104 protein-coding genes and 1 pseudogene (1 of these 105 running past the window's edge) are annotated in these 96,879 nt (G+C 62.3%); 42 read left to right on the top strand and 63 right to left on the bottom strand.

The genetic code is table 11. The annotated features are described in order from the left end of the window. The 13 genes from ACR3FF_RS01620 to ACR3FF_RS01680 all read right to left on the bottom strand — a co-directional run. A protein-coding gene (locus tag ACR3FF_RS01620) for a complex I subunit 4 family protein (RefSeq protein WP_458185443.1) crosses the window boundary here: on the bottom strand, nucleotides 1–974 show its 5' portion. Its footprint begins 565 nt before the window's first position; only the first 974 of its 1,539 coding nucleotides appear in the window; it begins with the start codon at nucleotides 972–974; the stop codon falls past the left edge of the window. Then, nucleotides 975–3,005: an NADH-quinone oxidoreductase subunit L gene (gene nuoL, locus ACR3FF_RS01625; RefSeq protein ID WP_458185445.1), complete on the bottom strand. Its 2,031-nt coding sequence runs from the start codon at nucleotides 3,003–3,005 to the stop codon at nucleotides 975–977. A gap of 1 nt (nucleotide 3,006) precedes the next feature. Continuing rightward, complete coding sequence (nuoK, locus tag ACR3FF_RS01630) at nucleotides 3,007–3,315, bottom strand: NADH-quinone oxidoreductase subunit NuoK (protein WP_458185446.1); 309 nt, start codon at nucleotides 3,313–3,315, stop codon at nucleotides 3,007–3,009. Next, complete coding sequence (locus ACR3FF_RS01635; protein ID WP_458185448.1) at nucleotides 3,315–3,713, bottom strand: proton-conducting membrane transporter; 399 nt, start codon at nucleotides 3,711–3,713, stop codon at nucleotides 3,315–3,317. The genes nuoK and ACR3FF_RS01635 overlap by 1 nt, the downstream gene beginning before the upstream one ends. Next, entirely contained in the window at nucleotides 3,710–3,976 is a 267-nt protein-coding gene (locus ACR3FF_RS01640; RefSeq protein WP_266076144.1) for an NADH-quinone oxidoreductase subunit J, read from the bottom strand. The genes ACR3FF_RS01635 and ACR3FF_RS01640 overlap by 4 nt, the downstream gene beginning before the upstream one ends. Before the next feature lie 56 nt (nucleotides 3,977–4,032). Next, entirely contained in the window at nucleotides 4,033–4,494 is a 462-nt protein-coding gene (locus ACR3FF_RS01645) for a NuoI/complex I 23 kDa subunit family protein (RefSeq protein WP_458185449.1), read from the bottom strand. Further along, nucleotides 4,491–5,585 carry a complex I subunit 1/NuoH family protein gene (locus ACR3FF_RS01650; protein ID WP_458185451.1) on the bottom strand — a complete coding sequence of 365 codons (1,095 nt, stop codon included), beginning with the start codon at nucleotides 5,583–5,585 and terminating at the stop codon, nucleotides 4,491–4,493. The genes ACR3FF_RS01645 and ACR3FF_RS01650 overlap by 4 nt, the downstream gene beginning before the upstream one ends. Continuing rightward, nucleotides 5,582–7,240, bottom strand: a complete 1,659-nt coding sequence (locus ACR3FF_RS01655) for an NADH-quinone oxidoreductase subunit D (RefSeq protein ID WP_458185453.1) — start codon at nucleotides 7,238–7,240, stop codon at nucleotides 5,582–5,584. Before ACR3FF_RS01655 ends, ACR3FF_RS01650 begins: the two co-directional genes overlap by 4 nt. Continuing rightward, nucleotides 7,237–7,938, bottom strand: a complete 702-nt coding sequence (locus tag ACR3FF_RS01660; protein ID WP_458185455.1) for an NADH-quinone oxidoreductase subunit B — start codon at nucleotides 7,936–7,938, stop codon at nucleotides 7,237–7,239. The genes ACR3FF_RS01655 and ACR3FF_RS01660 overlap by 4 nt, the downstream gene beginning before the upstream one ends. Beyond that, nucleotides 7,935–8,342: an NADH-quinone oxidoreductase subunit A gene (locus ACR3FF_RS01665; protein WP_458185457.1), complete on the bottom strand. Its 408-nt coding sequence runs from the start codon at nucleotides 8,340–8,342 to the stop codon at nucleotides 7,935–7,937. The genes ACR3FF_RS01660 and ACR3FF_RS01665 overlap by 4 nt, the downstream gene beginning before the upstream one ends. A 186-nt stretch (nucleotides 8,343–8,528) precedes the next feature. After that, nucleotides 8,529–9,149 (bottom strand): 5-(carboxyamino)imidazole ribonucleotide mutase, encoded by a 621-nt coding sequence (gene purE / locus ACR3FF_RS01670; RefSeq protein WP_458185458.1) that lies wholly within the window; start codon nucleotides 9,147–9,149, stop codon nucleotides 8,529–8,531. Beyond that, nucleotides 9,146–10,321 carry a 5-(carboxyamino)imidazole ribonucleotide synthase gene (gene purK, locus ACR3FF_RS01675; protein WP_458185460.1) on the bottom strand — a complete coding sequence of 392 codons (1,176 nt, stop codon included), beginning with the start codon at nucleotides 10,319–10,321 and terminating at the stop codon, nucleotides 9,146–9,148. Before purK ends, purE begins: the two co-directional genes overlap by 4 nt. A gap of 64 nt (nucleotides 10,322–10,385) precedes the next feature. Beyond that, nucleotides 10,386–12,137 (bottom strand): flippase activity-associated protein Agl23, encoded by a 1,752-nt coding sequence (locus tag ACR3FF_RS01680; protein WP_458185462.1) that lies wholly within the window; start codon nucleotides 12,135–12,137, stop codon nucleotides 10,386–10,388. An 81-nt stretch (nucleotides 12,138–12,218) separates the two neighbouring features. Here ACR3FF_RS01680 and ribH point away from each other — a divergent pair, with 81 nt between their 5' ends. Continuing rightward, entirely contained in the window at nucleotides 12,219–12,620 is a 402-nt protein-coding gene (ribH, locus tag ACR3FF_RS01685) for a 6,7-dimethyl-8-ribityllumazine synthase (protein WP_458185463.1), read from the top strand. Then, nucleotides 12,617–13,807, top strand: a complete 1,191-nt coding sequence (locus tag ACR3FF_RS01690) for a pyridoxal phosphate-dependent aminotransferase (protein WP_458185465.1) — start codon at nucleotides 12,617–12,619, stop codon at nucleotides 13,805–13,807. Before ribH ends, ACR3FF_RS01690 begins: the two co-directional genes overlap by 4 nt. Nucleotides 13,808–13,896: 89 nt before the next feature. Here ACR3FF_RS01690 and ACR3FF_RS01695 read toward each other — a convergent pair whose 3' ends face one another. Continuing rightward, nucleotides 13,897–14,079, bottom strand: a complete 183-nt coding sequence (locus ACR3FF_RS01695; RefSeq protein ID WP_458185467.1) for a hypothetical protein — start codon at nucleotides 14,077–14,079, stop codon at nucleotides 13,897–13,899. A gap of 10 nt (nucleotides 14,080–14,089) precedes the next feature. Next, nucleotides 14,090–15,280 carry a threonine synthase gene (locus tag ACR3FF_RS01700; RefSeq protein WP_458185468.1) on the bottom strand — a complete coding sequence of 397 codons (1,191 nt, stop codon included), beginning with the start codon at nucleotides 15,278–15,280 and terminating at the stop codon, nucleotides 14,090–14,092. Between the two features lie 76 nt (nucleotides 15,281–15,356). Here ACR3FF_RS01700 and ACR3FF_RS01705 point away from each other — a divergent pair, with 76 nt between their 5' ends. Further along, nucleotides 15,357–15,893 (top strand): NUDIX domain-containing protein, encoded by a 537-nt coding sequence (locus ACR3FF_RS01705; protein WP_458185469.1) that lies wholly within the window; start codon nucleotides 15,357–15,359, stop codon nucleotides 15,891–15,893. A gap of 123 nt (nucleotides 15,894–16,016) precedes the next feature. Further along, nucleotides 16,017–17,273: an NAD(P)/FAD-dependent oxidoreductase gene (locus ACR3FF_RS01710; protein ID WP_458185470.1), complete on the top strand. Its 1,257-nt coding sequence runs from the start codon at nucleotides 16,017–16,019 to the stop codon at nucleotides 17,271–17,273. 12 nt (nucleotides 17,274–17,285) lie between these two features. On the opposite strand, the gene ACR3FF_RS01715 is transcribed toward ACR3FF_RS01710, so the two are convergent. Both ACR3FF_RS01715 and artA read right to left on the bottom strand, forming a co-directional pair. After that, the gene (locus ACR3FF_RS01715) at nucleotides 17,286–17,969 is read right to left on the bottom strand and encodes a metallophosphoesterase (protein ID WP_458185472.1); all 684 of its coding nucleotides are present in this window, start codon (nucleotides 17,967–17,969) and stop codon (nucleotides 17,286–17,288) included. Further along, a complete protein-coding gene (gene artA / locus ACR3FF_RS01720; RefSeq protein WP_458185473.1) occupies nucleotides 17,956–18,924 on the bottom strand; it encodes an archaeosortase A in 969 nt (322 codons plus the stop codon). The genes ACR3FF_RS01715 and artA overlap by 14 nt, the downstream gene beginning before the upstream one ends. Before the next feature lie 106 nt (nucleotides 18,925–19,030). Here artA and ACR3FF_RS01725 point away from each other — a divergent pair, with 106 nt between their 5' ends. Next, nucleotides 19,031–19,813, top strand: a complete 783-nt coding sequence (locus tag ACR3FF_RS01725; protein WP_458185475.1) for a DUF7839 domain-containing protein — start codon at nucleotides 19,031–19,033, stop codon at nucleotides 19,811–19,813. Here the strand turns inward: ACR3FF_RS01725 and ACR3FF_RS01730 are convergent. Then, the gene (locus ACR3FF_RS01730; protein WP_458185477.1) at nucleotides 19,806–20,369 is read right to left on the bottom strand and encodes a J domain-containing protein; all 564 of its coding nucleotides are present in this window, start codon (nucleotides 20,367–20,369) and stop codon (nucleotides 19,806–19,808) included. The two genes, ACR3FF_RS01725 and ACR3FF_RS01730, sit on opposite strands and share 8 nt — an antisense overlap. Before the next feature lie 201 nt (nucleotides 20,370–20,570). Here ACR3FF_RS01730 and ACR3FF_RS01735 point away from each other — a divergent pair, with 201 nt between their 5' ends. After that, nucleotides 20,571–21,098, top strand: a complete 528-nt coding sequence (locus ACR3FF_RS01735; RefSeq protein ID WP_458185479.1) for a DUF7344 domain-containing protein — start codon at nucleotides 20,571–20,573, stop codon at nucleotides 21,096–21,098. Here ACR3FF_RS01735 and ACR3FF_RS01740 read toward each other — a convergent pair. The 5 genes from ACR3FF_RS01740 to ACR3FF_RS01760 are packed head-to-tail and all read right to left on the bottom strand — an operon-like array spanning nucleotide 21,095 to nucleotide 23,293. Next, nucleotides 21,095–21,853: a proteasome assembly chaperone family protein gene (locus ACR3FF_RS01740; RefSeq protein ID WP_458185480.1), complete on the bottom strand. Its 759-nt coding sequence runs from the start codon at nucleotides 21,851–21,853 to the stop codon at nucleotides 21,095–21,097. The two genes, ACR3FF_RS01735 and ACR3FF_RS01740, sit on opposite strands and share 4 nt — an antisense overlap. A gap of 5 nt (nucleotides 21,854–21,858) precedes the next feature. Beyond that, nucleotides 21,859–22,041, bottom strand: coding sequence for an RNA-protein complex protein Nop10 (locus ACR3FF_RS01745; RefSeq protein ID WP_458185482.1), 183 nt, complete (start codon nucleotides 22,039–22,041; stop codon nucleotides 21,859–21,861). Further along, nucleotides 22,038–22,838, bottom strand: a complete 801-nt coding sequence (locus ACR3FF_RS01750; RefSeq protein ID WP_458185484.1) for a translation initiation factor IF-2 subunit alpha — start codon at nucleotides 22,836–22,838, stop codon at nucleotides 22,038–22,040. The genes ACR3FF_RS01745 and ACR3FF_RS01750 overlap by 4 nt, the downstream gene beginning before the upstream one ends. Next, entirely contained in the window at nucleotides 22,835–23,008 is a 174-nt protein-coding gene (locus ACR3FF_RS01755) for a 30S ribosomal protein S27e (protein WP_458185486.1), read from the bottom strand. Before ACR3FF_RS01755 ends, ACR3FF_RS01750 begins: the two co-directional genes overlap by 4 nt. Before the next feature lie 3 nt (nucleotides 23,009–23,011). Next, nucleotides 23,012–23,293: a 50S ribosomal protein L44e gene (locus ACR3FF_RS01760; protein WP_458185487.1), complete on the bottom strand. Its 282-nt coding sequence runs from the start codon at nucleotides 23,291–23,293 to the stop codon at nucleotides 23,012–23,014. A gap of 197 nt (nucleotides 23,294–23,490) precedes the next feature. Here ACR3FF_RS01760 and ACR3FF_RS01765 point away from each other — a divergent pair, with 197 nt between their 5' ends. The 3 genes from ACR3FF_RS01765 (at nucleotide 23,491) to ACR3FF_RS01775 (ending at nucleotide 25,439) form a co-directional block, all read left to right on the top strand. After that, nucleotides 23,491–23,760 (top strand): HAH_0734 family protein, encoded by a 270-nt coding sequence (locus ACR3FF_RS01765; RefSeq protein ID WP_458185489.1) that lies wholly within the window; start codon nucleotides 23,491–23,493, stop codon nucleotides 23,758–23,760. 144 nt (nucleotides 23,761–23,904) lie between these two features. Next, a complete protein-coding gene (locus ACR3FF_RS01770) occupies nucleotides 23,905–25,071 on the top strand; it encodes a thiolase C-terminal domain-containing protein (RefSeq protein ID WP_458185491.1) in 1,167 nt (388 codons plus the stop codon). Next, a complete protein-coding gene (locus ACR3FF_RS01775) occupies nucleotides 25,068–25,439 on the top strand; it encodes a Zn-ribbon domain-containing OB-fold protein (protein ID WP_458185493.1) in 372 nt (123 codons plus the stop codon). The genes ACR3FF_RS01770 and ACR3FF_RS01775 overlap by 4 nt, the downstream gene beginning before the upstream one ends. Here the strand turns inward: ACR3FF_RS01775 and ACR3FF_RS01780 are convergent. From ACR3FF_RS01780 to ACR3FF_RS01790, 3 genes are read right to left on the bottom strand one after another with little or no spacing between them, the layout of a single operon-like run. Further along, complete coding sequence (locus tag ACR3FF_RS01780) at nucleotides 25,416–26,354, bottom strand: alpha/beta fold hydrolase (RefSeq protein WP_458185495.1); 939 nt, start codon at nucleotides 26,352–26,354, stop codon at nucleotides 25,416–25,418. The two genes, ACR3FF_RS01775 and ACR3FF_RS01780, sit on opposite strands and share 24 nt — an antisense overlap. Before the next feature lie 43 nt (nucleotides 26,355–26,397). Beyond that, nucleotides 26,398–27,396: a methylmalonyl Co-A mutase-associated GTPase MeaB gene (gene meaB / locus ACR3FF_RS01785; RefSeq protein ID WP_458185497.1), complete on the bottom strand. Its 999-nt coding sequence runs from the start codon at nucleotides 27,394–27,396 to the stop codon at nucleotides 26,398–26,400. Continuing rightward, nucleotides 27,393–27,809 carry a cobalamin B12-binding domain-containing protein gene (locus ACR3FF_RS01790; protein ID WP_458185499.1) on the bottom strand — a complete coding sequence of 139 codons (417 nt, stop codon included), beginning with the start codon at nucleotides 27,807–27,809 and terminating at the stop codon, nucleotides 27,393–27,395. The genes meaB and ACR3FF_RS01790 overlap by 4 nt, the downstream gene beginning before the upstream one ends. A 219-nt stretch (nucleotides 27,810–28,028) precedes the next feature. Here ACR3FF_RS01790 and ACR3FF_RS01795 point away from each other — a divergent pair, with 219 nt between their 5' ends. Together ACR3FF_RS01795 and ACR3FF_RS01800 are read left to right on the top strand one after the other, a co-directional pair. Beyond that, the gene (locus ACR3FF_RS01795) at nucleotides 28,029–28,634 is read left to right on the top strand and encodes a DUF420 domain-containing protein (RefSeq protein ID WP_458185501.1); all 606 of its coding nucleotides are present in this window, start codon (nucleotides 28,029–28,031) and stop codon (nucleotides 28,632–28,634) included. Between the two features lie 39 nt (nucleotides 28,635–28,673). Next, entirely contained in the window at nucleotides 28,674–29,207 is a 534-nt protein-coding gene (locus ACR3FF_RS01800) for a hypothetical protein (protein ID WP_458185503.1), read from the top strand. 48 nt (nucleotides 29,208–29,255) lie between these two features. On the opposite strand, the gene ACR3FF_RS01805 is transcribed toward ACR3FF_RS01800, so the two are convergent. Continuing rightward, a complete protein-coding gene (locus ACR3FF_RS01805) occupies nucleotides 29,256–30,059 on the bottom strand; it encodes an ABC transporter permease (RefSeq protein ID WP_458185505.1) in 804 nt (267 codons plus the stop codon). Continuing rightward, on the bottom strand, nucleotides 30,056–30,994 hold the full coding sequence (locus ACR3FF_RS01810; protein ID WP_458185506.1) for an ABC transporter ATP-binding protein: 939 nt from the start codon (nucleotides 30,992–30,994) through the stop codon (nucleotides 30,056–30,058). The genes ACR3FF_RS01805 and ACR3FF_RS01810 overlap by 4 nt, the downstream gene beginning before the upstream one ends. Nucleotides 30,995–31,085: 91 nt before the next feature. On the opposite strand from ACR3FF_RS01810, the gene ACR3FF_RS01815 reads away from it, so the two are divergent. Beyond that, nucleotides 31,086–32,141: a phosphotransferase family protein gene (locus tag ACR3FF_RS01815; RefSeq protein ID WP_458185508.1), complete on the top strand. Its 1,056-nt coding sequence runs from the start codon at nucleotides 31,086–31,088 to the stop codon at nucleotides 32,139–32,141. A gap of 58 nt (nucleotides 32,142–32,199) precedes the next feature. Here ACR3FF_RS01815 and ACR3FF_RS01820 read toward each other — a convergent pair whose 3' ends face one another. Together ACR3FF_RS01820 and ACR3FF_RS01825 are read right to left on the bottom strand one after the other, a co-directional pair. After that, entirely contained in the window at nucleotides 32,200–32,862 is a 663-nt protein-coding gene (locus tag ACR3FF_RS01820) for a DUF7546 family protein (RefSeq protein ID WP_458185510.1), read from the bottom strand. Beyond that, nucleotides 32,859–34,244 (bottom strand): heme o synthase, encoded by a 1,386-nt coding sequence (locus ACR3FF_RS01825; protein ID WP_458185628.1) that lies wholly within the window; start codon nucleotides 34,242–34,244, stop codon nucleotides 32,859–32,861. Before ACR3FF_RS01825 ends, ACR3FF_RS01820 begins: the two co-directional genes overlap by 4 nt. Nucleotides 34,245–34,351: 107 nt before the next feature. Here ACR3FF_RS01825 and coxB point away from each other — a divergent pair, with 107 nt between their 5' ends. The 3 genes from coxB (at nucleotide 34,352) to ACR3FF_RS01840 (ending at nucleotide 36,706) form a co-directional block, all read left to right on the top strand. Beyond that, nucleotides 34,352–35,104: a cytochrome c oxidase subunit II gene (gene coxB / locus ACR3FF_RS01830; RefSeq protein WP_458185512.1), complete on the top strand. Its 753-nt coding sequence runs from the start codon at nucleotides 34,352–34,354 to the stop codon at nucleotides 35,102–35,104. Nucleotides 35,105–35,231: 127 nt separating this feature from the next. Next, nucleotides 35,232–36,125 carry a cytochrome c oxidase subunit 3 gene (locus tag ACR3FF_RS01835; protein WP_458185514.1) on the top strand — a complete coding sequence of 298 codons (894 nt, stop codon included), beginning with the start codon at nucleotides 35,232–35,234 and terminating at the stop codon, nucleotides 36,123–36,125. A 296-nt stretch (nucleotides 36,126–36,421) separates the two neighbouring features. Continuing rightward, nucleotides 36,422–36,706 carry a DNA-directed RNA polymerase subunit L gene (locus ACR3FF_RS01840; RefSeq protein WP_458185516.1) on the top strand — a complete coding sequence of 95 codons (285 nt, stop codon included), beginning with the start codon at nucleotides 36,422–36,424 and terminating at the stop codon, nucleotides 36,704–36,706. Here ACR3FF_RS01840 and ACR3FF_RS01845 read toward each other — a convergent pair. Together ACR3FF_RS01845 and hisF are read right to left on the bottom strand one after the other, a co-directional pair. After that, nucleotides 36,703–37,272 (bottom strand): hypothetical protein, encoded by a 570-nt coding sequence (locus ACR3FF_RS01845; protein WP_458185518.1) that lies wholly within the window; start codon nucleotides 37,270–37,272, stop codon nucleotides 36,703–36,705. The two genes, ACR3FF_RS01840 and ACR3FF_RS01845, sit on opposite strands and share 4 nt — an antisense overlap. Before the next feature lie 36 nt (nucleotides 37,273–37,308). Beyond that, nucleotides 37,309–38,124 carry an imidazole glycerol phosphate synthase subunit HisF gene (gene hisF, locus ACR3FF_RS01850; RefSeq protein WP_458185520.1) on the bottom strand — a complete coding sequence of 272 codons (816 nt, stop codon included), beginning with the start codon at nucleotides 38,122–38,124 and terminating at the stop codon, nucleotides 37,309–37,311. A gap of 299 nt (nucleotides 38,125–38,423) precedes the next feature. Here hisF and ACR3FF_RS01855 point away from each other — a divergent pair, with 299 nt between their 5' ends. Then, complete coding sequence (locus ACR3FF_RS01855; protein ID WP_458185522.1) at nucleotides 38,424–38,570, top strand: DUF7550 family protein; 147 nt, start codon at nucleotides 38,424–38,426, stop codon at nucleotides 38,568–38,570. A 54-nt stretch (nucleotides 38,571–38,624) separates the two neighbouring features. Here the strand turns inward: ACR3FF_RS01855 and purL are convergent, their stop codons facing one another. Continuing rightward, a complete protein-coding gene (gene purL, locus ACR3FF_RS01860) occupies nucleotides 38,625–40,787 on the bottom strand; it encodes a phosphoribosylformylglycinamidine synthase subunit PurL (RefSeq protein ID WP_458185524.1) in 2,163 nt (720 codons plus the stop codon). Between the two features lie 244 nt (nucleotides 40,788–41,031). Between purL and ACR3FF_RS01865 the strand changes: the two genes are divergently transcribed. Together ACR3FF_RS01865 and ACR3FF_RS01870 are read left to right on the top strand one after the other, a co-directional pair. Beyond that, nucleotides 41,032–41,715, top strand: a complete 684-nt coding sequence (locus tag ACR3FF_RS01865; protein WP_458185526.1) for a PHP domain-containing protein — start codon at nucleotides 41,032–41,034, stop codon at nucleotides 41,713–41,715. Further along, nucleotides 41,715–42,785 carry an asparagine synthase C-terminal domain-containing protein gene (locus ACR3FF_RS01870; protein WP_458185528.1) on the top strand — a complete coding sequence of 357 codons (1,071 nt, stop codon included), beginning with the start codon at nucleotides 41,715–41,717 and terminating at the stop codon, nucleotides 42,783–42,785. Before ACR3FF_RS01865 ends, ACR3FF_RS01870 begins: the two co-directional genes overlap by 1 nt. Nucleotides 42,786–43,519: 734 nt before the next feature. Here ACR3FF_RS01870 and ACR3FF_RS01875 read toward each other — a convergent pair. Then, the gene (locus ACR3FF_RS01875) at nucleotides 43,520–43,681 is read right to left on the bottom strand and encodes a hypothetical protein (protein ID WP_458185529.1); all 162 of its coding nucleotides are present in this window, start codon (nucleotides 43,679–43,681) and stop codon (nucleotides 43,520–43,522) included. A gap of 49 nt (nucleotides 43,682–43,730) precedes the next feature. Beyond that, a complete protein-coding gene (locus tag ACR3FF_RS01880) occupies nucleotides 43,731–44,204 on the bottom strand; it encodes an NUDIX hydrolase (protein ID WP_458185531.1) in 474 nt (157 codons plus the stop codon). On the opposite strand from ACR3FF_RS01880, the gene ACR3FF_RS01885 reads away from it, so the two are divergent. Next, nucleotides 44,203–44,601: a helix-turn-helix domain-containing protein gene (locus ACR3FF_RS01885; protein WP_458185532.1), complete on the top strand. Its 399-nt coding sequence runs from the start codon at nucleotides 44,203–44,205 to the stop codon at nucleotides 44,599–44,601. The two genes, ACR3FF_RS01880 and ACR3FF_RS01885, sit on opposite strands and share 2 nt — an antisense overlap. A gap of 51 nt (nucleotides 44,602–44,652) precedes the next feature. On the opposite strand, the gene ACR3FF_RS01890 is transcribed toward ACR3FF_RS01885, so the two are convergent. Then, a complete protein-coding gene (locus ACR3FF_RS01890; protein ID WP_458185534.1) occupies nucleotides 44,653–45,627 on the bottom strand; it encodes a transcription initiation factor IIB in 975 nt (324 codons plus the stop codon). Nucleotides 45,628–45,933: 306 nt separating this feature from the next. Here ACR3FF_RS01890 and gatC point away from each other — a divergent pair, with 306 nt between their 5' ends. The 3 genes from gatC to ACR3FF_RS01905 are packed head-to-tail and all read left to right on the top strand — an operon-like array spanning nucleotide 45,934 to nucleotide 48,744. After that, nucleotides 45,934–46,212, top strand: a complete 279-nt coding sequence (gatC, locus tag ACR3FF_RS01895; protein ID WP_458185535.1) for an Asp-tRNA(Asn)/Glu-tRNA(Gln) amidotransferase subunit GatC — start codon at nucleotides 45,934–45,936, stop codon at nucleotides 46,210–46,212. Further along, nucleotides 46,209–47,477, top strand: coding sequence for an Asp-tRNA(Asn)/Glu-tRNA(Gln) amidotransferase subunit GatA (gene gatA / locus ACR3FF_RS01900; RefSeq protein ID WP_458185537.1), 1,269 nt, complete (start codon nucleotides 46,209–46,211; stop codon nucleotides 47,475–47,477). The genes gatC and gatA overlap by 4 nt, the downstream gene beginning before the upstream one ends. Before the next feature lie 28 nt (nucleotides 47,478–47,505). Then, nucleotides 47,506–48,744 (top strand): PKD domain-containing protein, encoded by a 1,239-nt coding sequence (locus ACR3FF_RS01905; RefSeq protein ID WP_458185539.1) that lies wholly within the window; start codon nucleotides 47,506–47,508, stop codon nucleotides 48,742–48,744. Between the two features lie 66 nt (nucleotides 48,745–48,810). On the opposite strand, the gene ACR3FF_RS01910 is transcribed toward ACR3FF_RS01905, so the two are convergent. Next, the gene (locus ACR3FF_RS01910; protein ID WP_458185540.1) at nucleotides 48,811–49,071 is read right to left on the bottom strand and encodes a hypothetical protein; all 261 of its coding nucleotides are present in this window, start codon (nucleotides 49,069–49,071) and stop codon (nucleotides 48,811–48,813) included. A 326-nt stretch (nucleotides 49,072–49,397) separates the two neighbouring features. On the opposite strand from ACR3FF_RS01910, the gene ACR3FF_RS01915 reads away from it, so the two are divergent. Then, on the top strand, nucleotides 49,398–49,925 hold the full coding sequence (locus ACR3FF_RS01915) for an SCP2 sterol-binding domain-containing protein (RefSeq protein WP_458185542.1): 528 nt from the start codon (nucleotides 49,398–49,400) through the stop codon (nucleotides 49,923–49,925). A 39-nt stretch (nucleotides 49,926–49,964) separates the two neighbouring features. Here the strand turns inward: ACR3FF_RS01915 and ACR3FF_RS01920 are convergent, their stop codons facing one another. The 4 genes from ACR3FF_RS01920 to ACR3FF_RS01935 form a co-directional block, all read right to left on the bottom strand. Further along, a complete protein-coding gene (locus ACR3FF_RS01920) occupies nucleotides 49,965–51,167 on the bottom strand; it encodes an acyl-CoA dehydrogenase family protein (RefSeq protein ID WP_458185544.1) in 1,203 nt (400 codons plus the stop codon). Next, complete coding sequence (locus ACR3FF_RS01925) at nucleotides 51,167–51,730, bottom strand: SCP2 sterol-binding domain-containing protein (protein ID WP_458185546.1); 564 nt, start codon at nucleotides 51,728–51,730, stop codon at nucleotides 51,167–51,169. Before ACR3FF_RS01925 ends, ACR3FF_RS01920 begins: the two co-directional genes overlap by 1 nt. A gap of 147 nt (nucleotides 51,731–51,877) precedes the next feature. Continuing rightward, on the bottom strand, nucleotides 51,878–52,531 hold the full coding sequence (locus ACR3FF_RS01930; protein ID WP_458185548.1) for a helix-turn-helix domain-containing protein: 654 nt from the start codon (nucleotides 52,529–52,531) through the stop codon (nucleotides 51,878–51,880). A gap of 91 nt (nucleotides 52,532–52,622) precedes the next feature. Further along, on the bottom strand, nucleotides 52,623–53,399 hold the full coding sequence (locus ACR3FF_RS01935; protein WP_458185550.1) for an SDR family NAD(P)-dependent oxidoreductase: 777 nt from the start codon (nucleotides 53,397–53,399) through the stop codon (nucleotides 52,623–52,625). 239 nt (nucleotides 53,400–53,638) lie between these two features. Here ACR3FF_RS01935 and ACR3FF_RS01940 point away from each other — a divergent pair, with 239 nt between their 5' ends. From ACR3FF_RS01940 to ACR3FF_RS01955, 4 genes are all read left to right on the top strand, one after another. Beyond that, the gene (locus ACR3FF_RS01940; RefSeq protein ID WP_458185552.1) at nucleotides 53,639–55,336 is read left to right on the top strand and encodes a class I adenylate-forming enzyme family protein; all 1,698 of its coding nucleotides are present in this window, start codon (nucleotides 53,639–53,641) and stop codon (nucleotides 55,334–55,336) included. A gap of 191 nt (nucleotides 55,337–55,527) precedes the next feature. Next, nucleotides 55,528–56,058 (top strand): hypothetical protein, encoded by a 531-nt coding sequence (locus ACR3FF_RS01945; RefSeq protein WP_458185554.1) that lies wholly within the window; start codon nucleotides 55,528–55,530, stop codon nucleotides 56,056–56,058. A 111-nt stretch (nucleotides 56,059–56,169) separates the two neighbouring features. Continuing rightward, nucleotides 56,170–57,762, top strand: coding sequence for a CocE/NonD family hydrolase (locus tag ACR3FF_RS01950; protein ID WP_458185556.1), 1,593 nt, complete (start codon nucleotides 56,170–56,172; stop codon nucleotides 57,760–57,762). A gap of 116 nt (nucleotides 57,763–57,878) precedes the next feature. Further along, nucleotides 57,879–58,865: a TackOD1 domain-containing metal-binding protein gene (locus tag ACR3FF_RS01955; RefSeq protein ID WP_458185558.1), complete on the top strand. Its 987-nt coding sequence runs from the start codon at nucleotides 57,879–57,881 to the stop codon at nucleotides 58,863–58,865. A gap of 13 nt (nucleotides 58,866–58,878) precedes the next feature. On the opposite strand, the gene ACR3FF_RS01960 is transcribed toward ACR3FF_RS01955, so the two are convergent. From ACR3FF_RS01960 to ACR3FF_RS01985, 6 genes are all read right to left on the bottom strand, one after another. Then, a complete protein-coding gene (locus tag ACR3FF_RS01960; protein ID WP_458185560.1) occupies nucleotides 58,879–60,162 on the bottom strand; it encodes a hypothetical protein in 1,284 nt (427 codons plus the stop codon). Nucleotides 60,163–60,181: 19 nt separating this feature from the next. Beyond that, nucleotides 60,182–60,595 (bottom strand): DUF6114 domain-containing protein, encoded by a 414-nt coding sequence (locus ACR3FF_RS01965; protein WP_458185562.1) that lies wholly within the window; start codon nucleotides 60,593–60,595, stop codon nucleotides 60,182–60,184. Nucleotides 60,596–60,619: 24 nt separating this feature from the next. Continuing rightward, nucleotides 60,620–61,219, bottom strand: a complete 600-nt coding sequence (locus tag ACR3FF_RS01970; RefSeq protein WP_458185564.1) for a DUF6230 family protein — start codon at nucleotides 61,217–61,219, stop codon at nucleotides 60,620–60,622. Nucleotides 61,220–61,435: 216 nt separating this feature from the next. Beyond that, nucleotides 61,436–62,737 (bottom strand): malate synthase AceB, encoded by a 1,302-nt coding sequence (gene aceB, locus ACR3FF_RS01975; protein ID WP_458185566.1) that lies wholly within the window; start codon nucleotides 62,735–62,737, stop codon nucleotides 61,436–61,438. Nucleotide 62,738: 1 nt separating this feature from the next. Beyond that, complete coding sequence (aceA, locus tag ACR3FF_RS01980) at nucleotides 62,739–63,803, bottom strand: isocitrate lyase (RefSeq protein ID WP_458185568.1); 1,065 nt, start codon at nucleotides 63,801–63,803, stop codon at nucleotides 62,739–62,741. Beyond that, nucleotides 63,800–63,988, bottom strand: a complete 189-nt coding sequence (locus tag ACR3FF_RS01985) for a hypothetical protein (RefSeq protein ID WP_458185570.1) — start codon at nucleotides 63,986–63,988, stop codon at nucleotides 63,800–63,802. The genes aceA and ACR3FF_RS01985 overlap by 4 nt, the downstream gene beginning before the upstream one ends. A 344-nt stretch (nucleotides 63,989–64,332) precedes the next feature. On the opposite strand from ACR3FF_RS01985, the gene ACR3FF_RS01990 reads away from it, so the two are divergent. Next, nucleotides 64,333–67,770 (top strand): PAS domain S-box protein, encoded by a 3,438-nt coding sequence (locus ACR3FF_RS01990; RefSeq protein ID WP_458185572.1) that lies wholly within the window; start codon nucleotides 64,333–64,335, stop codon nucleotides 67,768–67,770. An 81-nt stretch (nucleotides 67,771–67,851) separates the two neighbouring features. On the opposite strand, the gene ACR3FF_RS01995 is transcribed toward ACR3FF_RS01990, so the two are convergent. After that, nucleotides 67,852–68,265 carry a hypothetical protein gene (locus tag ACR3FF_RS01995; RefSeq protein WP_458185574.1) on the bottom strand — a complete coding sequence of 138 codons (414 nt, stop codon included), beginning with the start codon at nucleotides 68,263–68,265 and terminating at the stop codon, nucleotides 67,852–67,854. Nucleotides 68,266–68,417: 152 nt separating this feature from the next. Between ACR3FF_RS01995 and ACR3FF_RS02000 the strand changes: the two genes are divergently transcribed. After that, nucleotides 68,418–69,494, top strand: a complete 1,077-nt coding sequence (locus ACR3FF_RS02000; protein WP_458185576.1) for a saccharopine dehydrogenase family protein — start codon at nucleotides 68,418–68,420, stop codon at nucleotides 69,492–69,494. A gap of 308 nt (nucleotides 69,495–69,802) precedes the next feature. Here the strand turns inward: ACR3FF_RS02000 and ACR3FF_RS02005 are convergent, their stop codons facing one another. Both ACR3FF_RS02005 and ACR3FF_RS02010 read right to left on the bottom strand, forming a co-directional pair. Further along, nucleotides 69,803–71,452, bottom strand: coding sequence for an acyl-CoA synthetase (locus ACR3FF_RS02005; protein WP_458185579.1), 1,650 nt, complete (start codon nucleotides 71,450–71,452; stop codon nucleotides 69,803–69,805). 100 nt (nucleotides 71,453–71,552) lie between these two features. Next, on the bottom strand, nucleotides 71,553–72,383 hold the full coding sequence (locus ACR3FF_RS02010) for a helix-turn-helix transcriptional regulator (RefSeq protein ID WP_458185581.1): 831 nt from the start codon (nucleotides 72,381–72,383) through the stop codon (nucleotides 71,553–71,555). A gap of 214 nt (nucleotides 72,384–72,597) precedes the next feature. On the opposite strand from ACR3FF_RS02010, the gene ACR3FF_RS02015 reads away from it, so the two are divergent. Continuing rightward, nucleotides 72,598–74,379 (top strand): FAD-binding protein, encoded by a 1,782-nt coding sequence (locus tag ACR3FF_RS02015; RefSeq protein WP_458185583.1) that lies wholly within the window; start codon nucleotides 72,598–72,600, stop codon nucleotides 74,377–74,379. Nucleotides 74,380–74,529: 150 nt separating this feature from the next. After that, nucleotides 74,530–75,753 (top strand): ornithine cyclodeaminase, nickel-pincer nucleotide-dependent, encoded by a 1,224-nt coding sequence (locus ACR3FF_RS02020; RefSeq protein WP_458185585.1) that lies wholly within the window; start codon nucleotides 74,530–74,532, stop codon nucleotides 75,751–75,753. An 85-nt stretch (nucleotides 75,754–75,838) separates the two neighbouring features. Here the strand turns inward: ACR3FF_RS02020 and ACR3FF_RS02025 are convergent, their stop codons facing one another. From ACR3FF_RS02025 to ACR3FF_RS02040, 4 genes are all read right to left on the bottom strand, one after another. Then, on the bottom strand, nucleotides 75,839–75,955 hold the full coding sequence (locus ACR3FF_RS02025) for a CcmD family protein (protein WP_458185587.1): 117 nt from the start codon (nucleotides 75,953–75,955) through the stop codon (nucleotides 75,839–75,841). Between the two features lie 2 nt (nucleotides 75,956–75,957). Further along, nucleotides 75,958–76,683: a cytochrome c biogenesis protein gene (locus ACR3FF_RS02030; RefSeq protein ID WP_458185588.1), complete on the bottom strand. Its 726-nt coding sequence runs from the start codon at nucleotides 76,681–76,683 to the stop codon at nucleotides 75,958–75,960. Between the two features lie 93 nt (nucleotides 76,684–76,776). After that, entirely contained in the window at nucleotides 76,777–77,460 is a 684-nt protein-coding gene (locus tag ACR3FF_RS02035) for a cytochrome c biogenesis CcdA family protein (RefSeq protein WP_458185630.1), read from the bottom strand. A gap of 43 nt (nucleotides 77,461–77,503) precedes the next feature. Further along, complete coding sequence (locus tag ACR3FF_RS02040) at nucleotides 77,504–78,742, bottom strand: c-type cytochrome (protein ID WP_458185589.1); 1,239 nt, start codon at nucleotides 78,740–78,742, stop codon at nucleotides 77,504–77,506. Between the two features lie 300 nt (nucleotides 78,743–79,042). On the opposite strand from ACR3FF_RS02040, the gene ACR3FF_RS02045 reads away from it, so the two are divergent. From ACR3FF_RS02045 to ACR3FF_RS02055, 3 genes are read left to right on the top strand one after another with little or no spacing between them, the layout of a single operon-like run. After that, nucleotides 79,043–79,513, top strand: a complete 471-nt coding sequence (locus ACR3FF_RS02045; protein WP_458185591.1) for a thioredoxin family protein — start codon at nucleotides 79,043–79,045, stop codon at nucleotides 79,511–79,513. Next, entirely contained in the window at nucleotides 79,510–81,903 is a 2,394-nt protein-coding gene (ccsA, locus tag ACR3FF_RS02050; protein WP_458185593.1) for a cytochrome c biogenesis protein CcsA, read from the top strand. The genes ACR3FF_RS02045 and ccsA overlap by 4 nt, the downstream gene beginning before the upstream one ends. A gap of 8 nt (nucleotides 81,904–81,911) precedes the next feature. Further along, nucleotides 81,912–83,111 (top strand): carboxypeptidase-like regulatory domain-containing protein, encoded by a 1,200-nt coding sequence (locus tag ACR3FF_RS02055; RefSeq protein WP_458185595.1) that lies wholly within the window; start codon nucleotides 81,912–81,914, stop codon nucleotides 83,109–83,111. Here the strand turns inward: ACR3FF_RS02055 and ACR3FF_RS02060 are convergent, their stop codons facing one another. The 6 genes from ACR3FF_RS02060 to ACR3FF_RS02085 all read right to left on the bottom strand — a co-directional run bounded on the left by ACR3FF_RS02060 (nucleotide 83,112) and on the right by ACR3FF_RS02085 (nucleotide 87,126). Continuing rightward, entirely contained in the window at nucleotides 83,112–83,792 is a 681-nt protein-coding gene (locus ACR3FF_RS02060; protein ID WP_458185597.1) for a heme exporter protein CcmB, read from the bottom strand. Beyond that, the gene (locus ACR3FF_RS02065; protein ID WP_458185598.1) at nucleotides 83,789–84,496 is read right to left on the bottom strand and encodes an ABC transporter ATP-binding protein; all 708 of its coding nucleotides are present in this window, start codon (nucleotides 84,494–84,496) and stop codon (nucleotides 83,789–83,791) included. Before ACR3FF_RS02065 ends, ACR3FF_RS02060 begins: the two co-directional genes overlap by 4 nt. A gap of 89 nt (nucleotides 84,497–84,585) precedes the next feature. Beyond that, complete coding sequence (locus ACR3FF_RS02070) at nucleotides 84,586–84,960, bottom strand: cytochrome c maturation protein CcmE domain-containing protein (protein ID WP_458185600.1); 375 nt, start codon at nucleotides 84,958–84,960, stop codon at nucleotides 84,586–84,588. Between the two features lie 27 nt (nucleotides 84,961–84,987). Further along, nucleotides 84,988–85,290: a hypothetical protein gene (locus ACR3FF_RS02075; RefSeq protein ID WP_458185602.1), complete on the bottom strand. Its 303-nt coding sequence runs from the start codon at nucleotides 85,288–85,290 to the stop codon at nucleotides 84,988–84,990. Between the two features lie 217 nt (nucleotides 85,291–85,507). Then, on the bottom strand, nucleotides 85,508–86,002 hold the full coding sequence (locus ACR3FF_RS02080) for an Lrp/AsnC family transcriptional regulator (RefSeq protein WP_458185604.1): 495 nt from the start codon (nucleotides 86,000–86,002) through the stop codon (nucleotides 85,508–85,510). A 20-nt stretch (nucleotides 86,003–86,022) separates the two neighbouring features. After that, entirely contained in the window at nucleotides 86,023–87,126 is a 1,104-nt protein-coding gene (locus ACR3FF_RS02085; RefSeq protein WP_458185606.1) for an ABC transporter ATP-binding protein, read from the bottom strand. Nucleotides 87,127–87,272: 146 nt separating this feature from the next. Here ACR3FF_RS02085 and ACR3FF_RS02090 point away from each other — a divergent pair, with 146 nt between their 5' ends. From ACR3FF_RS02090 to ACR3FF_RS02115, 6 genes are all read left to right on the top strand, one after another. Beyond that, nucleotides 87,273–88,394, top strand: a complete 1,122-nt coding sequence (locus tag ACR3FF_RS02090; protein ID WP_458185607.1) for an ABC transporter substrate-binding protein — start codon at nucleotides 87,273–87,275, stop codon at nucleotides 88,392–88,394. A 23-nt stretch (nucleotides 88,395–88,417) separates the two neighbouring features. Next, entirely contained in the window at nucleotides 88,418–89,338 is a 921-nt protein-coding gene (locus tag ACR3FF_RS02095) for an ABC transporter permease (RefSeq protein WP_458185609.1), read from the top strand. 1 nt (nucleotide 89,339) lies between these two features. Beyond that, on the top strand, nucleotides 89,340–90,209 hold the full coding sequence (locus ACR3FF_RS02100; protein ID WP_458185612.1) for an ABC transporter permease: 870 nt from the start codon (nucleotides 89,340–89,342) through the stop codon (nucleotides 90,207–90,209). A gap of 86 nt (nucleotides 90,210–90,295) precedes the next feature. Continuing rightward, nucleotides 90,296–91,618, top strand: a complete 1,323-nt coding sequence (locus tag ACR3FF_RS02105; RefSeq protein WP_458185631.1) for an aspartate aminotransferase family protein — start codon at nucleotides 90,296–90,298, stop codon at nucleotides 91,616–91,618. A 45-nt stretch (nucleotides 91,619–91,663) separates the two neighbouring features. Further along, nucleotides 91,664–92,638: an ABC transporter ATP-binding protein gene (locus ACR3FF_RS02110; protein WP_458185613.1), complete on the top strand. Its 975-nt coding sequence runs from the start codon at nucleotides 91,664–91,666 to the stop codon at nucleotides 92,636–92,638. Beyond that, entirely contained in the window at nucleotides 92,635–93,414 is a 780-nt protein-coding gene (locus ACR3FF_RS02115) for an ABC transporter permease (protein ID WP_458185614.1), read from the top strand. The genes ACR3FF_RS02110 and ACR3FF_RS02115 overlap by 4 nt, the downstream gene beginning before the upstream one ends. Nucleotides 93,415–93,804: 390 nt before the next feature. Here the strand turns inward: ACR3FF_RS02115 and ACR3FF_RS02125 are convergent, their stop codons facing one another. Beyond that, the gene (locus tag ACR3FF_RS02125; RefSeq protein WP_458185616.1) at nucleotides 93,805–94,302 is read right to left on the bottom strand and encodes an AI-2E family transporter; all 498 of its coding nucleotides are present in this window, start codon (nucleotides 94,300–94,302) and stop codon (nucleotides 93,805–93,807) included. Nucleotides 94,303–94,567: 265 nt separating this feature from the next. Next, entirely contained in the window at nucleotides 94,568–94,942 is a 375-nt protein-coding gene (locus ACR3FF_RS02130; protein WP_458185618.1) for a hypothetical protein, read from the bottom strand. A 239-nt stretch (nucleotides 94,943–95,181) separates the two neighbouring features. On the opposite strand from ACR3FF_RS02130, the gene ACR3FF_RS02135 reads away from it, so the two are divergent. Continuing rightward, entirely contained in the window at nucleotides 95,182–95,640 is a 459-nt protein-coding gene (locus ACR3FF_RS02135; RefSeq protein ID WP_458185619.1) for a hypothetical protein, read from the top strand. 42 nt (nucleotides 95,641–95,682) lie between these two features. On the opposite strand, the gene ACR3FF_RS02140 is transcribed toward ACR3FF_RS02135, so the two are convergent. Next, nucleotides 95,683–96,348, bottom strand: a complete 666-nt coding sequence (locus tag ACR3FF_RS02140) for a VOC family protein (protein ID WP_458185621.1) — start codon at nucleotides 96,346–96,348, stop codon at nucleotides 95,683–95,685. A gap of 301 nt (nucleotides 96,349–96,649) precedes the next feature. Here ACR3FF_RS02140 and ACR3FF_RS02145 point away from each other — a divergent pair. After that, nucleotides 96,650–96,879, top strand: a pseudogene (locus tag ACR3FF_RS02145) (hypothetical protein); the annotation flags it as partial.

Genomic DNA, 96,879 nt, shown 5'->3' on the forward strand with positions numbered 1-96,879 from the left:
ATCGACGACACCGAGGAGTACGCGACGATGCGCTTTAAGTCGGACTGCGCCAGTGCGAGCATCGCACCGTAGATGACGCTCACGACCGCCACGATGGCGATGATGAGCGCGTAGTCTTTCGCTACGCCGGGAAGCATGGTGAAGTTGAACCGCAAGAGTGCGTACGTCCCCATCTTCAGCAGGACGCCCGCCAGCATGATGGAGACCGGCGTCGGTGCCTCCACGTGAGCGTCCGGCAACCACGTGTGGAACGGGACGATGGGCACCTTCACTCCGAATCCGACGAACATGGCGAAGAACGCGACGGTTTTCAGCGTGTTCGCGTCTACCGTTCCGACTCCGCCGAGTTGGCCGTCGTTCAACGCCTGCGCGATGGCGGGGAGGTCCCAGGTGTTCACCGAGTCGCCCAGTCCGAAGACGAGGGCGATGAAGCCGATGAACATCACGAGCGAGGCGATGTTCGTGTACACGAAGAACTTGATCGCCGCGTACTTGCGGCGTGGGCCGCCCCAGACGCCGATGAGGAAGTACATCGGGACCAGGACCATCTCCCAGAAGACGAACCAGACGAAGAAATCGAGCGCCGAGAAGACGCCGAGGAGGCTCATTTCCATGAACAACATCAGCCCGTAGAACTGGTTCTGGCGCGAGTCGACCGGCGTCCACGCCGCCAGTATCGCGAGGGGCGTGAGCACCGTCGTCAGCACCAGAAGCGGCATGCTGATGCCGTCCAGTCCGACGTGCCAGTTCAACGAGTACGGGCCGAGTGCGACCCATTCGAACGTCTCTTCGAAGGCGAGGGAACCGCCCAGCAGGGCGTTCCCACTCCCCTCGAAGGTACTGTACATCCAGAGGCTCCCGCCGAGCGGGAGCAGACTCAACACGAACGCCAGTTTTCCTGCGACCTTGGCGGGCGCGAGGAACACCACGAACGCGCTGAGGAGTGTGACCGCGATGAGTGCTTCGATCATCATCTAGAACCAACCTCCCGTGAAGCCGATGACGAGTAGCAAGACCACGAAACCGAGCACCAGCATGAGCGCGTAGTTCGTGACGATGCCGCTCTGAATCCGTTTCACGCGGCTGCCACCGAATAGGCTCACGCTGGAGACGCCGTTGACGACGCCGTCGACGACGCCCTGGTCGAACTTGTCCGCCGCACGCGCGAGCGGGAGCGTGACGCCGTTTGCGAGCCAGACCTGATACTCGTCCTGGTAGTAGTTGTTGAACAGGAGCGTCTTCACACCGCCCAGTTTGTCGGTGTGCTCGACGGGGTCGGGGACGTTGTAGAGCGTCCACGCGAGTCCCGCGCCCGCGAGTGCGAGCGCGAGCGACACCGCGCCGGGAATCAGTGGCGAGATGTGTCCTGGTTCACCGTAGGCGAACTGCTTGATGAGTTCCTCGTAGTGGTGTGCGCCGGTCGCCTCGACCGGGCCGTTGAGCCACCTGTGGAGGAACTCGATGTTCTCCATGTGCAGGAGTTCCGCGACCGGCGTCATGTTGACGAGACCGGCGACGGCGGCGAGGATACCGAGCACGACGAGCGGGAACTTGACGTTCCAGCCGACGCCGTGTGGATTCCGCGCCGTGTCGGTGCGGGGTTCGCCGTGGAAGGTCAAAAAGACCATCCGGAAGGTGTAGAATCCGGTGAAGAACACCGCGAGCAGACCCATCGCGTACGCCGCGAGCAGGATGGGATTCGCCATCCCGTGGATGAGTGCTTCGTAGAGCACCTCGTCTTTCGACCAGAACCCGGCAAACGGGATGATGCCCGCGAGCGCGAGCGACCCGGAGAGGAACGTCCAGTAGGTGACCGGCATCTTCTCCTTGAGACCGCCCATCTCCCACATGTTCTCGTTGTGGTGCATGGCGATGATGACCGACCCTGCGCCGAGGAACAGGAGCGCCTTGAAGAAGGCGTGGGTCATCAGGTGGAAGGTCGCCGCGACGTAGCCACCAGCACCCAGTCCGAGCATCATGTAGCCGTACTGGGAGATGGTGGAGTACGCGAGCACCTGTTTTATCTCGCGCTTGACGACACCCATCGTCGCCGCGAACAGCGCGGTGAAGCCGCCGATGAACGCGATGATGGCGAGCACCGTCGGCAGCAGGGCGTAGAACCCGTACATCCGTGCGACGAGGTACACACCTGCTGCGACCATCGTCGCCGCGTGGATGAGTGCGGAGACGGGCGTCGGACCTTCCATCGCGTCCGGCAGCCACGTGTGCAGCGGGAACTGCGCGGACTTGCCGACGACGCCGCCCAGCACGAGCAGACCGACGACGGAGAACCACGCCTGCGGTTCGAGGCCGAAGAACGTGGTCACGTCGCCAGCGCCGCCCTCGCCGAGCGCCTGTTCGGCCATGTGGACGAACGAGTGGTCGCCGGTGAACTGCGCGGTTCCGAACGTTGCGAACACCGCCACCACGCCGATGAGGAAGAAGTAGTCACCGAAGCGGGTGACGAGGAACGCCTTCTTCGCGGCGCTCGGCGGGCCGGGGTTGCGGAACCAGAACCCGATGAGCAGGTACGAACACAGGCCCACGAGTTCGAAGAACATGAACGCCATCAGCAGGTTGTCCGAGAAGACGAACGCGAGCATGCTGAAGGTGAACAGGCCGAGACCGGCGTAGTACCGCGGCAGGCCAGTCTCGCCCTCGTCGTTCATGTATCCGAGGCTGAAGACGTGGACGAGGAACGCGACCAGCGAGACGATGACGAGCATCATCGCCGACAGCGGGTCGAGGAAGATGCCGAAGTGCAGATTGAACGTGTCGAGACCTTCGACCCACACCAGGTTCTCGTGGTAGGGTTCGCCGCCAGCCACCGTGAGGAACACCCACAGCGAGAGGGCGAGCGACCCGCCCGTCGCGGCGATACCCGGCAGTGCGCCACCTTTCGGAAGCATCTTGCGGGCGAACTCGCCGCCGAACAGTGCGATCAGGAACGATACGAACGGCAGGAGCGCAATCAACGGAGCCAGTTCGAATGCTGTTGCCGCCATCTTACCACCTCATAGTCGTCGCTTGGGTTACGTCCACGTCCTTGAAGTTGCGATACAGCACGAGGATGATCCCGATACCCACTGCGACCTCTGCGGCGGCCAACGCCAGCGTGAACAGGCTGAACGTCTGGCCGGTCAGGTTGCCGTGATAGTGGGAGAACGCGACGAAGTTGATGTTCGCGGCGTTGAGCATCAACTCGACGCTGATGAGGAACATGAGCGCGTTCCGCCGGGTCAGAATACCGAACAGACCCGTACAGAACACGGCAGCCGAGAGCAGTAGGTAGTATTGGACTGGTATCGCTGCCATTACTCGTCGTCACCTCCCGCTTCCCGTCCGTCGTCGAACGAGGTACGACTTGCTCGGGAATCAGCCGATTCCCGACCGCCGTCCGTTCGGACCGACGTGCTGTCTCCCTCGCGGCGGGCGAGCATCACCGCACCCACCAGTGCCGCGACGAGGACGAGGTCGATTATCTCGAATACGACGAGGAACCCCTCGCTCTGGACGATGTTCTGTCCCTCGATGCCGAAGATGTTGAACATCGCGTAGCCGATACTTGCCGTGATGTTGGCTCCGTTCGGGAAGCCTGCCGCGTCTTGGAACGACGCGCCGAGAAACACCACTGCGAGGACGACGAACAACACGAGTGCGACGAAGCCGGGGAGCGCCTTCGACGCCTCTCGCATCTGTGGCCGCGAACTCATGCGTTGGTCACCTCCTCTGTACTTGTTTGACGTGTGAGCATGACGGCGAACGTTATGAGGATGAGAACCCCGCCGACGTAGACGAGGATCTGCATCGCCGCAACGAACTCCGCCTGTAACATGACGTAGTGGACTGCGAAGCTCAGCAGTGAAACGCCGAGCAACAGCGCAGCATGCCACACGTCCCGCACCAGGACAGCGCCCAGACTACTCGCTACCGTGACGGCGGCGAACAGCCCGAACGCGATCATTTCGTATGCCATTTCAGTCACCTAATGGTTTGCAGAAACGCCCTTTCAAGATTTCGAGACGGGCGTATCTACTGGTAGTCTACTGCTCCCTCGCCCTCGCCAATCCACGCGCCACGGTCTGGCTCACGGGACTGGAGTGGGTCGATATCTTTGTACCAGGGGACGTTCTTCAACTGTTCTTTGTTGTACACCAGGTCGTCTTTCGTGTCACCCGTGAACTCGAAGTTCTGGGTGAGCAGGATGGCGTCGACGGGACAGACCTCCTCGCACAGTCGGCAGTAGATGCACTGACCGACGTGGAGGTTGTACTGCTCGCCGTTGCGCTGGTCGTCCTGGACGATCTGAATGGTGTCGTTCGGACAGACGTTCTCGCACTGGCGACACCAGATACAGCGCTCCTGGCTGAACTTGTGGATGCCGCGGAAACGCGGGCTGACTTCGGGTGCTACGTCCGGGTACTCGACCGTAAACGTAGACCCGTCCAGTGCGTGTTTCATCGTCGTTGCCATTCCTTTGAGCAATCCGATCATAGCATCACCCCCACGATAACGGCCGTGAGAATCAAGTTCGCGAACGAAAGGACGAGCATGCCCTTCCAACCGATTTCGATGAGCTGGTCGATTCGAACGCGCGGAATCGCCGAGCGCGCCCACTGCGTGAACAGGAACACCGCCCAGATCTTGACGGTGAACCAGACGAAGCCGAGCGACCCTGCAGCGGGGCCGTCCGGACCACCGAGGAAGACGGTGGCGATGATAGCGCCGCCGAGGAAGATGTGCAGGAACTCACCGAGGTAAAACAGCACGAAGTACACGCTGGAGTACTCGGTCTGATACCCTGCGACGATTTCCGTCGGCGCTTCCGGAATGTCGAACGGATTCCGGCCGATTTCGGCGAGGTTCGCCGCGATGAACAACACAAACGCGAACGGGTTCACGAACGCGTACCACGCAGGAATCCCGAATCCAGCGATGGACACGAGCGTCTCCTGCTGTTGGGCGACGATCTGACTCGTCTGGAGCGAACCGGTGAAGATGACGACGGACGCCGCCGTCACGACGAGTGGAATCTCGTAGGCGATGTTCTGTGCCACCGCACGCAACGCTCCCAGAAGCGAGTACTTGTTGGCGGACGCGTAGCCGCCCATCGTCACGCCGAGAGTCGCGATGGACGCGACGGCGAACACGTACGCGAGCCCCGTCTCGGGGTCGGCGAGCTGGAGGTTGATGCCGAACAGCGAGCCCATCGGGATGACCGCGAAGCCGAGCAGTGCCGACCCCGCCATCACGATCGGGGCGAGGTCGAACGCGGGGCGGTCTGCGCCTTCCGGAATGATGAGCTCTTTCGACAGCAATCGAACCGCGTCTGCGACGATGATGAACAGTCCGAACGGCCCGACGCGGTTGACCGCGATGCGGTCGGTGAACGCCGCCGTTATCTTCCGCTTCGCCCACGGCCCGGCGAACGCCGTCATCGTCAGCATGATGGTCCCGACGATAGCCGCGGCGAGGAACGCCGACAGCAGTTCCTGCCAGGCGGCGGGGGAGTTGCCGAACAGCGCACGTGCAATCTCTTCGGGAAGGAGCACCGGACTCTCTCCCTGCAACGGAACGAAGCTCATCGGTCAACCTCCCCGAGAATCACGTCGAGACTACCGAGCGTGGCGACGAGGTCGGGGATGTACTCCCCTTCGGACATCTCTTGGAGCGCCGAGAGATTACAGAAACACGGACTGCGAATCTTGAACCGTCCCGGTTTGTCCGTTCCGTCCGAACGAATGTAGATGCCGAGTTCGCCTTTCGCACCTTCGACGGCCCGATAGGTTTCGGTGTCGGCATCAGGTTTGAGCGTCCGGGGGACGTTCGACTGAATCTCGCGTTCGTCTTCCGGCCAGTCTTCGAGCAGGTCGACACACTGGTGGATGATCTTCGCCGACTCCTCGACCTCACGCATCCGGACGAGGAGGCGTGCGTAGTTGTCGCCGCCGTCTTCGGTGACGACGTTCCAGTCGAGTTGGTCGTAGTAGCCGTAGGGGTCGTCGCGGCGCAGGTCGTAGTCGATGCCCGACCCGCGGGCGACCGGTCCCGTCACGCCATACTGTTTTGCGACCTCGGGGTCGAGAACACCGGTATCGATGGTACGAATCTGGAAGATTTCGTTGCTCGTGATGAGGTCGTGATACTCGTCGAGCGCTTCCGGCAACCCGTCGAGGAAGTCACGAATCTTCTCGAAGAACTCCTCGCGGGGTTCGGGGATGTCCCAGACGACGCCACCGAGGCGGAAGTAGTTGAACATCATGCGCTGGCCCGTGAGGTCCTCTAAGATGTTCTGGACGATCTCCCGGTCGCGCATGGCGTACATGAAGATGGCCGTGAAGTCGCCGTAGATGTCGAGACAGAACGTCCCGAGTGCCAGCATGTGCGAGGCGATACGACACAGTTCCGCGCCCATCGTCCGGATGATCTGTGCGTACTCCGGCACGTCCAGGTCGTTCAAATCCTCCGCGACGCGCGCGTACGCCCACTCGTTGAGCAGGCCCGCGGATGCGTAGTCCCAGCGGTCGGGATACGGCATTATCTGGTGGCGGTAGGTGCCGTTCTGGGCCATCTGCTCTTCACAGCGATGGAGGTAGCCGATGTCCGGTTCGACGTCGGCCACCTGTTCCCCGTCGAGGGTCGTCTTGAGGTGGAGCACCCCGTGTGTGGCGGGATGGTGTGGACCGATGTTGAGGAACATCGTGTCCGACTCGTCGTCGTGGTGGTCGTCCTGAATCGGATTCTTGTGCTCCTCGAACGAGACGATCTGTGGCCGGTCCTGGTCGTAGTTTCGAGACAGCGGGTGACCCTGCCACGTTTCGGGGAGGAGGATACGACGAAGGTCAGGGTGGTCTTCGTACTCGACGCCGACGAGGTCGTAGGCCTCGCGTTCGTGCCACTCCGCGGTGCGATAGACGGGTTCTGCCGTCTGACTCTTCGGCGCGCCGCGGGGCGTCGGCACGACGACGCTCGCTTCCTGTGTCGGGTCGGCGTACTTCTTCAGATGATAGATGCTCTCGTAGCGGTCTTCGTAGTCCTGTGCCGTGAGCATCGAGAGGTGGTCGAATCCGGCCTCGTCGCGCAGGATGGTGAGTGCCTCCTGAACTTCGTCCGGACGAATCACGAATCCCGGCGCGTTCAGGTGCTCCTCGCGTCCGATGAGGTGGTCGCCGAGCAGGTCGGCGAGTTCGTCGCCGTCGACGCCTGCGACGTCCGTGGGCAACTCTTCTTGCGAACTCATGGCGAATCAGCCCAGTTGTATCGCATGACGAGCGATTCCTCGTCGATCTCTTCGGCGAGCGAATCGACCAGTTCGTCCCGGTCCAGGTCGCCGAACTGTTCGAGTTCGTACGGCTTGACCGTCACCGGACTGCTCTCGCCGTTGGCGATGCGCTCTTGCAGTTTCACGACGCCGTAGACGAGCGCTTCGGGGCGCGGCGGGCATCCGGGGACGTGGATGTCCACCGGGATGACCTCTTCTGCGCCCTTGATGACGTTGTATCCCTCCTGGAATGGCCCACCACTGATAGAACACGACCCCATGTTCACGACGAACTTGGGTTCAGGCATCTGGTCGTAGACGCGCTTCATGCGCGGCGCGAACTTCGAGACGATGGTACCTGGAACGATCATCACGTCGGCCTGTCGCGGCGAGGCACGCGGCACACCGGAACCGAAGCGATCCAGGTCGTGTTTGACCGCGTACGTGTGCATCATCTCGATGCTGCAGCAGGCGATACCGAACTGCAGCATGAACATCGACGACCCGCGCACCCAGTTCATGAACTTGTCGAACTTCGTCAGGATGAACGGCGACGCGCCGAACGCCTCTCGAAGCTTCGAGTTGAAGCGACTATCGACGCCTTCCATCCGGGCCTGACGAGTTTTCGTCTGTGGGGCTGTGCTACCCTCGATGTACTCCCGTGGTTCGTTACTCATTGTTCAACTCTCCGTTGCGTTCCGCGGGGGCTACGAACCCACCGCACCGCACCGTTACGCCATGCCCATGCGAGGCCGACGACGAGAACGGCGATGAAAACCAACATCGGGACGAATATCGTCACCAGATCGACACCGTTGTCGATTGCGTTACGATAAATGACGGTCCATGGGAAGATCAGAACCGTCTCGATGTCGAAGACGACGAACAGCAGCGCAACCAGATAGTACTGGATGTTGAAACGAATGCGCGTCGTCCCGGTTGGAATTTCACCGCTCTCGTAGGTGGCGGATTTCCCTTGTTCTGGCACGGTCGGTCTGAGAAGGCTCGAAATCACCATCATACTCAACGGGATGACAAGCCCCACCAGCGCCAACGCGCCAATAGCTACCCATGGATTCATACCGGTATTCTCCTAGCAGGCGGTCTTTTGTGAGCGCACCCCTATAAGCGTTGATTCTTGCGATTCGGGGCGGTCTGGCCTGGTTGCGGCCGTCTCCCGGCAACTGACGCTTTCTCCTCCGTAACGCTACATTTCTCAGAGAGAGTGGAATGTCCACGCCGCCAGAGTAGACAAAAAGAAGAGAGTTTACGTTCGGTCGCGGAACTGCGGTGTTCCCAGTTCGTGGAGACTGCGCGACACCTCTCCGACGTCCTGCTGGAGTTCGTCGTGGTACGCAACTAGTCGTTTCCGCAGTTCGTCGTGTTCACGCGCGAGCATCTGGACCGCCGAGAGGGCGGCGTTGAACGACTTGCCAGCGTCCACGGCAACGATGGGCGCACCGGTCGGCATCCCGATGACCGACGAGACGGATTTCTCCTGCACCGGAACGCCGACCACCGGAAGTGGATACGCGAGCGACGCGGTCATGTTGGGCAGGTCGGCCGACTTCCCACCCGCCCCGGCGACCACGACGTCCAGTCCACGGGCTTCGGCCGTCTTCGCGTAGGCGTACATCAGTTCCGGGGTGCGGTGGGCCGAGACGACGTAGGTTTCGAACGTGAATCGTGCGTCCGGTGGGTCGTCGTAGTCGGTCACCTCCTCGAACCCGAGTTCGGTGAGCGCGTCGTAGGCTCCCGACATCACGTCCAGGTCGGAGTCGCTTCCCATGACGATGCCCACCTCTGGCGTATCTTCGGGAGCGCGGTCACGTTCCGCTTCGGTTTCGAACTGTTCGACGAGTTCCTGGACTGATTCTGCGGTGGTCATTTGAAAGAAAGCGTATCGGTAAGCGAGCGTGCTTCGGCCAGCAAGTCGCTGGCGGACGATTCGTCGGCGGCAGATTCACCGACGGGCGGGTCGCCGACGAGCGTGACGTGTCCCATCTTCCGGAGGGGCCGAACCTCGCGCTTGCCGTACCAGTGAAACGACGCGCCGTGCGTGGCGAGGACGCGCTCGACGCCCGAGAGGTTGGCCGGCCGCGGGTCGTTCACGTCGCCGAGGACGTTCGAGAGCACGACGGGACTCCGGAGGTCGGTCGCACCGAGCGGGTAGCCGAGGACGCCCCGAACGTGCTGTTCGAACTGCGAGGTGAGCGTCCCCTCGATGGTGTAGTGGCCCGAGTTGTGCGGACGCGGGGCGATTTCGTTGACGGAAATTCTGCCATCTTCGTGTTCGAACAGTTCGATGCCGTACGCGCCGCGTCCCGACAGCACCGAGAGGGCGTCTCGCGCGACCGTCTCCGCCCGCTCTCGGACGCGCTCGGGGGCCCGTGCTGGAACGACCGTCTCACGGAGAATCTCCGCTTCGTGGACGTTCTCGCCGACGGGAAACGTCGCCACCTCGTCGTCGCCTTTCACGGCGATGACTGAGAGTTCGCGCTCGAAGGGGACGAACTCCTCGACCAGCAACTCGCCCGACAGCTCCGCGAGCACGTCGTCTATTTCCTCGGGGGATTCGACGGGGAGGTTCCCTCTGCCATCGTACCCGCCGCGCCGGGCTTTCACCATCATCGGGTAGCCAAACGCCTCGCCCGCATCGAGGAGGTCCTCACGGTCTTCGACGGCACGGAAGTCGGGGACTGGAATCCCGGCCTCGTGGAGCGTTCGGTTCTGAACGAGTTTGTCCTGAATCGTTCGGAGGGTGTCGGGGTCGGGATGTACCGGCACGTCGTACTCCTCGCCGACCGATTCGAGCAGGTCGGGGTCGGCGAGTTCTATCTCGAACGTCAGCGCGTCTGCCCGGTCGGCGAGTTCTCGAATCGCGTCCGGGTCGTCGAAGTCGCCGACGATCTGGTCGCGGGCGACGAGCGACGCCGGGCAGTCGGGCGTCGGGTCGACGACGACCAGTTCGACGCCGAGCGGGGCGGCCGCCTCCGCCAGCATCCGGCCGAGTTGCCCGCCGCCTACGACACCGAGCGTTGGCGGTGAAGCCGTAGTCATGTGGTCCGCTGGTTATCGCTGTGGGTGCATAAGATTTGCCAACCTGACCGAAGAATATACACGTTTATGCAGTCGCGTTCGCCCGCTGGAGCGCGCTCTTGTTGATGTACACCGTCGTCTCGCTCCCATAGAGCGTGAGTTCGTGGTCGTAGACGACGTACTCGCCCAGATACCGCTCCACGTCTGGTTTCTTCTCCGTCCGGGTGATGACGACCGGCGGTCGTCGTTGACCGAGCGATTCGTTGTTCAAGGTGCTGTCGACGCTCGCGTTCGCCATCTCCGTGTACCACGGCAGCGGCAGGCGATTGTACCAACTGTTCGCGGGAGGCCAGTAGTCGTTGTCACTCTCGTTGGGGACGTAGAAGATGTAGTCGCTGTTCTCGTTTACGTACCCGTAGTAGAGCACGTCCGTCCCCTCGTCGTTGGCCCGCGACACGGCCTGGACTTTCTCCAGCGTCGATTTGATTCCGGGTGCCGGTTGGCCGTACTGCACGAGGTCGTTTTCCTCCTGGCCGCCGAACAGGCCGGGAACGTGTTGGTCCTGTGGGTGCAGAAAGACCACGTTCACCGCCGGGAAGGCGACCTGGACGACGACGAGGAGCACGACGAGGGCGGCGGCAGCGGTCCCGAAATCGTCGTCGTCCTCGTACGCTTCTCGCCCCCACCGGTAGAGCAGGCCTGCACCGACCGCCGCCGGAATCGCGAGGGGAGCGACGACGTGAACCGTCGCCCACGGAGCCTTGATGTCCGTGACCAGGGGATAGCCGAGAATGCCGACCGCACCCCAGTAGAAGGCGAACGAGACGAGGTCGCGGGGGTGGTCGTTCACGTACCGGGCAGCGAGGAATCCGACGACTGCGAGAACGAGCAGTGCGAGCGCACCGAATTCGAGGACGCCGACGAAGTGCTCGAAGTAGGGGAGATAGGAGTGACCCTGGCTCTGTGCCCACTGGCCGGCGAACTCGTTCCACGACCCGACCGTCGCTTCCCCGACGACTGCGCCGAACATCGCCGGGTCGCCGAACGCTTTCCACAGTCCCGGCCCCTCGACGCCGCGCGCTCGTGGCGCGTAGAAGTAGACGACGATGACGAAGAATTCGACGAGGGCAACCAGGAGGTGTGGCGCGTACCGCGAGAGCCAGCGGCCAGTTCGGTTCGCGTGTTCGACGAACACGCCGGTCCACCCCCGTTCGTGGGTGCGCGCGAGAAACAGTCGGTGGTCGAGCAACAACACCGTCGCACCGAGCCACGAGAGAAGGTAGAGCAGCACGTTCTCTTTCGTCGTGAACCCGAGCGCGAGTGCGGCGGTTCCGGCGTAGAGGTACCGCACTCGTCCCGTCGCGTGCGCGCGGAGGAAAAATCCGAGGGCGAACAGCATGAACGCCGCGAGCAACACGTCGTTTCGCATGAACCGCGAGTAGTAGAGCAAGATGGGATTCACGGCGAAAAAGAGCGCCAGCGCCACCACCTCGGATTCGCGGAGGTGGTCGCGGTAGAGCCATGCCGCCAACGGGAGCAGTCCGGTGACGACCGCGACCGGCAACCGGGCCACGAAGTCACTCGCACCGACCAGTTCGAAGAGGACGCTGTTCACCTGCGGGAAAAACGGGCCGTGGATGATGGCGTGATACTCCCAGATACCGGTCTCCCGATAGCGGAGAATCCAGTACCCGACGCGAGCCTCGTCCCAGTGGGCGAACCGACTCCCGAGACGGAAGAGACGGAGCGCGAGCGCGAGTGCCGTGACGGCGAGGACCGCGGCGAGCCCCCGCCGCCCCGCCACCCAGCCGACCGGCCGTCGTTCGCCTGAACTCATTATTTTCTCTCAAGACGCAGGGGGGATACAAGCGTTGCGGAGAGCGGTAGTTCTTTTACTCGCGCTGGCCTCCCGCCTCACATGGTAACGCTCGGATTTGTCGTCGCGGATTTCAACGCGCCGATAACGGAGCAGATGGAGGCGTCGGCACGCGAGGCCGCCGAAAAAAGAGAGGCCGATATCGCGGAGACGATTCACGTCCCCGGTGCGTACGACACGCCGCTCGCGGCGGACAGACTCGCCCGACAAGAGGATATCGACGCCGTCGCGGTGCTCGGCGCGGTCATCACCGGTGACACCGACCACGACCAGGTCATCGCCACTGCCGCGACCCAGAAACTTTCGGACGTCAGCCTCGAACGGGACAAACCCGTCACGCTCGGCATCATCGGCCCGGGAATGTCGGCGGCGGAAGCCCGCGAACGAACCGACGCTGGCGCGCGGACGGTCGACGGCGCACTCGACCTCGTGGAGGCGCTATGAACTTCGCGGACCGCATCCAGCGCGTCGAACCGAGCGCGACCCTCGCCATCAGCAGTCTCGCATCGCAACTCGAAGCCGACGGCGTCGACGTCGTCGACCTGAGCGTCGGCGAACCCGACTTCGCCACGCCCGAGAACGTGGTCGAGGCCTGCGAGCAGGCGATGGAAGACGGCCACACCGGGTATCCGCCGTCGAAGGGGGTTCCGGAACTCCGTGAAGCCATCGCCACGAAGCTACGGGCGGACGGTCTCGAGTACCGCGCCGACAACGTCATCGTCACGCCCGGCGCGAAGCAGGCGCTCTACGAGACGGTCCAGACCGTCGTGGACGACGGCGACGAAGTCGTCCTCCTCGACCCGGCGTGGGTCTCCTACGAGGCGATGGTGAAACTCGCCGGTGGCGACCTGACGCGGGTCGACCTCGCGCCACACGACTTCCAACTCGAACCTGCCCTCTCCGACCTCGGGGACGCCATCTCCGACGAGACCGAACTGCTCGTCGTCAACTCGCCGTCGAATCCGACCGGGGCGGTGTACTCCGACGCCGCGCTCGAAGGCGTCCGTGACCTGGCGGTCGACCACGACGTGACCGTCATCAGCGACGAAATCTACGAGCAGATCACCTACGGCGTCGAGACGACCAGTCTCGCCACGCTCGACGGGATGTTCGAACGGACGGTCACGATAAACGGTTTCTCGAAAGCCTACTCGATGACCGGCTGGCGACTCGGCTATCTCGCGGCTCCGGAAGACCTCGTCTCGGAGGCGGCGAAACTCCACTCACACTCGGTTTCCTCGGCGACGAACTTCGTGCAGCGGGCGGGCGTCGAAGCACTGCAGAACACCGAACGCGAGGTCAGCGAGATGGTCGAGGCGTTCCACGAACGCCGTGACCGCCTCGTGGCCCTGCTGAACCAACACGACGTGGACATTCGAACGCCCGATGGAGCGTTCTATCTGATGTTACCCGTGACCGACGGCGAGACACAAAGCGCCTCGAAAGCGAGCGGTGACGAACCGCGAACCGACGACCAGCAGTGGTGTGAAGACGCACTCGAAGAGGCTCACGTCGCCACGGTGCCGGGAAGCGCGTTCGGCGCACCGGGTTACGCCCGGATTTCCTACGCCACGGACATCGACCGCATCAAGGAGGCAATCGAGCGACTGGTCGACGCAGGCTTCCTCTGAAGACGGGAGCGCTCGCTGCGACGGTTTTTCTGCGAGGTTCGTACAGTCGTGAGGCGGCAATCGAGGTGGTTTTGAGTCGGTCGGTTCTCTCAGTTCCGAACGACGTACCGATTCGCGATGTAGATGCCGATAGCGACGCCGACTGCCGGGGGAATCGACAGTTGGAGACTCGCTCGCAGACCGTATCCGAGCGCGAAAAGCGAGAGAAGAAACGTGAGGACGAACCCGGCGACGCCGAAGACGAGCGCCCTCTCAAGCGGTGAGGTGGACATACGTTTCGTCTCAGACGCCCTTGCCCATCAGATGGCTGCGGAGCACGTCGTCGTCCTTGTTGCCCGCGCCGGTGTTGAGCAACACCACGGTGTCGTCTTCGTCGAACTCCCCTCGCTGGGCGAGTTCCCACGCCCCGCTCGCGGCGGCGGCACAGGTCGCGCCCATCTCCAGCCCTTCCTGCTGGGCGACGGCGACGGCGGAATCGAGAATCTCCTCGTCGCTCGTCGCGACCACACCGCCGTCGCTCTCGCGGATGGCGTCCAGGATGAGCGGACTCGCGCCGGGGTCCGGAATCTCGATACCGCCACAGATGGTGTCGGGCGTCTCCCACGCTTCGTGTACCGACTTGCCCTCGTCCCACGCTTTCACGATGGGCGCACATCCGGTCGACTGGGCGGCGTACATGGCCGGGAGGTCGTCGGTGAGGCCCAACTCGCGGAACTCCTTTGCGGCCTTGTGCATCCCGACGAGTCCGACGCCGCCGCCGGTCGGGTAGACCACGGCGTCGGGGACCTCCCAGTCCATCTGTTCGGCGATCTCGTAGAACATCGTCTTCTTCCCCTCGTGACGGTAGGGCGTGACGAACGTCTGGACGGAGTACCAGTCCTCGTTGTCCATCGCGTCGGCGTAGGCCGCGCCAGCGTCGCCGATTCGGCCTTCGACGACGGTCATGTCGCCCCCGTGGACGTTCACCATCGCCTTGTTCGTGAATCCCGCGCGCGTCGGCAGGAAGACGTGCGAGGCGAGTCCGGCGCGCGCGGCGTAGGCCGCGGCGGCCTGCCCGGCGTTCCCGGCGGATGCGAGCGCCACGTCGCTCGCTCCGTGCTGTGTCGCCGCCGTCACCGCCATCGTCTGCCCGCGGTCTTTGAACGTCCCGGTCGGATTGCGCCCCTCGTCTTTGAACAGAACGCGCCCGACGCCCATCTCTTCGGCGAGGTTCGGACACTCGACCAGCGGCGTCGCACCTTCGTCCATCGTCACCGCCGAGTCCCGGGTGAACGGGAGCAGTTCGGCGTACTTCCACATCGTCTCGAACGGCCGGGATTCGAGGTCACGCCGCGAGAGTTCGATTTCGTCGTAGTCGTAGTCCGGGTCGAGGATGCCACCGCAGTTGGGACAGCGGTGGGTTCCCACCTCCGCGCCGAATGTCTCGTCGCAATCTAGACACGTCAGGCCGATGAAAGCGTCCGTCGTCTCCATAGTCGAACCTTCGTGGGCGGACACTAAGCACTGTTCATTCCTCAGCTTTTTTGTTCCTAGATGGTAACTGACAGTCATGCAACCAGACGCCGTCCGGCCGGAACTCGCGGAGCGCGCCGACAGTTTGCGCGCTTCGCTGACGGACCGGTGGGGCGACGTTCCCCACCGGATGCGCGACCCAATCCGGGTGCCGGAACACGAATTCCCGGAATCCCCGGACGACATCTTCCCGTGGGTCGCGGTCTGTTTCGTCGTGGACGACGGGCGGATTCTGCTGATACGGGATTCGGGCCACTCTCCCGCGTGGGAACCGGCAGGCGGGAAGGGAGAACCGGGAGAACGACCTGCCGAGACCGCCGAGCGCGAGACCCGAGAGGAGGCGGGAATCGACTGCGAGGTGACGGACTTGCGATTCACCGAAACGCTCCGATTCGACTACGGGAACTCGATTCTCGTACCGGTGTTGCAGGCCGGATTCGTCGCCCGGCGCGTGGGTGGTCGTGCGCTCGCACGCGAACCAAAAATAGAGAGAGCGGAGTGGTTTTCGCTGGGCGAACTGCCCGAGGGGACGCAGTTCCGCGAGGAGATTCGGTCACTACTGATCGAACGGTAGGTCTGGCTAAACGACCGTCGTTCGCCACTGGCCTATCTGAAAGTCAAACTGGCATCGACGTATGAAAAAACCCCACACGAGTTAGGCCAAGAAACGTTTAGGCGACACGAACGATTTTCGTACATGACAACCGTCATCGTCGTCGGAGCTGGACTCGCGGGACTGGTCGCAGCGCGACGGCTCGCTGAACTGGGAATCGACGTACGGCTATTCGAACGCGAGGACGACGTCGGCGGGCGAGTCCGCTCCCAACGGGAAGACGGCTTCGTCTTCGACAGGGGATTTCAGGTGCTCTTTACCGCCTACCCCGCCGCACGACGCGAACTCGACTACGACGACCTCGATTTGCGGTATTTCGCCCCCGGTGCGGTGTTGGCCCGTCCCGGCAGGCGGTCGGTGCTGGCCGACCCGTTCCGCGACCCACGCGCCCTGTTCGAGTCGGCGACGAACCGCGAGGTGCGTCTCGCCGACAAGGTGCGAGTCCTGGGACTCCGGCGCGAACTCGCCCGGAAGCCGAACCGCGAAATCTTCGCCGGGGACGACCGGACCATCGAGGAGTATCTTCGCGAGAAAGGATTTTCGGAGGCGTTCCGCGACCGCTTCGCCGGGCCGTTCTACGGCGGCATCACGCTCGACCGGTCGCTTTCCACGTCGAAGAAGGTGTTCGAGTTCACATTCAAGATGCTCTCGACTGGCCGAATCGCGATTCCGGCGGACGGGATGGGTGCGATTTCCGAGCAGTTGGCGGCGACGGCGCGGGAGGCGGGTGCGAGGATTCACTGCGGAGACGAGGTGTCGGCAGTCGAGTCGAGTGGTGACGAGGCGGCTATCGAAGTCGGCGGCGAGACGCTCTCCGCCGACGCGGTCGTCGTCGCGACCGACCCGCAATCCGCTCGCGAGTTGACCGGCGTCGAGTCGATTCCGACGGCGGCCCGTGGCTGTGTCACCCAGTACTTCGCGCACGCCGAGTCGCTCGACGCGGGAAAACGAATCGTGTTGAACGCGGCGGACGACGCGCCGAACGAAATCGTCCCGTTGTCCGCGGTCGCGCTCGAGTACGCACCCGACGACCGCGAACTGCTTTCCGCGACGTTCCTGGGCACGCCCGACCGGGGCGACGACGACCTCGCCGAGACGGTTCGAGAGACGCTTCGAGGGTGGTATCCCGAGCGAACGTTCTCGAACCTCGAACACCTGCACACCGACCGAGTCGAGTTCGCGCAGTTCGCCCAACCGCCTGGCATCTTCGATACCCTGCCGGACGCTCAAACCGGTCGAGGACGGGTCTACCTCGCTGGCGATTACACGGACGCCTCCTCGCTCAACGCCGCGATGGAGAGCGGGCGGAGGGCCGCCCGCGCGGTGTACGAGGACCTGTGACCGGTTCGTGGCTCACAACATCTCCCGAAACTGTCCGAGCGGCGGAAACCGGTACGTCTCGCCCGCGTCGTCGGAGACGATGGGGCGGAGTGGGTCCGAACTGGTGACGAACGGAGTCTGGAAGTCGTTCCCGCGCATGCCGTTGACGACGGTGCCGGTGGCGAGGCGGGTAAACGCCGGGAGGACTAACACGTCCGAGTCGCTGAAGGTGTTCGATCCCCAGAGGTAGCACGGTCGGCGTCTGCCTTCGATTTCGATGGCCGGGTGATCGTGGCCCACGACGTAGCGCGGTGCGTCTGTCGTGGGTTCCGCGTGACCGTGACAGACCAGCGTGTCGTCGGCGAGGCGGTACTCGTCACAGGCGTCGGTCAGTTCGTCGAGCATCGAATCGTGATTGCCCCGAACTGCGACGAGCGTCGCACCCGCTTCTTCGGCGAGCGTCCGGAGGTCTGCGAGGGTGTCCGGCACATCGTCGGGAATCCGGTCGAAGGCGTGGAGCACGTCGCCCGCGAGGACGACCTCGCTCGGAGCGAATCGGTCGAGCAGAGCGCCGAAGCGACTCGTCAGGTCGCGCCGTTCGCCGAGTGGGAACTCGATGCTGGAGGTGGCGTCTTTCCCAACGTGGAGGTCTGCGAGAACGAGCGCGTCTGCACCGGGGAGGTAGGCCGCCCGGTCGGCGAACTCAGCGTCCTCCATCGGCCCTGATGGTGCTCTCTTCACCCGGGATGGCATCGTCACTGCCGATGGCGTGGGAGAGGTCGTACTCCCGGCCAGTGACGAGGTACGCCACGTCCTCGATGACCGTCACCAGTTCCGGTAGGTCGCGGACGACGAGCCAAAGGATACCGACCAGCGCGACCACCGCGAGGAGTTGGCTGAGGACGCGGTCGGCGATGAAAAACGACACCATGCCGGGGTCGCTGTAGCCGACGAGACTGGTGATGGGGCCGACGAAGTACTGGAACCACTGGTTGCCGAAGGCCAGCGCGATGAAGACGTTGCGGACGACGTTCAGCGCCCAGATGATGGAGACGGCCAGTGCGAACGCTCGGAGTTTCCGGCGCATCGGTGCTTTCACGGCCGCGATGAGGCCGCCGAAGATGCTCATGCTCCCGATGCCGGTGCAGGCGAGGACGAGGTAGGTGTAGTAGGAGTGGCCCGTCTCGTCGGTGAAAATGAACGCACTGTGGTAGCCGTTCTCCTCGGCCGTGGTGAACTCGGGGTCGTACCCGAGCAGTTCGATGACGGCGTTCGTCTGGTAGCTCACCTGTTCGACCAGCCACTCTCGCAGGAACTCGACGCTCGAAAACGGGAGGTAGATGACGCCCATCGCCGCCACCGCCCGCGAGAGCACGAACAACGAGTCTCGACCCGAGTAGAGTTGATACCCTGCGTACACGCAGAGGGGCACCGCTGCGAGGCTGAGAGTTCCTTCCACGAAGCTCTTCATTTCGAAGGCGAACCGTGGGAAGAGGATGCCCCAGAACGCGCCGAACAGCACCCACGCTCCGGCTCCGACGGTGCGAGCAGTGTGGCGGTCGTACCGTTCGATGACGGCGGTTGCGACGAACGCCGTGACGACCAGCCAGGCGAGCACGTCGGGGAGCCACGCGGGTACGTCGAGGAAGGCTACGGGGAGCACGGCGGTCACTGTTCGACACTTGTCGTCCCGAAATATAGACCTGACGCTCGCTTTCGAGGTCAGAAAACGACGGGACACCGCTGGTATTTTTATCGCTCCCCCCGACAGTCGGGGCATGGCCGACGTGCTGGACGACAAACGCGCCGCGACCCGATTTCGCATCCTGGCCGAAATCGCCGACCGCCAACCGGCGGTGAGCCAGGGTGAGATAGCAGACGCCGTCGGCGTCACGAGCCAGGCAGTGAGCGAGTACATCCGGGGACTCGTAGACGACGAACTGGTGGAAAAGGAGGGTCGCTCGCGCTACAGCGTGACGAAAGAGGGCGTCGACTGGCTCTTGCAGTCCGCGACGGACGTTCGGCGGTTCGCAGACCACGTCACCGACGACATCCTCGGCAACGTCGGTGAGGACGCCGCGATAGCCACGACAGATATCGAAGCCGGGTCGCCGGTGACGCTGTCGCTACAGAACGGGTTGCTCCACGCCACGCCCGGAGACCAGGGACCAGCCACGGGCATCGCCACGACCGATGCAGCAGAGGGCGACGAAGTCGGCGTGACGGAGTTCGAAGGGATAATCGACCTCGACCCGGGACGCGTGACGGTGTACCAGATTCCCCCGGTTCGTTCCGGCGGGAGTCGAGCGGTCGATTCGAGCACACTGGCGGCGGCGTGCGAAGGAAGCGACGTGCTCGCCGCGACCGGTGTCGAGGCGGTCGTCGCGCTTCGCTCCGCAGGGGTCGAACCGAGCGTCACGTTCGCGGCCGGTGCGGTCGCTGCCGAGGCCGCAGAGCGTGGTCTGGACGTGGTTATCGTCGCAACCGGTGACAGCGTCGGGCGGGTGACGGACGCCCTCAGAGACGCTGGTGTCGCCTACGAAGTAGCGAACGTCAGTTAGCGCGCCGTTTCGCTGTCGTGTACGCCTCGCGGACGCGTTGGAACTCCTCGCGCGTTCCGCCGTGGTCCGGATGCGCGTCTTTGATTTTCTCCCGGTAGGCCGACTTTATCTCCGAGAGCGTCGCGCTAGTCGGGAGTCCGAGGATTGCGAACGCAGCCCGCGTTGTATCGACTTCCTCATCTTCCAACGTCGGTGTCTCGAAGGGGAGACGGTCGCCGAGATGGTACCCCGGCATCTCGTGTTCGACCAGGACGGCGTAGGTGTCCGATTTCTCGATGCGGAAGAAGGCTCGCGCGTCGAAGGTGATGGCGACGTCACGCTCGGGAAGATAGAACGCAACGTGCTGGCCCGCAACGAAGTGGTCTTCGGCGAAATCTTCTCCGATAGCGCGGAGATACTGGCGAATCTCCACTCGGCGTTTGCCCTCTCCGAAGACGTAGGTGGCGTTCGTCGCATTCGGGGTGGGGAACAGTCGCGACCCGGCGAGGAAGATGCCGGTGATGACGACCGCTGCCGCCACCGACAGCCAGAGGCCGACGACCAGCCACTCGGGCATGGTACTCTGGTAGGGTGTGAGTGATAAAGAAACTCCCGCCGAGAACGACGAACGTCTCCGTCGTCGGCAAACATGATTTTCGAGCTTCGTTTAATTATTCAATGTTTAATATTGGGAAACAATGGCAAACTTAATACCCGTCGGTTATGATGTATATGAGTAACGACTGCGAGGAACGGAAACCGTTGTCACCCATAGAACATGAGACTCAAACATCCGGAGAACGAAAGTGAACTCGACGAGAGTGAGATTCACAACGTTCTCCGTAACGACCGGCGACGCGAAACACTTCGATATCTAAGAGAGGTGGACGGGTCGCTTATGGTCGACGACCTGGCAGAGCACATCGCGGCGCTCGAAACCGGTGAGTCGCCACCCCCGCGAAACGTCCGAAAGAGCGTCTACGTCTCTCTCCACCAGACACACCTGCCGAAACTCGACGACCTCGGTATCGTCACGTACGACCAGCGCTCGAAAGAGCTCACGCTGGAAGACCGGGTCCGAGACGTCGAGGTCTACATGGAGGTCGTCGAAAAGAACGACGTGACGTGGGCGATGTACTATCTCGGCCTCGGCTTGCTCGAACTGGTCGTCCTCCTCGCGGTACAACTCGACCTCTTTTCGGTACAGATGATAAATTTCGAACGCTGTGTCTGGTTTTTCCTCGCGCTCTTCGTCGTCTCTGCAATCTATCAGATATACAGTGAACAGGCGCGGGCGCTGTTCTAACCGATGTACCTGAGGTCGTCGTCGGAGGGGACGGCGGCCTGCTGGGCCTCCATCTCCTCGATTTTGCCGACGACTTCCTCCATCTCCTCCGCTCGGTCTTCGAGCGACCCGAAGTCGACTTCGAAGCCGAGCACGTTCTGAAGGACTTCGAGAACGGCTTGCGAACTCTTCGGGTCGACGAGATAGCCACTCGTCTCACCCATCAAGCAGGCTGCGTCGATACCGCGACGGCCACCGAGGCCGAGCAAGAGACCGCTCGTGCCGACGATGCCGCCCGCCGGTTCGTCCTCGCGGAACTCGACTCCGGCCTCTTCGAGTTCGGAGACGAACTCCGTGTCCGTCGCTGCGCCCAACACGTCGTACTCTTCGATGAGTTCGCCGGTCGGCACGCCGCCGAGGGCGAACACGCGTTCGACGCCGAACTCCTCGGCGACGTCGAGGAACGCGTTCGTGAGCCGGTAGTGACCCACGTTGTCCTGTGCCTGATAGTCGCCGGACAACACGAGCACGTCCTGTCCGTCCAGCGTCAACGCGTGAAGTTCGACACAGACGAGTTCGGTGGTTCCGTCGTCGCCGACGCTCACTTGCGGCGGGAGATGCTCGGAGTACACCCTTCGAACGAGTTCGGATTCTTTCTCCTCTAAAAGATGCTCGGTGACGAGTTTCCCGACGTGACCGACACCCGGCAGTCCCTCGATGAGTACCGGCGTTTCCAACTCCGGATTGGCGACGATTTCGATATCAACTTCGTCCATGTGCCTTATTCGCGAGCGCGCCGCTTAAGAGCGCGTCGGTACTCTCCGTACGGGTCGTCGGGGTCGAACGGGGCCGGCGCGCTGTTCGTGGCATCTGCTCCGCAGGCTGGACACGTGGGAGAAAGAGTGTACACCGGGCGGTCGTGTTCCGTTTCCCACGCCGAACACACCCGGATGTCCGATTTCATTCGTCGTCGGTGTGTCGGTCGCGGTGGAAGTCGGCGGTGCCGCCGGTCTTCTCGATGGCCGCCCGGGCGCGGGCGACGCTCTCTTCGAGTTGCGCCTCGGCAGTCTTGTAGTTCGGTGCCTTGACCCGGATTCGATACTCGGGTGCGCCGACGTACGTCACGTCGAGTTCGATTTCCTCGGGGATGTCACCGTTCCCTTCGGCGGCTTTCAGCGCCTCTTTGATGGCGTCGACGCCGTCTTTGTTCGGATTGCGGAGGTCGACGTAGCCGGTGACGTTGACGTAGGGCACCGAGACGTTCTCGCGTGCCGTCTCGACCAGCGAGTCGACCTCTTCGTCGGTGAGGTTGGTGGGTGTGAGAACGTCCGGGCCGTGGATGGCCGCCTGTTCGAAGCCGTCGTAGATGCTCCCGAACTCGGCGAGCAGTTCGTTGGCGACGTGCGTGTACTGCTCGTCGGTCATCTCCTCGCCGAACGCGAGCGCGAGCCACTTGTCGGCTTTCTGCTCGTTCTTCCAGTCCTGAATCTTCTCGCTGCGCTGGTGCTCGTTGACGTCTTTCAACGAGAGGTCGATCTGCTGTGAGCCCTCGTCGACGTCGAGCACTTTACAGACGACCGTCTGGCCCTCGTTGACGTGGTCGCGGACGTTCTTTATCCATCCACTGGCGACTTCGCTGACGTGGATGAGACCCCGTTTTTCCTCATACTCTTCGAGGTCGATGAACACCCCGAAGTCCTCGATTTCGTCTACCTTTCCGACAACGAGTTCGCCGGGATCGGGCCAGCCACTGTATTTCATCGGGATTGGATCGTCTCTACGACTTCGCCGTCTATTTCAGCCTTGCCGCCGCTCGGCGAGGCGAGGCGGTGCCCGCAAACGACGCAGTTGACCTCGCTTGCGGCTTTTCCGAAGACGGTCTGTTCGTTCTCGCAGTCCGGACACTGGACGGTGTAGAAGTTTCCTGCCATGTGTTACTCCTGGAATTCGAGTCGGCCTGCGCGCCATCCCTCGCGGAGATGTGCCTTGCCGCACTCGCTGCAGCGGTATTTGAGGTCGGTTTTCTTCGTCGGTTTGTCCCCACCGGGAACTTTCGAGAAACCACCGGCGTTACCGATGACGGCTTTGCCGCGTTTCTGCTGGCGGGCGTCCCACTTCATACCCGTCCGGCGTCCGGTGCGAACCTTCTCGACTTCGTGTTCGTGGTGTGCGTGACAGTGCGGACAGTACGTGTTAAAGCGTCGTGGCATCTGCATAGATATCGACCTTACGGACGAGTTGCGTCCCGGTGCTTAAAACCCGTTTGGTTTCGAGTCTGACGACACGAGCGACACCGGCCGACGCGTGAGACGATGTGCGATTCCGGCAGACGACCGAGACCCACGACTCCACTCGGCACGGCGGCGTGATACCCTTCGAAGCGCTTAATTGACCGCCTTCCGAATCGCCGGGTATGAAGCGGCTCATCATTCACGGGAATCCCGGCATCCGGAAGAACGCCATCATCGAGTACGACGGTGGCGAACGCGTCTGTTTCTCCGTCACGCGACAGGGCGACTGGCACGGGCCGGATGAACCACAGCTCTGGTGTGTCATCGGCACCGAGGACGAACGCGACGATTTCGAGACGCGAAACTACGTGCCCCACTGGCTCGACACCGAAGCCATCGACGCCGACGACGTGGAAGTCGTCAAGCACGCCGACGACCTCGCAGTGTCGTAATCGACAAACCACCTCTCCGTCTCTTTCTCGCGTCTCGTCTTCGGGAGTCCGCCGGTAGCTCTGTCGGACGGGCCAGTAACGACGAGTCCGCTCGCGAAATCGAAAGGAGTGGCTTTCTTAACTTCGCCTCCCGTAGGTACCGCTATGACAGGCGTTCGGATTGCGGGAGTCGGGTTGACCCACTTCGGGAAGCATCCCGAGCGAACCGGGAGAGACCTCTTCGCGGAAGCGAGCGAGAGCGCGTTCGCCGACTGCGAGGTGTCCCGCGACGACATTGAGGCGCTCTACTACGGCAACTTCATGGGCGAGTTGGCCGAACACCAGGGCCACCAGGGACCGCTGATGGCCGAGGCCGCCGGGGTTCGCGCGCCCGCCACGCGATACGAGAGCGCGTGTGCGTCCAGCGGCGTGGCGATTCGACAGGCCGTCAAAGACGTTCGAAACGGCGAGGCAGACGCACTCCTCGTCGGCGGGGCAGAGCGCATGAACAACCTCGGAACCGCCGGAACGACCGAGGCTCTCGCCATTGCGGCGGACGACCTCTACGAAGTTCGGGGCGGCATGACGTTCCCCGGTGCCTACGCGCTGATGGCCCGCGCGTACTTCGACCAGTTCGGCGGGTCGCGCGAGGACCTGGCCGAGATCGCGGTCAAGAACCACGAGCACGCCCTGCCGAACGAACACGCTCAGTTCCAGCGTGAAATCACCGTCGAACAGGCGCTCGACGCCCCGATGATCGCCGAACCGCTGGGGCTGTTCGACGCCTGCCCCATCACGGACGGCGCGGCCGCCGCCGTGCTCGTGAGCGACGAGTTCGCAGAGAAACACGGCCTCGACGCGACAGTGTCGATTACGGGAACCGGGCAGGGCGGCGACCGGATGGCACTCCAGGGGAGAAATCACCTCGCTCGCTCGCCGGCCGCCGAGGAGGCCGCCGAGGAAGCCTACGCGGACGCTGGCGTCGACGCGACGGCGGTGGACGTAGCCGAAGTCCACGACTGTTTCACCATCGCCGAGGTGCTAGCGCTCGAAGCCCTCGACTTCTACGCGCCCGGCGAAGGTATCGGTGCGGCGCGACGCGGTGAGACGACTCGTGACGGCGAGCGTCCGGTCAACCTCTCCGGCGGCCTGAAGGCGAAAGGTCACCCAGTGGGAGCGACCGGGACGAGCCAGATCGTCGAACTGACGCGTCTCCTGCGTGGCGACCACCCCAACAGCGACGCCGTGCCGGACGCGAAAACGGGCGTCGCTCACAACGCAGGTGGGACGGTCGCCAGTGCGACCGTCCACGTGCTGGAGGTGAGAGAATGAACGAGTACTCGAACGAAGGCTACGACGAGTGGCTAGCGGCCATCGCGGACGGTGAGGCCTACTACCTCGAATGCGAGAACGGTCACGGGTCGCTCCCACCGCGTCGTATCTGTCCCGAGTGCGGTGTGAGCGACCTCGAAGAGACGCCACTCCCCGAGACGGGTGAGATAGAGACCTACACCGTGGTCCACGTGCCAGCACCGTCGTTCGCAGACGACGCACCGTACACGACTGCCGTCGTCGACTTCGGTCCGGTGCGACTGACCGGCGTGGCAGACGACGACGTCGAAGTCGGGACGCGAGTCTCGGCCACGGTCGGGACGACCGAGACGACCGGAGAACGGCTACTGCGGTTCGAGCGGCGTTAGTTCGTCGAACAGCACTTCCAGGAACGGACCGGGGTGTTCGACGTGCGGCAGGAGGCGCGCTTCGTCGAACACGACCAGACGCGTATCTCCTTCGTCTGCGAGCTTTTGGCCGTCATCGAGCGGCGTGACCTTCGCTTCTCGTCCCCAGACGAGCGTCACCGGTACGTCCACCTTCGCCAGTTCGTCGCCGAGGTCGACGTCCGGGTCGAGGTAGCCCGAGACGAACGCCGCGGGGGCGAATCGAGCACCCGGTTGGTGGGCGGTCTGCCACTCGAACTCCACGTCTCGCTCGGTGTAAGACGCCTCGCTGAAGTAGCCGTCGCGCTCGTTGAACCGTCGAATCGACCGTTTGCTGGCGAGAGCGTTGAACAGTGCGGTGCCGACGACCGGCGAGCGCACGAGCGCCCGAAGCCATCTGCGACGTGGCCCGGTGTCGGCGGTCGGGCAGATGAGCTCCAGTCGCGAGAACGTTCCCGTCTCGGTCTGTGCGAGCGTCGCGTACGCCCCCGTCAACGACGATGCGAGACAGATGGCGTCGTTGGTCATGTCTTCGGCGAAGTCCACGACGAAGGCCGTGTACAGCCGTGCCGAGTAGTCGACCGGTGGGCGCGACGAGCGACCAAATCCGGGGAGGTCCGGCGCGACGACATGGTACCGTTTCGAGAGGTGCTCGAAAATCTGGGCGAACTCCCGGTTCGAGGCGGCGGCGTGAACGCCGTGCAGGAGGAGTACGTCGGGGTCCTCGGGGTCGCCTGCCTCGGTGAACGCCACGTCGAACCCCCGCCAGCGGTAGGTTCCCTGGTGACCGTCCAGTGGCGGGTCGAGTGATTCTGCGCGTCGTTTCAGCGTTCGGTTGGCGAGCGCGGTGATTCCCAGTCCACCCGCGGTGGCTGTTGCAAGTCTGCGGAGTTTCATATGGTAAAGAGTGATTCGGATGCGTTTATCCGTTGTGCCAAAATCAGTCGTCGACGCAGTCTGCTATCGGAGCGATTACCTCTTCTGCCACGGCGTAGGGGTCGGTGTCGCGTTGGAGGACGGCCTCGACCAGTTCCGCCATACCGCCCCGTGCGTCGATTTCGTCCGCGACGAGGTCGTTTGCGTCCTCCCGCAGGAGGGCGCGAATCTCCTCGGCGTAGCGCGTCCGTGCTTTCGCTTCCAGCATTCCGGTCTCTTCGAGCGTCGCGTGGTGTTCGTCCAGGAGTTCGACGAACTCGACGACACCCTCGCCGTCCTTGGCGACGGTCTCGACGACACGCGGCTTCCACTCGTAGCCTTCGACGCCCGCCGCGAATTCGGGGGTCGGCTGGTGGTCGCGCATCTCTATCATCTCCTTGAGTTCGGAGACGGCACGGTCTGCGCCCGGGAGGTCTGCCTTGTTCACCACGAACACGTCGCCGATTTCGAGGATGCCGGCTTTGAGCATCTGGACGGTGTCGCCGCTCTCGGGCGGCACCAGCACCGCGACCGTATCGGCGGTTTTCACGATGTCGATTTCGTTCTGTCCCGCGCCGACCGTCTCGACGATTATCTTGTCCTTGCCGAAGGCGTCGAGTGCTTTCACGGCGTCCGTCGTCGCGGTGGAGAGGCCACCGAGACTGCCGCGTGCGCTCATTGACCGGAAGAAAACGTCCATGTCACCGACGTTGCTCGCCATCCGGATGCGGTCGCCGAGGACCGCACCCCCCGTAAAGGGTGAGGAGGGGTCGATAGCGATGACGCCGACCGTCTCGCCGCGTTCCCGGTAGTAGTTCGCCACCTTGTCCACGAGCGTCGATTTGCCAGCGCCGGGGCTCCCCGTGATGCCGATGACCTCGGCGTGGCCCGTGTGGGCGTGGAGTTCCGAGACGAGGTCTCGGTGGCCGGGGTCGCGGTTCTCGATTTTCGTGATGACACGCGCCAGCGCCCGGTGTTTTCCGGCGAGGAGGTCCGAGAGTAAATCTTCGTGCTTCGCGCTCATCGTTCGGGCGCGTTTTCACGGACGAACTGGATAGTCTCTTCCATCGGCGTGCCCGGCCCGAACACTTCGGCGACGCCGAGTTTCTTGAGTTCCTCCTTGTCGTCGTCCGGTACGACGCCGCCGACGAGGATGAGAGTGTCCTCGAACGCGTCGTACTCTTTGAGTCCGTCGATGACTTTCGGGACGAGGGTGTTGTGCGCTCCGGAGAGAATCGAGATACCGAGGACGTTGACGTCCTCCTGTACGGCCGCCTGAACGATTTCGTCGGGTGCGTTGTGGAGGCCGGAGTAGACGACTTCGAACCCTGCGTCGCGGAAGGCGCGGGCGATGACGTGCGCGCCGCGGTCGTGACCGTCGAGGCCGACCTTCGCGACGAGGCATCGAATCGACTGCTGTTCCTGATCTGCGCTCATACGACACAGTTCCCGGTGTTCGGGTTTCACTTTAACGGAAATACGTGTGAAATCCCAGTTGCTAAAACGCAAGTCAAATTGAAGAACGGCCAGGAAAACGAGGTTTTCACCAGTTCGACAAATTACCGCGATACGTCAGTTACAGCAGCGTCGACTGCAGCACGGACGAACCGAAGGGAAAGCGAAGCCACCTTACCACATCGCTCCTAACCCCAGCGCATGGCTACGACGACCGCTCGACAGCGTGCTCGGGAGAGTCCCGCGAAGGTGACGGCGGTGCTCTCGGCGGTCGGGTACGTGCTCGTCCTGGGAACGTTCGCGGGCGTCATCCCGATATACCCGAAAATCAGCATCGGAACGGTCAACCTGCTCTCGGACGCCATCGCAGTCGTCAACAGCGTGGCGACGACGTCGCTCGTCCTCGGGTGGTACTGGATTCGCAAGGGCGAGGTCGGGAAACACCGCGGTGCGATGCTGACCGCGTTCAGCCTCATCCTCGTCTTCCTCGTGCTCTATCTCACGAAGATAGGCGGCGGCGGTGAGAAACATATCGTCGGTGCGACGGGTGCCATCTACTACGCCTACCTCGCCATGTTGGCGATACACATCGTCCTCTCGGTCGTCTCCGTTCCGGTCGTCCTGTACGCGCTCGTGCTCGGGCTCACGCACACGCCCGCCGAACTGCGGAACACGAAACACGCGAGAGTCGGCCGAATCGCGGCGTCAGCGTGGATTCTCTCGCTCACGCTCGGGGTGGTCACCTACGTCCTGCTCAACCACGTCTACGAGTGGGAGTACGTGGCCACGTTTCTCCTGCCAGTCTGACGCGTACGTTTAAATCGAACGACGGTGTAATCTCGCTCGATGCGTGACGAGTGGAGCGTTCGAACCGAACGAGGCTCCTTTTCGGTGCGTGACGGTCGACTACAGGTTCGGACGATCCCGAGGAGCGTCCTCGGCGGAATACACCGCCAGAAGTGGCGGTATGCGAGTGCGAAACGACGCGGTCTGTTCCTCGTCTCGATACTCGCTACCGTGACGGGAGTTCGAAGCCTGACGAACACCGCGTTGAGCGGCGGGCCGGACAATTTGCTTTCGTACGCGCTCCTCTCGTGTGGACTCGCGTTCGTCGCGCTCGCGTTCTTGAACGACGTGCGAAGCCGTAACATGGCGATACCGACCCGCGACGTCTCGGCCGTCGAACGGAGTACCGACGACCCGGCCCTCGACGTGACGTACACCGAAGCCGGTACCGTCGAAACGACCGAAATCGAGTTTCCCTCCGAATCGCACGTCGAGAAAGCGGTCGAGCAGCTTCGCTACGATGGAATTCGCGTCGCTGAGAAGGAGAACGAATCCGCCATCGACGAGACGATGACGGCGACCCGCTCGCAGTAGTCCGATGGAACCGGGGCGACGTACGGCGAAAGCGGGTGGTGAAATCGGCTAGTCCGTCTGTGGAATCGCCCGCGCGCCGGCGACGAAGAACGCCACCGCGAGCACCGCGAGCACCGCGAGGTTGGCTTCCCACCCGGCGAGCGGACTCTGTTGCCCGACGACGACGGTGATGGTGGGCGGGTCGTAGGTCAACTCCCGCACGCCGCGAGCGAAGTAGGTCAGTGGCGAGAGGTTCATCACCGGTCTGAACCACGCAGGCAGCAGGTCCGGCGTGACGAACGTATCGGAGAGGAACAACAGCGGAAGCGCGATTGCGTTACTGGCGGCGATGACGCCGTCCTGTGACCCCGCGTAACTTCCGAGGAGTGCGCCCACGCCGCAGAACAGCGCGACTGCGAGCGCGACGAAGACGGCGACCAGCGGCAACACGGCGAACGCGACGCTCGCGTTCGAAACGAGTGCCATCAACACGAGGATGATGAGACCCGCCAGACCGATGATGACGACGTTGACGAGGGTGTGTGCGAGTAACCACTCCGCGCGCGTGAGCGGCGTCGTCGCGAGCTTCTCGTAGCGGTTGGACTCGCGGTGGCGAGAGACGGAACTACCCACGCGCGAGAGCGGCGTGAACAGGACGACGACGGCTAGGTAGCCAGGCAGGTAGTAGGCCGATGGCTCCGCGAAGAGACCGCCACCTCCCCCACCCTCGCCAGGGTTCGTCTGCACCAACACCGCGAAGATGAGGATGAGGATGACGGGGAAAAAGAACGTGAAGAAGACCGCCGTTCGTCGCCGGAGGAACGACCGCCACGCCGCGCCCGCCTCCGCCCGCACTCGCCCGGCCGCAGTCATCGGTCGCCTCCTGCGAGAGCAGTCTGTTCGGCGTACTGCGTGGTTTCCGAGCCGAGCGCCGCCCCCGTCAGTCGGAGGTAGACGTCCTCCAGGTCGGGTTCGGTCCACGTCAGCGCCTCGTACTCGACGTCGCGGTCGTTCAACTCCGTGACGACCCGTCCGATGTCCGCCGGCGTGACGCCGTCGAAGACGAGACCCGTTTCGGTCTCCTCGACGGTGAAGCCGGTATCGACCGCAGAGCGCGGCGCGGTCGTCTCCACGACGAGTCGGCTCTCGCCGCCGTGGTCTGCGACGAGCGATTCCGGCGTGCCGACGGCGACGAGTTCGCCGTCGGCGAGCAGTCCGACGCGGTCGGCGAGCCGTTCGGCCTCGGCCATGTAGTGTGTCGTCAGGAAAACCGTCGTTCCACCCTCGGCCAGGTCGTCCACCAGCGACCAGAGCGCGCGCCGTCCCGCGGGGTCGATTCCCACCGTCGGTTCGTCGAGAAAGAGCACGTCGGGGTCGTTGACGAGCGTCGCCGCCACGCACGCGCGGCGCTGTTGCCCACCCGAGAGGTTCTCGTACCACGTCTCGCCGGTGTCGGCCAGGCCCACCTCCGCGAGGGCTTCGTCGGGGTCGGTGGCGTCGTCGTACAGCCCCGCGTAGTACTGGACGAGTTCGCGCGCCGAGAGACGTGCGGGCGGGTCGAACGATTGGGGAAGCAGGCCGACCCGCGATTTGTCGACGCTCGCGGGCGTCGTGCCGAGCACGGACGCGCTTCCTTCGTCGGGAGTGGTCGTGCCAGTGAGCGACCGAACGAGCGTCGTCTTCCCCGCGCCGTTCGGGCCGATGAGCGCGAACACCTCGCCCTCGTCGACAGAGAGCGAGACGCCATCGAGCGCCACGGTGTCGCCGTATCGCTTTCGAAGGTTCTCGGCGACGAGCGTGTCAGTCATGCTCGAAGCTACCCCTCGTTCGCAGGTAAGCGGTTCGATTCGGTATCCCAGAAAGTATTTCAGGAAACCCTCGCATCGAGGGGACGTGTCAATGAGTGGGGAAAGGTCTTCCGCAGAGGGCACGACGGGTGAGTACCAGCGAGCAGTGCGAGCGGTCACGGAGACGTTTCCGGACGCAACCGTCACCGAAGTGAGTCCGTTCGACAGGGGAAAAAACGAGGTGTACTCGCTTCGCATCGAGCGCGATTCGACCCGAAGGGAGGCCGTCCTGAAAATCGGAACCGCCACAGACGACGCCGCGTTTCGCGTGGAACCAGACTTGCTGCGACTCGTCGCACGTCGAACGTCGATTCCGGTACCGCGCGTCCTCGGTTCTGACTCTGGGGAGGTTCTCGGCGTCCCGTTTTTCATCATGGAGCGCGTCGATGGCGTGAACCTCGAACTGCGACCGGACGAGCTCCCACCGGACGTGCTCGAACGGGTCTGTTTCGAGGCGGGAGTGCATCTCGGCGAGCTGCATGCCGCGTTCGATTTCGACGCTTTCGGCCCGGTTCGCCGGGACAAAAGCGGAACGGTTCACGTCGCGTCGGAATTCGATAGCTGGCCAGAACTGTTCGAAACAGCGGTGAAAGCGAACGCCGACCAGCTCACAGAAACGCGATTTTCCGACCTCGTCCCACGGCTCAAATCCTTAGCAGAAACGGCCAGCAGCCGGCTCGATGGCGAGTTCGACCCCGTTCTCATGCATCACGATTACCGACTCGCGAACCTCCTGCTCGATTCCGACGCAGTAGCCGGAAACTGGGACGGCGGCACGGTCACGAACGCGGTTCTGGATTGGGGCGAACCGGCGACTGGCCACGCGGAGTACGAACTCGTACAGACCGAGGCGGTGCTGACGAACAGACCGGAACTACAGGAATCCCGACAGAAACGTCTCCGCGAGCGGTTGTACGAGGGGTACAATCGGACGAACTCGCTCGCCCGCGATGGGAGGTTTTCCGACCGTCGCCACTGCTATCGACTGTCTACCCTCGTCCGACTGATGAAGAATTTCGAGACCATAGCGGAAATCAGCGACGCCGACCCGGCCGTCCGCGCCGAGGAACACCGACGAACGCTCGAATCGTGGGGCGAGTCGTCGTAACCTCGAACGCTCTTTTCACTCACCGTCTTTCAGCCATCTCCAATCGTATTCGATGCGGTCACCGCATCGTCGGTCGCCAGTACAGCAGTGCGACGGTGACGACGAACACCACCGTCGAGATGTCGTAGGAACCGGACGCGACCGTCGTCGCCAGGCCAGTTCCCGCACCGGCGATACCGGTGACGATGGAGGCGACGACCGGGAAGGTACAACTCACGCAGGAAAACAGGCCGAGGATGCCAGCGACGGTCGACCCTGCGGCGTCGAGGACCGTAGCGTAGACGAGATACGCGAGCGAGAGGTACCCGACCAGTTTGAACGGCAGGACCGAGAGCCGAACCAGGTCGCCGTTGTAGAGGAGGGCAGGTCCCCATCCCGGCGGGAGCCACGCGATACGGAGACTTCCCGACGTCATCCCCGCCATCGAGTGGGCAGGGCCGAAAAGCCCGCCGACGTAGCCGAGGACGAGGAAGTAGCCCACTGCGACGGCGATTCCCAGTACCCTGTCGCGGTCGCTCCGTGCGACTGGGTTGGTCCCCCACACCGCGAACACGGCGACGTTTATCCAGACGAACGGATAGAGGAGGTAGCGAAGTTCGCCGCCGGAGTGATTCGAGAGCGAAAAGTACAACAGGAGCAAGAGGAGTTCGGCGTTGAGCAACGCCGCTCCCCACAGCACGGTTTCTCCCGTCGGCCGGAATCGTGCGATTCGTGTGCTCATAGTACGAGTGCGTCGACGACTATCGCGACGAGGAGCGCCCCGAGGTAGGCGTTCGAAGCGTGGAACGACCGGAACGCCGCCCGTTCGTCGCGTTCGTAGTGGAGTTTGACGACCGCCACGAGGAAGACTGCCCCGAAGATGACCGTCGTGAGCGCGTAGAGCCATCCGAGCGTCGTGACCGTGGCGAGCACGCCCGCAGCGAGGAGCGTTCCCCCGAGCCACAGCAGGATGTGTTTGCGAGTTTCGACCTCACCGCGGACAACGGGCATCATCGGGAATCCCCCGCGTGCGTAGTCGTCTTTGTACGCCAGCGCGAGGTTGTAGAAGTGTGCGGGCGTCCAGAGGAAGATGATGCCCGCGAGCACCAGCGCCGGGAGGCCAACTCCGTCGGTGACGGCGGCCCAGCCGATGAGCGCCGGGAGCGACCCCGCGAAGCCACCGATGACCGTGTTCTGGACCGTGTTCGGCTTCAGTACGAGCGTGTACACCACGCTGTAGAAGACGATGGCGGTCAGTCCCAGGACGGCGACAAGCAGGTTCACCGAGAGGAAGACAGTGAGGGAGGCGGCCGTGAGGAAGAGACCGAACGCCACCGCGTTCCGAACCGGAATCTGGGAGGTCGCCGCCGGACGGTCGGCGGTTCGATTCATCCGCTGGTCGACGTCGCGTTCGAGGACGTGATTGAACGTCCCGCTCGCACCGATGGAGAGTACGCCGCCGGAGAGGGTCGCGACGACGGTTCCGACGTCGAGGGTCGGTCCAGCCGCGAGCGCCATCCCGGCCGACGCGACGAGACACAGGAGCCACATCAACCGAGGTTTCATCATCCGGAAGTAGGCATAGACGGTCGCTTTCGGCCCGGTGGAGGGCTGGGCGTCCGGAGCCTCGGGCATCTCGGCGTCTCGAATCCCCATCGCTATCGGGCCGTCTTTCTCCGTCGGTTCGAGCGTCCACGCGAGTGCGAGGACACAACCGGTGAAGATCGCCATCCCGACGCCGAGGTGGACGGCGGCGAACGCCGTGGTCGTCGCCGTCGTCGCGGCGAGCGCACCCAGGCCGACCTGTACCGGATACAGCGTCGCGGCCGTCGAGAGCGCGATACGGACTCGCTTTCGAGTTCGTGATTCGCGCATCCACGCGAAGAGTGTCGTCCCAGCGAGAAGCAGGCCGACGACGAGTGCGACGACGCGGTGTCCCCACGCGAGTGCGAGTTTCGGGTCGTCGAGTGGGACGACCCAGTGACCGTTACAGGCGGGCCACGTCGGACACGCCGTCGCGGCGTTGGTGAGCGAAGTAGTGGCACCGACGACGACCAGTAGATAGACGCCGACTGCGGTCGCTGTCAGTGCGCGCTCGAATCGACCCGAAGAGAGATGCTGCAGTGCCACCGTTGTACGACGATTACGTTCCCGTCTACTTAGACCATCCGACTTCCTGCGAGGGCGAAGACAGCACATATTTATGGAGTACTTCCCAAGCCTAAGGCAGTATGGATTCCAAGCGGCTAGCGTTCGTCTCGGTATTCGGTGCGGCGCTCCTCACGGTCGCAGTCGACCCCGTGTTGGCATACGAATCGACGACCGAGGAACTCATCCGAACGCTGAACACTCAGTTGCTGTATGCAGCGATTCCTATTACGGTGCTGGTCGAGGGTATCCTCATCTACACCGTATGGAAGTTCCGTAACAACGAGAACCCGCTCCCGACGAAGGAGAACCGGCGACTCGAAATCACGTGGACTGTCGCCACCGCTATCGTCCTCCTGTTCGTCGGGTACGCCTCCTACGGCGTCATGGCGAACGAGTACGTTACGACGACGCCACAGGACGCAAACAACATGGAGGAGAACGCGGTCGAAGTGGAAGTCGTGGCCGAGAAGTACATCTGGACCTACAACTACCCGCAGGAGAACATCACGGGCGCGAGCAAACTCGTCATCCCGAAAGACCGTCCCGTGTATCTCAACGTCACGTCGAAGGATTGGCTTCACTCGTTCCACGCGCCGGAACTCGGACTGAAACAAGACGCCATCCCGAACCAGCACAACGTCATCAAGACGGAGGCGACGACAGAGGGGACCTACCAGGTCTACTGTGCGGAGTACTGTGGCGTCGGTCACTCGAACATGCTGAGCACGGTGGAGGTCAGGTCACAGAGCGGATACCAGCAGTGGGTTCAGGAGCAGAAAGGCGGACAGGGCGGCGGCAACAACAGCAGTTCAGGCAACAGCAGTTCGGCCTGAAATCGGTTTCTCGTCTTTCGTCGACACAACTCGGTAGCGGCCGCGCTTCCGGTCACCGTTCCATCGCCGACGAAACGGCGGAGGGTTTTGGGTGCATTTTTAGTAGTCGAACCGTAACGCTCTCTGTATGACGGTAACGGACGATTCGACAGAGGAGCACGGACATCACCTCCCGGCCGTCGAGGACTGGCCGAAAGGCTTCGGCGAGGCGTCGTGGTGGCCATTCATCACCGCCATCGGCGGGGCAGGATTCTACGTCGGTGCTGCACTGTTCATCCTTGGGAGCGGAGAGAACAGTCTCGTCGGCCCGACGGTGGGACCAGCAGTGTTCATCGCCAGCGCGTTCGTCTTCCTCGCGGGACTGTACGGCTGGGTGTACCACGCGTTCGTCAAGCACTTCTGGAGCCGAGACACGCACGAAGCGGGCGCGAACGCACTCCGCTGGGGGATGATAGCGTTCCTCGGGTCGGAGCTAGCGACGTTCGGCGCAGGGTTCGTCTACTACTTCTTCATCCGGGCGGGCACGTGGCCCCCGACGGGTGACGAACTCCCGGAACTGATACCGATGGGCGGCGGAATCGGCGAACTGCTGAGTTCGCTCGTGCTCGTCAACACCATCATCCTGGTCATCAGCAGTATCACCCTCCACTGGGCGCACGTCGAACTGCGGAAGGGCAATCACAGTCGATTCATCACCGGACTCGGACTGACGCTCCTGCTCGGTATCGTCTTCATCGGCGGACAAGTGCTCGAATACTACGAGTTCATCGTCCACCACGGCTTCACGCTCACGGGCGGCGTCTTCAACAGCGCCTTCTTCGGGCTGACGGGTCTCCACGGCCTCCACGTGAGCATGGGTGCGGTGCTCATCGGCATCGTCTTCGTGCGGGCGCTGTACGGGCAGTACTCCGCGGAACGCCACGTGTCGGTCAGTACAGTCTCGATGTACTGGCACTTCGTGGACGCCGTCTGGATATTCCTCGTCGTCGTGCTGTACGTCGGCGCAGAGATGGCGGTCTAAACGGCCTTCTTTTCGTTCCGGTCGCCGAGTACGACGGTATCGAGCGACGCAGGTCGGCGACTCGACGGCCGACGACCCTTCTCTCGCGGGTATTCGGTCGCCCCAATCAGGAGACCCGAACCGAGGCGACAGCGTCGCCGAAGACGAGTCTCACCATCGGACCGTCACGGGCGCTGTGGTGAAAGAGGTAGACCGCGTTTCTACGAACGGGACTAATCGGTAGCGACGCGGCCGACGAGACGACGTGAAACGCACGCTTCGCAAGATTGAAACGCGACAACGCAGAATTCGGGAGTATGGAACTGCGGGTTATCGAGAAGAGCGACACCGAACTCCAGATAGAAATCGGGGGCGAGAACCACACGTTCATGAACGTGCTCAAGGGTGCGCTCCTCGAAACCGAGGGCGTGGCTGCCGCCACCTACGACGTGAACCCCGAGCAGTCCGGCGGTCAGACCGACCCGATTCTCAGTCTCAAGACCGAGGACGGCACCGACCCCCTCGACGCACTGGAGGCTGGCGCGCAGAACATCAAAGACAAAGCGAACGCCTTTCGCGAGGCGTTCCAGACCGCGGCCTAATTCTCCGTCGTATCGGTCGTCACGACACAATCCTCGACCATCACGGTGAGGGTGAACGTTCGACCGTCGAACGCGAACTGCGTCGAGCTATCGTACTCCTCGGCGAGCGAGTCGAGGTGGTCGAACACCTCGTCGGTGCGACGTTTGCTCGTCCGAACGCGAACGCTCTTCGAATCCGGACCGAGATACGCGACCGCGTTCTGGAGTTCCGGGAGTGTGGTCACGTCCGCCTCGCCGAGTTGCGCCGTACCACTCCCCTGGTCGACATCCAACAGGAGATAGGCGTGACAGGGGTCACCTCGCCCGAACTCCAGCGTAATATAGACGGACTCGGCCGCACACCCACTCGCATCGAGGACGTGGTCGGTCGGGTCGACCGACCCTCGGGCCGTACAGGTACTGCGGGTCGTCGTGGATGTGGGCGTCGTACTGGTTTTGGGACGGTCCGTCGTCCCAGTGGTCGACCGCGTCGTTTCACCGGTCGTTTTCTGTGTACCAGTCTCGTCACCGACGCAACCGGCGATCAGAAGCGTTCCACAGGCCGAGAGGAGGGCACGACGTTGCATACCCACACCTGTTGGCTTCCGAGAATAAGTTTTGTGTTACAACCGGACCGGAACGTCGCGCTCCGCGAGATACTCCTTGACCTCCCGAATCGAGTACTCGCCGAAGTGGAAGATAGAGGCCGCGAGCGCAGCGTCCGCGTTCGCCTCGGTGAACACCTCGTAGGCGTCTTCCGGCCCGCCACAACCCGAGGAGGCGATGACCGGCGTCGAGACGGCGTCGCAGACCGCCTTCGTCAGCGGGACGTCGTAGCCGTCTTTCGTCCCGTCGGCGTCGATAGAGTTGACGAACAGTTCACCCGCACCGCGTGATTCCGCCTCTCTGGCCCACTCGACGACGTCCACGCCGGTTCCCTCGCGGCCACCCTTAACCGTACACTCGAACCAGCAGGATTCGCCGTCGACCTGCGCGTAGTGTTCGCCACCCTCGTTGAATCGCCGTTTCGCGTCCACGCTGATGACGATACACTGGTTGCCGAACGCCGTCGCACCTTCGGTGATGAGTTCCGGGCGCTCCAGTGCGGCGGTGTTGATGGACACCTTGTCCGCCCCCGCACGCAGAGTCTCTTTGATGTCTTCGCGCGTGCGGATGCCACCCCCGACGGTGAGGGGGATGAACACTTCGTCGGCCACCTCGGAGACCACGTCGAGCATTGTCTCGCGTCCCTCCGCGCTGGCGGTGATGTCGAGGAAGACGAACTCGTCCGCGCCCGCTTCGTTGTACTGGCGTGCCATCTCCACCGGGTCGCCGGTGTACTGGAGGTCTTCGAAGTTGACGCCGGTGTAGACCGCCGGCGTCCCGTCCTCGTCCACGTCCACGTCGATGCACGGGATGATTCGCTTGGTGAGGGTCATCGATTGGGAGACGGTAGGGAGGCGGGCGTCAAAAGGAGTCGGTTTGTGGGACAGCGGTAGGGAGAGAGTAGGGCCGGTGAGTCCGACGGGTGTTCACGTCCTCGAAACGAACCAGATCGAGGGACGGTCGAACGACCGTGACCGTCCAGGAACGTTCGAGGGGAGGACCGGGCGTTCGAAGATACGATTACGTCGTCGACACCCGCCTCAGAGAACCATCTACCGTCTCAGTTCGGTCGTTCTCCGAACGCGACACGGACACCGATACACCGAAGTACCGGGCAGACAGATGTCGGCGTATGAGTGGTCACGAATACGAACGCGGAGAGATAGAGCGAGTGACGGCCCCACAACAGGACTTTACGATGAGCCAGGTGACGACTGGCCTGCTCGTGTTCGTCGTGGGACTGGCCATCACGTTCGGCGTTCCGTTCTTGCTCTTTTAGGGCCCGACTGCCGGTGAGACGCCGCCGTCGTCCGAGCGCGAATCAATTCGTCTCTCAGTCCAGTTCTCGCGCGAGTACGTTTCGCAGTCCCGCAATCTCGTCGGCCGAGTAGCGTAGCCAGTCGTCGCCGACTTCGACCTGGAGCGTGCCGGAATCGTTCGCGGAACCGAGTTCGATGACCGGCGCGACGTCCTCGAACGCGCGGAACACAACCTCAGGGTCGGTCGTCTCGACCACTGCACGGCCCGGCAGTTCGTTGAACAGCCGTTCTGCGGGCGTCACTCCGGAGTCGAGCGTTACCGAGGCCCCCGCGTCCTCGGAGACCATCTCGGCCAGCGTCACCGCGAGGCCGCCGTCGCTCACGTCGTGGACCGCGAGCGTCGCGTCCTGCGTGGCGACTTCGCGCAGTCCGGCGACGATTTCGGTCGGGTTCTCGGGGAGTTCCGGGAATCGGTCGCTCCCGCCGACCTGTGCGAGGTACTCCGACCCGCCGAGCGCACCGGCTGGTTCGCCGACGAGCAGCAGGGTACCCTCACCAGCGAGTTCGGTGGGCGGGGCGTCGTAGTCGGCGGTCGTGCCCGTCATCGCCAGCGTCGGGGTCGGCGGAATCGGCCCGCTCGGGGAGTCGTTGTACAGCGAGACGTTTCCGCCGACCACGGGAACGGCGAGTTCACTGCACATGTCCGCGAGTCCGTCGACGATGGCCTTGAAACCGCCGTACACGTCTGGCTTCTCGGGGTTGCCGCCGTTCAGGCAGTCGACAGCGGCGAGGGGGGTCGCGCCTTTCACCGCGAGGTTCGTCGCGTTCTCCAGTGCGACTGCACGGGCACCATCGTAGGGTGCGGTGGTCGTCCAGTGGGGGTTCGCACCCGCGGAGAAGGCGAGGCCGAGTTCTGCCCGTCGAATCGCCAGGACAGCCGAGTCGTCGCCGGGGGGCATCGCGGTTCGCGTCTGCACCTCGTGGTCGTACTGTCGGTACACCCAGCGTTTGCTCGCGCAGTTGGGTGAACCGACGACCGCCTCGAACGCCTCGTGTACGTTCGTCTCGGGCAGGTCGCGCTCGGGTTGCGTGGGTTCCGTCGCGGGCAGGTCGTTCATCGGCGCGCCGTCACCGATGAACTCGGCCGGCACGTCGACGACCGTCTCGCCCTCGAAGGTACAGACGTAGTTGCCCTCGGTCACGTCGCCGATGACCGAACAGCCGAGGTCGTACTTCTCCGCGATTTCGTCGACTGCGTCGACGTTCTCCGGGCGCACCTCGTAGCACATTCGCTCCTGGGACTCCGCGAGTAGAATCTCCAGTGCGTTCATGTTCGGTTCGCGCTGGTGGACGCGGTCGAGTTCGATGTCGGCACCGAGACCACCCTTCGCTACCAACTCACTGGACGCACCGCCCAGTCCTGCCGCGCCGAGATCGCGGGCCGATTCCACGAGGCCGCCATCGACGAGTTCCTCGTTCGCCTCGATGAGCAGTTTCTCGGTGTAGGGGTCGCCGACCTGCACTGCGGGCCGGTCTTCCGTCTCGGCGTCCTCCGAGAGGTCTTCGCTGGCGAAACTCGCGCCGCCGAGTCCGTCCCGACCGGTCGCGTTGCCGACCAGGACGAGTTTGTTGCCCGCCTCCTGTGCGTTCGCCGTGATGAGGCGGTCGGCCGAGAGGAGACCGACGCAGGCGACGTTGACGAGGGGATTGCCCTCGTAGTCGGGGTGGAACTGCGTGCTTCCCGCCACCGTCGGGACGCCGATGGAGTTGCCGTAGTCGGCGATACCTTCGACCACGCCCTCGAGCAGATAGCGGGAATGTTCGCGGTCGAACCCGCCGAAGTAGAGGCTATCCGCGAGTGCGATGGGATAGGCCCCCATCGAGAGCGTGTCGCGGACGATACCGCCCACGCCCGTCGCCGCGCCGTCGTAGGGATCGACGTAGGAGGGGTGGTTGTGGCTCTCGATGCCCATCGTGATGTAAGTGGAATCCTCTGCGCGGCCATCGCCGCGAGTGGAGTCGGTGCCAGGCGACGGAAGCGCGACGACCGCGGCGTCGTCGCCGGGACCCACGACGACGTCCTCGCTTTCGGAGTCGAACGCGGTCAACAACGGGCGCGACGAACGATACGCACAGTGTTCGCTCCAGAGGTTCTCGAACAGCGCTTCCTCGGCCAGCGTCGGGTCGCGGTCGAGTTCGGCGACGACCAGTTCACGGTCGGACTCGGAGAGACTCATTCACTGTTCTGTACAGACAGGGCGGATTAATGCCTTTCCATATGCACGAACGTGCTTCTCGAATCCGGGCGGCGAAGTCAGTTCGAGCGACACGGTAAGAGAACGCCGAACGCCCTTCGACTTGCCTCAGAACCGTCGTCCACTGTCGACCGGGTATAGAGGTTCGCCGTCGGTTTACCCCGCGTTACCGTCCGCTCCGGTGGAGACCGAGGCGTTTTTCCCCCCACCATTCAAAGGTTCACTCGTGCTTTCGGTCGAGTTGCACTGTCACTCCGCCCTCTCACACGATGGCCGTGACCCGGTAGACCTCATCTTAGAACAGGCGAAAGCCGTCGGTCTCGACGCTATCGCCATCACTGACCACGACCAGATCGACGCGAGTCTCGATGCCGCCGCACTCGCTCCCGAGTACGGACTGGTCGGGATTCCCGGACTCGAAATCACGACCCGCGCCGGACACGTCCTCGGACTGGGCGTCGAAGAGCGCATTCAGCCCGGTTTGCCGTTCGGAGAGACGCTCGACCGAATCAGAAGACAGGGTGGCGTCGCCGTCGTTCCCCACCCTTTTCAGAAATCGCGGAGCGGCGTCGCACCCAACATCAGTCGAACCGAACTCGCCGAAGCGGACGCCATCGAGGTGTACAACTCGCGCCTGCTGACCGGGCGTGGCAACCGCAAGGCGAAAGAGTTCGCCCGCAAGCACGGAGTGCCGATGACGGCAGGCAGCGACGCCCACATCAGCGAGATGGTCGGACAGGCCGTGACGAGGATAGACGCGGCCCGCGACACCAAGGCCATCCTCGATGCTATCGCGGATGGACGGACAGAAATCCAGGGCAAGCGAACGCCGTGGCGCATCAGTTTCCGCCAGGCCGCGGGCGGCGCGAAACGCCGAGTCATTAACCGCGTCGCGCAGTTCATCGGCTGATGCAGGGTGCATCACCGACGCTCGTCCGTCGAGCCATCGAAACCGGCGAGCCACTGCCGGGGACGCGCGGATTCGCAGGCGAACTCGATGGCCGACTCGTCCGTGACGTGCTGGGTCGCTATCCGCTGTTTTCCGAATCCGACGACGCGACGACGTGGAGTTTCGACCCGACCGACCTGGACGATCCCGACCCGGTTCCAGCGGGTCACGCCCGCACCCGGGACGGGGACGAACGACTCTGGCACCTCCCCGACCCGCCGGTGTTCGAGGACCCATCCCGAGCAGTCGCGACGGTCGAAGAGGCTATCGAGACGAGTCTGGCAGCCGTCGACGAGGACGACCTCGCGGTGGCGTTCTCGGGCGGCGTCGACTCTGCGGTCGTCGCCAGCGCGTTCGACTGCCCGCTGTACGTGGCCGGCTTTCCGGACAGTCACGACGTCGAGGCCGCCGAGACGGCAGCAGCACGGATGAACCGGGAGGTCCGGGTGGTCGAACTCACGCACGACGACGTTGAACGCGCCGTCCCCGAGGTGGCCCGCGCCATCGGGCGAACGAACGCGATGGACCTCCAGATCGCGCTCCCACTCTTCCTGACCGCCGAGCGCGCGTCCGCTGACGGATACGACCGACTCGCGGTCGGCCAGGGTGCAGACGAACTGTTCGGCGGGTACGAGAAGGTCGCCCGCAGCGACCACCGTGTCGAGGCCGAGACGGTGCGTGGTGCGGCCCGCGAGACGCTTTGGACGCTTCCCGAACAGTTAGCCCGTGACGTGCTCGCGCTTCGGGCCGCAGGTGTCGACCCGGTCGCGCCGTTGCTGGACGACCGGGTCGTCCGAACTGCACTTCGGTTGTCGGGGTCGATGCTCGTCTCGGAGAGCGGGGTGCGCAAGTGGGCGCTGAGGGAGGCCGCACGGGCGTTCGTCCCCGACGAGGTGGCGATACGAGACAAGAAAGCGGTTCAGTACGGCAGTCTCGTGGCGCGAGAACTCGACAGACTCGCGCGACAGGCGGGATTCAAACGCCGGATGGGCGACCACGTGACGAAGTACGTCCGGTCACAAGTGGATTGATTGCTGGCGTCGAGGCGATGGTCGAGACGAGTTGGCTACCGAGGGGTCCGTCCCGCGATTTTTTGTTCGAGCCAGGAGTCGTGGTGACCTCCTCCTCGCCGTAAGCGGCGAGGCTTCCCACGGCACCGCACCGCTGGTTTGGGATATTTGCTGGTTGACGACCTGTCGGTATGATAGGCCGATGGCGGGGCCACACCGCCGTTACTCCTATCCCGGCATGGGACTCGGAGTTATCTTGCTGACCGAGACACCACAGCGGTTCGAGAGGGTGTCTCGAACGTTCTGGGCCTCGGAGTCCCGATATTGTGCAATTGAGTGGGCGGTGTGACCGCCTCGGTGTCCATCATATTATGAACCGATACTACTTAAATATCTGTAGTAGTGTCGATGCGTGGTTTGGGAAAGAGTTGACGGATTCACTCCCGCCGTGAACGGCGGGATTCTCTCCTCGCAGAAAGATAGCCGATACAGCAGCCACCACACTCGCCACACGACTGTCGGTCGAGTTCGTACGACGCGCCACAGCTCTTGCACTCGAATCGCGCGGGTTCCGTCATCCCTGACTGTACATCGACTTTGTTGATAAGTATCATCCTTGATCGTTCAATCACGGAGAAATGGTATTATTATGCAGGAGCCAAACGGCCGAATCAGACGTTCTTAGCCCATGGAGAATTTGCGTCGAGAAGTAGACGACAGAATGCTCGGGAAATATACATTGACACGTAGTGTATTTATCGATGAGTAGATGTGACGATTTGTTCGCTTCCGCAGTCGGGGCAGAGGTTCGATTCCGTATCGAACGCCCTTCCACAGCTCGTACAGACATTGGTCTCTCGGAGTTCGTCGTCATCGTCGTCCGCGAAGTGTCGCTGTAACCGGTCGAGGATGCTCATACGACCGAGAATCCACCGAACCGACCTTATTATACACCGCCTAACCCACTCAGCGACGACGTTCCACGCGCTCTATCGCCTCGACGCCGAGCGTCACGACCTCTTCGGTCATCCCGTCGTGACCCCGTAGTTGGTCCGACGTGAACCACCGCCATTCGTCTCCGTTCGTCTCACCGTCGGCCGGTGCCAGCGTTCTGTCCGGGGCCTCCCCGTAGTAGACGAAGTCGACGTGCTGGTGGGCGACGTCGCCGTCGAACGTATCGACGTCGTAGAGCATGGTGTGTTCTGCAGGAGGGAGTTCTCGACCGAAGTCGGCCGAAACGCTCGTCTCCGGTTCGAGTAGCGCCACGTCCAGTCCCGTCTCCTCGCGAACCTCGCGCAGCGCCGCCTCGCGTGGAAGTTCGTCGCGGTCGAGGTGACCGCCCGGCGGGAGCCACATCCCGAGTCGGTCGTGTTCGTGAAGCAGGCATTCGCCGTCGTAGACGACGTAGGTACTCACCGTGAAGTGTCGCGTGGTTTCCATGGTGGAGTGGCACGGAGACGGCACTTGCCGCTTACGGTCGAGTGGGCGTGTCGTCTACCGTGACGGGCGCGTTCACGCACGCATCGTCGGAAGCGCATCCGTCCTCCAGTCCGTCGTCGCCGACCTTCCCCCGAGCGTCGACGTCGAGATACACGCCGTCGGCGAGTACGACGCCAGTCGAGAGTCACCCGTCTCGACGCTCAGCGACCGCCAGCGGGAAGCCATCCTGGCCGCTCTCGAACTCGGGTACTACGACCAGCCGCGGAACGCCACGCACGAGGGCGTAAGCGAGCGACTGGACTGCGCTCCGAACACCGCCTCCGAACATCTCCAGAAGGGCGAGGCGAAACTGCTGAAAACCGCGTTGCGTTCGGGACTAGACGCAGTTTCGGAGTGATTCCGGAGACCGACGTCGGTTACACGAACGAAGAAAACGAAAGTGACGGACTCACGGCGCGACGGTTCCCTCTTCGGCGTCGAGCAGTTCGTGGTAGCGGTTGCGGATGGTGACCTCGCTGATGTTCGCGACATCGCTCACCTCACTCTGGGTCGTCTTCTCGTTCGTCAGGAGCGCGGCGGCGTAGACGGCGGCGGCCGCCAGCCCGACCGGCGACTTCCCGCTGTGGATGCCCTGTTCGGTCGCCGAGTCGAGCAGCGACCGGGCTCGCCGCTCGGTCTCGTCGGACAACTCGAGTTCCGAGGCGAACCGGGGGACGTAGCTCTTCGGGTCGGCGGGTTCGATTTCGAGCCCGAGTTCGCGGGCGACGTAGCGATACGTACGGGCTATTTCGTCTTTCTCGACGCGCGAGACGCCCGTGAGTTCGTCCAGGCTGCGCGGGGTGCGTGCCTGTCTCGCGGCGGCGTACAGCGACGCGGTCGCGACGCCTTCGATAGAGCGCCCCGGAAGGAGGCTCTCGTCGAGCGCACGGCGGTAGATGACGCTGGCCGTCTCGCGGACGGTGTCGGGCAAGCCGAGCGCGGACGCCATCCGGTCGATTTCGCCGAGCGCCTGTTTGAGGTTGCGCTCTTTGGAGTCGCGGGTACGGAAGCGCTCGTTCCACTTGCGCAGGCGCTGCATCTTCTCGCGCTGGCGCGACCCCAGCGAGTTACCGTAGGCGTCGCGGTCACGCCAGTCGATGTTGGTCGAGAGACCCTTGTCGTGCATCATCGTGGTCGTCGGCGCACCGACGCGCGATTTCTGGTCGCGTTCCGTCGCGTCGAAAGCGCGCCACTCTGGCCCCCGGTCGACGGCGTCTTCCTCGACGACGAGACCACAGTCGCCACACACTCGCTCGCCGCGCTCTTCGTCGGTCACGAGGTGTCCCCCACATTCGGGGCACCGCTGTCGCTCGTCGGCTCGCTCCTCTGTTCGCTCACCACTGGTCTCCGTCTCGTCGTTCGTTCGAGTTCGTGTATCAGTCATGGGCGCGTGCGGTGTTCGTTTCTGTCCGGTCGGGTACGTGTATCAGTCATGGGCACGGGCTAGCAGGGAAAGACGAGGTTCGTCAAATGGAGAATCGATAGACGTATGGTGTAGCACTCCCAGCTACTTAAGTCCAGTGGGTACAGCGAGTGATTTTCTCGGTCGAGAAACCGAAGAATCATCGGTAGTTCGCGGGGAAGATACAGTATTCGAAATCTCTGCACGACTCGCGTTCTGCCCGGCTTTATCAATGTGACGGGAGAGAGTATCGAAACCCTTACCGCTCGTCCGGGGGTTCGTCAACATATGAGCGATACGTCTCCCGGCCCCGACGAGGTTCGTCACGTCGCACGGTTGGCCCGCGTCGGCATCTCCGACGAGGAGGCCGAGCGGTTCGCCGGCCAGTTCGCGGACATTCTGGGCTACTTCGAGACGCTAGACGAAGTACCGGAGGTCAAACGTGAACCGGACCTCGTGAACGTCATGCGCGAGGACGAAGTGAGAGCGAGTCTCGAACAGGACGCAGCACTCGAGAACGCACCGGAGTCCGAAGACGGTTACTTCAAAGGGCCGAACGTCTCATGAGCTACAACGCGTTCATCACCGAAACGACCATCGACGGCGACGGGGACGGCCCCCTGGCGGGGGCGACGGTCGCCGTCAAGGACAACATCAGCACCGAGGGCGTCCGCACGACCTGTGGGTCCGCGATGCTCGAAGACTACGTTCCACCGTACGACGCGACCGTCGTCACGAGGCTCAAAGACGCCGGGGCGACCATCGTCGGCAAGGCGAACATGGACGAGTTCGGTATGGGGACGACCACCGAGACGTCCGCCTTCGGGCCGACCGAAAATCCCGTGGCCGAGGGACGTGTCGCGGGCGGTTCCTCCGGCGGGAGCGCCGCCGCCGTCGCGGCAGGCGAGGCAGACCTGGCGCTGGGAACCGACACTGGCGGGTCGATTCGCTGTCCCGCCGCGTTCTGCGGCGTGGTGGGCATCAAACCGACCTACGGACTCGTCTCGCGATACGGGCTTGTCGCGTACGCGAACAGCCTCGAACAGATAGGCCCCATCGCCGAGACAGTCGAGGCGGCCGCCGGACTGCTCGACGTCGTCGCCGGGCCGGACGAACACGACGCGACGACCCGAACGGAGGGCGCAGACGCCGACTACGCGAGTGCGGCGGACGGCGACGTGTTGGGCCTCGACGTGGGCGTCCCGACCGAACTGGTCGAGGGTGCCGACGAGGGCGTCGTCGAACAGTTCTGGGCCGCGATGGACGACCTCGAATCGCAGGGTGCGACGGTCCACGAAGTCTCGCTCCCGTCAGTCGAACACGCCGTCGAAGCCTACTACGTCATCGCCATGTCCGAAGCGTCCTCGAACCTCGCGCGCTACGACGGCGTGCGGTACGGCCACTCCGGCGGGTTCGACGGCAACTGGAACGAGGTGTTCTCCGAGGCACGCGAGGAGGCCTTCGGCGACGAAGTGAAACGCCGTATCCTGCTCGGAACGTACGCCCTCTCGGCAGGGTATCACGACAAGTACTACAAGAAAGCACAGGACGCTCGTGCCTGGGTCAAACAGGACTTCGATTCCGCTTTCGAGGACGTGGACGTGCTCGCCAGTCCGACCATGCCGACACCCCCGTTCGAACTCGGCGAGAGTCTGGACGACCCGCTTCAGATGTACCTCACGGACGCCAACACCGTCCCCGTGAACCTCGCCAATCTGCCCGCCATCTCGGTTCCGGCGGGCGACACCGACGGCCTCCCCGTCGGCGTGCAGTTCATCGGGCCGAAGTTCGGCGAGAAGCGGGTGATTCGGGCCGGAAGCGCACTGGAGTAGTCGAAAACACGTCGCTCCGTTCTCCTCAATGGACCGTCGGCGGATCGAAGTGAGGACGTTCGATGCGGCCGTCGATGGACGGGTTCAGGTCGTGTTCGCGGGCGTACTCGACCAGCGCGTCGTGGACCGTTCCACACCGGCGAGCGACTCGACGACGCTTTCACGTGATTCGTTTACGATTCAGAGCGGAACGGAGGACGAGACGGACGTGTTCGTGACGAAGGCGAACGAATCCGGACCGACTGCGATGGTCGTCGGGGGTATTCACGGGAACGAGGACGCCGGCTACGAGAGTGCAGAACGAATCGCCGAGTGGGACATCGAACGCGGAACACTGGTGGCGATTCCGAAAGCGAACGCCGAAGCAGTTGAAGACGGTACACGGAACAGTGACGACGGGACAGACCTGAACCGTCAGTTCCCGACCGGCGAGGAACCGGAGACGGAACTCGCTCGCGCCATCTGGGGAATCGTCGAAGAGTACGAGCCGGACGTGGTGGTCGGCCTCCACGAATCCACCGGAATCTACGATGGCGACATAGACGGCGGCGTCGGCCAGGTGATCTTCAGTTCGTGGGACGACAAGGCGTTCGCGGATGCCGAGAGCGCGGTAAAGTATCTGAACGGGAACTACGTCTCGCGCGACGAGTACGAGTTCGAGACGGGCGCGTTCTCCTCTAGCGATAGCGAACCGGCCGGACTGATCGTCCACAAGGCGGCACGGGATGCCGACGCCTTCGGATTCCTCGCAGAAGTTACGTCCCAGGATACCTCACTGAGCAAGCGCGTGATGTGGCACGAGAAAATCGTCCAACAGCTCGTCGAAGAAGAGGTCCTCACGTCGTCCGACGACGGGAACAGCGACGAGGACGAGGAAGAGAAAAAAGAAGAGAAAGAGAAGAAAGAAGAAGACGAAAAGAAAGAAGAGCAGAAAGAGGAAGAAAAAGAGGGAGAGGAAAAAGAGGGAGAGGAAAAAGAGGAGAACGAACCACCCGTCGCGAAAATCCAGACGTCGGCTGACAACCTGATGGATGGCTCGCTCGAACAGGGCCAGACTTTGACGTTCGACGCCTCGAAATCGAAAGACAGCGACGGAAAGATCGTCACGTACCAGTGGGACCTCGACGGCGACGGGTCGTTCGAAACGAGCGGGAAGACCGCCGAGATGACGCTATCCAAGTGTGGGAGCTACCGGGTCACGCTTCAGGTGACCGACGACGACGATGGCGCGAAAGCCACGGACGAGGTCACGCTCACGACGGTCTGACGAGCGAACGAACGAAACTTTTCAGTTCGTCGAAACGGTCGTCGTTTTGGTCCGAGTCGTACTCGTCTAGCGTCGAACCACCGATTCTTCTTCGTCCACGTCGAATCCGAGTTTCGAGAGGGTCTCGCTGGAGACACCGGCGTCGAGAATACGTCGATAGAAATCCCGCCGTTCCGTCTCTGAGAGAACCGTGTCGTCCGTCTCGTTCCGTTCACCGAGGCCAGTTCGCTCACCTCGTCGCGTCCTCTCGTAGGCGTCGCGGATGAGTTCGGCTTCGAGTTTCGGGACCGTTCGGGGAATCTCCGGCGACCGCTCAGTTTTAGACATCGTTACCGGCCACTCACAGGGAGGTGTTAAATGTATTTTAAGATAACAAATCTGTCTTTTTCTCGTTGTACAGGTCTCTTTGGTGGTAGCCACACGGCTATAACGCTAGCACTGATGCGTATGTCAATTTACCGCAGGGAATACGACTCGGGCTGCCGCGAATGCGGACGAACCGAACAGAGATAGGGCCAACGACGGTCGACGCGTCCTCATCTCGGCCGAACGAACCGGTCGGTTCGGACGAACGACGCCCCACCTAATAAATCACCTCCGATACGGTGGAGAACGTTGATTCTGTTCGCCACGAGCATATTCGACGAGCGTGCATGTCAGACAATGACTATCCAGATCCGTTGTACTTTCCCAGTCAGGCGTGGTTCTCCCGGTACGAGGAGACCATCAACGACGACGAAGAGTACAACGAGATGAGCGAAGGCTGGGGCGTCGGTTTCGACGGCGACATCGTGTTCGAGATGACCGAGATGCCCGTCGACGACCTCGACGTCGACTCGATGCCCGAGTACTTACACGACGAACTCGACCAGTACATGAACGAGATCGGGACCGGCTACACGGGGTACGCGTATCTCGGGCTGGAAGACGGGCGATGTACCGGGTCGGACTTGATTTCCGGTCCCGACGCCGTCGATGCCGGCTTCCACCTCACCGCCCACAACGAAGACTGGGAGGAACTCCTTCGTGGCGACACCGACATCATCCAGGGGTTGATGAGTGGAAAGTTCGAACTCGACGGCGACATGCAGAAGATACTCCAGTATTCAGATTCGGCCCAGCGGCTCACGTCGCTCGCGGCGTCGATAGACGCGACGTTCGCGCGTAAGAAGTTCTCGTAGGGTCGCCGAGTAGAAGAGAAACGGTCGAAACGAACCGACTCAGTAGGCGGGCATTCCCGTCAACTCTTTGCCGACGATGAGCTTCTGGATCTCGGTAGTGCCGTCGGGAATCGGCATCGTTCTCGCGTCGCGATAGTAGCGTTCGAGACGATTCTCGGTTTTGAGCCCCTCTGCTCCGTGCACCTGGATGGCGTCGGATGTGGCTTCGACCGACTGCTCGCAGGCGTAACCCTTGGCGAGCGAGGACATCATCCGCGCGTCGGAATCGCCCGCTTCGAGCAGTTCGACGACGCGCTCGGCGAGACACCGCGAGGATTCGAGGGCACACTTGATGTCGTAGAGCTTCTCCTGAATCAGTTGGTGTTGGCCGATGGGTTCGCCGAACGTCTCGCGGTCTTTCGCGTACGCCAACGCCTCGTCGAACGCGGCCTGCATGATGCCGACCGCCATGAACGCCATCCCGGTGCGCATGAACGAGAACGTCGCGTTGAGCGGTTTCTGGTCGAGGAACAACTGGGTGACGCTTTCGGGGAACGGGACGATGTCGGAGATGTCCTTGCCCTCCATGATGGCGTTCTCGAACATCGTCGAGAGACGGTTGTCAACCGGAACGCGCACGTCGTCGAGGTAGATGTGCCCGTTCGGGACGGCCTTCCAGCCCAGTTTGTCTATCCCCTCGGTCTCGAACGGGGCGGTCTCCTGGTCGACGAGGAACATGTCTTGCGAATCGGTGCTCTCGTCGTGTGCGACGACGAGTGCCACGTCGGCGATTTGCGCGTTGCCGACCCACGTCTTCTGTCCGTCGATGACGAACTCGTCGCCCTCTCTCCGCGCCGTCGTCCGGGGACGTGCCGTGTCGCTTCCGCCCTCCGGTTCGGTCACCGCGAGACAGCCGATGCACTCGCCCGCGTCCAACTTCGGAGCCATCGCCTCGCGCGTGGTGTCGCCGGCGAACTGGGCGAACAGCGACGGAAACGACATGTTGAGGGCGACGTTGAGACTCGGCCAGACGCGACTCATCTCCTCGGAGCAGATGGTGTACCGCCGGAGGTCGCCGAAGTACGTTTCCGCCGTTTCGGGGTCGAACCCGATGCCGAGTTCGCGGAGGTCGTCGACGTACCCCAGCAACTCCGTTCTGGTGAACGGCTTTCGGTCCTGTTCGTCGACGACCGGTTCGACGTGCTCGTCCAGATACCGCCGGAGGTCCTCGCGAAACGCCCGCTGTTCGTCTGTCAGTCGCATTAGCTCGGGATGTTCTCGGAGACGGAGTTGATGACCGGTGCGAGACGCGTCCCCTTGTTGACCGGACCGTCCATCTCGTAGCGCTGTTGCATGAACCCCTGTATCGGGTCGACGTTGCCGGTGACCAGTCCGACGAGCGTATTTGCCGGTCCGGTGATTTCCAACATCGGGTCGTCTAACGTGCCAGCACCGCCGCGCATCACCTGTGCGTCCTTGTCGACTTCGAGGTGTCCGTCCATCTGACAGTCGGTCGCCGAGAAGTTCACCGTGATGTCGTCGTTGATCTGCTCTTTCACCTCCGGTCGTTGTTCGACGAGCACCTCGACGCCGGCCCAGAGTAGCTCTTGAAACTGGTCTGCAGTCTGCGGGTTCTCGGAGACGAACGCCGCGGTGTCAAGCGTCTTCATCCGGTCGACGACGCGTCCGAACGTCACCGGATTTTCGCGGACGAGTTCGCGTTCCTGCCCGTCTATCTCGTCCAACAGGTCGGGCAGTTGCCGTTCGAGTTGCTCGTCTGACTGTTCGGTCGCCGTTTCGATGCGTTGTATCAGGTCGTCGTTCATCGGTGTTACCTCCGGTGACCCGAGCGTCTCCCACTTCGGGAGGCACCGAGTCACACTACAATCGATTTTTTGACCGAGATGCCGAAGGGTCTACTTCGTCGTATACACAGGGGTTTAAATACGGCCACCCCCCGAAGGGAAAAGCGACTATCGCGGGGTTATCTCGGTGAGGATGGTGGCTTCGACCTTGCGAAGGAGTTCGCCAACGTTGCTCGGTGAACACTCGAGTTCGCTGGCCAAATCCTCGTGAGTGACGCGGCGTGGAACCGAGTAGTAGCCCTGTTCGACCGCCGTCTTCAGTATCTCCTGTTGGCGCTCGGTGAGCACCGAGAAGAGTCGTTCGTTCTGCGGTTTGTACTCTCCCGTCTGTTCTAGCTTCGGGCGCAACGACCTGGGAAGTTCGGGGATAGCGCGTCGAACCATCTCCTCCTCACCGACGACCGTGAGCCTAAGTCCGCCGCGCTCGGTGAACTCGAGCGGTGTGTCCACGATGAGTTCGTACTCTCGCGGAATCTGTAACAGGGTCTCGATGACTTCGTTCGGTTCGAACTGGACGTAGACGTGAACGCTATCGCGTGGCTGTGAGACGTGCGACATCACCACCTCGTCGTGGTCGTCGAGGATCTCTTCGACCCGGTCGGCGTCACCCGACAACTGGTAGATAGTGATGGCCGTCCCGTCGTTGAGCAGGGATATCTCGTGAATGAACTGGCGCGTGAGCGACGATTCTGCCGCGAACGCACCGTCGATGGGATGCAGGCCATCGGCGTCTGGGATGAGAACGAACTTGACGTACCGCATATCAATGACTGTGAAGATTAATCATAAATGTTTTTTCGACCATAATCAGACAAATCGGACGGACTGACGAGGAGCGACACGGTCGAGACGGTTAGAACGAGAAGAGGTCGACGCCCCCTGTGACGCCGACCACTTGCCCCGTGATGTAGTTCGCTTGCTCACTGGCAAGGTACGCGACGAGATTCGCCACGTCCTCTTCCCGACCTAACTGGCGCATAGGCGTCGCCTCGGCGATGCGACCGAAGTACTCGTTGACCTCCTTGAGCTGGTCGAGCGGGAGGTCCGCCAGGGCTCCGACGACGATGCTCGGCGTCAGGACGTTCGAGGTCACGCCGTGTTGGGCACCTTCGAGCGCGAGCGTCTTCCCGAATCCGATGAGTGCGGCCTTCGTCGCGGCGTAAGACGCCTGTCCGTACCCGCCCTGCCAGCCAGCCATCGAACTCATCGTGACGATACGGCCCCACTCTCGCTCACACATCGCGGGAAACACCTCGCGCGTGATGTTGTACGTCCCGGTGAGGTTGACTGCCATGTCGCGGTCCCAGAGTTCGTCGTCGTAGTCTTCGAGTTTCGACTGGGCGTCGACCATCCCGGCGTTGTTGACGAGAACGTCGATACCGTCGAATTCGTCTTCTATCTCTTCGACGGTCGTCGTCACGTCCTCGCGGTCGGTGAGGTCGCATTCGACCGCGACCGCCACGTCGCCATCGTCGTTGATACCGTCCACGACCGACTGTGCGGCCTCTAAATCTACGTCGAGGACGACGACCTCCGCGCCTTCCGCCGCGAGCGTCTCACTGTCGACGCTTCCGATTCGTCCACCGCCGCCGGTAACCACCGCAGTCTTACCATCGAGTCCGAAATCCATACCGTCTGTATCGTCGGAAACGGGCATGAAGTTGGTTGTTCACCTGATACGCGGTGTTTTATATCGACGGGGAAGTATCGAGACCGCTGGAGTAACCGGGAGCGTTCGTGAGCGACGGAGGCCTCGCCCGGCACCGAGGTGACGACGCTCGACGGCAGTGGTACCACATCGTCTCGTGTCTTCAAAGGCAGTCTATACGGAGCACATCAGATTAGACGTTGCTTGAGCAAATACAACACATGTCACAGTCGGAATCGAAGGTCGAAAAGCCGTGGTTCCGTGAGTACCGCGAGTTCGGTATCCCGGAATCGCTTCGTCCGTATCCCGAGATGCCGGTACACAAGATTCTCGAAGAAGCCGCGACGGAGTATCCCGACGCCGGCGTCGTCCAGCACGGTCGTACCGTCACGTATCCCGAACTACACGAGCACGTCGAACGACTGGCGACGGCACTCCGAGAGCGTGGCGTCGAGAAGGGAGATCGCGTCGCGACCGTCCTCCCCACGTCCGTCCAGTTCATCGTCGCCGAACACGCCATCACTCGGGCGGGCGGCGTTCACATCCCGAACGACTTCCTCGACGCGGAAGACGACCTTGCGTACCGACTCGAACAGGGAAACCCGCAGGTACTCATCGGGAACGCAGCGCACAGCGACCTGCTGTACGACCTGTACGACGACCTGGACATCGACCACCTCCTGCTGACAGAGGTCGAAGACTACTCGGCCGCCCCGCCGACCCACGACGAGGCCCGGGACGCCGAGTGGTTCGTAGACGTCGTCGAGAAGACGAACCGGAACCCACCGGACGTCGAGTTCGACGTCGAAACCGACGTGCACACCATCCTGTTCACCGGGGGAACCACCGGCCGACCGAAGGGATGTCTGCTCTCGCACCGCAACGTGCTCGCCAACGCCCGGCAGGGGGTCGCGAGCATGTCGCAGTTGGCGACGATGCTCCGGGGCACCGAATCCGCGCTCCTCGCACTTCCCATCTACCACGCTTACGGCTACTCGGTCGCCCACTCCCTGCTCGACCTGCCGGTCACCGTCTTGCTCGCACCCGACCCCCGCGATACGACACGAATGGTCGACCTCATCGACGAGCACGGTCCGGTGTTGCTGTTCGGCGTGCCGACGCAGTTCATGGACATCGTAGAGGAAGAACTCGACACGAGCGTCGTCGGCATCTCCGGGTCGGCCCCGCTCGCGAGCGAGACAAAAGAGACGTTCGAACGCCACGGCACCGGTGTCTCACAGGGCTACGGCCTCTCCGAGATGTCTCCCATCACCCACTTCGACATCCGCGGCGTCTACGAGATGATGCTCGGGGCCAACTCCGACAGTTTCGATAGTCTCGACCAGCCTACCATCGGCGTTCCGGTTCCCGATACCGAGGTCAAACTGGTCGACATCGACTCCGGCGAGGAGATTCCGATGGAGCGAGCCATCGAAGACGACCTGGAGGGAGAGATGTATCTGAACGGCCCACAGCGGATGCTCGGCTACCTCGACGCCGAGTCCTCGCCGTTCGACGACGAGGGGTTCGTGCCGACGGGGGACGTGGTCAGAATCGACGAACAGGGCCGCTTTTACGTCGTCGACCGCGTCAAGGACATGATCAACGTCTCGGGCCTCAAAGTGTACTCGGAGGAAGTCGACGAGATACTGTTCGGCCACGAAGGGGTGCGCCGTCCGGCGACCGTCGGCGTGCCTGACCCCGAACGACCGGGTAGCGAGCGCGTGAAGGTGTACGTCGAACCTGAACCCGCCGCCGAGGGTGAGCTCACGGCGTCCGACGTCCGGGATTTCCTCGCGGACAAAGTACCCCGACACGCACGTCCCGACGCCGTCGAGTTCGTCGAAGAGATTCCACAGACCGCTATCGGCAAGACCGACAAGAAGCGACTCAGGGAGCGACACGCCGACGAGAGCTGAAACGGCGACAGACTACAGACTACTCGACGATACGAGTGGTTTCACGCCCTGTTCTCGAAATTGTACCCTGGGATGGAGCAACGCGGTGAACTACCGCGTCGGTGACCCGGACGGGTGCGTCGCCCGGTGATAAAAACGACCGTGCAAACGGTGCGGTAGTTTCATCGACGGGTGTGAACATTCCACAATCGATGATGTCCGTACAACTGCGGTCACGAACTGCTCTCTCCAGAGAGGAAGTACACGCGGCGACGCTGGCGGCACTCGCCGGCGCACTTCTCGTCGGCATCCTGCTCCAAGCCACCGACAGCAGCGTCGCGGTCGCCGAGTTCGGGCGACTCGTGGGCGCCAGCTACTCGGTCGGATGGATAGTACTCATCGTCGTCAGTGCCGCGTTCGCCCTCGTCTTCGTCGAGTTCCTGTCCCGAACGGTCAACTCCTTCGTCACGAAGGTCATCACGATGTCGAGCCAGCAAGAACACCTCCAAAAGCTACTGGTGCCGCTTCTCCGACGGTCGGCGCTGACGTTGACGGCGTTCAATCTCGGCCTCGCGTACGGACTCGCGCTGGCACTTGGCTTCTACGTGTTCTTGATGCCGGTCTGGTTACGATACGTCGCGAACGTCCCGACGCCGGTTCCGAATCTGGATTTCGGGGTGCTCGTGTGGGTGCTGTACGGTGGCGTCCTCGGCGTCGTCTACGGACAGGTGATGGAGAAGTGACCCCCCTCGCCCGAGGCCCCTCAAAAACGACCGGTCAGTACCGGCGTCGGTGACTTGGTCGGTCGCCACCCAACCGTCGGTATGCGCGACGAATCCGTACGACGTTCGTCGGTGGGCGACCTCGACCGTCGAACCGTCCTTCGGGGACTGCTCGCCGGCGCGACGGCGACCGGCACGAGCGTCACAGCGACCGCGGAGAGCGACGATGCCCCCTTCGACCGCACCACCGTCCAGATAGCCTCGTTCGACGGGACGACGCTCGTCGGCAGTCTCTACGAACCGACCGCGACGGGCCCCCACCCGGCGATGCTCCTCACCCACGGGTGGGGTGCAGACCGAAACGCCGACTACGTCCAGCGGATGGCCGAACTGTACGCCGAAAACGACTACGTCGTGCTGGCCTACGATTCGCGGGGATTCGGCGAGTCGGGAGGAGAAGTCGGTCTCGACGGTCCCAAGGAAGTACAAGACGCCCGGGAACTCGTGACGTGGCTCGCCGGGCGAGAGACCGTTCGGACGGCCGACGACGACCCCGAGAACCCTGCTATCGGGATGGACAGCCTCTCGTACGCCGGCGGCATCCAGTTGAACGTCGCGGCCCGCGACGACCGACTCGACGCCATCGTCCCCCGATGGGCGTGGCACGACCTCGTCTACTCGCTCGCGCCGAACGGCGTCGTCAAGGCTGGCTGGGCATCGCTCCTGTTTGCGGTCGGTATCACCGGTTCGCGTGGTCTCACGTCCGGTGACGGCGCGCCCGGAGACGAAGACCTCCGCTACGGAGTGTCCCCGAAACTCCACCGAATGATGACCGAAGCCTCGGTGACGAACCAACTCTCGAACGAATCGAAGGCGTATCTTCGGACGCGGTCTGCGGCGACGAAACTCGACGCCATCGACACGCCAACTCTGCTCGTCTCCGGGTGGCCCGACACGCTGTTCACGCCGAACGAGGCCATCTGGACACACGACGCCTTACGAGAACGCGACGTACCGACTCGCCTGTTGTTCTTCCAGGGCGGCCACACCCTGACCGACACTGCCGGGGCGGCACAGCGAGCGTACATCGACGCCGTCGCGCTGGACTGGGTAGACACACACGTCCGTGGCGATGGCAATGTCGACCTGCCGTCGGTCACGTACTACGAGCCACAGACTGACGAGTGGCGAACGGCGGACGCGATACCACCGACGCACGCGAGTTCGCGCGCGTTCGCGCTCGGGGACGCGCGTGCGAAAGAAAGCACAATCGTCGTGAACAGCGCCGCCCCCACCTCGTCGAGTCAGTTACTCCCCACGAATCGCGACCTGACCGACGCGACCGCTACCGATTTCGACTTCCCGCTGGCAGACGACTTCGAGGTACTCGGTGCGCCCGAACTTCGATTACAGGTCGAACCCCTTGGCCCTGAGATGCATCTGTTCACCAAACTCGTCCACTGCCACGACGGACGGGCGACTCTCCTCGGCAATCAGGTGACGCCCGTGACGGTCGAAGGCGAACCCGGAACCGTAGAGACCGTCGACGTCGAGATGACGGCGGTGCAGCGCCAGTTCGACGCGGGCGACGTCCTCCGATTCACGGTGTCCACGACCGACGCAGGATTCTATCCGTCGCGGGATTCGGCGGGTGCGCGTCTCTACCATTCGAGCGACCGGCCGGCGACGCTCGTCCTGCCCACGATGAAAAACGGCGGTCGATAGCATTTCTCGAGGGCGGGGATTTTCGACTCCGTTCTCCCGAACCCCAAAGAACATTTATAAATTAATGATTACCCCTTGAGTGATGATTAAATAGACGAACATTGTTAGTTCCCACCATGGCTTCACCGGGCACGGTACGGTTGATGTCTGCTCTCTGGGAGGGTTCACTCGACGGGGTTCAGCCGATACTCGACGTCGAAACGGGCGAGGTCGCCTATCCCGATGCCGACGAACACCTGGACGACAGAGACGGCGAGCCGTTCGACGTGTTGGAGACCCTCGCGGAACGTGGCCGCCTCCAGCGTGAATTTCAGGAAAAACAGTACATCTGTCCCCGCTGTGAGACGAAAGGGATGCAGTATACGACTGCGTGTCCCGCCTGCGAATCGCCGCAAACGATTCGGACGGACCGCTACCGACATCCGGACTGTGGGTACGAAGGTGTCCGAGAGCAGTTCATCGAAGCAGAGGGTGTGGTCTGTCCGGAGTGCGAGACGGAACTGGAATCGCTACAACACCTCGAATCGGACGCCGGATACGTCTGTGAGGAGTGCGAGGAAATCTTCGAGACGCCCGCAGACCGGCTGCGGTGTCGGGAATGTTACTCCGTGTTCCCACCGATCCAGACCGTCGAGCGCGTCCTGTACCAGTACTACCTCAGCGACCGCGGTGCCGAGTGGCTCGAAGACCAGCTGACCGCACGACAGCAGGTCGCCGATATATTCGAGGATAGAAAACTGAAGACGGAAATCGACACGACGGTGACCGACCGGGACGGTGAGGAGACGCCTGTTCACGTCTTCGCGCGGGACGAACTGCTGAACGACCGCGTCGTAGCCGCCGTCCACGAACGACCGGACGAAAGCGACGTGGCGGAACTGAAAGCCATCGCCTCGGACGTGGACGCACGGGCGACCCTGATCACCACGTCCGGGGAGGTCGTCGGAGAGGACGTCGACGCGCTCGTCGCGGGAGATGGGATGACCGTACTGAGCCTGGAAAACGGCACCCTCCACCGGGAGTACGAGACGACGGTCGGGGTCGACACGCAAAACTCGTTCGTCGGCCGTATCGCCGACATCTTCAAGCCGCAGAACGGATAGCACCGAACCTCGTTCACGCCATCGCGGACGCCGTGAACTGTCTCGACAGGATTCCGTCGTCCTCGGTCGTCGTCGTACCCGAGTCACCGTCCTCGGTCGAGGTACTCTCTTCCGTCGTGTCCGACGTCGTCGTCTGATTTGTGAGGTCCGACACGGCGTCTGTCGTGTCGTCCGTCGTCGTGGTCGTCTCGACGGTCGTGGTCTCGGTGCTCACCGTGTCCTCGACTCCGTCTGAAACGGTCGACGTGGTATCTTCGACGCTCGTCGAGGTGTTCTCGACCGTGTCTTTCGTGTCGTCCACGCTGTCGCTCACTGTCTTCGTCGTATCCTCGATGGAGTCGGTCGTGTTGTCGACGCCATCCGTCACGTCGTCCGTGGTATCGTCGACCGTGTCGGTCGTGTTATCGACGGTGTCAGTCGTCTCGTCAGTCGTATTCTCGACGGTATCGGTCGTGTCGTCGACACCGTCCGTCACGTCGTCCGTGGTCTCATCCACGGTATCGGTCGTGTTCTCGACCGTGTCGGACGTCTCGTCGATGGTGTCTTTTACGGTGTCGGTCGTGTTGTCGACGCCATCTTCGACCTGGTCCGTCGTGTCGTCCACGGTGTCGGTCGTGTTCTCGGCACCGTCTTCGACCGGGTCCGTCGTGTCGTCGACATCACCGGGTGTTTCCGTCCGATTTTCTACCCCGTTGGTCGAGTTCGGCAGCGTCTCGCCTGGCTGGTCGCCCCCGACGTCGTCCGGTACCCGTTTGGACGGGTCGGTTACGTTTCCGTCGCCGGTCGTCCCATTCTGGCTCCCGTCGCCGGACTCGGCCTCCTCGAACTGGGAGAGCAGTTGACGACCGACCTGCTTCGGAACTCGGAAGCTAATCGCGTCGGCCGTCGCGTGCTCGAACAGGAGGTTCGGCCCGCGAACGGTCGCACCCTCGAACACCGCCCGTCGGAACGTGAGTCGGACGCCCTGGGCACCGTCCGTGCTGTTTGTCTCCAGACACACCTCTTCGGCGTGGAATCTATCCATTCGAATGGTCAGTACTGCGTCGCCCGAACCGTCGTTCGACCCGCCGTTCTCCTCGACGTACCCCGAAACTGCCCCGTCGACGTGCAGGTTCTCCGCATCCTGGCCGAACGCAGGGAACGAAACGTTTCGATACGTCACGTCACTGAAACAGTTCGTCGTGCCCGACACGACGCTGTCTGCCGACCCGCCGGTGTCGTCGGTCAGCCCCGACACGGGAGCGACCGAGGCGAACGCGACACAGAACACCACTGCGATAGTTATCGAGTGACCCATCGACACTCACACTCGCGTTTTACGCCACCGCAGTCTGTTCGTTGGCACTCGATTCGGTCTCGCTGGGACCTTCCCACGCCACGCACATCGCGCCGCCGATGACGCCGAACATCATTCCGATGCCGAACCCGCCGAGTGCACCGACGATGGACGCGATGGAAAGCAGGATGCCTGCCGCGCCGAAGAACTCCGCGAACTCCGGTTTGAGGAGCGCGAACGCTCCACAGAGGATGACGAACACCGCGAACACCAGCCCGGCGAACATGAACATGCTCGGGACGAGCGCGAAGTTTATGGCGAGTTCGGCGGGGATGATGCCGATGATGAGGCCGCCGAGGAGGACGAAGATGCCACCCCAGAAGGGTCGCTCGTGTCTCCACGACGCGAACTGTGACCGGTACGATGCGAACTGTGAGCCGTACGTTGTGGACATTGTGAAATTCCTCGCGTTATCCGATTAGGCCGCACACTGGTTCTTCGGGAACTTGGTGTCGTCTTCGGGGTTCACCTTCGTCTGCACGTGCGTCCCGGACAGCGTGATACTGCGCAGGAACTGGCTCTGTGCGCGAATCTCGCCGTCGTTGATGATTATCTTCGGAGCCGAGAACGTGATGGAGTCTTGCATGTTACCGCTCGTTCCCGACTGAATCTTCTGGTTCTTGAACTGGAGGTCGCCACGGAGATAGGTGAACTTTTGTGTCATCCCACTGAACTTCACCGGCTCGTTGGACGCGATGAGAACGCGCACCGTGTTGCCGCCGCCCGGCATCTCCTTTGGAACCTCGATGTCCTTGTAGAGTTTGAGGTTCTTGATCGTCCCCTGGTCTATCTTCGCGACCGCCGACGGGTAGGCCGCACACTCACTGGAGTTTTCCATCGTCGCGTACTGCTGGAATCCCTGCCCCTCCAACTGGTCGAAGGTCACTGTAAACCCACCGACACCGGCCGTCGGCACCGCGACGGCGGCGCCGCCGGTCATGATTGCGCCAACGACGCCCGTCTGAAGCACTAACGCTGCAACCATCGTCACCGCGAACTTCCTGGTATCGATTGCCATACACGAGTTCATACATCTTAATATATTAATGGTTGTTGTGGCTAAAACCAGCCATATATAAGTAAAGACCAGTAAGTCAAATTAATTACTGTAAAAATAATGTGAGAATACCAAGTATTGTATATTATAACATTCTAGAAAACAGCCGTGGCAGACCTGCGATTCCCGACGGTCGGGGAACGGATGCCCGTTCTGCTCGGACACCGCTGTTGTGGTCTATCCGACGTTCATCGCACGCTCGACGACGTCCTCGCTATACAACTCCGCCAGCGCCTCGTGTTGGTCGGGACGGTTCTTGTAGACGTCCTGGAACAGGGTGATCGGCGTCATCGCGGCCTGGTAGGTCGCTTCGTCCCACATCCGATCTTTGTTTATCTCTATCTCGATTCCGTCGACGACGAGCGTCGCCGTCTGCGTCATGGAGATGGCACCTTTTCCGGCTTCTTTGGCCGCTTCGAACTCCTCCATCGAGTCGACGATGTCGTCCATGCTCGGGACGTACTCGGTCAGGTCGAGTAGCTCCTCGCGCAACTCGTCTTCGTCGAGTTCGCGCTCGTCGCTCCCGACCTGAAGGACGTACCCGCTGCTGGTCTCCTCCAGACCGATACGCTCACCGTCGTAGAACTGGTAGCCGTCCTCCGCTTCGAGTTCTATCTCGCGGCCGTCGGCGTCTATCAGCCAACTGCCAGTCTCCGGCGGCAGCGGTGCCGTGTTCGCCTCGACGACCTGTCCAGGGGTCAGCGACCAGATGCCGATCATCCCTTTGGCCTGGTTGTCGGTCATCCGCTCGTTGTAGCCCTCCGTGTCCCGGATGTCGTCGTACGGTCCGTCGACCGCGATGAGACCAGCGGCACTCGCGCCTCGGGACGTGTTGTGGCGTAGCTCCGCCCACGGCGGCAGTCCGCCGGTGGGCGTTATCGCACGCATGTCCTTGGTGTAGTCGACCTCCCCGTCCACGAGGAGGAAGAGGCGTTCGAGGTTGTTGTCGGGCTTGCCCATCTCCTCGCGGAGGTCGCCCATCGCCAGTTCTGCCGCCGCGCTCTCGATGATGACCGACATCGCGATGCTGCCTTCTTCGAGACCGTACTCGTTCTCGACGATGGTGATGAACTCGTCGGCCTTCTTCCAGTCGTCGATGCCTCCGACCTCGGGAACGACGAACCCGTCGATGTGCTCGATGGCACCCTTTTCGGGGTCGGCTATCTGGAGGATGTGCTGGAAGCCCTGATACCGGGTACCGGGGCTATCCCGGTGCCAGACGATGCGGGGGTGGATTTCCCCCGGGAAGTCCGCCCCGTGTTCGGCGACCACCTCGACGATGTTCCCGGCACCCTCGTCGCGCATCGACGGGGCCGTCGCGTCCTCGTTGTCCGGAACCCAGACGTCCGGTGCCTGCATCCCGCGTAGCTGGGCCGCACTGCGAATCATCTTGGCGGAATCGTCTTCCCCCTCCACCGCCGTCGGAGAGGTGAAGAACGTTCGCACGAACTCCCGGTCGTGTTGACGCTGAGCGCTCATGTCAGTCGTCCTGCTGTTCGGGGGTGACGACCGTCTCGCCCTCGTCGGAGTCGGACGTGATGGGCTCGTCCTCACCCTCGCTGTATCCCGCAGACCCCTCGATACGCTCGCGGGCTTCGGGGTCGAACTGCTTCTCGATGTCCTGGTACCGGCTCACGAACGAGAGTTCGTGGTGTGACTCGGTCGGGTGACCGAGATACCGCCCTTCGAGGTCGAACTGTGCCTGTTCGTCCTCTTCCGCCAGTCCTTTGAAATCCTCGTAGACGCTGTGTGCGCCGGAGTGAAGCGCGAACAGAGTGATGAAGATGTACTTGTAACCGAGGTCACCCAGCTCCTGGAACGTGAGCGGGTCCTCTTCTTCGGACCACGCGAACGACGAGGAGTAGTTGAACGCGAGTTTGAGGTCGGGGTGGGTCTCGTGGATGGTTTCTGCGTACTCGACCGCATCCTCTCGACTCGGGTCGGGCATCTCGGGCCAGACGATATCGACGCCTGCGTCCGCGTAGATACGGCCGCGTTCGAGGTGTTCTTCCCAGTCGCCGTTGGCCGAGCCGTACGCGTCGGTTCGGGCGATGATGATGGTGTCGTCCGACTGTTTTGCGTCCACTGCGGCCTCGAACCGGGCGCGGGCGTCCTCCCGCGAGACGATTTGCTTGCCCGCGATGTGGCCACATCGTTTCGGCGTGGTCTGGTCTTCGATGTGGATGGCGGCGACCCCGGCCTTCTCGTACTCACGGACGGCCCGGCGGACGTTGTGGATGCCACCGTAGCCAGTGTCACAGTCCGCGATGACGGGGAGGTTGCAGGCCTCCACGATGCGTTTGGCGTTCTCGACCATCTCGGTCATCGTCACCATTTCGAGGTCGGGGAACCCGAACTGTCCCAGCACAGTCGAGTAACCGCTCATGTACGCGGCGTCGAGCCCGGCCATCTCGGCGAGGCGGGCGTCGAGCGCGTGATAGAGTCCAGGTGCGAACACGTAGTCCTGGGTGTTCAGCATCTCGCGGAGCTCTTTTCCTGCGCGGTTCTCGATGTCCGTCGTCGTCACGTCTTTGTCCGAAATCATCGGTCGTCAGTGGTCGTATTCTGCAGCGTAGCTTCTATCTGTTCGAGTCGAGTGTGAATCGTCGCGAGTTCTCGCCGGAGTGCATCGACCTCCTCGGTCGATTGGGTCTGTCTCCCCGTGTGCGAGATGTTCGGAACGATTGGTCCTTCGACTTCGGTGCGGTCGTATCGAGTTCGGTTTGTCATATCAGTCGCGTCGTCTGTTGCGGTATCTGAAGGGCTGTTCTGTGACGGCGTTGGGGGTAGTCTGCCGATACAGGCATTTCTTTCACCACACTCAGGGTGAGCAGCGTCCGGGGTATAAACATTATGATTTATAATGTTAATATTCATTAATGCGTATTCACGCTCGAAGGGGCCATAAGGCGATATAATTGAGTGACAGTAACACGCAAGGAGGGCGGCTCTCTTCGATGCGGGAGACCGGGTTACCCGCCCACCTCGCCCGCAGATACCGCGCCGAACGACGCTCTCACGTCGCTCGAACCGGGAGGGAAAGGTCTATGAGAGCGTATTCGAGAAATAAATGCATGGATTCCGGGCAAGTTACCCCCGTCCAGGCACTCGGAGCCCTCGACAGAATCGGGACGGCGGGTGAACCAGTCACGGCGGGTGAGCTTGCGACGGAGTTAGATTGCACTCGAAAAACGGCCATCGAAAAGCTCGACGAACTCGTCGACCTGGGCAGCGTGAAACACAAGACGTTCGATGGCGAGAATCGAGTCTGGTGGCGAGCGGAAGCGTCCGAACGAAACGACCACTTGCAGTTCAATACGCTCGTCGACACGGTCAAAGAGTACGCTATCTTTCTGCTCGACTCCGACGGGCACGTAATGACGTGGAACGAGGGGGCGGCGGAGATGAAAGGCTACGATGCCGAGGAAATCGTCGGCAGACACATTTCCACCTTCTACACCGACGAAGACGTCGAGGCGGACGTTCCAGAGGAGAACCTCGCCATCGCAGCCGAGAAAGGACGAACAGAGGACGAGGGGTGGCGCGTCCGAAAGGACGGGACGCGGTTCTGGGCCAACGTCGTCATCACCGCACTTCGAGACGACGATGACACGCTCATGGGGTTCACCAAGGTCACACGCGACATGACCGAACGCCGGGAATCCCAGGAGAAACTCCGGAAAGAGCGTGACCTCGTCGATCAAGTCGTAGAAACCGCACCGGTAGGAATCTTCGTCATCACGCCCGATGGCACGCTCGTCCGTGCAAACTCACACGCGCTCGAGCTACTCGGCATCGAACGGTCGAGCGTCGAACGACACGACGTCACGGAGTGGAAACTCTACGACGAAGATGGTGAGGAGATTCCACCCGAGGACGGTCCGTTCACGCACGTCATCGAAACGGGCGAACCAGTCACCGACGACCGATACCAGGTCGAACTGCCGGAAGGGGGACGCCGGTGGCTCTCTATCAACGCCGTCCCCATCGAGGACGGCGCGTACGAGGTCGAGCGTATCGTCGTCGCCGTCGACGACATCACCGAACAGCGGGTGCGAACGAATCAACTCCGGCGAGAACGCAATCAGACCCGACAACTTCTCGAAACGTCGCCGATTTCGATTTCGGTTCGGGACGCCGACGGAACGGTGATACTGGCGAATCAGCGAACGCAGGAGGTCTTGGGCCTCACCGAGCGTGAAATCATCGAGGAACCGGAGGACATGGACGAGTGGCGGTTCTACGACACGGACGGCGAACCGCTCACGCCGGACGAGGCACCCGCAGCGCGTGTCCAGGAGACCGGCGAACCGATGTACGACGAGCGAGTAGCTATCGAGCGACCCGACGGAGAACGAAAGTGGTTCTCGGTGAACGCGGCCCCCCTGTTCGACTCCGACGGCAACCTCCGGCGAACCATCACCGCCAGCGAGGACATCACCGAACTCAAGGCGCGCGAACGCGAGTTGGAGCGACGCAAGAGCGAACTCGAGACCGAGTTGTCCGAAATCCTCGGCCGCATCTCGGACGCTTTCTACGCCCTCGACGAGGAGTGGCGGTTCACGCATGTCAACGAACGCGCCGAAGAGATCACCCAACACTCCGCAGAGGACCTACTCGGGGGGAACATCTGGGAGATATTCCCCGAGGCCGCTGGGGGTATCGTCTGGGACGAGTACCACGAGGCGATGGAAACCCAGGAGTCGACCAGTTTCGAGATGTACGACGAGGACCTCGACATCTGGGTCGAGGTCAACGCCTACCCCTCCGAGACTGGACTGTCGGTCTACTTCCACGACATCACCGAGCGCAAGGAGCGCGAACGGGCGCTCGAAGAGTCCGAACGACGGTACCGGACGCTGGCAGAACACTTCCCGAACGGTGGCATCAACCTGTACGACGGCGACCTCCGACTCACGCTCGTCGCGGGGCGAGCGTTCGCCAATCTGGATATGCCCCCCGAGGAACTCGAAGGGAAGACGGTTCGGGAGGCGTTGGACGAGTCGGCGGCCGACGTGCTCGAACCCGCGTATCGAACTGCACTCAACGGCACGCCAACCTCCGTCGAACTGGAGTTTGCCGACCGAGAGTGGATCGTTCGTGCAGTACCGGTCACCGACGAAGACGGAAACGTGTTCGCCGGGATGGCGATGGCACAGGACATCACCAAGCGCAAGGAGCGAGAACGGGCGCTCGAAGAGTCCGAACGACGGTACCGGACGCTCGCCGAGAACTTCCCGAACGGGTCTGTCGTCCTGTTCGACCACGGCCTCCGGTACACCCTCGTCGAAGGGAAACTCGCGGAGCGACTCGACATCGACCCCGAAAACATGGTCGGAAATCCGGTCGGTGATGTCCACCCACCGGAAGCGAGCGACGTGTTCGAACGGAACTATCGCGCTGCACTCGAAGGATACGAAAACTCCTTCGAGGTCACGTACGACGACCGCATCCTCCGCGTCTGGGCGATTCCGGTCCGGGACGACGACGGCGAGGTGTTCGCCGGGATGGGGATGTCACAGGACGTTACCGAACAGGTCGTACAGCGACAGGCGCTCGAAGAGTCGGAGCAGCGATACCGCACGCTCGCCGAGAACTTCCCGGACGGCGCAGTCGGCGTCTACGACCACGACCTCCGGTATCGGTTGGTGGAGGGCGCTATCTTCGACGAAATCCCACAGTCTTCCGAAGACCTCGAAGGACGAACTGTCGAAGAGGTGTTCCCACCGAAGAGTGCTCAAACCATCGAAACGCTCTTTCGCGATGCACTCGACGGGGAGACGAAAAGCAGCGAGGTCGAGTTCGCGGGGCGCATCTTCCAGGTCTGGGCGACACCGCTGCACGACCCGGACGGCGAGATAGTCGCCGGACTGAGCTTCTCCCAGGACATCACCGAGCGTAAGGAGCGCGAACAGAAGTTAGAGCAGTTTGCGAGCGTCGTCTCTCATGACCTTCGAAATCCGCTCGGAATCGCACAGGGGTATCTACGGATGGCACGAGAGGAGGGGAACCCGGAGGATTTCGACGAAGTGGAACGAGCGCTCGACAGGATGGAGACCATCATCCAGAATCTGCTCACCATGGCACAGGAGGGACAGACCATCGACGACCCCGAACCGGTCTCTCTCTCGGACGTCGTCGAGAGCGCGTGGCGGCACGTAGAGACACGCGAGGCGACCCTCCACGTCGAAACGAACCAGACGATTCTGGCCGACGGAGACAGGCTTCAGACGGTATTCGAGAACCTGTTTCGAAACGCCGTCGAACACGGCGGGAGTGACGTGAACGTGTACGTCGGCCCCCTGGAAGACGGGTTCTACGTCGAAGACGATGGGAGAGGAATCAGATCGGACAGTTCGGAGAAGATATTCGACTACGGTCATTCGGCGGGTGAGGGTACCGGATTAGGACTCGCTATCGTCCGCGAGATAGTAGACGCACACGGCTGGACCATCACCGCGACCGATTCACCGACCGGCGGTGCTCGATTCGAAACGCACGGCATCGAGTGACGAGCGGTCGGCGGCTACGGTGAGTCCGTTCTCGGACTGCCGACAGTCGTTCGTTTCGAACCCGACTCGCGTCCCGCAACCTTATCTCGACGTCGATTCTCCCCGCGTTCGAACGTCCCACTCGTCGGTCTCGCGCAGATAGTCAGGGATTTCGTCCACACTCCGTCGCTCGTGCAAAAAGACGGTCCCGTCTTCGACTGTGCCGCGGTCTAGGTCGACGAACAACCGTTCGAGACCGCTTTGCCAGCGTTCGTCCACCAGTTGCCGCCAGCACGCTTCGAACGCGACCTGTTCGGTTTCGGTTGGCCCGCCGAAGGTTCTGGCGACTTCGAGACAGCAATCGGGACAGTTGTAGACGGACACGGGGTCTGCGAGGGCGTGAACGTGTCCGTCGATGGTGACGACTGGGGCTCGTCGTTCCATCGCACCGTGGCGGTCACACACGGCGTTTTCGGGGTCGGTACCGACGTAGAGCGGGCGTAGATTCGATGTCATGGCTGGTGTGGGCCGACGATGTCGGGGCGACTCGCGGGGCGACACGAAGCCATCGAGTTTGAATCATCAACGGCTGACACAATCATGAAGCTATCGGCGGGTCGTCCAATCTGGCCCCGCCAGTTTTGTCGGTCGAAACTCAACAGGATGCTATGGGAAACGAACTGCTCGTCTACGGTTCGTACGGATACACCGGCGCACTGGTCGCCCGAACGGCGGTCGACGAGGGACTCTCACCAGTGCTCGCCGGTCGAGACGCCGAACGAGTCGAAGAACAGGCGATGGAACTCGGACTCGACCACCGCGTGTTCAGCCTCGAGCACCCGAACGTGGTCGAGAGACAGGTCGAAGACGTATCCGCCGTGCTGAACTGTGCCGGACCGTTCTCGAAAACAGCAGACCCGCTGATTGCTGCGTGTCTCGAGGCCGAAACGGACTATCTCGACGTCGACGGAGAAATCGACGCGCTCGAAGCCACCGCCGAACGCGACAGGGACGCCGAACGAGCAGGGGTTACCCTCCTCCCGTCGGTCGGGTTCGACACCGTCCCCACCGACTGCCTGGCCGCCCACCTCGAACGACAGTTGCCCTCAGCGACCCGTCTCCTGCTCGCAATCGACGGGCTGGGAACGTTCTCGCCCGGCACCCTGAAATCCATCGTCGAAGGCCTCGCCAGACCGGGGGCGGTTCGCGCGGACGGGGAGATTCATCCCGTTCCGGCGGCGTGGAAGACCCGACGAGTCGATTTCGGCCGGGGAACGAAGACCGCCGTGACCATCCCGTGGGGCGACGTGTCCACCAGTTACTACACGACCGGCATTCCGAACATCGAAACCTACGCCACGGTTCCAGAGCGGGCGGTCGGGGTAATGCGGCGAACGCGAGCACTCACGCCCCTGTTCGGTTCGGCACCGTTCCAGCAGGTCGCAAAGCGCATCGTCGACGCCGTGGTGTCGGGACCGACCGCCGACCAGCGTGCCCAGAGTACGACCCGCATCTGGGGCCGGGTCGAAGACGACGAGGGACGGCACGTCTCTGCCCGCCTCCGAACGCCGGACACGTACGAACTGACCGCCCAGACCGCGGTCGAGGCGGCCCGACGCACGCTCGCGGGCGAAGTCGCCTCCGGCTTCCAGACGCCGGCTTCGGCGTTCGGGGCCGACTTCGTCCTCGATTTCGAGGGCGTCGAACGCGAAGACGTGAGCGAGAAGACTGCGGTAGAGTCGTAACTGCTCACCGAGATTATTTCTTCTCAGCCGACGAGGATGGTTACGGAGTCGTGAGTGGTTGTTGGGCGATGAGTGTGATTTTTCGCGGAGTCGTGTCGTCTCCTGCTGCTTGAGCCTGGTCACGCCCTCACTCGGATGCTTCCCTCGCAGACGCTCCGCGTCTGCTCGGGTTCGCTTCCTCGTTCGCCCGTTGCCACCAGGCCCGCACGCAGTTGGTCGACCTGCCATCGTGAGTCGGCTGACCGACTTTCTGCTGGAAATCAGCAGGACGGGCAACCGCCAAAACACCGACAGTCGATCTTTCGTCGCTATTCGGTCTCGTCGCGCAGTTCGGTTCGCCGAATCTTCCCGGTCACCGTCTTCGGCAGTTCGTCCACGAACTCGACTTCGCGCGGGTACTCGTGTGCCGAGAGTTCCTCTCTGACGTGATGTTTGATGTCTTCGGCGAGGTCGGGAGACGGGTCTGTCCCCTCGCTCGGCACGATGTACGCTTTCACGATGTTGCCGCGCTCGGCGTGTGATTTCGGCACGACGGCGGCCTCCGCGACGGCGGGATGTTCGCCCAGCGAACTCTCGACTTCGAAGGGGCCGATGCGGTAGCCCGCACTGATGATGACGTCGTCGGCCCGGCCCTCGAACCAGAAGTAGCCGTCCTCGTCCAGGTGGCCGAGGTCGCCGGAGAGATACCAGTCGTTCACGAAACAGTCCGCCGTCTTCTCGGGTTTGTTCCAGTACTCGGCGAAGAAACAGGGGTAGTCACCGCGCTGGGCTATCTCGCCCGTCTCACCCGGTTCCAGTGGTTCGCCGGTCTCCGGGTCGACGACGGCGGCCTCAATTCCCGGGAGTGGTTTCCCCATGCTCCCCGGCCGCACTTCCATCGTCGGGTAGTTGTTGATTATCATGTTGCCCGTCTCGGTCTGCCCGTAGGTGTCGTGGATGGTGACGCCGAGCGTCTCCTCGCCCCACTCGACCACGCCCGCCGAGAGCGGTTCGCCGATGGAGAGCGCGTGCCGGAGGTCGAGGCTGGCGTCCTCCAGTACGCTCTCGTTCTCGCGGAGCATCCGATAGGCGGTCGGGACGCTGAACAGCACGTTGATGGGGAACTCGTCCAGCAGTCCGGCCCACGTCTCGGGGTCGAACTCGCCCTCGTAGGTGAACAGGCTGGCACCCCAGAACCACGCGCCGAGGGTGTTGATGGGGCCCGTCAGCCAGCCGAGGTCGCCGGTCGACCAGTAGAGGTCGCCCGGTTGCAGGTCGACCGCGAATCGTTGTGTCGCGGCGACGCCAGCGACCCAGCGGTGTTTGTGGAGAACGCCTTTCGCCAGCCCGGTCGTCCCGCTCGTGTAGTACAACAGTGCGTCGTCCTCGCCGCCCGTCTTCGCAGTCTCGTGCTCACGGCTCGCGTCCGCCATCGCGGCGTGATAGCTGACGTCGCCCTGTCGAACGCCCGTCCCATCGTCACTGACGACGACGACGTGTTCGACCGAGGGGGCGTCGTCCAGCGCCCTGGCGACGGTGTCTCGATTGCTCGGCGTCGTGACGACGACTTTCGCGTCACAGTCGTCGAGACGATAGGCGATGCCGTCGGGGCCGAATCGCTCGTTGACGCCGCCCCACACGCCGCCTGCTTTGAGCGTGCCGACGAGAGCGACGTAGTGTTCGGGGATGCGGGGCATGTAGGAGAACACCCGGTCGCCCGACGCCACGAGGTCGGAGAGGACGTTGGCGAACCGATTCGACTGCTCGGCGAGTTCCCAGAAGGTGAGTTTCTCGCGTTCGCCGTCCGTCCCTGCGTAGTAGAGTGCGACCTTCTCGCAGTCGTCCGCGTGCCGGTCACAAACCTCATGTGCGATGTTCAGTTCCTCCGGCGCGTTCCAATCGGCTTCGGCGTAGATATCGTCCCACTCGAAGGAGTTCCGTTCCTCGTCGTAATCGTGGAGATTGTGAGCAGACATCATACATTCAATCCACGATGGGCCGTATAATCGTTCCCCTACCACTCATCGATGGGTACTTTTCAACTCCGGCGGACGTCGGCGGTCACGCACTCTACGGCGGTCACGCAGTCTCTAGTCCTTCCTCGACGGCCCGCCGAAATCCCTGAAGCGTGTACTCCTCGATGCGAACGGCCTCCTCCTCGTAGGACTCGAAGACGGCACACGCCCACTCGCGCACCTCCGGCGAGTCGGTATCGACGAACACCTGGAGGGTTCTGGTATCCGTTTCGCAGACGCCGATGCCGACTCGGTCGTCGAAGATGGCGAGCGCGAACGGGAGGTCGTCGTGCAACCAGGCGGTGAGATGGCCGCTCGCACACGCTTCCACACACCGGTCCGGATAGCCCGTCAGTATCTCCTCGGTGACGCTGGGAACGCCGATGTTCTGGGTCTCTACCCTGTCGACGATGTGCTCTACTATCTCGTCCATGTAGATGGGGGCGATGGCGTCCATGTCGAGACCGCGGAGCGTGTCAGTCTCTCGGACGAGCGTGACGAACCGACGTACCGGACTGTAGGGGTCGCCGCGGTCGGTTCGCGTCACCGTCGCACCACGGAACGCTTCGACGTCTATCTCGACCGGTGCATCCCGCACGGCCTCCAACACGGGAGCGAGATGGAGCACCGAACTGGCTTCTTCCTTGAACGTGACCAGCGTCTTCCTGAGCAGTTCTCCCACCTCCGTGAGCGCGAACTCGCCTGCTTCCTTCTCGATTAGGCCCAACTTGCCTAGCAGTCGAGTGTGACGATGGCTGGTCGCTCTCGACACCGCCAACCGCTCCTGTAGCTCCCGTCGGTCGAGCGACCCCTGCTGGAGTTCTTCGAGCAGCGGCGACCGCCGAAGCAGGTCGATGAGCAGGTCGGTTTCGTCGGCCGTGCCTGTGCCAACCATACACACACTCGGTGTTCGAGTACATTAGTTCTGTCTCAGCGGGTGAGACAGCCTCATCAACGCCCTCACGACGGGGTAAAATATCACTAGTTGATTACATTTCCCATGCGACCGTAGCGTCGTCTATGTCTCTCGAAGAGACACCGATTGCAGGCACAGACGACAGAATACGGCTCACAACGAGCCACCGAGTAGATGACGGGAGAACGACCCCATGACAGCAGACACCGAAACGCAGCAAGCGAACGAAACGCTCGTGCGGAGACTCGTCGACGCGGTGTGGAACGACGGCGACCACGGCCAACTCGACGACCTGTGCGCGACGGACGTGACCATCCACGACCCCGTGACGCCCACGACGATACACGGGACGGAAGGCTACGAACGGTACGTCTCACGATACCGACGTGGCTTTTCGGACCTGACGGTGACCGCCGAGACGTTCGACACCACTGACGAACTGGTGGCGGTTCGAACGACCGGGCGGGGAACCCACGACGGCGGGTTCCGCGGTCGTGAACCGATGGGCGAGGAAAGCACTCTCGCTGGACTACAGGTGTTCCGCGTCGAGGACGGCACCATCACGGAGTGGTCGGGGACGCTCGTCGGCGAAAGCGAACTGTCGTCGTTCCGTGAATCGTTCGGCGGGCGGGTGGTCGGACCCGGCGACGAAGACTACGACGAGGTTCGAGCCGTCTGGAACGGAATGATAGACCGCTATCCCGCCCTCGTCGCTCGCTGTACCGGCGTCGCCGACGTCATCGCCGCCGTGGACTTCGCTCGGGAGAACGACCTGTTGGTGGCCGTCCGCGGCGGCGGACACAACGTGGCGGGCACCGCCGTCTGTGACGGTGGACTCGTCGTCGACTGCTCGCCGATGACGGGCATCCGAGTCGACCTCGACACGCAAACTGTCCACGCACAGGCCGGCGTCACGTGGGGCGAACTCGACCGCGAGACGCAGGCCTTCGGTCTCGCCACCCCGGGCGGCGTCGTCTCGACGACCGGCATCGCGGGATTAACGCTCGGTGGGGGTCTCGGCTGGCTCCGGCACAAGCACGGGCTGACCATCGACAACCTCCGGTCGGTCGACGTCGTCACGGCCGCTGGCGAGTTCCTGACGGCGAGCGAGACGGAGAACCGTGAACTGTTCTGGGGTATCAGGGGGGGTGGCGGCAACTTCGGCGTCGTCACGTCGTTCGAGTACCGACTCCATCCGGTCGGTCCCGAGGTGATGTTCGCCGGGGCGATGTACCCACTCGAAACGGCCAGAGACATCCTCCCCACGTGGCGCGAGTACATGGCCGACGCACCCGAGGAGGCGTCCGCGGAAGCGGCGTTCTGGACGGTGCCCGAGGTTCCGGATTTCCCCGAGGAAACCCACGGGGAACCGGTCGTCGCACTGCTCGCGGTGCACTGCGGTTCGGTCGAAACGGGACGGCGCGTCCTTCAACCACTCCGCGAGTTCGACGAGCCGCTCGTCGACCTGAGCGCCCCGACACCGTACGTCCAGGTCCAGCAGATGTTCGACCCGTTCCTTCCCGAGGGCGAGTTGAACTACTACTGGAAGTCGATCGAACTCGATTCGCTCGACGACGAGGTCGTCGATGCGGTCGTGACCGCCGCCGAGAACCGACCGTCCCCGCGGACGATAATGCCTATCTGGCACCTCGGCGGTGCGATGGGCCGCGTCGGTCCGACAGAAACGGCTTACGGCGACCGGAGCGCCACGTATCTGCTGAGCATCGATTCGACGTGGGACGACCCAGCCGACACGGAAGAGAACGTCGCGTGGACGCGGGAGGTCTGGGCCGACATGCACCGGTTCTCGGACGGCAGTTTGTATCTGAACTTCCCCGGATTCAACGAGGAGGGCGAGGAGTTGGTTCGGGCCGCCACGGGCGAGGACAACCACGAACGCCTGGTCGCGTTGAAAGACAAGTACGACCCGACGAACCGGTTCCGGACGAACCAGAACGTCACGCCGACGGTCTGAGCCCCGTCCCGACCGACACGTCGCCGACGCGGTGGGTCGGGACGGTCCGTCTCCTCTCGGCGTGTCGTTACGAATCGAATCCGGGTCGCGCCCGCGACACACCTTGACGCCGTCACAACGCTGATAGCGGTTACGTGCGTCCGGACCAGTATGACTGATGCTCGCACGGTCGAGCTGGAAGGGCACATCATCGACTCCGGCATGATGCAGCGTTGTTTCGGAGTGGTGATGGACCTGGGCGGCGATTTCGAAGTCGAGGAGTTCCGCGTCGGAAAACACAAAGACGAGGAGTCCTACGCCCGGATGACGGTCAGCGCCGACGACGAGGAGACGCTCCATTCCATCCTCCACGAACTCCACCAGAACGGAGCGCATCTGGCCAACCCACCGGACGCGTCGCTGAAACCGGCCCCGGCGGACCGTGTCGTTCCGGACGGGTTTTACTCGACGACGAACCACCCGACGCAAGTGCGCTACGAGGGCGAGTGGCTCCCCGTCGAGAACATCGAGATGGACTGTGCGGTCGTCGTCGACACCGAAGCAGGGACGGCGCGGACGAAGGTGTTGAACGCCATCGAGGAGGGCGACCTCGTCGTCACGGACGAAGCAGGCGTGCGCGTCGACCCGCCGGAGCGCCCGCGCGGGTCGGGTGGCCCGTTCGGGTTCATGCAAGGCGGCGTGTCGAGCGAGCGACCCTCCGAGACGCTCATCCGAGAGATAGGCGAGACCATCGCCGAGACGAAAGCGGAGGGCGGGACGGTGCTGGCCGTGGTCGGCCCGGCACTCATCCACTCTGGTGCTGGCGACGACCTCGCACGCCTCATCCGCGAGGGGTACGTCGACATGCTCAGCGCGGGCAACGGCTTCGCGGTCCACGACATCGAGCGGGGACGCTACGGCACGTCGCTCGGGATGGACATCGAGACGTTAGAGCACCCTCGGAAAGGGCACAAACACCACATCTACACCATCAGCGAGGTCATCCGGGCGGGGGGCATCGCGGAGGCTGTCGAAGACGGACTCATCGAGGAGGGGGTGATGTACGAGTGTGTCGAAAACGACGTGCCGTTCGTGCTCGCGGGGTCGATTCGCGACGACGGTCCACTGCCGGACACCATCACTGACGCCGTCGAGGCACAGAACGCCATTCGCGAACAGGCCCACGAGGCGGACCTCGTGTTGATGCTCTCGACGCTGTTGCACTCGGTCGCGGTCGGCAACTGTCTTCCGTCGACCACGCGCGTCGTCTGCGTCGACATCAATCCCGCGACCGTCACACAGTTGCTCGACCGGGGGAGCGCACAGGCCATCGGGATGGTCACCGACGTGGGGACGTTCGTGCCGACGCTGGCCGAGACGGTGCTGGGCGAGTAGCCGTCGGCGACCGTCCATCGACGTTCGGACGTCGACCACGAGTGGTCGTCCGACACCTCGCATCTGACGACGTATTACGTCGTGACTACTGCAGGTCGCGCAGACTATCTTCGACGGACGAGAGGCGTCGCTGGAGTCGAAGGACGTACGCGAAGATGGTGAGGAAGACGATGCTGTAACCAGCGATGAGTAGTGGTTCCATGATTATCTCCGGGTACGGCTTTTCGCCAGATGTACCTTGTCTTCGACCTCGTGGAGTTTGATTCGCACGCCCATCAGGTACGTGTAGAGGAGCGTGACCGCGACGAGCGAGACGACGAGCGTGAGCGGGTCGATGTTCGCACTCACGTTCGGATTCGCGAGCGTCGTCTCGTGGAACGTCGGCGTCCAGAGTCGCGTCGCGGTGTACGAGATGGGAACCGTGATGAACCCGATGACGCCGTAGACGGCCGCGAACTTCTCGTCGCTACTGTTTTCGGTCGACGAGTAGACGACGAGGTAGCCCGCGTACACGAGCCAGACGATGAGGAACGTCACGAGTCGCACGTCGCTCCACTCCCACCAGGAGTTCCAGATGACCTTCCCCCAGATGCTCCCGGTGACGAGCGTCAGCGAGGCGAACAGGAACCCGATTTCACCCGCACTGTGTGCGAGGCGATTCCAGAACCGGCCGTCGTACCGCAGGTAGAGCACGCTACCGAGAAACGTCGCGCCGAGTGCCACCGCGCTCGTCCACGCCAGCGAGATGTGCCAGTACGCGATGAGATTCGCGCCGTGCTGGATGCCGTACATCGTACTCGATGCGACGCCGAAGACGAGTCCGATGGAGAGGAGGCCGGCGACCAGCGTCCCCCACCTGACGATGCTGCTCCACATGACCCGATGAAGGGTCCGGACGACGACTCCGAGTCCAGAAGATAGTGTACGCATGTCACTAATCTATACACAGCAATGCACTCGTGCTTCTAAGCTTTTCCCGTTCGTCTGCCGACGGTCGACGGCTACGTGAGCAGCGTCATCGAACTACGTGAGCAGCGTCATCAGGAGTTTGTCGAGTTCGAACAACATCGCAACCCCGGTGAGGACGAGGACGTATCCGGCCACCTTTCGGAGTCGTTCGGGACGCCGGTTTTTCATCGCGGCACCGACGACCGACCGACCGCCGTGTTTGCTCCCGTACGCGACCCCCAGGAGCGGGAGCGAGAAGCCGACGCCGTAGACGAACAGCAGCGACGTGCTCCGGGCGACGTTCCCGGTCGTGCCGACGTACGCGAGCACGCCGCCGAGAATCGGGCCGACACAGGGGAGCCAGACGACTCCGAGGAGCAAGCCGAGCAGGAACCCACTGGCGAGCGGGTGTCGAGTCTCGGAGACGACTCCCGTCAGCTCCGTCGCCCGCCCCGCGACCTTGGACGCGTACTTCGAGTACAGCGCGTGGATATCGTCGTCTGCCATTATCGCGCCGAATCCGATCATCAGCAACATCAGCGGCCCTCGGAACGTGTCCGGCGTGATACCGCTGGCGACACCCGTGACGACCCCGAGGGCGGTGAACGAACTGATGCTGCCGAGGACGAGCGAGAGGGGTCGTAGCCGATGGCCGACGCTTCCGGCGAGCATCGGCGGAATCATCGGGAGACAGCAGGGCGTCAGGATAGTGAACACTCCCGCGAGAAACACTGCGACCGTACCGGGTGTATCGACCATCGTCATTCGGAGCTGAAAAAACGTCGTTCGAAGCTATCTGCGACTACGACGCCTGTTGAGACGCTTTTCCTTCGAGCGCGTCCGTGAGTGCCTGCCGGTCGTTCGTGGCCGAGGCGTTGTTCGCGCTCGAGGAGTTGTTCACCGACGCGTCACGGAGTGGGTCGTTGTAGCGTCGGACGTTGTTCGGGATGTCGCTTTTCTGGAGTGGCTCGGTGCCGACCGGAATGCCGGCCAACAGGAGCTTCTTGCGCATCGGGTTCATGTCGTAGCCGAACCGGTTTTGCACCCGCTTGTAGTAGACGGCCTCGTCCGGCGGACCGTCCGCAGACCAGTCTTTCGGCTGGCGGGCGAGATGCGGCCGTTCGTGGGCGTTCATGAATCCGGCGACGTCCTGCACGTCACGCCAGTTGGTCAGTTCGTGAGCCGACCCGTACGGCATGGCTTCGCGGATGAAGCCTGCAGCGGTGTACACGCGACCCATACCTGCGCCGTCGTTGAAGGAATCAGGCCCCCAGAGCGGCGGGTACTGCCCCGGCGTGCCCTGTCCATCTTTGCCGTGACAGGACGCACAGTTCTCGAGGTAGAGTTCCGCACCTCGGACCGGGTTGATGTTGGGAACTGGCACCTCTTCGTCACCTTCAGGCTTGCGGATGTGTCGCCAGTAGGGAACTTTCTGCACCGGCGTTCCTTTCGCCAGCCAGACGAGGTACACTTCCATCGCCTGCATCTCGCGGCTGTCGTAGGCGGGGATGTTCTCCGGGTCAGTGTTCATGCTGCGGAGGAAACATCCCTGGATGCGCTGTCGCATGTCGCGCATCCGGCTGGTTCGACCCGTCCACTCGGGATAGCCTGCGGCCGTCCCGACGAGCGGAATCATGTCGATATCCTGTCCGACCATCCCTTTCGCGGTGGGAAGCGACCCGCCACCGTGGCAGTTCGCACAGGACATTCGACTCGTTCCAGTCTTGTTCGGTAGTTCACCGGACGTGTTCGCGAACAGTTTCCGTCCGTACTTGACCAGCTCGCGTCTGTGTTCGTTCTCCGGCAGCGTCGAGTTGTTCATCTTCTTGGGGACGAACGCGACTTCTTTCCCCGCGGTTTCGTTGTGATATCGGAGATCTTTATCGCGCAGGTCCTTGTCGAACCACTCGTACCCCGGCCAGTCACCCGGCAGTTTGATTTCGCCTTCCTGGCTCGTGTCCTCTCGATACAACATCGGAGCGGTACAGCCAGCGAGAACGAGACAGAACGCCAAGGAGGCCAACGCCAATCGGCGCGTCACGGTCGACTCCTCCGAGAGTTAGACCCCGACAATTCGTTCGCACCGACGTACGACTTCGTAGCAGTGTCCATATTCACAGTATTGTACTTGGCGTCTATTTCCGCATGGATATTAAACGTTCGTGATAGCCACTCGTAATGTATGGATGTAATCACGAGCGAATGAGAAATATTCGACAGGAGCGCAGCCACCGTTACGTCGGTTGTCATCTCGACCTCCGGATACTACCACCTGGTCGTGGACGATGTCGCCAAATGCGTACAATATTTAACTGGCGCATCCGGAACAACGTGTAGTCGGATGACACCACGAAAAGCTCTGACGTTGCTGTTTCTCGTGGCGCTATTGGGGATCGGGTACTCCTCGATGAACGCCGCGCCAGTGCTGAGTGACGACTCCTACTCGTATCACGGAGGTACCCAGTGGCACACCAACTTCAGCGAGGCGCGACAGGTGGCCCAAGAGCAGGACAAGCCGCTTTTGGTCTACTTCTGGACGACGTGGTGTACGTACTGTGAGGATTACAACCAGAAGGTGTACTCAGACCCTGCAGTTCGAAACCACCTCGACGAGTTCGTCCTCGTCGCCGTGAACTTGGACGACAACAGCCAATCGGCGGCGCGCCTGAAACAACGGTACAACGCGAACTATCCACCACAACACGTCGCAGTCACCCCGCAGGGTGAACAACTCGTGAAAATCAACGGATACGCGAAGAAAGACGCGTTCATCACGTACCTCGAAAAAGCCCAACGGAGAGACAAACAATGACGCCCGGTCACGTCCTCGTCTTCCTCGCGTTCGCAGCGAGCCTCGCCGCGACGGTGCTTCTCGGCCGGGACTACCTGTACGAGGAAGAACGGTTCGCTGGCTACGTCCCGCCGCTCGTCGGCGCGACAGCCGCACTGCTCACTACGTCGCTCGCTTATCTCACGTACCAGTTCGTCGTGACGGACTACTCGAACGCGTACGTCTGGAACAACACGGCGGATTACCTTCCCCTCCTCTACCGGCTTACCGGCGTATACGCCGGAAACGAAGGGTCGGTCCTCCTCTGGGCGACGCTCGCCGCCATCGTCGCCTTCTGGGCGGCGCGGCTTCGCGGCGTCGTCGGCCGGGACCGAAAACTCGTTCAGGGACTCACGATGGGTATCGTCACCTACTTCGTCGGGATGTTGCTCGCTCAGAGCCCGTTCGACACCGTCGGTCAGGAGTTCCCACAGGCCGCCGCCGACTTCGTCCCGGCCACGGGACGGGGACTCAACCCGCTTCTCGTCGACCCGTACATGGCGATTCACCCGCCAGTCATGTTCGTCTCCTACGCACTGTTGACGATGCCGTTCGCCATCGGTGCGGCCCACTTCGTCTCGTTGCTGCGCGGGCACGGTGGACTGTTCGAAAACTGGTTCGGGAGCGTGCTCCGCTGGCTCCGTATCGCGTGGCTCTTCCTCACGGGCGCCGTCGCACTCGGTGCGCTGTGGTCGTACACCGTGCTGGGCTGGGGGGGCATCTGGGCGTGGGACCCCGTCGAGACGGCCATTTTCATCCCGTGGCTGTTCCTCACGGCGACCCTCCACGCGGTCACGAACTACCGACCCAGCCGCAACTACACGGTGCTCGCACCGGCGATGACGGCGGCCGTGTTCGCACTCGCCATCTACACCACCTCCGTGGTTCGCAGCGGCGTCTTCCGAAGCGTCCACTCGTTCGCGGAGGACGGCATTGGTCTGTCGCTGCTGGTGTTGATGGGCGTGACCTCCGCTCTCGGCGTGGTCGTTCCGCTCGCCTACTGGTTCCTCCAACAGGACGACGAGGAGGAGACGAGCGGCGACGAGTCGATGATCTCCCGGTCGAACCTGCTGCACCTCGCAGTACTCATGCTGGGAACGCTCGCGTTCGTCTCCATCTGGGGGCTCACCTTCCCCCTGCTCCGGGACTTGACGACCGGCATCGAGGTCGAAGTCAACGCGAAATACTACAACCTGTGGAGCTATCCGGTGGTGCTCGTCACCATGCTCCTGCTCGGATTCTACATGGATTACGACGTCGAGGGGCGAAAACGGAGTCTCACCGCACTCGGCATCTTCACTGGTGCGACGCTTCTCGGGGCACTGTTCGCACCGACGGAGGCGTGGCGTCTGGCCTCGGTCTCCTCGAACGACGCGCTCGTCTACCGACTCGTCGGTAACGCCAGTGCGCTCTCGGTGGTCCCACCGGCGACCTACGTCTGTATCGCCGTCCTGAAGCGTGGACTCGACCGCATCCCCGGAACGAAACGTGACTTCCAGCTCAAAGAACTCGGTATCACGTTCATCCACCTCGGCGTGGCGATACTCATCGTCTCGCTCGCGTTCACGTACCTCTTTACGGCCCAGTCGTCGGTTATCGTCCAGGACGCCCGGGCCGACACGACCGCACACCGGGTGCCGAACTCCGAGTACGCCGTCCAGGCCACGAGTTACTCGGAGACCACGCTCCCGAAGAACCCCGACCCGCGGCAGTCGGCGCTGTCGAGTCAACAGGCGCTCTCCCGGGGGTCGTCGATGAACGGAACGGTGCGGTCGATCCACGGGACGGTGACTGCCATCAGACGGGGGCCACAAGCGACCGTCGTCCAGCTCGACAACTCCGGTCTCTGGGTCGGTCTGACGGGACAAAGTCAAGACAACGTCACGTTCTCGCGTGGTGAGGAAATCGTCGCCAAAGGGGTGGTGATGTGGAACTACGTTCCGCAAACCGAGGCCGTCGTCCTCACCGACGCCCGGAACGTCGGTCCCGTTTCGAACCCCCCACCGACGCTCGACACGACGCGCGTCGAAGTGAAGTCGCTCGACCTGCGCGTCTATCGCAACGAAGAGCAAATCGCCGCCGGAACCGTGGGGGAACGCCAGTATCTCAAACAGGGGAACATGGAGGTCCGCGACGTGCTCATCGACCGGGGACTCACACACGACACCTACGTCATCGCGGCACTCAACGACGGGACGGCGTCGCTAACGGTAAAGCGCATCCCGCTGATGACCCCGATTCGCCTGAGCGTCGCGCTCTTGCTCGTCGGGATGACGCTCGTCCTCCTGTTCGACCCGGTACACGGCCTCCGGACGATGTCCGTTCGTTCGTCAAAGACTACAGCACAACTCGACAAACAGACATCAGATTGACTACATCAATGAAACGACTCACACTTACGCTCGTCGTCTTGTTCGCTAGCATCGTAACGGTCCCCGCCGCGGGTGGTGCGGCCCAGAACGCGGTATCGGTATCGGGGACGGTAAGCGTCGAAAACGGAACGGCAAACGGCGACACCGTGACGGTGACGCCACTCGACAAGACCTATCGACGGGCCGGTACGGCGGTGAACGCGACCGTCTCCGACGGCTCGTTCAATGCCAAGAACGTCACGAAGGCACCGCTTTACTACGTTCGTCTCCAGCACGATGGCCTCTCACACTACGTTCTCACGCAGAACACCTCCGACGTCTCCTTCGAACTGGGGGCGTCTATCTCCGGTCGCGTCGTGACCGAGAACGGGTCGGCCATCTCGAACGCCCGTCTCCTGTTATTGAGTCCGAGCGGCCCGCCCGTCGCGCAGATAAACGCGTCGGAGAACGGAACGTTCGACATCGGACCGTTGAAGCCGAACACGACCTACACGCTCCGGATGCAGCGGGCTGGCGTCCCGCACAAAAAGACCATCACGACTGGCGCGAACGCCTCTGACGTTCGATTCGTCGCGCGCGAACCGACGGCAAACGAATCGAACCTCACGGTTTCCGGCGGAAATCCCGCGAGCCACGTCGTCCAGATATCGCCCCGCAGGAATGCGTCGGGGCTGACGGTCGTCGAGACGCTCACGCTAAACAACACCGGAGACCGCCCGTTCGCCGGGAAGGTTCACGTCGGACTCCCCGAAGGAGCGAACGTGACCGGCGCGATGTACCGTGACCAACGGACGTCGTTCACCACGGAGGGCGATAGCGTCGTCGTCAACGCGACGGTCGCCGCGAACGATTCGACGCGCATCGGCGTCGCGTATCAACTCGACGGTCGAACGTTCGACAAGACGGTCAGACACGACACGGATACGGTCGCGGTCACGCTCCGGGGATACAACCTCTCGATGGTCTCACACTCCTCGAACCTCCGACCGGGGAACGCACCGTTCCCGATGCTGACCAACGCGACTGCCATCCAGTCCGGAGACCAGCTCCGCGTGAACGTCCCCACAGACGCCAGGCAGACGACCACGTCGGCAGCGAACCAATCCGAGTCGAACGAGAGCGGTGATTCGGAGTTCCCGGTCGCCGTCCTCGCCCTGTCGTTTTTGAGCATCGTCCTCGGCGGAATCCTCGCGTATCGGGCGCTCTGACTACCCTTCGACGACGTATTCGAACGTCACGAAACCGGCGAGAAAGAGCACGCCGTCGTACGCGAACAAGAGCACGAACCACGACCCGCCGTCGGCGCCGGTGGTGAGAGTTCGCGTGAGCGAGATACCTGCGAGCAACACCGGCACGACCAGCGGGACGAGCAACAGCGGTAACAGGAGTTCTCGAAGCTGTGATTTCACCGTCAGGAGCGACAACACGACGCCAGCGGCGGAGAAACCGAACGACGCAGCGGCGATGACGCCGACGAGCATCGGCAGCGTCGAAACTGGCGGCGTGTAATCCAGGAAGAGACCGACGAAGCCGAGCGTGAACAGTTCGACGACGGCGATGAACAGGGTCGAACTCGCGACCTTACCGACGTAGATGGCCGAGCGGTCGACCGGCGCGAGCAACAGTCCGTCGAGCGCCGCATCCTGTTCTTCGACGACGGCACCCTGGATGACGGCGAACGTTCCGGCGAAGACGAACGCTATCCAGAGCGCGCCACTGCCGATGGTCCCGAGGTCGACGAACGACTGTGCGAAACTGAACGCGAAGATGACGACGACCAGCAGTGCGAAGGCCAGAGCGGTGTTGCTGACGCGCTTCGAGCGGAGTTCGACCACGAAGTCCTTTCTGGCGACTTCGGCGGCGATCCGGAAGAATGTGCTGGCGGTCACGCCGTCTCCTCCAGGCCGAGCGTCCGTCGGTAACAGTCGACGAAGTCCGTCGACGTCTCGAACTCGTCGAACGCGACGTCGCGTCGTACCGTTCCACCGTCCAAGACGAGTCCACGGTCGCAGTGGGTGAATCCGCGTTCGAGGTCGTGAGTCGCCATCACGACGGTTCGAGCGCCGACAGCGTCCAACGCGTCGTGAAAATCGGCCATCGTTCGGCGGTCGAGTCCAGAGTACGGTTCGTCGAGCAACAGGACGTCTGGTTCGTGCAGGAGCGCCCGGGCGAACGACAGGCGCTGGCGCATCCCGTGTGAGAACTCGCTCGGGTCGGAACTCCCTTCGGCACCGAGACCGACCAGTTCGAGAACGCGCTCACAGCGGCCGTCGTCGACGCCGTGGACACGGGCGTGGAGACGGAGGTTCTCGCGCGCCGTCAATCCCTCGTAGAGCATCGTGTCATGGGAGACGACGCCGATTCGACTGCGGATGGCGGCGTTGTCGGGAGTCAGTGGGTCGCCGTCGACGAGTACGCGACCTCGCGTCGGCGTCGCTAGCGTGGCGAGGATGCGGAGGATGGTCGTCTTCCCCGCGCCGTTGGGGCCGAACAGGCCGACGCGCTCGCCGTCCTCGACGCGAAAGCTCACGTCCTGTATCCCGATTGCCCGTCCGAAGCGCTTCGTCAATCCGTCTACTTCGATGGTCGTCATATCTGACAGTGTCGTATCGACAGTCTCGTTGGTCGGTCCATCGTCGAACTCACACGTGACACCCGGTCACGGGGTGCTGTGGTGGCGGCCTACTTCGACGACTCGGGCCGTTCGCCCCCTTCGTGGGCACGGACGGAGAGTTCCCTGGCTTCGAGTTTTCCATCCTCGACGACGCCCTTGGCCACGACGACCCGGCCGTTTTGCATCGTCTCCGGCAGTTGTTTCTCGTACTCGACCGCTACCGAGGTGTTGTTGTCGACCACCCGGAACGTGACACGTCCGTCCGACGTTTGCAGGTCGGTGACGCGGCCTTCGAGGTTGACCCACTCGCCCTCGTACTGGCCGTCTCGAACGTCGGTCGGTGTGACGAACGTCGTCGTCGCGTTCATCGTCGTCGCTGCGAGAACCGAGAGGAGCAACAGGATACCGATTCCCCCGAAGAGTAGCTTGTTCTTTCGTTTCATCGTATCGAGAATGGAAAGTCTATCATTTCATCGGCGCTCGGACGGCGCGTCACGCTCGAACAGTCGCGCGCCGGTCTCGACCGTTCGTCGGTCACCACACTCGGCTGCGACTCGAAGCGACTCGAGCGACTCGGCGGTGAGCCGCGTCGTTATCGTCTCCGCTAGCTCCGCCACGAGTCGGTGTTGTTCTGCAGTCAAACCATCCCGACGAAGCGACCGGCGCGCTTCGTCGAGTTCGCGTCGTTTCGTTCGTTCGACCGAGGCGGAGACAGCCTCGACTGCGTCCACTAACTCAGCGTTCGGCCCTGCCTCCGAGTTCGCCGTCGCCATCGTCCACTACCAGTGAACCCTCCGATTTATGTGTTTGGATACTTGCCCCAATTTCGTCCACAGTCCCGTGGCGGGGTCTGTCACCATCGACCGGCGCGTCGAGATGGCCGAGCGACGATACGTCGCGCGAAGACGCCAGCCGTCCAGACGTCGAATCCCGACGGTTTTCGATAGATCGTCGATGTCGGATACTCGGGCGATCGTCTCTCGTCCTCCATTACTCGACGATGGCTTGCAGATCGGCGTCGTCGTAGTTCACCAGTAGACGCGACTCGTTCTTGAACTCTCGGAGCACGATGTTGGTCGCAGAGTCGCTGACACCGTCGGTGTGGATGATGTCGTCGATGAGTCGCTGGAGGTGGTCGTGGTCGCGCACCTTGGAGATGACGATGAACGACATCTCGCCGAGCATGAAATACACCTGTTCGACTCCGGATAGCTCCGAGAGTTCGTCGGCGATGTCGTCGTACCCCGGTCCGTAATTGCTCTTGATTTCGGTGATGGCAGTGAGTTCGAATCCGAGTTCGCCCGGATCGAGATCGGCTATCTTTCCGTCGAACAACCCCATCTCCCGATACTGTTCGACGCGATAGTAGACGGTTGAGGTGCTCACGTCGAGTCGCTCACTGAGCTGCTCTGCGTCTATCTCGCCGGTCGCGTCTATCGATTCGAGTATCTTCAAGTCGGTCTCGTCGAGGTCGTGATTGGACATCCCTACTCCTCCACGTGCTGTCAGGCGGTTCCTTCGAATACGACAGGGGCGCCGTCCGTCACCTCGAACGTCGCATCGTCACCCGTGTCGACCGGCGTCTGATGACCCTGTATCACGATATCGATGGTCGATAGTTCGCTCGCCTCAGGTTCGAACGTGTAGATGGTCTGGTCGCCCTGGAAGTACCGTTCGACGACCGACCCACGAAGTCCGATTCCGTCGTCGCTGATGGCGAAATCTTCCGGCCTGACGGAGACGGTGACTGCTCCATCGACGGTGGTGTCGGTCGTGAACTGGAAGCCGCGTTCGCCGCCGACTTCGACGACCGAACGATTGCCCTCGTTGCGAGCGACGCCGGACAAGAGGTTCGTATCGCCGATGAAATCCGCCACGAACGGCGTCGCCGGCTGACGATAGATCTCTTCAGGTGTGCCGACCTGTTCGATCTTCCCCTCGTTCATCACCGCGAGACGGTCGGAGAGTGTCATCGCCACCTCCTGGTCGTGTGTCACGTAGAAGAACGCACCCTGGGTCTTCTCGTGGAGTTTCCGGAGTTCGACCTGCATCTGCTTTCGCAACTTTCGGTCGAGACTCGACAGTGGCTCGTCCAGCAAGAGTACGCTCGGTTCGTTGACGAGTGCGCGGGCGAGCGCGACACGCTGCTGTTGGCCGCCCGAGAGCTCGCCGGGATTGCGGTCCGTGTACCCACCGAGGTCGACGAGTTCGAGGTACCGTTCGACCTTCTCCTCTCTGACCTCCCCTTCGGACTTGTCACCGGAAATCTCGCTAGGACTCAGGCCCGACTTGCGGAGTCCGTAGCCGACGTTCTTCCCGACGCTCATGTGGGGAAACAGCGAGAGATGCTGAAAGACGAGGTTCGTATCGCGTTTCTCGGGTGGGATTCCGGCCGTGTCCTTTCCATCGATCGCTACCATCCCGGCAGTGGGAGTCTCGAACCCGCTTATCATCCGGAGGGTCGTCGTCTTTCCGCAGCCGGACGGACCGACTAACGAGAAGAACTCGCCGTGTCGCACCGTGAGATCGATGCCGTCGACGGCGGTTACGTCTCCGTATTCCTTGCGGACGTTCGAGAGGTCGACCAGCGATGTGTCGTCCGCTACCATAGAACACTGCTTGATAGTGACACACCTTAAATCTATGGATTATATCGGAGTAATCTTAACGCGTATATTAGAATGGTCTAATTAATATAATCAGAATGCGATAGTGTTGAGATAACTTTAATACGCGTGACTTACTTACAATGGGTATGCCACTTGATGACAGTGGTGACGGTCAGAGTACTGGTACGAAACGGCGGCGATTCCTGCAGTCAGCCGGATTGGCCGGCGCAACTGGGTTGACAGGGTGTGTCACCAGTTTCAGTGGTGGAAGCGGCACCACGACCATCAATATCTACACCTGGGAAGAGTACAAGGACTTCAAGGACGAGATCGAGAAGAAACTCGACGTGAAGGTGCAGATGAAAGTCGGCACCTCGTCCGCGAAGATGTTCTCGGCGTTCAACTCCGGACAGGACGCACAGTACGACATCGTAATTCCCAACAACAACTATATCCCGAAGCTGATGGCCTCGGGGAAGATTGCCCCACTGAACAAGGACGCTGTCCCGAACTTCGACAAACTGTACGGCAAGTTCAACGAGTTCGCCAACACGCAGTTCTCGGACGGCGACAAGATCTACGGCGTGCCCATCCGCTTCGGGTGGTACGGTGTCTCCTACGACAGTCGGAAGATATCGAGTCCCAAAGAGAGCTACTCGGAACTCTGGAATAGCAAACACAAGGGCAACATCGTCATGTACGACAATCACTTCAAGTCGATGAGCGCAACCGCCCTTATGCTCGGATACACCGACGCGTTCGAGGGGCCGAAGGTGTCGTTGTCCGAAAAACAGATCAAGAAGGTCAAGCAGAAACTCATCGAGCAGAAGAAACTCGTCGGCGGATACATCTCTGCCGACCCGACGTACATCAAATCGCTCCGCCAGGGGAACCACACTATCGGTCTCTCTGGGCGGAACGAGATCGTCGAGATGTGGGCCAACGGCGACGACTGGCCGGAGATCTACGTCCCGAAAGAAGGCTCACTCGCCTGGTTCGAAGGTGCCGCCGTCTCGAAGAAATCGAAGAACAAGGAGATGGCTTGGAAGGTCGTCAACGAGTACATCTCGACGAAGATCGGTGCCAAACTCGCCAAAGTTGGCTACTCGCCGAGTTGTAACCCAGAAACGCAAAAACAGCTCTCAAAGAAGCAAAACGATATGTACGGCTCGATCAAGCCCTCGCGGCTCGATGGGTTCATCCCGTTCAAAGCGGTCGAGAACGAGGACGCCTGGATAAAGGCCTGGGAGGAGGTCAAGTCGGCCTGACGGCTGCCGTTTTTTATTCCACTATGTCAACTGATTCACAAACCACGCGCCAGCGACTCGTCAGAGCGTTCTCCTCGGACGAGCGACGACTAGGACTTTCGTTAGGACCGAGCGTCATCTGGTTGTTCCTGTTGTTGCTCGCACCGCTCACTTTCACGATGACCATGAGTTTCCTGCAGGTCAGCGAATCGTATCAAATTCTCTGGGAACCGACGTTATCGAACTATGGGCAGTTGTTCCAGGGGAGCGGCCCGTTCTGGCAGACCACGTTCTTCCAGGCGATGACGCTGTCCTACGCGATCGCGCTGGCGACGACGATACTCTGTCTGGTACTGGCGTTTCCACTAGCATACCTCTTGGCGAGGAAAGACGGCCGCACGTTCAAAATCGCCATCTTCCTCGTTCTGCTTCCGTTCTTCACGATGTACCTCGTGCGAGCGTACTCCTGGCTGCTGATGTTCGGGCCGCACGGCGTCATCAATAGTACACTCATGCAATTCGGCCTGATCGGTAAGCCACTCGGGCTGTTCGACTACGGGAAGCTCGCCATCGTCATCGGCCTGACGCATGCGTACTTCCCGTATATGCTCCTGTCGTTGTACGCCAGTCTCGACGGTCTCGACTTCTCCTTGACCGAGGCAGCCCGCGACCTGGGTGCGAGCCGATTGTCGGTCCTCAAAGATATTATCGTCCCGCTCACCTTGCCAGGCATCATCAGCGGGAGCCTGTTCGTGTTCGTCCCCTCGTTGGGTGCGTTCGTCACGCCTCGTTTCCTCGGTCGTGGAAAAGTGTTGATGATAGGCATACTCATCGAGAAGCGCATCAACTCCCTGTACGCCATCGACTACGGGAGTGCAGCCTCGATGTTCATCATCGTCTCGATCGTCATCGCGTTCGGACTGGCGTTCCGCTACGTGAGCATCGACGAACTGGGGGGTGTCTGACGTGGCGACCCAGAGTGAGACGGAGACCCAAACCGGCACCTCGTCACTGTTCGACAACCGACTCCAGGAGCGACTCCTTCACCACGGTCTCTATGCAGTAGCAGGCGCACTGCTGGTGTTTCTCTGGATTCCGCTGTTGGTGATGGTGGTTCTGTCGTTCGGCGTCAACTCCAGTACGATCTTTCCGTTCAAGGGCTTCACGCTCGCCCACTACTCCGCGACGTTCGCCGATCTGAAGCTGTTACTGTCGATGCAAAACAGCGTCGTCGTGGCGACGTTGTCCGCGATCATCGCCACAGTGCTCGGCGTTCTGGCGAGTTTCGCGCTCGCTCGACACGACTTCCCGTACAAGGAGGTATATCGAACCTTCGGCATCCTGCCAATGATCATTCCGGGCGTCGTCTTCGGGATGGCGTTGCTCATCTACTTCCAGACGCTGTTGGGTTTCAGAACCGGCTTCCTTACACTCGTTCTGACCCACAGTATGTACGGCTTCCCGTTTGTCCTCCTCATCGTGACCTCCCGACTCTACACGTTCGATACGTCGTTGGAAGAGGCCGCCCGCGACCTCGGTGCCGACCCCCTGACGACGTTCCGGGACATCACGCTTCCCATCATCGCCCCTGCGGTCGGCGCAGGGTTCCTGTTCGCGTGGATTCGCTCGTTCGAGGACTTCATCCGGGCACACTTCGTGAGTGGCGTGAAACCGGTTCTCACGACCTACATGTACGGGATGATCAAATACGGCGCGGCACCGAAGATGAACGCAATCTCGACGTTCATCGTCGTCGTCATCGCCATCCTGCTGGCGATCGCGATGAACGTCGGAAATGTCACTCAGCACGTGGCAGGTACCGAGGAGGACGAGTGATAGATCCTGTCCACACCGGCAGTCCATCGATAACCGAATCCATCGTTCGAACGCAGCGCAGTCTCCAAGACGACCAACCACCAGCCATGTCGAACCATCATTCCGAACACGACAGAAACGAGCGGAGCAACGAGCTAGTCGACCGCGCCCGCGCGGTCATCCCAGGCGGGGCCCAGACCGGCTTACGAGCACAGGCCTACGAGACGGGTGAGGTCGCCTTCGACCACGCGGCGGGTGCGACCCTGACGACGGTCGACGACGAGGCGTACACCGACTACCACCTGGGTTTCGGCCCCATCGTTCTCGGCCACGCCCACGAGTCGGTCGACGACGCCGCCCGCCGCGCCATCGACCGCGGCGTCCTCTACGGCGCGGGGACGACCGAACTGGAAGTCGAGGTCGCTGAACGCCTGGTCGATTTGCTGCCAAGCGTCGATCAGGTCAACTTCTGCAACAGCGGGAGCGAAGCCACGTATCACGCGATTCGCCTCGCCCGCGCGCACACGGGCAACGAGAAGATTTTGAAATTCGAGGGCTGCTATCACGGTTGGCACGACTACGTCGACGTGAGCGTCTACCCGCCCGAAGACCACCTCGGCGAGCAGTATCCCGAATCGGCGGGGATGCTCTCGGCCGCCGTCGAGAACACCCTCGTCGTCCCGTTCAACGACAGCGAGGCCGTCGAAGCCGTGCTGCGCGAACACGGCGACGACCTCGCGGGCGTCATCCTCGAACCCGTCCCCCACTCCGTGGGCTGTCTACTCCCCCAACAGGAGTTCCTCCGGACACTCCGCGAGCAGACCCGTGAACACGACGTCCCGCTCATCTTCGACGAGGTCATCACCGGCTTTCGCCACTCGCCCCACGGCGCGCAGGGCGAGTTCGACGTCACCCCCGACCTGACCTGCGTGGCCAAAGCCCTCGGCAACGGCTATCCGGTCGCCGCCGTCGGCGGGCGTGAAGACCTCATGGCGCAAGCAAGTGGCGACAACACATCCGGCGTCGTCATCAGCGGCACCTACTCGGGCAGCCTTCCGGGATTGGCGGCGGCGCGTGAGACCATCGACACCATCGTCGAGGAAGACGTCCAAGACCATCTCACCGACCTCGGTGACGAATATCGCGCGGGTTTGCGTGACCTGCTGGCCGACCACGCTCTCGAGGGCCGCGTCGTCGGCCACCGCAGCATCTTCAGCGTACAGTTCGGCGTGACCGGCGAGCCAGAAACCTACGAGGACGTGCTCGGGTTGGACGAGGCGAGGTTCCGCGCGTTCGCGGCGGGGATGCGCGAGCGGGGGCACTTTTTCACGCCGAATCCCTACAAGCGCCATCACCTCTCGTTCGCTCACGGCGATGAGCACCTGACGGCGTATCTCGACGACGCCGACGCCGTGTTTGCGAACCTCTAACCCAGTTCAGCAGGCTTAATCCCGCCCGGTCGTTACTGTTTTTCGATGGAATCTGCGATACGTATCGAGAATCTAGAAAAGGAGTACGAGGGGGTACGGGCGCTCGATGGCGTCTCACTCGACGTTCCGGAGGGGTCGTTTTTCGGACTGCTCGGCCCGAACGGCGCGGGGAAGACGACGTTCATCAATATCCTCGTCGGACTCGTGAAGAAATCGGGTGGGACGGCCGAGGTGTTCGGCGCGGACGTGGAAGACGACTACCGCGAGGCCCGGAATCGAATCGGGCTCGCACCACAGGAGTTCAACGTCGACCGATTCTTCCCCATCCGAGAGGTCTTAGAGCACAAGGCGGGCTACCACAACATCCCGAAACGCGAGGCCAGAGAGCGGGCGGACGAGGTGCTGAAACGGGTCGGAATCTACGACAAACGCGACACGCGCTTCGACTGGCTCTCCGGCGGAATGAAACGACGATTCATGCTGGCGCGAGCGCTCATCACCGATCCCGACCTGCTCATACTGGACGAACCGACGGCGGGCGTGGACGTGCAACTCCGTCACGACCTCTGGGAACTCATCACCGACCTGAACGAGGGCGGCACGACCATCCTGCTCACGACTCACTACATCGAGGAGGCAGAGCGCCTCTGTGACGAGGTCGCCATCCTCGATTCGGGACAGATAATCGAGGTGGCGAGTCCCGAGGAGTTGATGGGTCGCGGCCCGGACAAGATCACCGTCACCCTGCGAAATCCGCCCGAGTCCGCACCGCACCTCTCCGCCGGGCGCGACAGGCTCGAGTCGGTCGAACTGTCTGGCGACGACCTCGTCGTCACCGCGCGGGAGGCCGGTCTCCTCGCGCCGGAACTGGTGCGCGAACTCGACCGGAAGGGGTTCGAAATCGTTCACTTCGACATCTCGCGCACCTCGCTCGAAGAGGTGTTCGTAGAGATGACCCGCACCGAGGAGGAAAACCGAGCGGAACGAGCGGCAGTCGCCGACGGAGGTGAACGGGAGTGAGCAGTCTCACCGGCTTTCTCACGCTCACCCGGCGCGAGATTCTCCGTTTTCTGCGCAGGCCGCGGAACACCTTCGTCCCGCCGCTCGTGACGAACGTCCTGTACTTCTCGGTGTTTGGGGTCGTTCTCGGAAATCGCGTCGGCGGCATGGAGATTCGGGGCGAACCCGTCGAGTACATCGTATTCATCCTCCCCGGTCTGGTCGTCCTCGGAGCCATCTCGAACGCCTTCGAGAACTCCTCGTTTTCCATCTTCCACGGGCGCTGGAACCGCTACATCGAGGAGACGCTCACCTCGCCGATGTCGTACTCGCGGATGGTCGCGGCCTACATCGTTGCCGGGGCGACGCGAGGCCTGCTCGTCGGCATCCTCATCGCCGTCATCGGGGCCTTCTTCACCCCGGTCGGGGTCGTCCAGCCGTTCTACCTCGTGGCGTTCGCGCTGGTCATCACGCTCCTCTTTTCGAGCGTCGGCGTGGTCGGCGGCCTCTGGGCCGACGACTGGGACAACCTGACGATGATGAACCAGTTCATCGTCCGCCCGCTCGTCTTCTTCGGCGGCGTCTTCTACACGCTGGAGAGTCTCCCGGCGGGTATCTTCCGCGATCTCACCCTGCTCAACCCGATGGTCTACATGGTCAACGGCATCCGATACGGGTTCCTTGGCGTCTCCGAGGTGAACCCGAACGTCTCGCTCGCGGTGCTGTCGGGGCTGACGCTGGCGTTCATGCTCCTCGACGCCTACCTGTTTCGACGCGGCTACGGGCTGATGGACTAGCAAATCGAGTTCATCGGCTTCGTTGAAACTTCTCCATCGGAGATGGGTTTCAATGACCGTGCTGAATACAACGCTCGTATCTGGCGGGGTATCGTGCCGATTGCAGTGAGTGCTGTAACCCGGCTACAGCCAGTTAGTGAGGATGCGGATCGCCAGCATTCCGACCAGTAGCCAGAGTAGTCGCACGATGGTCACCACGATTCACCGGGCGCGTCAAACATCAGTTTCGTCGCTAGCCTGCTCTCGGCACTCGTCCAGAATTTCGTCCGGGATGAGCCAGAGGGCGATCGCTATACCGCCGGGAAGCACCACTGACTCGTCGAGATACCTTACTTTCGGAATGAAGTCCGGAATCGGATCGATGGGGCCGACGGCGTGTTCCGAGGCAGTTCACTCGCCGCCGTCAGTGGCTTCACCGCCCTTCATCACATCGTCGAGGTGGTCGTCAGTGTCTCTGGTCATCGGCTCGATGTCGAGACCGGACGTCGTCTCCTCACCGCGAAGGTGTGGAACGACGACTTGGAGAAACTGGACGACGACGACCATCACCAGCGGGCCGAGGAAGATGCCGTACCACCCGAACAGGATCGGGTCGAACAAATAAGCGAACATGACGAGTGAGAGGTGGAACATCTTTCCCGAGAGGTACGGCCGGATGTAGGTTCTGACGACGTTGTCGAACGCTAACGTCATGAACAGGAAGAACACCACAGGGTACCAGAGAGATGTCGGGTCGCGTTGAATCGCTCCCAGCGCGAGAAACACTGCAATGGCAAGGTAGACGACGGAGCGGCCGACCAGCGGTACGAGCGTGAAGATTCCCGTGATGACGGCCAATAGTATGGCTACCGGGATGAGGAGATTTGCCGGGGCGAAGAGGTAATGCACCGATTGACATACCCACGCTCTGTCTGCAGACACTGTTTGTGACAACAGCTCGGAAACTCGCTGAGCCGCTGTAAGATACACGGCGCGTATTCAGCAGTGTAGTCTCTCTGGAGACAGGGATCCGAGGGACTACCTTCTACGAAACATTCTCTGCGTTGTCCTGAATACTCGGCAACGAGGAGGATTAATTGCTAAGCAGGCGCTGCTATCGACTCATCGCTACCCTTTTCTCAGTCACTCTAGAAATCAGTCTGTTAAGTTAGCTTCAAACGCGCTCGAGAGCCTCATCGATGTCCAGTGGGACTTCATCGCCGCTCACATCGAATCTTTTGAACCAACTCTCCTTCATCTCCCGTTTGAGCGACGCTCTGATCCCCGCGTGCGGGTCGCTCTCCACGAAGTGTTGGAGCGATTCATCGCTTTCCCAAGCAGCAACCGCCCAGAACTTCTTCTGGGCTAAATTGGCGCGCAGGGCATAGCCAACAAGCCCAGCAGACTCGGCGAGTTGCGCTTCTATCTTCCGGGTATGCCAGAGAACTCTTGGCACGGTTCGGTACCCCGAAGGGTGCAGATACCCGACGACACCCTGGAGTTCGGATTCCATGCTAGGTTCATCGAAGAATTGCCAGGCAAATTCCATGGTATATATTAACTCCCCACGGTCGTCCTGATAATCGTTCCGTCGCCATTACCCAGAAAGCGGATTTATAAATCCTTGCACATGTAACCCTCCCTCGACTGGTGCTGCCACCACTGATACTGTCTGGAGTCTCGGTATGTGTCCCAGCGCGTGTGACTACGTTAGCAGTAGCATATCGACAGACCACGTCGTTCGACTGAACCACGGGCTCGGAACACCAGACCGTTCGTGTCGTCCCAATGACTCTGGCCGAGATCGTCGTGGCACTCGGTTGGCTGCTCGGGAACCTCGCTGTCGGCGCTTGTCTCCACGAGACGCTTCACGCCGGATTTCTGCGAGCCATCGGCGTCTCCTGCCAGATAGAGTACCTTCCAGAGCGGACGAGCGGGGGCGTCGATGTCGACCTGCTCGGCGGGTCGTGGGCGCGCGTGACCCTCTCGGAGATTCCGCGAACGACGTCGGTTCGCGGCCTCCGACTCGCCGCGCTGAGTCCCGTCCTCATGCTGACGCCCTTCGCGTTCGTGGCGCTCGGCGCGGCTCCCGACCCGACGGCGCTCGGGAACGTACCGCTCACACTGGCGACCATCGGCTGGTTCGCAACCACCCTGCCGAGCCCGCAGGATTTTGTGATGTTCTGGCGAGCGGACGACCTGCGTGGATACACGGAACAGCGAGACGAGTGGTTCACAACTCCGTGAGCGGTCTCGCCGTCGAACGAGCGAACTGACGCGGTGAAATTTTCACCGGACTCCAGTGATGCGGTAGGGGAGATTCGGGAAGTCGTACGCACGCTCATCAGCGACGACTATCTCCGTGGGATGGATTTCGGCGGGCCGTCCCGAAACGAACCAGTCACGCCCTGCCTGAACGACGATGAACAGTCCGTGGTCGTCGCCGAGGACGCGGAACGTCTCGCTGTCGCCTTCCCAGGCAGCCACGCCAGTATTGGTTTCGAGGGCTTCGACCGCGCTCGGCACGTCCGGCACCGGAAGACCGATCTCGCTCACTTCCAGCAGGTGTTCCGGGCCGAACGCCTCGTCCGTCGCGTTGTCGAGGGCGTGCCGGGCGACGAGTTCGCCGACGTTCCCCGCCGGATCTTCGAAGTAGGTCGCGTGGGCGTTCATGAACTCGAAGAAAAATTCCGTGTCACCGGTCGCTTCGTCCGTGAGCAAGCCTACTCGGTCGGCCAGCCAATCGCGCGCCGCCTCAAATCGGTTTTCGGGAACGTTGATGGCGAAATGGTAGAAGGGGTCTGCGTCGGATTCCGAGAAGACGAGTTCGGTCGCGTCGACCGAGACAGTGACCTCTCGTTCATCGCGGGTGACCGGTAGACCGAACGGCTCGCCGTAGAAATCGGCCAGTTCGCCGGAGTTCGCGGCTTCGAGGTGGAGACGTCGGATGTGCATCGATACCAGTCATCTTTGCGATAGCGAGGAAACTCCGCCGTTTACGGCGGGGAGGAATCGCGTTCGTTTAGCTGGGCATTTGCACCTGTGTCGCCCGGCTGTCTGTCCTACTTGAGCGGCCCGTCGGTGTCCAAGGCCTTCGCGCCTTGAATCACCAACCCACGCCACGTGAGACCGTGAGCGTCTTTCACTTCGCTTAACTGTTCGTATTCTTCGTCTTACTTCGACGTTGAGGTTTGGCATTTCTATTCTTGATTAGTGATTCGATAGTCTAAACTATTACTAACTTGTACTGTGAAGTGTGACCGCAACCGCCACGAAAACGCTCCAAGCCACGCTCGCGCCACCAACGGCGCACAAAGAGCACCGGCTTCAGCGTACCGTGGCGACGTACCGCCGCGCTCTTGACGACGCTTTCGAGAGTGGCGCGGACACGCAAACGGCGGTCAACGATATCGTCACACCGTACACGCTCACGTCCTACGCCAAAGACGCGCTCAAGTCGTATGTTCCGAAACTCCGGGATACGTA

Source organism: Haladaptatus ordinarius, assembly GCF_054177595.1.

Coding starts and splice junctions, on each gene's coding strand:
- nuoL (WP_458185445.1), bottom strand. CDS start 3,005: ATGGCGGCAACAGCATTCGAACTGGCTCCGTTGATTGCGCTCCTGCCG.
- nuoK (WP_458185446.1), bottom strand. CDS start 3,315: ATGGCAGCGATACCAGTCCAATACTACCTACTGCTCTCGGCTGCCGTG.
- ACR3FF_RS01635 (WP_458185448.1), bottom strand. CDS start 3,713: ATGAGTTCGCGGCCACAGATGCGAGAGGCGTCGAAGGCGCTCCCCGGC.
- ACR3FF_RS01640 (WP_266076144.1), bottom strand. CDS start 3,976: ATGGCATACGAAATGATCGCGTTCGGGCTGTTCGCCGCCGTCACGGTA.
- ACR3FF_RS01645 (WP_458185449.1), bottom strand. CDS start 4,494: ATGATCGGATTGCTCAAAGGAATGGCAACGACGATGAAACACGCACTG.
- ACR3FF_RS01650 (WP_458185451.1), bottom strand. CDS start 5,585: ATGAGCTTCGTTCCGTTGCAGGGAGAGAGTCCGGTGCTCCTTCCCGAA.
- ACR3FF_RS01655 (WP_458185453.1), bottom strand. CDS start 7,240: ATGAGTTCGCAAGAAGAGTTGCCCACGGACGTCGCAGGCGTCGACGGC.
- ACR3FF_RS01660 (WP_458185455.1), bottom strand. CDS start 7,938: ATGAGTAACGAACCACGGGAGTACATCGAGGGTAGCACAGCCCCACAG.
- ACR3FF_RS01665 (WP_458185457.1), bottom strand. CDS start 8,342: ATGAATCCATGGGTAGCTATTGGCGCGTTGGCGCTGGTGGGGCTTGTC.
- purE (WP_458185458.1), bottom strand. CDS start 9,149: ATGACCACCGCAGAATCAGTCCAGGAACTCGTCGAACAGTTCGAAACC.
- purK (WP_458185460.1), bottom strand. CDS start 10,321: ATGACTACGGCTTCACCGCCAACGCTCGGTGTCGTAGGCGGCGGGCAA.
- ACR3FF_RS01680 (WP_458185462.1), bottom strand. CDS start 12,137: ATGAGTTCAGGCGAACGACGGCCGGTCGGCTGGGTGGCGGGGCGGCGG.
- ribH (WP_458185463.1), top strand. CDS start 12,219: ATGGTAACGCTCGGATTTGTCGTCGCGGATTTCAACGCGCCGATAACG.
- ACR3FF_RS01690 (WP_458185465.1), top strand. CDS start 12,617: ATGAACTTCGCGGACCGCATCCAGCGCGTCGAACCGAGCGCGACCCTC.
- ACR3FF_RS01695 (WP_458185467.1), bottom strand. CDS start 14,079: ATGTCCACCTCACCGCTTGAGAGGGCGCTCGTCTTCGGCGTCGCCGGG.
- ACR3FF_RS01700 (WP_458185468.1), bottom strand. CDS start 15,280: ATGGAGACGACGGACGCTTTCATCGGCCTGACGTGTCTAGATTGCGAC.
- ACR3FF_RS01705 (WP_458185469.1), top strand. CDS start 15,357: ATGCAACCAGACGCCGTCCGGCCGGAACTCGCGGAGCGCGCCGACAGT.
- ACR3FF_RS01710 (WP_458185470.1), top strand. CDS start 16,017: ATGACAACCGTCATCGTCGTCGGAGCTGGACTCGCGGGACTGGTCGCA.
- ACR3FF_RS01715 (WP_458185472.1), bottom strand. CDS start 17,969: ATGGAGGACGCTGAGTTCGCCGACCGGGCGGCCTACCTCCCCGGTGCA.
- ACR3FF_RS01725 (WP_458185475.1), top strand. CDS start 19,031: ATGGCCGACGTGCTGGACGACAAACGCGCCGCGACCCGATTTCGCATC.
- ACR3FF_RS01730 (WP_458185477.1), bottom strand. CDS start 20,369: ATGCCCGAGTGGCTGGTCGTCGGCCTCTGGCTGTCGGTGGCGGCAGCG.
- ACR3FF_RS01735 (WP_458185479.1), top strand. CDS start 20,571: ATGAGACTCAAACATCCGGAGAACGAAAGTGAACTCGACGAGAGTGAG.
- ACR3FF_RS01740 (WP_458185480.1), bottom strand. CDS start 21,853: ATGGACGAAGTTGATATCGAAATCGTCGCCAATCCGGAGTTGGAAACG.
- ACR3FF_RS01745 (WP_458185482.1), bottom strand. CDS start 22,041: ATGAAATCGGACATCCGGGTGTGTTCGGCGTGGGAAACGGAACACGAC.
- ACR3FF_RS01750 (WP_458185484.1), bottom strand. CDS start 22,838: ATGAAATACAGTGGCTGGCCCGATCCCGGCGAACTCGTTGTCGGAAAG.
- ACR3FF_RS01755 (WP_458185486.1), bottom strand. CDS start 23,008: ATGGCAGGAAACTTCTACACCGTCCAGTGTCCGGACTGCGAGAACGAA.
- ACR3FF_RS01760 (WP_458185487.1), bottom strand. CDS start 23,293: ATGCAGATGCCACGACGCTTTAACACGTACTGTCCGCACTGTCACGCA.
- ACR3FF_RS01765 (WP_458185489.1), top strand. CDS start 23,491: ATGAAGCGGCTCATCATTCACGGGAATCCCGGCATCCGGAAGAACGCC.
- ACR3FF_RS01770 (WP_458185491.1), top strand. CDS start 23,905: ATGACAGGCGTTCGGATTGCGGGAGTCGGGTTGACCCACTTCGGGAAG.
- ACR3FF_RS01775 (WP_458185493.1), top strand. CDS start 25,068: ATGAACGAGTACTCGAACGAAGGCTACGACGAGTGGCTAGCGGCCATC.
- ACR3FF_RS01780 (WP_458185495.1), bottom strand. CDS start 26,354: ATGAAACTCCGCAGACTTGCAACAGCCACCGCGGGTGGACTGGGAATC.
- meaB (WP_458185497.1), bottom strand. CDS start 27,396: ATGAGCGCGAAGCACGAAGATTTACTCTCGGACCTCCTCGCCGGAAAA.
- ACR3FF_RS01790 (WP_458185499.1), bottom strand. CDS start 27,809: ATGAGCGCAGATCAGGAACAGCAGTCGATTCGATGCCTCGTCGCGAAG.
- ACR3FF_RS01795 (WP_458185501.1), top strand. CDS start 28,029: ATGGCTACGACGACCGCTCGACAGCGTGCTCGGGAGAGTCCCGCGAAG.
- ACR3FF_RS01800 (WP_458185503.1), top strand. CDS start 28,674: ATGCGTGACGAGTGGAGCGTTCGAACCGAACGAGGCTCCTTTTCGGTG.
- ACR3FF_RS01805 (WP_458185505.1), bottom strand. CDS start 30,059: ATGACTGCGGCCGGGCGAGTGCGGGCGGAGGCGGGCGCGGCGTGGCGG.
- ACR3FF_RS01810 (WP_458185506.1), bottom strand. CDS start 30,994: ATGACTGACACGCTCGTCGCCGAGAACCTTCGAAAGCGATACGGCGAC.
- ACR3FF_RS01815 (WP_458185508.1), top strand. CDS start 31,086: ATGAGTGGGGAAAGGTCTTCCGCAGAGGGCACGACGGGTGAGTACCAG.
- ACR3FF_RS01820 (WP_458185510.1), bottom strand. CDS start 32,862: ATGAGCACACGAATCGCACGATTCCGGCCGACGGGAGAAACCGTGCTG.
- coxB (WP_458185512.1), top strand. CDS start 34,352: ATGGATTCCAAGCGGCTAGCGTTCGTCTCGGTATTCGGTGCGGCGCTC.
- ACR3FF_RS01835 (WP_458185514.1), top strand. CDS start 35,232: ATGACGGTAACGGACGATTCGACAGAGGAGCACGGACATCACCTCCCG.
- ACR3FF_RS01840 (WP_458185516.1), top strand. CDS start 36,422: ATGGAACTGCGGGTTATCGAGAAGAGCGACACCGAACTCCAGATAGAA.
- ACR3FF_RS01845 (WP_458185518.1), bottom strand. CDS start 37,272: ATGCAACGTCGTGCCCTCCTCTCGGCCTGTGGAACGCTTCTGATCGCC.
- hisF (WP_458185520.1), bottom strand. CDS start 38,124: ATGACCCTCACCAAGCGAATCATCCCGTGCATCGACGTGGACGTGGAC.
- ACR3FF_RS01855 (WP_458185522.1), top strand. CDS start 38,424: ATGAGTGGTCACGAATACGAACGCGGAGAGATAGAGCGAGTGACGGCC.
- purL (WP_458185524.1), bottom strand. CDS start 40,787: ATGAGTCTCTCCGAGTCCGACCGTGAACTGGTCGTCGCCGAACTCGAC.
- ACR3FF_RS01870 (WP_458185528.1), top strand. CDS start 41,715: ATGCAGGGTGCATCACCGACGCTCGTCCGTCGAGCCATCGAAACCGGC.
- ACR3FF_RS01875 (WP_458185529.1), bottom strand. CDS start 43,681: ATGAGCATCCTCGACCGGTTACAGCGACACTTCGCGGACGACGATGAC.
- ACR3FF_RS01885 (WP_458185532.1), top strand. CDS start 44,203: ATGGTGGAGTGGCACGGAGACGGCACTTGCCGCTTACGGTCGAGTGGG.
- ACR3FF_RS01880 (WP_458185531.1), bottom strand. CDS start 44,204: ATGGAAACCACGCGACACTTCACGGTGAGTACCTACGTCGTCTACGAC.
- ACR3FF_RS01890 (WP_458185534.1), bottom strand. CDS start 45,627: ATGACTGATACACGAACTCGAACGAACGACGAGACGGAGACCAGTGGT.
- gatC (WP_458185535.1), top strand. CDS start 45,934: ATGAGCGATACGTCTCCCGGCCCCGACGAGGTTCGTCACGTCGCACGG.
- gatA (WP_458185537.1), top strand. CDS start 46,209: ATGAGCTACAACGCGTTCATCACCGAAACGACCATCGACGGCGACGGG.
- ACR3FF_RS01905 (WP_458185539.1), top strand. CDS start 47,506: ATGGACCGTCGGCGGATCGAAGTGAGGACGTTCGATGCGGCCGTCGAT.
- ACR3FF_RS01910 (WP_458185540.1), bottom strand. CDS start 49,071: ATGTCTAAAACTGAGCGGTCGCCGGAGATTCCCCGAACGGTCCCGAAA.
- ACR3FF_RS01915 (WP_458185542.1), top strand. CDS start 49,398: ATGTCAGACAATGACTATCCAGATCCGTTGTACTTTCCCAGTCAGGCG.
- ACR3FF_RS01920 (WP_458185544.1), bottom strand. CDS start 51,167: ATGCGACTGACAGACGAACAGCGGGCGTTTCGCGAGGACCTCCGGCGG.
- ACR3FF_RS01925 (WP_458185546.1), bottom strand. CDS start 51,730: ATGAACGACGACCTGATACAACGCATCGAAACGGCGACCGAACAGTCA.
- ACR3FF_RS01930 (WP_458185548.1), bottom strand. CDS start 52,531: ATGCGGTACGTCAAGTTCGTTCTCATCCCAGACGCCGATGGCCTGCAT.
- ACR3FF_RS01935 (WP_458185550.1), bottom strand. CDS start 53,399: ATGGATTTCGGACTCGATGGTAAGACTGCGGTGGTTACCGGCGGCGGT.
- ACR3FF_RS01940 (WP_458185552.1), top strand. CDS start 53,639: ATGTCACAGTCGGAATCGAAGGTCGAAAAGCCGTGGTTCCGTGAGTAC.
- ACR3FF_RS01945 (WP_458185554.1), top strand. CDS start 55,528: ATGATGTCCGTACAACTGCGGTCACGAACTGCTCTCTCCAGAGAGGAA.
- ACR3FF_RS01955 (WP_458185558.1), top strand. CDS start 57,879: ATGGCTTCACCGGGCACGGTACGGTTGATGTCTGCTCTCTGGGAGGGT.
- ACR3FF_RS01960 (WP_458185560.1), bottom strand. CDS start 60,162: ATGGGTCACTCGATAACTATCGCAGTGGTGTTCTGTGTCGCGTTCGCC.
- ACR3FF_RS01965 (WP_458185562.1), bottom strand. CDS start 60,595: ATGTCCACAACGTACGGCTCACAGTTCGCATCGTACCGGTCACAGTTC.
- ACR3FF_RS01970 (WP_458185564.1), bottom strand. CDS start 61,219: ATGGCAATCGATACCAGGAAGTTCGCGGTGACGATGGTTGCAGCGTTA.
- aceB (WP_458185566.1), bottom strand. CDS start 62,737: ATGAGCGCTCAGCGTCAACACGACCGGGAGTTCGTGCGAACGTTCTTC.
- aceA (WP_458185568.1), bottom strand. CDS start 63,803: ATGATTTCGGACAAAGACGTGACGACGACGGACATCGAGAACCGCGCA.
- ACR3FF_RS01985 (WP_458185570.1), bottom strand. CDS start 63,988: ATGACAAACCGAACTCGATACGACCGCACCGAAGTCGAAGGACCAATC.
- ACR3FF_RS01990 (WP_458185572.1), top strand. CDS start 64,333: ATGGATTCCGGGCAAGTTACCCCCGTCCAGGCACTCGGAGCCCTCGAC.
- ACR3FF_RS01995 (WP_458185574.1), bottom strand. CDS start 68,265: ATGACATCGAATCTACGCCCGCTCTACGTCGGTACCGACCCCGAAAAC.
- ACR3FF_RS02000 (WP_458185576.1), top strand. CDS start 68,418: ATGGGAAACGAACTGCTCGTCTACGGTTCGTACGGATACACCGGCGCA.
- ACR3FF_RS02005 (WP_458185579.1), bottom strand. CDS start 71,452: ATGATGTCTGCTCACAATCTCCACGATTACGACGAGGAACGGAACTCC.
- ACR3FF_RS02010 (WP_458185581.1), bottom strand. CDS start 72,383: ATGGTTGGCACAGGCACGGCCGACGAAACCGACCTGCTCATCGACCTG.
- ACR3FF_RS02015 (WP_458185583.1), top strand. CDS start 72,598: ATGACAGCAGACACCGAAACGCAGCAAGCGAACGAAACGCTCGTGCGG.
- ACR3FF_RS02020 (WP_458185585.1), top strand. CDS start 74,530: ATGACTGATGCTCGCACGGTCGAGCTGGAAGGGCACATCATCGACTCC.
- ACR3FF_RS02025 (WP_458185587.1), bottom strand. CDS start 75,955: ATGGAACCACTACTCATCGCTGGTTACAGCATCGTCTTCCTCACCATC.
- ACR3FF_RS02030 (WP_458185588.1), bottom strand. CDS start 76,683: ATGCGTACACTATCTTCTGGACTCGGAGTCGTCGTCCGGACCCTTCAT.
- ACR3FF_RS02035 (WP_458185630.1), bottom strand. CDS start 77,460: ATGGTCGATACACCCGGTACGGTCGCAGTGTTTCTCGCGGGAGTGTTC.
- ACR3FF_RS02045 (WP_458185591.1), top strand. CDS start 79,043: ATGACACCACGAAAAGCTCTGACGTTGCTGTTTCTCGTGGCGCTATTG.
- ccsA (WP_458185593.1), top strand. CDS start 79,510: ATGACGCCCGGTCACGTCCTCGTCTTCCTCGCGTTCGCAGCGAGCCTC.
- ACR3FF_RS02055 (WP_458185595.1), top strand. CDS start 81,912: ATGAAACGACTCACACTTACGCTCGTCGTCTTGTTCGCTAGCATCGTA.
- ACR3FF_RS02065 (WP_458185598.1), bottom strand. CDS start 84,496: ATGACGACCATCGAAGTAGACGGATTGACGAAGCGCTTCGGACGGGCA.
- ACR3FF_RS02070 (WP_458185600.1), bottom strand. CDS start 84,960: ATGAAACGAAAGAACAAGCTACTCTTCGGGGGAATCGGTATCCTGTTG.
- ACR3FF_RS02075 (WP_458185602.1), bottom strand. CDS start 85,290: ATGGCGACGGCGAACTCGGAGGCAGGGCCGAACGCTGAGTTAGTGGAC.
- ACR3FF_RS02080 (WP_458185604.1), bottom strand. CDS start 86,002: ATGTCCAATCACGACCTCGACGAGACCGACTTGAAGATACTCGAATCG.
- ACR3FF_RS02085 (WP_458185606.1), bottom strand. CDS start 87,126: ATGGTAGCGGACGACACATCGCTGGTCGACCTCTCGAACGTCCGCAAG.
- ACR3FF_RS02090 (WP_458185607.1), top strand. CDS start 87,273: ATGCCACTTGATGACAGTGGTGACGGTCAGAGTACTGGTACGAAACGG.
- ACR3FF_RS02095 (WP_458185609.1), top strand. CDS start 88,418: ATGTCAACTGATTCACAAACCACGCGCCAGCGACTCGTCAGAGCGTTC.
- ACR3FF_RS02105 (WP_458185631.1), top strand. CDS start 90,296: ATGTCGAACCATCATTCCGAACACGACAGAAACGAGCGGAGCAACGAG.
- ACR3FF_RS02110 (WP_458185613.1), top strand. CDS start 91,664: ATGGAATCTGCGATACGTATCGAGAATCTAGAAAAGGAGTACGAGGGG.
- ACR3FF_RS02130 (WP_458185618.1), bottom strand. CDS start 94,942: ATGGAATTTGCCTGGCAATTCTTCGATGAACCTAGCATGGAATCCGAA.
- ACR3FF_RS02135 (WP_458185619.1), top strand. CDS start 95,182: ATGACTCTGGCCGAGATCGTCGTGGCACTCGGTTGGCTGCTCGGGAAC.
- ACR3FF_RS02140 (WP_458185621.1), bottom strand. CDS start 96,348: ATGCACATCCGACGTCTCCACCTCGAAGCCGCGAACTCCGGCGAACTG.